Source organism: Pseudomonas sp. Irchel s3b6 (assembly GCF_900187415.1).
Taxonomy (GTDB): Bacteria; Pseudomonadota; Gammaproteobacteria; order Pseudomonadales; family Pseudomonadaceae; genus Aquipseudomonas.
In genome coordinates this window covers 336922-447990 of record NZ_FYDM01000002.1, presented here as the reverse complement: position 1 = coordinate 447990, position 111069 = coordinate 336922, and the positions used below count along the sequence as shown (strand labels likewise).

Annotated in this window: 114 protein-coding genes and 1 pseudogene (1 of these 115 only partly in view); 80 read left to right on the top strand and 35 right to left on the bottom strand. The window is 58.2% G+C overall.

All coding sequences use genetic code 11. From position 1 onward, the window contains the following. Positions 1–13: 13 nt before the first annotated feature. On the bottom strand, positions 14–1363 hold the full coding sequence (locus tag CKW07_RS05665; protein ID WP_095078350.1) for an NCS2 family permease: 1350 nt from the start codon (positions 1361–1363) through the stop codon (positions 14–16). Positions 1364–1812: 449 nt separating this feature from the next. Beyond that, positions 1813–2184, bottom strand: a complete 372-nt coding sequence (locus tag CKW07_RS05660; protein WP_095143975.1) for a glutathione S-transferase N-terminal domain-containing protein — start codon at positions 2182–2184, stop codon at positions 1813–1815. 234 nt (positions 2185–2418) lie between these two features. On the opposite strand from CKW07_RS05660, the gene CKW07_RS05655 reads away from it, so the two are divergent. From CKW07_RS05655 to CKW07_RS05580, 15 genes are all read left to right on the top strand, one after another. Continuing rightward, positions 2419–3690, top strand: coding sequence for an integrase family protein (locus CKW07_RS05655; RefSeq protein ID WP_095143974.1), 1272 nt, complete (start codon positions 2419–2421; stop codon positions 3688–3690). Then, positions 3687–4190, top strand: coding sequence for a hypothetical protein (locus CKW07_RS05650; protein ID WP_095143973.1), 504 nt, complete (start codon positions 3687–3689; stop codon positions 4188–4190). Before CKW07_RS05655 ends, CKW07_RS05650 begins: the two co-directional genes overlap by 4 nt. Before the next feature lie 102 nt (positions 4191–4292). Next, positions 4293–4481, top strand: a complete 189-nt coding sequence (locus tag CKW07_RS05645; protein ID WP_095143972.1) for a helix-turn-helix domain-containing protein — start codon at positions 4293–4295, stop codon at positions 4479–4481. Between the two features lie 200 nt (positions 4482–4681). Further along, positions 4682–6346 carry a hypothetical protein gene (locus CKW07_RS05640; protein WP_095143971.1) on the top strand — a complete coding sequence of 555 codons (1665 nt, stop codon included), beginning with the start codon at positions 4682–4684 and terminating at the stop codon, positions 6344–6346. Between the two features lie 290 nt (positions 6347–6636). Then, positions 6637–6930: a hypothetical protein gene (locus tag CKW07_RS05630; RefSeq protein ID WP_141234427.1), complete on the top strand. Its 294-nt coding sequence runs from the start codon at positions 6637–6639 to the stop codon at positions 6928–6930. 482 nt (positions 6931–7412) lie between these two features. Then, complete coding sequence (locus tag CKW07_RS05625; protein WP_141234426.1) at positions 7413–7820, top strand: hypothetical protein; 408 nt, start codon at positions 7413–7415, stop codon at positions 7818–7820. Between the two features lie 97 nt (positions 7821–7917). Continuing rightward, positions 7918–8388: a hypothetical protein gene (locus CKW07_RS05620; protein WP_095143967.1), complete on the top strand. Its 471-nt coding sequence runs from the start codon at positions 7918–7920 to the stop codon at positions 8386–8388. 2 nt (positions 8389–8390) lie between these two features. Further along, positions 8391–8870: a hypothetical protein gene (locus CKW07_RS05615; protein ID WP_095143966.1), complete on the top strand. Its 480-nt coding sequence runs from the start codon at positions 8391–8393 to the stop codon at positions 8868–8870. A gap of 8 nt (positions 8871–8878) precedes the next feature. Further along, positions 8879–9214 (top strand): hypothetical protein, encoded by a 336-nt coding sequence (locus CKW07_RS05610; RefSeq protein WP_141234425.1) that lies wholly within the window; start codon positions 8879–8881, stop codon positions 9212–9214. Continuing rightward, positions 9207–10178 (top strand): hypothetical protein, encoded by a 972-nt coding sequence (locus CKW07_RS05605; RefSeq protein ID WP_095143964.1) that lies wholly within the window; start codon positions 9207–9209, stop codon positions 10176–10178. Before CKW07_RS05610 ends, CKW07_RS05605 begins: the two co-directional genes overlap by 8 nt. 114 nt (positions 10179–10292) lie before the next feature. Beyond that, positions 10293–10673: a hypothetical protein gene (locus CKW07_RS25170; protein ID WP_141234424.1), complete on the top strand. Its 381-nt coding sequence runs from the start codon at positions 10293–10295 to the stop codon at positions 10671–10673. Between the two features lie 2 nt (positions 10674–10675). Continuing rightward, complete coding sequence (locus tag CKW07_RS05595) at positions 10676–10876, top strand: hypothetical protein (RefSeq protein WP_095143962.1); 201 nt, start codon at positions 10676–10678, stop codon at positions 10874–10876. Continuing rightward, positions 10858–11313, top strand: a complete 456-nt coding sequence (locus CKW07_RS05590) for a hypothetical protein (protein WP_141234423.1) — start codon at positions 10858–10860, stop codon at positions 11311–11313. Before CKW07_RS05595 ends, CKW07_RS05590 begins: the two co-directional genes overlap by 19 nt. 5 nt (positions 11314–11318) lie before the next feature. Next, positions 11319–11501, top strand: coding sequence for a hypothetical protein (locus CKW07_RS05585; RefSeq protein ID WP_095143960.1), 183 nt, complete (start codon positions 11319–11321; stop codon positions 11499–11501). 1 nt (position 11502) lies between these two features. After that, complete coding sequence (locus tag CKW07_RS05580) at positions 11503–12129, top strand: hypothetical protein (protein WP_095143959.1); 627 nt, start codon at positions 11503–11505, stop codon at positions 12127–12129. A 29-nt stretch (positions 12130–12158) separates the two neighbouring features. On the opposite strand, the gene CKW07_RS05575 is transcribed toward CKW07_RS05580, so the two are convergent. The 8 genes from CKW07_RS05575 to CKW07_RS05545 all read right to left on the bottom strand — a co-directional run bounded on the left by CKW07_RS05575 (position 12159) and on the right by CKW07_RS05545 (position 16293). Beyond that, complete coding sequence (locus CKW07_RS05575; RefSeq protein ID WP_095143958.1) at positions 12159–12374, bottom strand: hypothetical protein; 216 nt, start codon at positions 12372–12374, stop codon at positions 12159–12161. A gap of 180 nt (positions 12375–12554) precedes the next feature. Further along, positions 12555–13025: a hypothetical protein gene (locus CKW07_RS05570; protein ID WP_095143957.1), complete on the bottom strand. Its 471-nt coding sequence runs from the start codon at positions 13023–13025 to the stop codon at positions 12555–12557. 55 nt (positions 13026–13080) lie between these two features. Further along, entirely contained in the window at positions 13081–13506 is a 426-nt protein-coding gene (locus CKW07_RS25165; protein WP_141234422.1) for a hypothetical protein, read from the bottom strand. A gap of 22 nt (positions 13507–13528) precedes the next feature. Then, positions 13529–13738 (bottom strand): hypothetical protein, encoded by a 210-nt coding sequence (locus CKW07_RS05565; RefSeq protein ID WP_095143956.1) that lies wholly within the window; start codon positions 13736–13738, stop codon positions 13529–13531. A 242-nt stretch (positions 13739–13980) separates the two neighbouring features. Then, the gene (gene folE / locus CKW07_RS05560; RefSeq protein ID WP_095078348.1) at positions 13981–14526 is read right to left on the bottom strand and encodes a GTP cyclohydrolase I FolE; all 546 of its coding nucleotides are present in this window, start codon (positions 14524–14526) and stop codon (positions 13981–13983) included. 77 nt (positions 14527–14603) lie between these two features. Further along, entirely contained in the window at positions 14604–15161 is a 558-nt protein-coding gene (locus CKW07_RS05555; protein WP_095143955.1) for a Smr/MutS family protein, read from the bottom strand. An 89-nt stretch (positions 15162–15250) separates the two neighbouring features. Then, positions 15251–15571: a hypothetical protein gene (locus CKW07_RS05550; RefSeq protein ID WP_095143954.1), complete on the bottom strand. Its 321-nt coding sequence runs from the start codon at positions 15569–15571 to the stop codon at positions 15251–15253. Positions 15572–15702: 131 nt separating this feature from the next. Continuing rightward, positions 15703–16293, bottom strand: coding sequence for a cysteine hydrolase family protein (locus CKW07_RS05545; protein ID WP_095143953.1), 591 nt, complete (start codon positions 16291–16293; stop codon positions 15703–15705). 239 nt (positions 16294–16532) lie between these two features. Here CKW07_RS05545 and prmB point away from each other — a divergent pair, with 239 nt between their 5' ends. Further along, positions 16533–17441, top strand: coding sequence for a 50S ribosomal protein L3 N(5)-glutamine methyltransferase (gene prmB, locus CKW07_RS05540; protein WP_095143952.1), 909 nt, complete (start codon positions 16533–16535; stop codon positions 17439–17441). Positions 17442–17490: 49 nt separating this feature from the next. On the opposite strand, the gene CKW07_RS05535 is transcribed toward prmB, so the two are convergent. Together CKW07_RS05535 and CKW07_RS05530 are read right to left on the bottom strand one after the other, a co-directional pair. Beyond that, complete coding sequence (locus CKW07_RS05535; RefSeq protein WP_095143951.1) at positions 17491–18282, bottom strand: hypothetical protein; 792 nt, start codon at positions 18280–18282, stop codon at positions 17491–17493. A gap of 99 nt (positions 18283–18381) precedes the next feature. Further along, on the bottom strand, positions 18382–19392 hold the full coding sequence (locus tag CKW07_RS05530; RefSeq protein WP_176465280.1) for an alpha/beta hydrolase: 1011 nt from the start codon (positions 19390–19392) through the stop codon (positions 18382–18384). A 79-nt stretch (positions 19393–19471) separates the two neighbouring features. Here CKW07_RS05530 and aroC point away from each other — a divergent pair, with 79 nt between their 5' ends. The 5 genes from aroC (at position 19472) to mtnC (ending at position 23693) form a co-directional block, all read left to right on the top strand. After that, on the top strand, positions 19472–20563 hold the full coding sequence (gene aroC / locus CKW07_RS05525; protein WP_095143950.1) for a chorismate synthase: 1092 nt from the start codon (positions 19472–19474) through the stop codon (positions 20561–20563). 28 nt (positions 20564–20591) lie between these two features. Further along, complete coding sequence (locus tag CKW07_RS05520) at positions 20592–21743, top strand: MFS transporter (RefSeq protein WP_176465275.1); 1152 nt, start codon at positions 20592–20594, stop codon at positions 21741–21743. Beyond that, the gene (locus tag CKW07_RS05515) at positions 21740–22366 is read left to right on the top strand and encodes a methylthioribulose 1-phosphate dehydratase (RefSeq protein WP_095143949.1); all 627 of its coding nucleotides are present in this window, start codon (positions 21740–21742) and stop codon (positions 22364–22366) included. Before CKW07_RS05520 ends, CKW07_RS05515 begins: the two co-directional genes overlap by 4 nt. 93 nt (positions 22367–22459) lie before the next feature. Beyond that, complete coding sequence (locus CKW07_RS05510; protein ID WP_095143948.1) at positions 22460–23005, top strand: acireductone dioxygenase; 546 nt, start codon at positions 22460–22462, stop codon at positions 23003–23005. A 4-nt stretch (positions 23006–23009) separates the two neighbouring features. Then, on the top strand, positions 23010–23693 hold the full coding sequence (mtnC, locus tag CKW07_RS05505) for an acireductone synthase (protein ID WP_095078338.1): 684 nt from the start codon (positions 23010–23012) through the stop codon (positions 23691–23693). Between the two features lie 55 nt (positions 23694–23748). Here mtnC and CKW07_RS05500 read toward each other — a convergent pair whose 3' ends face one another. Next, positions 23749–24027, bottom strand: coding sequence for a DUF3509 domain-containing protein (locus tag CKW07_RS05500; RefSeq protein WP_095143947.1), 279 nt, complete (start codon positions 24025–24027; stop codon positions 23749–23751). A gap of 418 nt (positions 24028–24445) precedes the next feature. Here CKW07_RS05500 and CKW07_RS05495 point away from each other — a divergent pair, with 418 nt between their 5' ends. The 6 genes from CKW07_RS05495 (at position 24446) to CKW07_RS05470 (ending at position 31288) form a co-directional block, all read left to right on the top strand. Next, positions 24446–26284, top strand: coding sequence for a long-chain-acyl-CoA synthetase (locus CKW07_RS05495; RefSeq protein WP_095143946.1), 1839 nt, complete (start codon positions 24446–24448; stop codon positions 26282–26284). A gap of 97 nt (positions 26285–26381) precedes the next feature. Then, the gene (locus CKW07_RS05490) at positions 26382–26900 is read left to right on the top strand and encodes an ankyrin repeat domain-containing protein (protein WP_095143945.1); all 519 of its coding nucleotides are present in this window, start codon (positions 26382–26384) and stop codon (positions 26898–26900) included. Between the two features lie 123 nt (positions 26901–27023). Next, positions 27024–27554, top strand: coding sequence for a hypothetical protein (locus CKW07_RS05485; protein ID WP_095143944.1), 531 nt, complete (start codon positions 27024–27026; stop codon positions 27552–27554). A gap of 72 nt (positions 27555–27626) precedes the next feature. Then, a complete protein-coding gene (locus CKW07_RS05480) occupies positions 27627–27818 on the top strand; it encodes a PLDc N-terminal domain-containing protein (protein WP_095143943.1) in 192 nt (63 codons plus the stop codon). A gap of 186 nt (positions 27819–28004) precedes the next feature. Beyond that, positions 28005–28880, top strand: coding sequence for a polyamine aminopropyltransferase (speE, locus tag CKW07_RS05475; protein WP_095143942.1), 876 nt, complete (start codon positions 28005–28007; stop codon positions 28878–28880). A gap of 314 nt (positions 28881–29194) precedes the next feature. Continuing rightward, positions 29195–31288 carry an LTA synthase family protein gene (locus CKW07_RS05470; RefSeq protein ID WP_095143941.1) on the top strand — a complete coding sequence of 698 codons (2094 nt, stop codon included), beginning with the start codon at positions 29195–29197 and terminating at the stop codon, positions 31286–31288. A gap of 247 nt (positions 31289–31535) precedes the next feature. Here the strand turns inward: CKW07_RS05470 and CKW07_RS05465 are convergent, their stop codons facing one another. Next, entirely contained in the window at positions 31536–31688 is a 153-nt protein-coding gene (locus CKW07_RS05465) for a DUF3309 family protein (RefSeq protein ID WP_095078330.1), read from the bottom strand. A gap of 291 nt (positions 31689–31979) precedes the next feature. On the opposite strand from CKW07_RS05465, the gene CKW07_RS05460 reads away from it, so the two are divergent. From CKW07_RS05460 to CKW07_RS05450, 3 genes are all read left to right on the top strand, one after another. Then, positions 31980–32795: an SDR family oxidoreductase gene (locus CKW07_RS05460; protein WP_095143940.1), complete on the top strand. Its 816-nt coding sequence runs from the start codon at positions 31980–31982 to the stop codon at positions 32793–32795. Between the two features lie 65 nt (positions 32796–32860). Next, entirely contained in the window at positions 32861–33193 is a 333-nt protein-coding gene (locus CKW07_RS05455) for a YnfA family protein (RefSeq protein WP_095143939.1), read from the top strand. A 141-nt stretch (positions 33194–33334) separates the two neighbouring features. Beyond that, positions 33335–33520 (top strand): carbon storage regulator, encoded by a 186-nt coding sequence (locus CKW07_RS05450; protein WP_095143938.1) that lies wholly within the window; start codon positions 33335–33337, stop codon positions 33518–33520. A 3-nt stretch (positions 33521–33523) separates the two neighbouring features. On the opposite strand, the gene CKW07_RS05445 is transcribed toward CKW07_RS05450, so the two are convergent. Together CKW07_RS05445 and mnmC are read right to left on the bottom strand one after the other, a co-directional pair. After that, complete coding sequence (locus tag CKW07_RS05445) at positions 33524–33751, bottom strand: YheU family protein (protein ID WP_095143937.1); 228 nt, start codon at positions 33749–33751, stop codon at positions 33524–33526. 40 nt (positions 33752–33791) lie between these two features. Beyond that, the gene (mnmC, locus tag CKW07_RS05440) at positions 33792–35771 is read right to left on the bottom strand and encodes a bifunctional tRNA (5-methylaminomethyl-2-thiouridine)(34)-methyltransferase MnmD/FAD-dependent 5-carboxymethylaminomethyl-2-thiouridine(34) oxidoreductase MnmC (RefSeq protein WP_095143936.1); all 1980 of its coding nucleotides are present in this window, start codon (positions 35769–35771) and stop codon (positions 33792–33794) included. Between the two features lie 140 nt (positions 35772–35911). On the opposite strand from mnmC, the gene pap reads away from it, so the two are divergent. From pap to CKW07_RS05425, 3 genes are all read left to right on the top strand, one after another. After that, complete coding sequence (gene pap / locus CKW07_RS05435) at positions 35912–37435, top strand: polyphosphate:AMP phosphotransferase (protein WP_095143935.1); 1524 nt, start codon at positions 35912–35914, stop codon at positions 37433–37435. A gap of 103 nt (positions 37436–37538) precedes the next feature. Then, positions 37539–38723, top strand: coding sequence for a thiolase family protein (locus CKW07_RS05430; protein WP_095143934.1), 1185 nt, complete (start codon positions 37539–37541; stop codon positions 38721–38723). Positions 38724–38848: 125 nt separating this feature from the next. Beyond that, the gene (locus tag CKW07_RS05425; protein WP_095143933.1) at positions 38849–39811 is read left to right on the top strand and encodes a DMT family transporter; all 963 of its coding nucleotides are present in this window, start codon (positions 38849–38851) and stop codon (positions 39809–39811) included. Between the two features lie 61 nt (positions 39812–39872). On the opposite strand, the gene CKW07_RS05420 is transcribed toward CKW07_RS05425, so the two are convergent. Beyond that, positions 39873–41267, bottom strand: coding sequence for a class II fumarate hydratase (locus CKW07_RS05420; protein ID WP_095143932.1), 1395 nt, complete (start codon positions 41265–41267; stop codon positions 39873–39875). 193 nt (positions 41268–41460) lie between these two features. On the opposite strand from CKW07_RS05420, the gene CKW07_RS05415 reads away from it, so the two are divergent. The 7 genes from CKW07_RS05415 (at position 41461) to CKW07_RS05385 (ending at position 49614) form a co-directional block, all read left to right on the top strand. Beyond that, a complete protein-coding gene (locus tag CKW07_RS05415) occupies positions 41461–41982 on the top strand; it encodes a DUF2059 domain-containing protein (RefSeq protein WP_095078320.1) in 522 nt (173 codons plus the stop codon). Positions 41983–41994: 12 nt separating this feature from the next. Beyond that, the gene (locus CKW07_RS05410; protein WP_095143931.1) at positions 41995–42291 is read left to right on the top strand and encodes a BolA family transcriptional regulator; all 297 of its coding nucleotides are present in this window, start codon (positions 41995–41997) and stop codon (positions 42289–42291) included. Positions 42292–42450: 159 nt separating this feature from the next. Next, a complete protein-coding gene (locus CKW07_RS05405) occupies positions 42451–43392 on the top strand; it encodes a rhodanese-related sulfurtransferase (protein WP_095143930.1) in 942 nt (313 codons plus the stop codon). Between the two features lie 36 nt (positions 43393–43428). Beyond that, the gene (locus tag CKW07_RS05400; protein WP_172736438.1) at positions 43429–44031 is read left to right on the top strand and encodes a DsbA family protein; all 603 of its coding nucleotides are present in this window, start codon (positions 43429–43431) and stop codon (positions 44029–44031) included. Beyond that, complete coding sequence (locus CKW07_RS05395; RefSeq protein ID WP_095143929.1) at positions 44024–45841, top strand: ABC transporter ATP-binding protein; 1818 nt, start codon at positions 44024–44026, stop codon at positions 45839–45841. The genes CKW07_RS05400 and CKW07_RS05395 overlap by 8 nt, the downstream gene beginning before the upstream one ends. A gap of 473 nt (positions 45842–46314) precedes the next feature. Further along, a complete protein-coding gene (locus tag CKW07_RS05390) occupies positions 46315–48774 on the top strand; it encodes an EAL domain-containing protein (protein WP_095143928.1) in 2460 nt (819 codons plus the stop codon). Positions 48775–48852: 78 nt separating this feature from the next. Beyond that, on the top strand, positions 48853–49614 hold the full coding sequence (locus CKW07_RS05385; RefSeq protein WP_371850638.1) for a TenA family transcriptional regulator: 762 nt from the start codon (positions 48853–48855) through the stop codon (positions 49612–49614). A 58-nt stretch (positions 49615–49672) separates the two neighbouring features. Here the strand turns inward: CKW07_RS05385 and CKW07_RS05380 are convergent, their stop codons facing one another. From CKW07_RS05380 to CKW07_RS05360, 5 genes are all read right to left on the bottom strand, one after another. Then, on the bottom strand, positions 49673–50599 hold the full coding sequence (locus tag CKW07_RS05380) for a GGDEF domain-containing protein (RefSeq protein ID WP_095143926.1): 927 nt from the start codon (positions 50597–50599) through the stop codon (positions 49673–49675). Between the two features lie 379 nt (positions 50600–50978). Further along, a complete protein-coding gene (locus CKW07_RS05375; RefSeq protein WP_095143925.1) occupies positions 50979–51719 on the bottom strand; it encodes a YciK family oxidoreductase in 741 nt (246 codons plus the stop codon). Positions 51720–51826: 107 nt separating this feature from the next. Then, positions 51827–52498, bottom strand: a complete 672-nt coding sequence (mupP, locus tag CKW07_RS05370) for an N-acetylmuramic acid 6-phosphate phosphatase MupP (RefSeq protein ID WP_095143924.1) — start codon at positions 52496–52498, stop codon at positions 51827–51829. Positions 52499–52502: 4 nt separating this feature from the next. Beyond that, positions 52503–53201 carry a bifunctional 2-polyprenyl-6-hydroxyphenol methylase/3-demethylubiquinol 3-O-methyltransferase UbiG gene (gene ubiG, locus CKW07_RS05365; protein ID WP_095078309.1) on the bottom strand — a complete coding sequence of 233 codons (699 nt, stop codon included), beginning with the start codon at positions 53199–53201 and terminating at the stop codon, positions 52503–52505. A gap of 63 nt (positions 53202–53264) precedes the next feature. Continuing rightward, complete coding sequence (locus CKW07_RS05360) at positions 53265–54596, bottom strand: TRZ/ATZ family hydrolase (RefSeq protein ID WP_095143923.1); 1332 nt, start codon at positions 54594–54596, stop codon at positions 53265–53267. A gap of 108 nt (positions 54597–54704) precedes the next feature. Here CKW07_RS05360 and mtnA point away from each other — a divergent pair, with 108 nt between their 5' ends. From mtnA to CKW07_RS05260, 19 genes are all read left to right on the top strand, one after another. Beyond that, a complete protein-coding gene (gene mtnA, locus CKW07_RS05355) occupies positions 54705–55781 on the top strand; it encodes an S-methyl-5-thioribose-1-phosphate isomerase (RefSeq protein WP_095143922.1) in 1077 nt (358 codons plus the stop codon). 424 nt (positions 55782–56205) lie between these two features. Beyond that, a complete protein-coding gene (gyrA, locus tag CKW07_RS05350) occupies positions 56206–58875 on the top strand; it encodes a DNA gyrase subunit A (protein ID WP_095143921.1) in 2670 nt (889 codons plus the stop codon). Between the two features lie 64 nt (positions 58876–58939). Then, complete coding sequence (serC, locus tag CKW07_RS05345) at positions 58940–60025, top strand: 3-phosphoserine/phosphohydroxythreonine transaminase (RefSeq protein ID WP_095143920.1); 1086 nt, start codon at positions 58940–58942, stop codon at positions 60023–60025. After that, positions 60025–61119: a prephenate dehydratase gene (pheA, locus tag CKW07_RS05340; protein WP_007939916.1), complete on the top strand. Its 1095-nt coding sequence runs from the start codon at positions 60025–60027 to the stop codon at positions 61117–61119. Before serC ends, pheA begins: the two co-directional genes overlap by 1 nt. A gap of 11 nt (positions 61120–61130) precedes the next feature. Then, entirely contained in the window at positions 61131–62243 is a 1113-nt protein-coding gene (hisC, locus tag CKW07_RS05335) for a histidinol-phosphate transaminase (protein ID WP_095143919.1), read from the top strand. Between the two features lie 28 nt (positions 62244–62271). Further along, a complete protein-coding gene (locus tag CKW07_RS05330) occupies positions 62272–64479 on the top strand; it encodes a bifunctional prephenate dehydrogenase/3-phosphoshikimate 1-carboxyvinyltransferase (RefSeq protein WP_095144069.1) in 2208 nt (735 codons plus the stop codon). Continuing rightward, positions 64476–65165 (top strand): (d)CMP kinase, encoded by a 690-nt coding sequence (gene cmk, locus CKW07_RS05325; protein WP_095143918.1) that lies wholly within the window; start codon positions 64476–64478, stop codon positions 65163–65165. The genes CKW07_RS05330 and cmk overlap by 4 nt, the downstream gene beginning before the upstream one ends. A 119-nt stretch (positions 65166–65284) precedes the next feature. Beyond that, the gene (gene rpsA, locus CKW07_RS05320; RefSeq protein ID WP_095078303.1) at positions 65285–66979 is read left to right on the top strand and encodes a 30S ribosomal protein S1; all 1695 of its coding nucleotides are present in this window, start codon (positions 65285–65287) and stop codon (positions 66977–66979) included. Between the two features lie 199 nt (positions 66980–67178). Beyond that, entirely contained in the window at positions 67179–67460 is a 282-nt protein-coding gene (locus tag CKW07_RS05315; RefSeq protein ID WP_095143917.1) for a hypothetical protein, read from the top strand. Between the two features lie 171 nt (positions 67461–67631). Then, positions 67632–67928 carry an integration host factor subunit beta gene (gene ihfB, locus CKW07_RS05310; protein WP_095143916.1) on the top strand — a complete coding sequence of 99 codons (297 nt, stop codon included), beginning with the start codon at positions 67632–67634 and terminating at the stop codon, positions 67926–67928. Positions 67929–68377: 449 nt separating this feature from the next. Continuing rightward, positions 68378–69439: an LPS O-antigen chain length determinant protein WzzB gene (locus tag CKW07_RS05300; protein ID WP_095143914.1), complete on the top strand. Its 1062-nt coding sequence runs from the start codon at positions 68378–68380 to the stop codon at positions 69437–69439. Positions 69440–69788: 349 nt separating this feature from the next. Beyond that, on the top strand, positions 69789–71027 hold the full coding sequence (locus CKW07_RS05295) for a hypothetical protein (protein ID WP_095143913.1): 1239 nt from the start codon (positions 69789–69791) through the stop codon (positions 71025–71027). 23 nt (positions 71028–71050) lie between these two features. After that, the gene (locus CKW07_RS05290) at positions 71051–72274 is read left to right on the top strand and encodes an oligosaccharide flippase family protein (RefSeq protein WP_095143912.1); all 1224 of its coding nucleotides are present in this window, start codon (positions 71051–71053) and stop codon (positions 72272–72274) included. Continuing rightward, complete coding sequence (locus CKW07_RS05285; protein ID WP_176465274.1) at positions 72271–73059, top strand: glycosyltransferase family 2 protein; 789 nt, start codon at positions 72271–72273, stop codon at positions 73057–73059. Before CKW07_RS05290 ends, CKW07_RS05285 begins: the two co-directional genes overlap by 4 nt. After that, on the top strand, positions 73056–74144 hold the full coding sequence (locus tag CKW07_RS05280) for a glycosyltransferase (RefSeq protein ID WP_095143910.1): 1089 nt from the start codon (positions 73056–73058) through the stop codon (positions 74142–74144). Before CKW07_RS05285 ends, CKW07_RS05280 begins: the two co-directional genes overlap by 4 nt. Before the next feature lie 184 nt (positions 74145–74328). Continuing rightward, positions 74329–75450 carry a glycosyltransferase family 4 protein gene (locus tag CKW07_RS05275; protein ID WP_095144068.1) on the top strand — a complete coding sequence of 374 codons (1122 nt, stop codon included), beginning with the start codon at positions 74329–74331 and terminating at the stop codon, positions 75448–75450. A gap of 49 nt (positions 75451–75499) precedes the next feature. Then, positions 75500–76477: an SDR family oxidoreductase gene (locus tag CKW07_RS05270; RefSeq protein ID WP_095143909.1), complete on the top strand. Its 978-nt coding sequence runs from the start codon at positions 75500–75502 to the stop codon at positions 76475–76477. Continuing rightward, positions 76474–77490: a glycosyltransferase family 4 protein gene (locus tag CKW07_RS05265; protein ID WP_095143908.1), complete on the top strand. Its 1017-nt coding sequence runs from the start codon at positions 76474–76476 to the stop codon at positions 77488–77490. Before CKW07_RS05270 ends, CKW07_RS05265 begins: the two co-directional genes overlap by 4 nt. Positions 77491–77566: 76 nt before the next feature. After that, on the top strand, positions 77567–79561 hold the full coding sequence (locus CKW07_RS05260) for a nucleoside-diphosphate sugar epimerase/dehydratase (protein WP_095143907.1): 1995 nt from the start codon (positions 77567–77569) through the stop codon (positions 79559–79561). 407 nt (positions 79562–79968) lie between these two features. Here the strand turns inward: CKW07_RS05260 and CKW07_RS25635 are convergent. Beyond that, positions 79969–80447, bottom strand: a pseudogene (locus CKW07_RS25635) (NAD-dependent epimerase/dehydratase family protein); the annotation flags it as partial. Positions 80448–80788: 341 nt separating this feature from the next. On the opposite strand from CKW07_RS25635, the gene CKW07_RS05250 reads away from it, so the two are divergent. Both CKW07_RS05250 and CKW07_RS05245 read left to right on the top strand, forming a co-directional pair. Then, positions 80789–81124 (top strand): helix-hairpin-helix domain-containing protein, encoded by a 336-nt coding sequence (locus CKW07_RS05250; RefSeq protein WP_095143906.1) that lies wholly within the window; start codon positions 80789–80791, stop codon positions 81122–81124. A 218-nt stretch (positions 81125–81342) separates the two neighbouring features. Continuing rightward, positions 81343–82137 carry an SDR family oxidoreductase gene (locus CKW07_RS05245; RefSeq protein ID WP_095143905.1) on the top strand — a complete coding sequence of 265 codons (795 nt, stop codon included), beginning with the start codon at positions 81343–81345 and terminating at the stop codon, positions 82135–82137. A gap of 9 nt (positions 82138–82146) precedes the next feature. Here CKW07_RS05245 and CKW07_RS05240 read toward each other — a convergent pair whose 3' ends face one another. Then, positions 82147–82704 carry a TetR/AcrR family transcriptional regulator gene (locus CKW07_RS05240; RefSeq protein WP_095143904.1) on the bottom strand — a complete coding sequence of 186 codons (558 nt, stop codon included), beginning with the start codon at positions 82702–82704 and terminating at the stop codon, positions 82147–82149. Between the two features lie 176 nt (positions 82705–82880). Between CKW07_RS05240 and CKW07_RS05235 the strand changes: the two genes are divergently transcribed. Continuing rightward, a complete protein-coding gene (locus tag CKW07_RS05235) occupies positions 82881–83534 on the top strand; it encodes a GntR family transcriptional regulator (protein ID WP_095143903.1) in 654 nt (217 codons plus the stop codon). Between the two features lie 15 nt (positions 83535–83549). Next, positions 83550–84401 (top strand): DUF1989 domain-containing protein, encoded by an 852-nt coding sequence (locus CKW07_RS05230; protein ID WP_095143902.1) that lies wholly within the window; start codon positions 83550–83552, stop codon positions 84399–84401. Between the two features lie 44 nt (positions 84402–84445). Here CKW07_RS05230 and CKW07_RS05225 read toward each other — a convergent pair whose 3' ends face one another. Beyond that, positions 84446–84613, bottom strand: a complete 168-nt coding sequence (locus tag CKW07_RS05225; protein ID WP_095078634.1) for a DUF2897 family protein — start codon at positions 84611–84613, stop codon at positions 84446–84448. Between the two features lie 299 nt (positions 84614–84912). Between CKW07_RS05225 and kdpF the strand changes: the two genes are divergently transcribed. The 6 genes from kdpF to CKW07_RS05195 all read left to right on the top strand — a co-directional run bounded on the left by kdpF (position 84913) and on the right by CKW07_RS05195 (position 92880). Continuing rightward, entirely contained in the window at positions 84913–85002 is a 90-nt protein-coding gene (gene kdpF / locus CKW07_RS05220; protein WP_019692955.1) for a K(+)-transporting ATPase subunit F, read from the top strand. An 8-nt stretch (positions 85003–85010) separates the two neighbouring features. After that, positions 85011–86705 (top strand): potassium-transporting ATPase subunit KdpA, encoded by a 1695-nt coding sequence (kdpA, locus tag CKW07_RS05215; RefSeq protein WP_095143901.1) that lies wholly within the window; start codon positions 85011–85013, stop codon positions 86703–86705. Between the two features lie 10 nt (positions 86706–86715). Next, positions 86716–88782 (top strand): potassium-transporting ATPase subunit KdpB, encoded by a 2067-nt coding sequence (gene kdpB, locus CKW07_RS05210; protein ID WP_095143900.1) that lies wholly within the window; start codon positions 86716–86718, stop codon positions 88780–88782. 54 nt (positions 88783–88836) lie between these two features. Next, complete coding sequence (gene kdpC / locus CKW07_RS05205) at positions 88837–89382, top strand: potassium-transporting ATPase subunit KdpC (RefSeq protein ID WP_095143899.1); 546 nt, start codon at positions 88837–88839, stop codon at positions 89380–89382. An 87-nt stretch (positions 89383–89469) separates the two neighbouring features. Continuing rightward, positions 89470–92121, top strand: a complete 2652-nt coding sequence (locus tag CKW07_RS05200; protein WP_095143898.1) for a sensor histidine kinase KdpD — start codon at positions 89470–89472, stop codon at positions 92119–92121. A 60-nt stretch (positions 92122–92181) separates the two neighbouring features. Beyond that, positions 92182–92880, top strand: coding sequence for a response regulator (locus CKW07_RS05195; protein WP_095143897.1), 699 nt, complete (start codon positions 92182–92184; stop codon positions 92878–92880). A 22-nt stretch (positions 92881–92902) separates the two neighbouring features. Here CKW07_RS05195 and CKW07_RS05190 read toward each other — a convergent pair whose 3' ends face one another. After that, complete coding sequence (locus tag CKW07_RS05190; RefSeq protein ID WP_095143896.1) at positions 92903–93940, bottom strand: patatin-like phospholipase family protein; 1038 nt, start codon at positions 93938–93940, stop codon at positions 92903–92905. Between the two features lie 224 nt (positions 93941–94164). Here CKW07_RS05190 and CKW07_RS05185 point away from each other — a divergent pair, with 224 nt between their 5' ends. The 3 genes from CKW07_RS05185 to CKW07_RS05175 all read left to right on the top strand — a co-directional run bounded on the left by CKW07_RS05185 (position 94165) and on the right by CKW07_RS05175 (position 96225). After that, positions 94165–94443, top strand: coding sequence for a hypothetical protein (locus CKW07_RS05185; RefSeq protein WP_095078641.1), 279 nt, complete (start codon positions 94165–94167; stop codon positions 94441–94443). 97 nt (positions 94444–94540) lie between these two features. Beyond that, positions 94541–95308, top strand: a complete 768-nt coding sequence (locus CKW07_RS05180) for a CHAD domain-containing protein (protein ID WP_095143895.1) — start codon at positions 94541–94543, stop codon at positions 95306–95308. Between the two features lie 119 nt (positions 95309–95427). After that, positions 95428–96225 (top strand): acyl-CoA thioesterase II, encoded by a 798-nt coding sequence (locus CKW07_RS05175; protein ID WP_095143894.1) that lies wholly within the window; start codon positions 95428–95430, stop codon positions 96223–96225. Here CKW07_RS05175 and CKW07_RS05170 read toward each other — a convergent pair. From CKW07_RS05170 to CKW07_RS05160, 3 genes are all read right to left on the bottom strand, one after another. Then, positions 96222–96593 (bottom strand): Mpo1-like protein, encoded by a 372-nt coding sequence (locus CKW07_RS05170; protein WP_095143893.1) that lies wholly within the window; start codon positions 96591–96593, stop codon positions 96222–96224. The two genes, CKW07_RS05175 and CKW07_RS05170, sit on opposite strands and share 4 nt — an antisense overlap. A gap of 122 nt (positions 96594–96715) precedes the next feature. Further along, the gene (locus tag CKW07_RS05165; RefSeq protein WP_095143892.1) at positions 96716–98197 is read right to left on the bottom strand and encodes a methyl-accepting chemotaxis protein; all 1482 of its coding nucleotides are present in this window, start codon (positions 98195–98197) and stop codon (positions 96716–96718) included. Positions 98198–98315: 118 nt separating this feature from the next. Then, complete coding sequence (locus CKW07_RS05160; RefSeq protein ID WP_095143891.1) at positions 98316–99122, bottom strand: TatD family hydrolase; 807 nt, start codon at positions 99120–99122, stop codon at positions 98316–98318. Between the two features lie 498 nt (positions 99123–99620). Between CKW07_RS05160 and CKW07_RS05155 the strand changes: the two genes are divergently transcribed. From CKW07_RS05155 to CKW07_RS05145, 3 genes are all read left to right on the top strand, one after another. Further along, positions 99621–101042, top strand: a complete 1422-nt coding sequence (locus CKW07_RS05155; RefSeq protein ID WP_095143890.1) for a transglycosylase SLT domain-containing protein — start codon at positions 99621–99623, stop codon at positions 101040–101042. A 103-nt stretch (positions 101043–101145) separates the two neighbouring features. Then, complete coding sequence (locus CKW07_RS05150) at positions 101146–101580, top strand: DoxX family protein (protein ID WP_095143889.1); 435 nt, start codon at positions 101146–101148, stop codon at positions 101578–101580. Positions 101581–101827: 247 nt separating this feature from the next. Next, positions 101828–102136: a hypothetical protein gene (locus tag CKW07_RS05145; protein WP_095143888.1), complete on the top strand. Its 309-nt coding sequence runs from the start codon at positions 101828–101830 to the stop codon at positions 102134–102136. 1 nt (position 102137) lies between these two features. Here CKW07_RS05145 and greB read toward each other — a convergent pair whose 3' ends face one another. The 3 genes from greB to CKW07_RS05130 are packed head-to-tail and all read right to left on the bottom strand — an operon-like array spanning position 102138 to position 105857. Continuing rightward, positions 102138–102635, bottom strand: a complete 498-nt coding sequence (gene greB / locus CKW07_RS05140) for a transcription elongation factor GreB (protein ID WP_095143887.1) — start codon at positions 102633–102635, stop codon at positions 102138–102140. A 34-nt stretch (positions 102636–102669) separates the two neighbouring features. Then, positions 102670–105174, bottom strand: coding sequence for an ABC transporter permease (locus CKW07_RS05135; protein WP_095143886.1), 2505 nt, complete (start codon positions 105172–105174; stop codon positions 102670–102672). Continuing rightward, positions 105174–105857: an ABC transporter ATP-binding protein gene (locus CKW07_RS05130; protein ID WP_095143885.1), complete on the bottom strand. Its 684-nt coding sequence runs from the start codon at positions 105855–105857 to the stop codon at positions 105174–105176. Before CKW07_RS05130 ends, CKW07_RS05135 begins: the two co-directional genes overlap by 1 nt. Before the next feature lie 10 nt (positions 105858–105867). Here CKW07_RS05130 and CKW07_RS05125 point away from each other — a divergent pair, with 10 nt between their 5' ends. From CKW07_RS05125 to CKW07_RS05115, 3 genes are all read left to right on the top strand, one after another. Beyond that, positions 105868–106473 carry an arylesterase gene (locus tag CKW07_RS05125; RefSeq protein ID WP_095143884.1) on the top strand — a complete coding sequence of 202 codons (606 nt, stop codon included), beginning with the start codon at positions 105868–105870 and terminating at the stop codon, positions 106471–106473. 58 nt (positions 106474–106531) lie between these two features. Beyond that, a complete protein-coding gene (locus CKW07_RS05120) occupies positions 106532–106825 on the top strand; it encodes a hypothetical protein (RefSeq protein ID WP_095078654.1) in 294 nt (97 codons plus the stop codon). 104 nt (positions 106826–106929) lie between these two features. Continuing rightward, positions 106930–107898, top strand: coding sequence for a L,D-transpeptidase family protein (locus CKW07_RS05115; protein WP_095143883.1), 969 nt, complete (start codon positions 106930–106932; stop codon positions 107896–107898). Between the two features lie 125 nt (positions 107899–108023). Here the strand turns inward: CKW07_RS05115 and oprI are convergent, their stop codons facing one another. After that, positions 108024–108275 carry an outer membrane lipoprotei OprI gene (gene oprI / locus CKW07_RS05110; protein ID WP_003172710.1) on the bottom strand — a complete coding sequence of 84 codons (252 nt, stop codon included), beginning with the start codon at positions 108273–108275 and terminating at the stop codon, positions 108024–108026. 636 nt (positions 108276–108911) lie between these two features. Between oprI and CKW07_RS05105 the strand changes: the two genes are divergently transcribed. Continuing rightward, positions 108912–109193 carry a GNAT family N-acetyltransferase gene (locus tag CKW07_RS05105; protein ID WP_095143882.1) on the top strand — a complete coding sequence of 94 codons (282 nt, stop codon included), beginning with the start codon at positions 108912–108914 and terminating at the stop codon, positions 109191–109193. Positions 109194–109254: 61 nt separating this feature from the next. Here the strand turns inward: CKW07_RS05105 and CKW07_RS05100 are convergent, their stop codons facing one another. Together CKW07_RS05100 and CKW07_RS05095 are read right to left on the bottom strand one after the other, a co-directional pair. After that, a complete protein-coding gene (locus tag CKW07_RS05100; protein ID WP_095078944.1) occupies positions 109255–110331 on the bottom strand; it encodes a 3-deoxy-7-phosphoheptulonate synthase in 1077 nt (358 codons plus the stop codon). Positions 110332–110463: 132 nt separating this feature from the next. Continuing rightward, positions 110464–110907 carry a PilZ domain-containing protein gene (locus CKW07_RS05095; RefSeq protein WP_095143881.1) on the bottom strand — a complete coding sequence of 148 codons (444 nt, stop codon included), beginning with the start codon at positions 110905–110907 and terminating at the stop codon, positions 110464–110466. Between CKW07_RS05095 and CKW07_RS05090 the strand changes: the two genes are divergently transcribed. Further along, positions 110906–111069 carry the beginning of a thioredoxin family protein gene (locus CKW07_RS05090; RefSeq protein WP_095143880.1) on the top strand. Its footprint extends 223 nt past the window's final position, so 164 of the gene's 387 nt are visible here — the first part of the coding sequence; its start codon is at positions 110906–110908; the stop codon falls past the right edge of the window. The two genes, CKW07_RS05095 and CKW07_RS05090, sit on opposite strands and share 2 nt — an antisense overlap.

Genomic DNA, 111069 nt, shown 5'->3' with positions numbered 1-111069 from the left:
CAGTGCGTCCTACCTACAAGAAAATGAACTTGGCAATGAAGATCGCGCACAGGACCCACAGGCTGACCGAGATTTCCTTGTGTTTACCGGTACCGGCCTTGAGCACCACGTAGGTGATAAAGCCCAGGGCGATACCATCGGCTACCGAAAAGGTCAGCGGCATCATGATTGCGGTGACGATCGCTGGAATGCTGTCGGTGGCATCGCTCCATTTGATGTGCTCCATGCCGCCCATCATCAGCATCGCCACATAAATCAGTGCGCCAGCGGTGGCGTAGGCGGGAATCATCCCGGCCAGCGGTGCGAAGAACATCGCCGCAATAAATAGCACGCCAACGGTTACCGCGGTAAGACCTGTCCGACCACCCGCGGCCACACCCGCGGCGCTTTCTACATAGCTGGTGACTGGCGGCACACCGACCACCGCGCCAAATACGCTGGAAGCGCTGTCGGCTTTCATGGCACGGGAGAGGTTTTCGATCTTGCCGTCTTCACCGACCAGATTGGCGCGCTGGGCGACGCCCATCAAGGTACCGGCCGTGTCGAACATGTGCACGAAGAGGAACGCCAGCACCACGCTGATCATGCTGACGTTGAACACGCCGGCAACGTTCATGGCCATCCAGGTCGGGGCCAGGCTGGGTGGAGCGGACATGATCCCTTCGTAATGCACCAGGCCCAGGCCCCAACCGGCCAGGGTCACAGTGATGATACTGATGAGGATTGCACCGAACACGCGGTGGTAGCTCAGTACGGCGATCATCAGGAAGCAGATGGCCGCGAGCAGCGGGCCGGGCTCGCGCAGGGAGCCGAGTTTGATCAAGGTCGCCGGGCTGTCGACAACGATGCCGGCGGTTTTCAAACCGATCAGCCCCAGAAACAGGCCCACACCGGCACCCATGGCGAAGCGCAGGCTCACCGGAATGCTATTGAGCAGCCATTCACGGATCCGGGAGAACGTCAGAATCATGAACAACACACCGGACACGAACACTGCGCCCAGTGCGGTTTCCCAGTTGTAGCCCATGGTGCCGACCACGGTGTAGGTGAAGAATGCGTTCAAGCCCATGCCCGGTGCCAGGCCGACCGGCCAGTTGGCGTACAGGCCCATCAACAGGCAACCGAGTGCCGCGGCGATACAGGTCGCGACGAAGGCCGCGCCGTGGTCAATCCCGGCATCGGCCATGATGTTGGGGTTGACGAAAATGATGTAGGCCATGGTGATGAAGGTAGTAAGACCTGCAATCAGCTCGGTCTTCACCGTGGTGCCATGCAAGCTGAGTTTAAACAGGCGCTCCAGCCAGCCAGTGCGTAAAGGCGGCGAGAGATCCAGCGTCGATGCTTCGGATTTGCGGCTTTCCACAGCGAGTACTCCTCAAGAGTTTTATTGTTATTTCCAGAGCCGGACACGCAAGGAGGGCAGCGGCTCTTTGAGGCACTTGCGAATTTGTTGACTATTCGGTCAGGAACTCGCACGAAGCGAATTATGCTTTTGTATACAAAGAAAGCAAATAATGTTTTTGATTTTGTCGACGAAAAGATCGGCAATAGGGATATATCGCCGGTCTAGACGTGTTTGCCGTGGGGGCGGGCGGCGCTTCGGTGCCCGCGAAAGCGCCAGAACAGGTGTCAGAAATGCTCCGTCTTTCGATGCTGGCGTTTTCCCCGGCGCCAGGTCCAGGCTGCGCAGGCGGCCTGAGGGGAGGGCAGAAACGAATAAACCGGCCAAAGGGCCGGTTTATCGTTGTCTGAAATGTGCGGTGTCCGGGCCGTCCGGCCGATTCCCGCAGACGTCAGTGCAGCACAGTAATATCAGGCTGCCGCAAATCGCTTGTCCAGATACTCGATGATCACCTTGGACTCATACATCCAGGTGGTCTGGCCATTTTCTTCGATACGCAGGCACGGCACCTTGATCTTGCCGCCTTGATCCAGCAGGGTCTGGCGATCCTGTTCGTTGTTCTTCGCATCACGCAGGGCCACCGGCACATTCAGGCGGCGCAGGGTGCGGCGGGTTTTCACGCAGAACGGGCAGGCGTGGAACTGATACAGGGTCAGGCCTTTGGAGGCCTGCTCGACCTGGGCCTGAGCGGCAGCCGGGCGCTGCTTCTTGCTTGGGCGGGTGATGAAATCGATGAAGATGATCAGCTGGCCGAGGCCGACACGAAGCGCTTTGACTAACACGGGACAAGCCTCACGGGGTGAAGTAGAAAGGCGCGCAGCTTACCTGATTTTTCGCAGGCGAAAAAAAACCGGCGATGAATGCCGCATAAAGAATGTTTTATCCGCTTTTACGCAATTTTATAATCCTTTATGTACTAATGAGTTAGGGGCCTTCAGCGCTTTATGGGGTTACATTGAAATACACCGGGTTACACCTGTTGCGTAACCCGAGCGTAACCCAAGGAGGTAACTCCGATGAGCAGTAAGCGGGCACCCACCCAGAAAATCACCTTCACTATTGCGGCGCTGGATGCACTGCCATTGCCTGAACCTGGGACACGGGTTACCTATCACGACACGAAGGTCAACGGCCTCCAACTACGCGTCACCGCCAACGGCACAAAGACCTTCTATATTTTCCAACGGGTGAATGGAAAGCCTGAGCGTGTCAAAGTCGGCGAGCACCCTTACCCGATCATGGGCATCGACCAAGCGCGGAAGCGGGCGAAGGAAATCATTCACCAGATCGCCGAAGGCCAGAGCCCGAACGCGGCCAAGCGTGTGGGCAAGGCCCAATCCCTGACACTGGCCGAAGCCGTCAACCAGTACGTCACTGATAAAAGGAGACGCACTGACAAACTGCCGCTCAAGGCACGGACAAAAGCCGACTATCTGGCCATGATCAAACCCAGTCGATTGACGGCGGCTGGTAAGCGCACGAAAGGCGGCACCCTTGCGCGTCTGGCCAACAAGTCGATCTACGCCATTAGCGCCGACGACATAAAGGCGCTGCACGCTGAAAACCTCAAGCGGCATAGCGGGCGGCAGGCCTTTTATGCGATGCAAACGCTGGCGGCCATTCTGCGTTTCTACGCCGTCAAAATCCCACAAGACCCTTTCAGCGTCGAAACCCGCGAAGCGGACCGCATCTATCTAGAGAAGGCTGGCGTTAGTGAAACCGGGCCGGTCGAGCACCTGCTGACCCATCTGGGCGAATGGTGGCGGGCGCTGCATGCACTGCCGCCGTCACCGGTGGCGGACTATATAGCTTTTCTCGTGCTGACTGGCTGCCGCCCAGGTGAGCCATTGAAGGTGTTGGTCGGCGATTTGGTTGGCGATGAGATACGCCTACACGACACCAAAAATCGCACGGATCATGTCCTACTGCTTTCGGCCTGTGCACAGGAAATCGCTCAACGGAATGCCGAAGGTAAGGGACCGACTGACCGCCTGTTTCCCATCACCCCCGCACAGGCCAACGAACTGGCGCATGAACTGTCGGCAGTAACCGGCATTCCGTTCACATCAAAAATGCTGCGCAGTCTGTTCGCGTCCATCGCTGACGAACTGGTGTCGTCCAGCACCTTGAAACGACTGATGAACCACAAGCGTAAAGACGATGTGACTGACACGAATTACATCAGAAAGCTGAAAGAAACCCTGCGCGCCGGCTGGCAAGCGGTGGCCGACCATATAGAAGCGACTGCCGCCGATAACGTGGTGCCGATCCGGGGGGCCGCGTCATGAAACACCTCTGGTTCGATCCCCACATTAAAGCGGCAAAGGCTGGTGACGATGTAGCAGCGCGGGCGTTGGTGCTCTGCATGGCCAGATACCTTCGGTGGGGTAAAGTCCCACCGAAGGGTCTGGCCGATTACTTCGCTACGGCATTCGAACAGATCGCGGACGGGCGCAGGGCTGATGATGAGTTAAATACCAAAGGAAAGAGCGCCACCTTCAAGCGGCACTACAAAATTGCGCGGGAAGTCTGGGAGCTGAACAATCGGGCTGTTGATCGGTTGCCGTTAAAAGACAACAACAAGAAGATCGGCGCCTACAAAACCGTAGGTGATAAATACCATCTTAGTTCGGCTCGGATTAAGCAGATTTACGATGGAATGAAGGGGCTGATTGAGGCCGAGGTCCTTGACCAACCCACGGACCCTGAAGTACGTCACCACCTTGAAGTGGACATAAACATCGCCAGTGGCCAAATCTACGGAATCCTTGACGAAAAAACGGGTTAGGAATCAGTAAAAGTCTAACCCGATATTAATTTAAATTGCGATTAGTCTGACCTCATCGACGCTGCTAGATGTTCTGGCAGTTCCATTCGGTGAGGTCAAGTCATGCAAAGCGAACGTCTCCACCATAAAGAAGCAGCCGCCTATATCGGCATTACCGAAAACACTCTTAATGTGTGGCGCTGCGAGAAGCGTTATCCCATCCCCTACATTAAAGTTGGCAGCAAGGTTTTTTATTGGAAAAGGGATTTAGACGCCTTTCTAGAAAGTCAGACCGTGCGGGAGGGAGTGTAATCATGACGGGCATGGCGGTGTTAATTCTGTACCAAAATTATTTTAGTGAAAATGAGTTGTACAGTCTACGCGATGAAAAACAGAAATAAAAAACCTTCCAAGTCGAAAGGGTAACTTGGAAGGTTTAGGGTTTGGTGATGAACGCACCGAGGTCAATATAAACCCCGGTTGTTTACTTGGCAATACCGGGGGAGTTGCACATGGTCAACTATCTACCTCTCAACTTCAAAGGCCCGGACGCCCATAAGGCGCTGGTGGTCATTGGTGATAATTACGCTGGCATCGCATGGTCTGCTGACGATCACACACGAGAGATACAACACTACCACGCGCAGATCGTATTAGACCGCAACACCAGTCCAGATGAACGCCAAACCCTCGGGGATCGCATTCAGGAAGTGGTAGAGCGCGAACTGGATGCTGATGTAGTGTTTGATTCAGCGGCCTACGGCGCCGACTACGCGCAGCCTGAGCCGGGTAATGACCTTGACCACCTGAATGGTCGAGTTATCGACGTGGATAGAGTCCTGCTCGATGATCCAGAACAGCCGGTTGACGACGAACTTGAACAGATCATCGATACCGCGCCTCCTGTCATGAAAACCTACATGAAGTGGCAAAAGGAGAATGCCTTTCGGGTTCACCCGACCTTTGCCCTGTGCAGCGTGCTGCTGTTTGTCCAAGCGTTCATCGGGCGCAACGTCAGGCTGCCGCGAGACCTTCGGTGCAACCTGTGGATGTTGCTGTTTGCACCCTCCGAGTCCGGCAAGGCTGCCGTCATCCGAGCCGCAGAAGAAGCGGCGAAACAGCTTAGCGACCAAAAGGTATTTCCTGCCGTGCTGCATTTCACCAATCGGTTCGGCTCGCCGGAGGCCATGTTGTGGAAGTTCGCCAAGGTCTCGCAAGTGGTTTGGGCCAATGAAGAAATGGTCAAGGAGCTGATCGGCATGATGTCGGCGCCGCAAGGATCACCGGCGTACAACAAAGCGACCTTGATGATGGAATTGCACGATGCAGCGACCAAACCGCATATCCCAGGTATTGAATATTCCGGTCACGACAAGCGCGCAAAGGATATGCCAGCTCTGGAATACCCGTTCCTTTCGGCCGTGGGTCTAGGCGTCACACGCAACATTGGTTTGCTCAATGCAGCCGCGACGGCGGACGGAATGCTCAACCGTTTCCTGCCATTCGTGGTGGAGGGTCTGCCACCTATTGGAAGTGGTCTGCCACAAACGGCACTACCTGCCGAAGTGGTGAAGTGGGCGACGGCGATACAGGCGAAGAAGTTTGTCGAATTTTTCGACCCCAATGGATCACCCCCCTCGGGGGTGCAGCCGTATGTGCTGGAAGTTTATCTGGAGTTTTACAACGACTGGCAACGCGAATGCCAGTACGGCGCGGAGTTGGCGCAGGATCTGCCGGGTGTATGGGGACGGTACGCGGAGAAGGTTCTACAGGTTGCCATGCTCCACGCACTCGCCGGTGATGAGTTGAAGGTGACACCGGATAGCTTCGCATGGGCGGTACGTCTGGTGCGTTGGGCGGTGCTGAAGTTCGCGACGAAGTTCGATGATGAGGGGGGTGGTGCAACCGATGTCTTCAGTAGGGTACGCAATGCATTGGTGGCGCTCTTCAAAAAAGACAGTGCTATCGCACTACATAAAAAACGCGGCTGCTTGCCAGCTAAATACATCACGGATTACTGCCGCCCATGGAGGGAAAACACCAAGGAACGCGCCGCCGTAGTCAAGGCACTGGTGGACGAAGGTTTTTTTGTGGAGGTCAAATTAAGCCGGGGCGGAGTGGGTTACAAGCGGCTGACGTGGAGCAAGGATGCACCACCTGATGAGGCGGTGCTTTAAGGAATACGGAAGACGAGAGGAAGACGGGGGTCTGTCTTCCTCTGGAAAGCCCAGCCTAGAGGGGTTATTTGCTCTTAAGAAGACAGAAGACAATACATATATATACCTAACTACTAAAAACCTTTGTGGTGGTGGGTATAAGGGGTTTTCTGACTTCCGTCTTCTTAACGGCAAGGAGACCATACGGGCTGTGGGTTTCAGAGGAAGACAGGGGGCTGTCATCCAATATGTCTTCCTTTAGGAATGGTGAAGTGGGGGGAGTCATCCGCCCCCTCCAGCGAGGTGGTGAAATGAAAGCATTCTTGATGGCGCGGGAAAGTCAGGTGCAGACGATCCTCAGTCCCGCCGACGCAGAGCAGATGCTGGCGACCGATTATTTGCGAGTGGTGCCAAGGCCCAAGGCTCGTGGCAAGGATGCCAAGCGCATGCGGTTGTTACGGCGGCAGAGGCAAGCTGAGGGTTGGCTGTCGCTTGACCTATGGCTGTCACCCGATGAGGTTGCTGCTGTAACGGCCATCAAGCGCCCTGGTGAAACCTATGCGGAACTGCTGGTGCGTTTGGTCAAAGAACGGGGTTTGCTATGACAGATCCAGTAGTTGGACGCACACAATTAGAAAGCTTGAGAGTTCAGTAATTGGTCCCGGAGCATCTAGAACGGCGGCACCGCTTGTGCAAAACGGCCCATTTTTAGCGGTAAAACGGACACTTGATCCGCTGAATATCGGCCTGAAAGGCCCATAAACATTGGTTTCGGCGCTCGCGGGGTTACATCAGGGTCACGGAAGGGGTCAAAAACCGCATTTTTGGTGGTTTTTGGGTAGGCCAAAAAGCGCAGGGTCGCGTAGGAGACGCGCTAAAAATTCACCATGCACGGACAGGGGCCAGATCGAGAAAACGTCGCTAGCAGCGGCTCAGGAGGTTGTGCAGTGCGCTTGAATATCAGAGCGAAGCGGTTTCACACGTTGTTGGATCTGTTCGATCCCTACTTCGATACCAGGCCATGGGTTCCATCAGGTACGAAAGTCTTCAACGGCATAAGGCTGCGCGATAAAGGAGGGAAATGGTTATGACCAGCACGACGATGGGATCATCCATGCCCGATATGCAGCAGCTACGTCGCCGACTCCCACCTGATCTGTACCAGAGGAACAACGCACTGCTCGATGAACTGGAGTGGTCGAGGGTGGAACTGCAACGGCTCCAGGCCCAACAACCTGCGCCAGATCCCGACAAGGCCACGGCCATGAAGGCGCGTGCGCTGCACGCTGGGGCCACTAAGACCAGCCGCAAGCATGACGCCATTGACGCCGGTGTCGAACTGTATCGCTTGCAACTGGTGAACTGGACCGGCACTGATACGGCCCGCGCAATATGGTTGACCAAGCGGATCTATCCAGACGGCAAGACGGATAGAGCCGGTAAACCCTGTGGATGGCGCACTGTCTACAATCAGTTAAAAACACTGTTGCTTTAACTTTAGAACAACAGCCTATTTCCTTTTTGGGCCATACAACAACCACGCTTCGCAGTATGTTTACTCCAACAAATCCATTGTTCGGAGTATCCCCACCATGTCGCGTTCCGATGTTGCTGTCGAACAGCACCACCCCGTTGCTTCCTTGACCCCACGCGATGTAAAGCTGCGCGAAGCCGCTGGTAATGAATTTCGCATTATTTATCCTGCCGGGACACCGCCAGAGAGGTTAAGCGAATCAAGTTTTTACGCCACCGTGGCGCATCAGTTCCAGCCATTCGATGAATTGATTTTGATCGACGCTGGGCGCACTCTTTACTCCCGTTACTTGGTCCTCCAAGCAGGCCATGGCTACGCTGAAGTTCACAAGCTTTATGAATCCCATCTCCCCTCATTAATGTGCTCGATTGGTGAGAAACTCCCATCGAATCACAAACTCGTGTACTGCGGCCCTGAGGAACTGTGGTCGGCGGTGCGTAACAGTGACGGTGTTGTCGTTGTGAAGAATGCCATCAGCCAAGAAGATGCTCTGCAACAACTTCTGCAACACGCATCACTCAGGGGCTGACTATGGACGCTCGAATTAACGCCAGCATCCAAGAAGTTGCGATACAGTTTATTTCCTATCGTGGCGAACTGACTTCCATCGCCAAGTTCGCCACGGCTTCGATGGGTGACAGTGCGCCCGATCTGGAAGAACTAATTCACTACCTTAAAAAGGCCGAAACCCACACCGAACTCGTAAACCATGGCGTTGGTCTGTGGAGAAACACCGATGGTAGTTGGTCGTTGGTGTCATTAGCCACCCCGCCCACCATCGAACAAATGCGCTACCGACTGGAACACTTCCCGACGTCGAATACTCAATGTCGATGGTGTTTGCAGGATGCCAAACGTCTCGCGCACCTGGATCTTATCGTCGAGAAAGATATTCGCGGCGAGCCGGTTCACAACTCCCGGTGCCATGTGGTTTGTATGCGTCCTTGGCTGACCATGCGCAATCAAGTTGTACGCGCCGACGCAGCCCCGCAAAAAGCGAGTTTATTGTGATGCATCTTATGCAAGCTTTACTGAGCGCTGTGCAGCATCTGCCAAACGCCAGTTACGTCGCCCAACAAATCATGGGGAAAAACACAATGTCTATGTGCCAGAAAATCATCGCCGCTATTTTCAGCCTGACGGATAAAGAGAAATATGGTTTCCTTGTTACCGAGGAACCGCAATTGATCGAACGGATTATCGAAGCAGCTGAACTTCCGATGACGGGTGAAAGTTACGCTGAAGTTAAATCGCGACTGTCCAGTCTACAGATCCCGTTACAAGGTATCGGCGTCGAAGTAATCCGCAATGGAAATTACATGACCCTATGGGGTCCGGGGGGGCGCCGTGGCTAATGAAATCGACCTTTACGATAGCGGTGAGATTGCCCCATACAACGAAGGCCTGCCGGTGCTCGCGCCGTTATCGCCCAGTCCTGATACGTGGGGTCGGACTGATGTGCTGACCCCACGGGAAATCGACGAGGCCCAACGGCAGCCCCAACAAAGCCAGGGCCTGATGCTGTTCGGCACGCCGATGCCACCTGGAACAACCCCACAACAAGTGCGGATCATATTGGGCCGGGTTGGTGGTGTTTTTCTTTCGGACATGAGTAGCCTCAACTACCCGAACCATCTGATCCAGAGCGCTATTTCATTTTTTACGGACAACGCCACGAAGGCACCCCGGCAAGTTCAACGCCAGCATAACTTTACACTCCCAAAAGATCTGGTCGGGGACTTTTTAGCCGAGTCCTTTGGTAATCACCTTCAGGGTCTTAGTGGCACCCAACAACAGAAACAACAGTTTTTAAAAGCCAGTTTTCAATGGCTGGCTTTGCTTAATGAAAAACTTGGCGCGAGGGGTCAAGAGGCACCAGCACAGGGACGTGCTGGACCTACTACTTCTACCGATCCCCTCGATCAATTGAACGACGCTCAATATGCTTGGGTCGTGAAGCGAAACGAGCAAATCAAAGCCCAGACCCACGCGACCCTGCAACAGAAGTACGGCGAGCACTCGGCACAGCAAGTAATCGCGCTGGCACAAAACTATCTTGAGTCACTACCAGCGCGTGAACAGAAACACTTCGACCAATTCACGGGTGATTGGGTTCATAGTCTCAACACAGTCGAGGTTTTGGAATTTTTGTATAACGCTGCAATAGGCGCCAACAACATTCCGAAAGACGGCCCCGGCATTGCCCGCGAGCTTGCTGCATTCGAATCCATGCTTAAAATTCCGAGCGAGCGGGCCAAGTACATGCGTGATCCGCAACTTCAAGCGCGCTACAGAACGCTTCTCGATTTAAAGGGCTGAACCATGAAATCCGGCAAGGTGGCTAAGTTGGTAGCGCAAATGGACCGTGAGCAAGCCAGGGCCAAACGTAAAGAGCGTAAGCAAAATCGTAAACTTAAAGGGGAGTGACTCAAAATGGCAACTGTACAAGTTAATAGAGCAAGACCCTCTAACCGCGCCCATTGTGCTGTAGATATTTCGACGGCGGCTGACGGCCTGAGTGGTGACATTAACTTAACCGGGCTGACCCTAAGTTGCGTGCAAATTAGCAGCTCATGGACAACGGCGGCTTTGGGTTTCAAAGGCAATGTGGACGGCACCACCGATTACTATCCGATCAAGGATAGCCTGGGCAACTTTCTGACCTTTAGCTGCTCGGCGGCGCAAGTGCTGGTGTTCGATCCTGCGCAATTCAAGGGCCTCCAGCGGATACAGTTGGCGAGCCTAACTACGGCGGGCGTGGCGGTAGCCCAGGCAGCAGTCCGCCCGATTAAACTTGGCTTGAGTGAGGGATAATCATGGACACTATCACCTGTGGGAACGAATTGATCTTGGAAGCTTTACAAGTCCGTGACGCGCTGGTGTTAGTCGGCGGCCACGACGAACTAGTGCGCAAGCTCGATGGCCTGCTGAATAATAAAGTCAGCTGGCATGGTGGAGAGCAAATTACTTTACGCAATCACATAGAGGCGGCCCGGTCATGTCTTCCACAAAGTTGAAAATCCTTGAACGGCAAATGGCCCGGCAGTCGCCGGAAAAGATCCCGGTGCCCGCCGATGATGATCTGGCCGTCGCGATCCAGCGGCTGGTCGATCAGCGCGTCGAGGCTGCACTGGAACAGCGGCCAGTCAAGCAACCCGCGCATGTTCGGCGACTGATGGACGACTTCAACAGGCCAGAACCAACGACAGATTTTCGGCAGATCCCGCCAACGCCAAGAGCAGTAGCGCCAAAGGCCATGGAAATGAGTTTCCAGCGCGATGAACTTGGCCGGATCAACCTGGTGAACGCTGGCCTGATGCAATGGCGTGTGCAGCGCAATGAAGTGGGCCAGATCGTGCGGATGGTGCCCGCTGACATCGCGCCCATGCCACCGGCTATCGCGCCGCCAGTTCTAGCCGAGGCTCGAACCTATGATCCAGGCACGTCGAGGTAACTGACATGGCCATCGTCACCTTTACCAGCACCAACCGCTTGGCCGAGGCCTCAGCGCTCGCTGAGGTGCTTCGTGCCTACCTCGACGAACAACCCCAACAGCCCGTGGTGCAGGGTGCCAAGGCGCATCTTGAGTACGACGATAGCGGCAACCTGAAGGCGGTCGTGGTCACGCTGGGGGCTGATTGAAATGACAGCGCGAACAGGCCAACCCAAGACCGGCGGACGAGTAGCTGGAAAGTCCATTGATCGTGAAGCTCGAAAACTGCTGACCGATAGGATGAGTGCGGACCTGATGTACTGCTACGAAAAATTGGGTGGCGTGAAGTGGCTGTTGAAATTCGCCGAGGCAAACCCAGCTGAATTTATCCGACAGGGGCTCTCCAGATTGTGGCCAGCCCCCGCAAAAGATGACCCCGACGCTGTGTATAACACGCAAATCAACGTCAACAACCTGACCGAAATGGAAGCTGCTAGGAGAGTCGCGTACGCATTGGCCAAAGCCGTCGATCAGCAGGGAGACATGACCCCGGTGCAAACCTACCAGCCCCCTCACTGGCAGGCTGATGCCGTGCCTGACATGCCACCGCTGCTACAGCCGGAGCCGCCCCTAGACGCTGACAGGGAAAAGTGGGCAAGCGAAATTGGCCTTAGCCCCGAAGAACGCCGGAGCCGCCGACTGGTGGAAGCGACGCAAAATTGCACCCTCGAAAGCTACCATGGGAGCCCGAGTGAACAGGGCGGCACCGTCCGTCAATCCACGGCAACAAACCGCAAACCCACGGTGAACGAATTACGCCGCAAACAACTGTTGTGAAAAGGCCGTCTCGCGAGACGGCCTTTCTCCTATGCATCCACTTCTACAGGTGGCCCAGTCACGACCTGGACATCACCAAACAAATCCTCCCCAGCGATCACCTCCAGGGCGACATGGCCGAAGTGATTGAGCAGCCGTAGCTTCACGCCGGATGGCAGGGTAATGATGGAGATGGTTTCGGGGCTTTCCATGATCGCCTGTGCGATTGCAAGGCGGGTTTCAACGTCTATTTGTAGGACTGGCATGATGGCGGTGCTCCGCACTTAGCAGGTATTTGGCGAGCGCCCCTGCAAATGGGAAATCGGCGCACCTTTCAGTGTAGCGCACAGGCTGTTGAGTCGTGGGGAATCAGGATCGGCGCACACGACCCTTTGTAGGCATTCATAACGTTGGTGCTAACCGGCGCGGCCCCAGTGAGCGCATTGTTAGGTTGTAATGCTCCTCTTAACACTTCCAGACTCTTTTAATAGAGCTTGATAGAACGCTAGAACTTCTTCCCTGCATGTATCATGCGAATCGTCTTCAGTCATAATTGCACAGCGATTACTTAGATCTCTTATGGCCTGCACTAATGGTTGATACTTTCCAAGCTGACCAGCAAGCTCTTCCAGTTTTATTTGCGTTCTTGAGCAATGCTCTCTTTTGTGCGCGGCGGGCTGATAGCTGATGGCAGATTCTTTTGCCTCCCCCGCCAACTCCTCTAAATTTTGCAGTTTATTGATTATATGAAGAACCTCTGCTTCCTTTATTTTGTAGGAGTGCTTTAGTTTCTCCATCGATTTATCGTGGGATTTCTTATTAAAATACACAAATACAATCCAGAGCGCACTAATAAAAGCAACTGCCCAAGTGAAAAGCTCGGGGTTGCTTCTAACCATCTCGTAGATATTTTCCATTTTTCACCTTGGGGGAATAACCACTATTAGGCGACATGCCATGTCGCGACGCAGCTTAATTATCCTTGCTGTCCAAAAACTCATCTAGATCATTGGGCGAGGTTTTGCTTATATATTTTGAACAGGCAGCAGGGGTTTCGTGACAAACAAGGGCTAGAGAAAATTTTGCTTGCCATTCTTCGATCCCTTTACCGTTGATATATGCTTCCATTAAATCGTACAAATCATGAGTACCTATGGTTCTATCAAATGGCAAGTTTATATATGACATCGAGTTGCATTTTTGGCTCAGCTTGTCGACTCCTGATTTCCATGTTGCTATCTTGGGATTTTGGTAGCCCTGTGTATGAATACTTTGTATTGAAAGATACAACTCCCTAGCCTTATGAAATTGTTCAATTAACGCATCATCACATGAAGATTCTTTTGCCATCACATGGCACGACAATAATAATAAACCGAGGAATGCAATTTTTTTCATTTTATATCCAGTCAATAGGTAGTCATTCCGGTGTCATCATCACCGCGAGGGTCATCTTGATGAACTCCTCGTTCTTGCCAATTGTTTCCAGCGCACCGCGCACGTTGCCCGCAACGTGACCCGATCCGCGCTGTTCGACCCAGAGTGTGAGTTCCATGATGGCGGCCTCAAGGGCGAGCTGGTTTTGGTTTATCTTGAAAAGCAGGGAAGGGAGCAGGTCTGCGTTGGACATCGTGATTCCTCCGTGGAAAAGAAGAGAGTAGTCCTTTAATGCCTAGTCGTTATTCCCTTCAAGGTGCCGGACGAAATCTGCGCTCCGACAGATTCCGACCAGCGGCAGTGTAGTCCCAGCGTAACCCCGACCAGAAACAACAAGGGCCTGCATCGCTGCAAGCCCTTGTTTTTTATGTGGTTCTGGTGAGAGCCAGCCACATGCAAACCGGCGATGAATGCCGGTTTTTTTCGTGCTGCGCGTTACTTGATCAGGCTGAGAAACTCGCTGCGGGTGGCCGCGTTCTCGCGGAACTCACCGAGCATCACGGAGGTGATCATCGTCGAGTTCTGTTTCTCCACACCGCGCATCATCATGCACATGTGCTTGGCTTCGATTACGACGGCAACGCCCAGGGCACCAGTGACCTGCTGGACCGCATCGGCGATCTGGCGGCTGAGATTTTCCTGGATCTGCAGCCGGCGGGCGTACATATCGACGATCCGCGCGACTTTCGACAGGCCCAGCACCTTGCCACTCGGAATGTAAGCGACATGCGCCTTGCCGATGAAAGGCAGCAGGTGGTGTTCGCACAACGAGTAGAGCTCGATGTCCTTGACCAGCACCATTTCGCTGTTGTCGGAGCTGAACAAGGCACCGTTGGTGACTTCTTCAAGCGATTGTTCATAACCGCGGCAAAGGTACTGCATGGCTTTGGCGGCACGCTTTGGCGTGTCGAGCAGACCTTCGCGGGAGACGTCTTCGCCCAGCTGGCCGAGGATCGCCGTGTAATTCTGTTCCAGGGACATGAAACTACCTGTGGGATTTTACGCAAAGGGCAAGGGTACGGTGGCAGGCACGGCGCTGCAAGCGCGACGCGTCAGCTTTACTCGTCGCGACCTTCCATCATGGTGCGTTTGAGCATCACATAAACCGCTCCGGCGCCACCGTGTCGGGCCTGACAGGAGGTGAAGCCAAGCACCTGCGGATGCTGGCGCAGCCAGGTGTTGACGTGACTTTTGATCATCGGCCGTTTGCCGTCCAGGCGTACAGCCTTGCCGTGGGTCACGCGCACGCAGCGGATTTCGAATTTTGTCGCTTCGGCGAGAAAGGCCCAGAGTGTTTCGCGGGCCTTTTCGACGTTCATGCCGTGCAGGTCGAGGCTGCCTTCGAACGGGATCTGCCCGATCTTGAGCTTGCGCATCTGGCTTTCCTGCACACCGTCACGCGCCCACATCAACTCGTCTTCCGGGCCGACGTCGATCACGAACTGGTCGGACAGGCCGTCTACCGCGGCAACGTCGGTACGGATGGTCGCCGCCTGGCGCAGCTTGGCGATCTGCGCGCAGTCAGCCTTGGGTTTGCCGGTTTCGGCGCGATCGTGCTTGATCGGCTTGACGCCTTGGATCGCGCTTTTGAACAGGGAAAAATCGTCGTCTTGCATGTCAGCCTCCGCGAAGGGCGGCCAGTTTACCCAAGTCGAGGTGAATCGGGTGCGTCAAAACGCAGTCGGCGCGACTAAGTCGGTGCGACTCAGTCATGCTTTTTCATCAAGTGCGGCGCCATGTTCAGCCCGCTGGGTTGACGCATCCGGCGCCGGCAGCGACGCCACAGTGCAACGCCTGCATAGAGCAGGAACAGGCCCAGCCCGAGAATCACCGCCGCGCCCACCGGGCTGGCGTTCAGTTCACCCAGTGCGGGCGGGCGGCCCAACAGGCTGGCGGCACCGGCCATCGCCAGCAGCACACCAAACGCGGCGAGCAGGGCGGAGCAGGCTGCGGCGATGCGAAAGCGCCAATTGCGCGGACCCTTGGGTCGCAAGCGGCGAGCGTCAAATCCATCGGATATCTTCATTCCGATCTTCCTCAATGGGTATCGGCCCTTCGACCGGGAGATGACCGGGTGGTTCCTGAGGCTAATTCAATTATAGGGAATGAGAGACCTTTGCGGATGAGCGGCGCAAAGGGCCGCTCAGTCCAGGGCGATCAGATCAGGTCTTTGGTCAGCGCCAGGGTGGCGAAGTTGTCAGCCATGATCGCCATTTCGGTCTGCTGCACGTGCTCGGCACTCAGCACGCCGCCTTTGAAAGGCAGGTCCCGGGTGGCGCAGGCATCTTCGACCAAGGTGCAGCGAAAGCCCAGGTTCTTGGCGGCGCGCACGGTGGTGCTGACGCTGGAGTGGCTCATGAAACCGCACACGATCAGGTCCAGTGAACCAAGGTCTTGCAGGCGTTTTTCCAGCGGCGTGCCGTGGAACGCGCTCGGCAGCAGTTTGCCGATGATGGTTTCGTCGGCCAAGGGTTCCAGCCCGGGAATGAATTCACCGCGTTCGCCCTGCGGGTCGAACAGGCCACCGACGGTGCCCAGGTGACGGACATGCACGATCGGCCGAGCGGCGGAGCGGGCGGCCGCAAGCAGCTGCTTGATGTTGTCGACGGCAGCATCCATGCCGGACAGGGCCAACGGGCCGCTGAGGTATTCTTTCTGGGCATCGATGATCACCAGCGTCGCGTGGGCCAGGTTGGCTGGCGCGTAACCACGACCGCTGAGTTGAAACATCGTCTTTGGAACGGACATTCGGGGGCTCCTTCGAGTGGGGCTTTTGCGCCATTGTCCTCTGGCTGAGCAGTTATGTGAACCGCTACCATCGTAGGCCCCGTCGTTGCTGGCCTGCAGACTCTCAAGAGCCGGGCGGATGTTCAATACAAAAGCTGAAAAGATGGATTAATCCTACTTCCGAGTCATTAGCTTTCTTGCATCGTCGGTGCCGGTCAAGACTGGTAGAATCGCCAGTCGTTTTTTCAGGAGTCTACCCCGTGATCACTTCCCGTCTGCGCACGTTGCGCGACCATATTCGTTGGGCTGTCAGTCGTTTTCATGGGGAGGATCTGTTTTTCGGCCATGGGACCGACAACGCCTGGGACGAAGCCCGACAGCTGGTGTTGGGCGCGTTGCACCTGCCCTGGGAAATCGCCGACAGCTATCTGGACTGTGCGCTCGAAGAAGACGAACTGGTCAATCTGCAACGGTTGCTCAAGCGGCGTATCGACGAGCGCATCCCGACCGCCTACCTGTTGGGTGAAGCCTGGTTCTGTGGCATGTCGTTCATCGTCGACGAGCGTGTCTTGATCCCGCGTTCGCCGATTGGCGAGCTGATCGAAAACCGCTTCACGCCGTGGCTGGGCACTGAACCGGCGCGCATTCTCGACCTGTGCACCGGTTCCGGCTGCATCGGCATTGCCTGCGCCTACGAGTTCCCGAAGGCCGAAGTGGTGCTGGCGGACCTGTCGTTCGAAGCGCTGGAAGTGGCTAATCAAAACATTGAGCGCCATGGCGTCGATGAGCGGGTGTACACCGTTCAGGGCGATGGCTTCGACGGTTTGCCAGGGCAGCGTTTCGACCTGATCGTGTCCAACCCGCCCTACGTGGACGCCGAAGACTTTGCCGACATGCCGGACGAGTACCAGCACGAGCCAGAACTGGGCCTGGCTTGCGGCGACGATGGCTTGAACCTGGTTCGGCGGATGCTGGCCGAGGCGGCCGATCACTTGACCGAGAAAGGCTTGTTGATCGTTGAAGTGGGCAACAGCCAGGTGCATGTCGAGGCGTTGTACCCGGAAGTCGACTTCGCCTGGCTGGACTTCGAACGAGGCGGTCATGGCGTGTTCATGCTCAGCGCCGAGCAATGCCGTGAGCATCAGGCGTTGTTTGCTGCCCGCGTCTGACGCCTGAGCATTCCCACGCCCCGGCGTGGGAATGCTCGTTACTGCTGGTTTAGCGGTGCGTAGCAATCCAGATCAGCAATCCCGCCTGGAACACCGAAAACGCCACCAGACAGGTGATGGTGAAGCGCAGTCCAGTGTCTTCGCGTTTGTACTGGCTGACTTTCTCTTCCTGCTTTTGCAGTTTGACTTCCTGTTCGGCCAGATTCTGCTCGGCTTGCTGCAGCATCTGCGCGGCTTCGAGGATTTCCACGAACTGCAGCTTTTCGGTGTTCCAGTCGGCTAGCAGGTCGCCGACCTTGCCGGCTTTGACACTGCCTTTCAAATGCTGGGCATCGGCGTAGACCACATCAAAACCATGCACCCGCAGGAAGTGATCGCGGCGCAGGCGGGTGTCTTCGTTGAGGGCGTCCTTGTTGTTCAGGTCGACGCCGTCAAAGGTGTAGCTCGACCATTTCTTCTTTGCCCAGGTGATGCCCTGCGCGGCCAGGAAGCGGCCAATGCCGCGATTCATCGGCTCGATCTGCAGACCGCTGGCCGGCTCGAAGTGCACGCGTCGGGCCTCGTGATCAACCCAGACATCCAGGTGGTTCTGCTCTTTGCGCACCCGCTGGCCGGGCAGGGCGATGCTCATGCGCAGCAGGCTGCGTTCGTGGTTGTTGCGCTCGGCGTAGCCGAATTCCACAAAGCGCAATGGCCGCCCGCCGGTCGCCCGGTCGGTTTTCAGCGGCGCCAGGCGCAGCATTCTGTGGTGCTCGGGCTGGACGTCCGGCCACGGCAGCTCAACCGCTTCTGTGGCCGTTGCTGCTGGCGCGGTGTCGGGTGAATTCTGGGTATCAGTCATAGCGGTGAGGTCCTGTCCAAGCGCTGCTTGTCGACCGTTCATCAACGGTCGACATCGGCTTATCGGCCGCTTTTTCCAGGACTGGAGGGTAAAACCGGCTTAACTGGGACGAAGTCCGTCAATAAAGCTGAGAATGCGTGAGCCAAGTTCGGCGGCCAGGGGCAGTTGCGGGTCCTTGTAGGAGGCCACTTGCCGCTTGACGTCGATGGGCACGATGCGCATCACATGGTTCATGCCCTCGATCACCGCCAACTGAGCGTCGGGCTTGGCAGCCTTGAGCATCTGCGCATCACTGACACTCACCTGGATGTCGTGGCTGCCCTGGATAATCAGTGCCGGCATTTTCAGCCTGGCGAAGGCGGCGGCCGGGTCCTGGCGAAACAGGGTGATCAGGTACGGTTGCACGCTGGGGCGGAAGATCACTTGCAAGGCGGACGGGACATTGTCATCCACCTGTCCGGCCTTGAGGCTGTCCAGCAGTTCGTTACTGCGCAGCATCAACTGCGGGGGCAAGCGGTAACTCAATTGCTGGCGCAGGATCTGGTCCACCGGTCTGGCACTGCCGGCCACGGAGATCAGCCCGGCGGCATCCACCTGTGGCGCGGCGAGCGTGGCAATCAGCGCACCTTCGCTGTGCCCCAGCAGGATCAACGGCCCCAGGCGCGGGTCGGTCTTGAGTTTCTGGCCCCAGGCCACGGCGTCCGCCACGTAGGCCTCAAGGGTCAGGTCGCGTTCGTCCGGGGTGGCCGCCAGGCTCGCCGCCACGCCACGCTTGTCGTAGCGCACGCTGGCGATGTTGTGTTTGGCCAGCACCCAGGCCAGGCGCTTGAGGCTGTCGTTTTTGCCACCCTCCGGGTTGTTGCCATTGCGATCCGTCGGGCCTGACCCGGAAATGATCAGTACCACCGGCACCGGGGCGTCGGATTTTGGCAGCAACATCGAGCCGAACAGCTCGCCGTTGCCGGTCTCCAGGCTGATGGGGCGTTGCAGGACGGTGGCCTGGACCACACTGGAAAGCAGGCCGGTAAACAGGGTAAGGCTCAAGGCTATTACTCGAAGCATTATCTCGCCATCATTCACAAGGTGTCGGTTGGACTCACGGGCACCGATAAGGTTCGAGGATGAACTACTTGGTGAGCCTGCGTATACTGGCGCGCACTTAGTTCAGCGATTTCACGGAGCGCCCTGCATGTCCGGCAATACCTACGGCAAGCTGTTCACTGTCACCACCGCGGGCGAAAGCCATGGTCCGGCGTTGGTCGCCATTGTCGACGGCTGCCCGCCGGGCCTTGAGTTGTCCCTGGATGACCTGCAGCGCGACCTGGACCGGCGCAAGCCGGGCACCAGCCGCCACACCACCCAGCGTCAGGAAGCCGACGAAGTCGAAATCCTCTCTGGCGTGTTCGAAGGTCGCACCACCGGGTGCTCCATTGGCCTGTTGATCCGCAACACCGACCAGAAGTCCAAGGACTACTCGGCGATCAAGGACCTGTTCCGCCCGGCCCACGCCGACTACACCTACCACCACAAATACGGCGAGCGCGACTATCGCGGCGGCGGCCGCAGTTCCGCCCGCGAAACCGCCATGCGCGTGGCCGCCGGGGCGATTGCCAAGAAATACCTGGCCACCCAAGGCATCGTGATCCGTGGCTACATGAGCCAGTTGGGTCCGATCGAAATCCCGTTCAAGACCTGGGACTCGGTCGAGCAGAATGCGTTTTTCAGCCCGGATCCGGACAAAGTGCCCGAGCTTGAGGCGTACATGGATCAACTGCGTCGCGACCAGGATTCAGTCGGCGCGAAGATTACCGTGGTGGCCGAAGGCGTGAAGCCGGGTCTGGGCGAGCCGATCTTCGACCGTCTCGATGCCGAACTGGCTCACGCGCTGATGAGCATCAACGCGGTCAAGGGTGTGGAAATCGGCGCCGGTTTCGCCAGCGTGGCCCAGCGCGGCACCGAGCACCGCGACGAGATGACCCCTGAAGGCTTCCTCAGCAACAACGCCGGCGGCATCCTGGGCGGCATTTCGTCCGGCCAGCCGATCGTTGCGCACCTGGCCCTCAAGCCCACGTCGAGCATCACCACGCCGGGCCGTTCGATCGATATCCACGGCAACCCGGTGGAGGTCATCACCAAGGGCCGTCATGACCCGTGCGTCGGCATTCGTGCTACCCCCATTGCCGAGGCCATGATGGCGATCGTGCTGATGGACCACTTGCTGCGCCATCGCGGGCAAAACGCCGACGTGCGCGTCAGCACTCCGGTGCTGGGCCAGCTGTGAAGCCATGCCCTGACGTCGCTGCGGTCTGATGGCCGTGGCGGCACTCCCGTACTGGCGGCTCTCCAGCTTTTATCTGTTCTATTTCGCCTTGCTCGGTTCGACCGCGCCGTTCCTGGCGCTGTATTTCGATCACCTGGGTTTTTCCACTGCGCGCATTGGCGAACTGGTGGCGATTCCGATGCTCATGCGCTGCGTCGCGCCCAATATCTGGGGCTGGCTCGGTGACTACACCGGCCGGCGCCTGGCCATCGTGCGCTTCGGTGCGGTCTGTACGCTGCTGACGTTCTCGCTGATCTTCATCAGCAAAAGCTACGCTTGGCTGGCGATGGTCATGGCCCTGCATGCGTTTTTCTGGCACGCGGTGTTGCCGCAGTTCGAAGTCATCACCCTGGCACATTTGCAGGGCCAGGCCGCACGCTACAGTCAGATCCGTTTGTGGGGCTCGATCGGCTTCATCATCACCGTGGTGGCGTTGGGGCGGCTGTTCCAATGGCTGAGCCTGGACATCTACCCGGTGGCGCTGGTGCTGATCATGGCCGGGATCGTCGTTAGCAGCCTGTGGGTGCCGAACGCGCAGCCGGCGCAAGGCAATCGCCCGGCCGGGGAGGGCTTCCTCAAGCAATTGGGCAGCCCCGGCGTGCTGGCGTTTTACGGGTGCGTGGCACTGATGCAGATGAGCCACGGGCCCTATTACACTTTCCTGACCCTGCACCTGGAACATCTGGGCTATAGCCGCGGTGTGATCGGTCTGCTCTGGGCCCTGGGCGTAGTGGCCGAAGTCTTGGTGTTCTTGTTCATGAGCCGGATCCTGGCGCGGTTCTCGGTGCGCCGGGTGCTGATGGCGAGTTTCCTGCTGGCGGCCTTGCGCTGGTTGTTGCTGGGCTCATTCGCGGAATTTTTGTGGGTGCTGCTGTTCGCGCAAATACTGCACGCGGCGACCTTCGGCAGCTTTCACGCCGCTGCCATCCATTTCGTGCAACGTAGCTTCGGTGCCCGCCAGCAAGGGCAGGGCCAGGCGTTGTACGCGGCACTGGCCGGCATCGGCGGTGCATTGGGTGCGTTGTATTCCGGTTACAGCTGGAACGCCCTGGGCGCCACCTTGACCTTTAGTATTGCCAGTCTCGCAGCTCTGGCTGCAGCCGTTATCATTGCCACACGTATGCAAGAGGACAGGCCATGAGCCTTACCCGTGAACACCTCGCCCAGCAAATCATCGACGCCGGGCGTTTTCTCTATGGCCGCGGCTGGTCGCCGGCCACCAGCAGCAACTACTCGACGCGGCTGTCGGCCAGCCAAGCGCTGTTGACCGTTTCCGGCAAGCATAAAGGCCAACTGGGCCTGGATGACGTGCTGGCCACCGATCTGGCAGGCAACAGCCTGGAGCCGGGCAAGAAGCCGTCCGCCGAAACCCTGCTGCACACTCAGCTGTACAGCTGGCGCCCGGAGATCGGCGCGGTGCTGCACACCCACTCGGTGAACGCCACGGTGCTGTCGCGCCTGACGCCCCAGGACTACATCGAGTTTGAAGACTACGAACTGCAAAAAGCCTTCAGCGGCGTTTCAACCCACGAGTCGCGCGTGCGGGTGCCGATCTTTGACAACGATCAGGACATTGCCCGCCTGGCCGCCAAGGTGCAGCCTTGGCTGGACGCTCACCCGGAGTGCGTCGGCTACCTGATTCGCGGTCATGGCCTCTATACCTGGGGTGCGGGCATGAGCGATGCCTTGCGCCAGATCGAGGCTTTTGAATTTCTGTTCGAGTGCGAGTTGAAAGTGCGCTCGCTGACCCACCGTCAAGGCTGACTTCATTGAAGTCGCCCACCGCCTGATGAACCGCGCTGCCCAACCGGTCTGTAGAAAAACGGACGGCAGCGCCGCTAACGAGGAATCGCCAGCATGAGCAGCCTGTCTGTTTACCACGTCTCAAGCCCGGACCTGCCAAACAAGGTCTTGACCCACTTTGACGACATTGCCTCGACCCTGGCTGAACAGGGTGTGCGCTTCGACCGTTGGCAAGCGGCGGCGAAGATCCAGCCCGGCGCCAGCCAGGAAGAGGTGATTGCGGCCTACCAGGTGCAGATCGACCAACTGATGACCGAGGGCGGCTACGTCACCGTCGACGTGATCAGCCTGAACAGTGATCACCCGCAAAAAGCCGAACTGCGGGCCAAGTTCCTTGAAGAGCATCGGCATGGTGAAGACGAAGTGCGGTTTTTCGTGGCCGGGCGTGGCCTGTTCACCCTGCACATCGATGACTACGTGTACGCGGTGCTGTGCGAGAAAAACGACCTGATCTCGGTTCCGGCCGGCACCCGGCACTGGTTCGACATGGGCGAGCACCCGCACTTCGTGGCGATCCGCCTGTTCAACAATCCCGAAGGCTGGGTGGCCAACTTCACCGGCGACGACATTGCCGGCCGCTTCCCGCGCCTGGAGGATTGAGCGCATGACCATCAAAGCCATTCTGACTGACATCGAAGGCACCACCAGCGCGGTGAGTTTTGTGTTCGATGTGTTGTTCCCCTATGCCGCCCAGCACCTGCCGGCGTTTGTCCGCCAGCAGGCGCAACGCGCGGACGTGGCCCTCCAGCTGGACGCGGTGCGCCAGGACAGTGCCGAGCCCGATGCCGATGTGGAGCGAGTCATCGAGATTCTGTTGGGCTGGATCGCCGAAGACCGCAAGGCCACGCCCCTCAAGGCATTGCAAGGCATGGTCTGGGAGCAGGGTTACCAGGCCGGGCAGTTGAAGGGGCATGTGTACCCGGACGCCGTTGATGCGCTGAAACGCTGGCACGATGCGGGGTATCAACTGTTTGTTTATTCCTCGGGATCGATCCAGGCGCAGAAGCTGATCTTCGGTTGCTCGGAGGCGGGCGACCTGACACCGCTGTTCAGCGGTTACTTCGACACCACGTCCGGCCCCAAGCGTGAAGCGCAGTCCTACCAGCGCATTGCCCAGGCCATCGGTTGTGAAGCGGCGCAGATCCTGTTCCTGTCCGACATCGTGCAGGAACTCGACGCCGCCCGCGAGGCCGGCATGGCCACCCGCGGCCTGGTGCGCGAAGGGGGTGAGCTGGCGGGGCATGTGAGCGTCACGACCTTTGCCCAGATCGATCCGGCGCACCTGTGACGTAAAAAGGGCGGCCAGGCGCAACGCCTGGCCACCCAACGGGAAGCGGTACTGCTCAGGCCGAGTAATAGGTCGGCAAGGCGAAGCGCTGCTGGCTCTGCAGCATGGAAATCTGCGGCAGTTCGCTGGCCTGTTCGGCCAGGTCGCGCCGTATGGCGCTGATCGCCCAGGACAGTTGATCGCCGGCATGCAACTGCGCATAGGAAATCGAACGCTTGAACTCTCTGCCGTCGCTGCTGCGCAAGGTCAGCAAAATGCCGCCGTCGGGACGCTCCTGCGTCGTGACGGCGAAGTGGGAGAACAGTGAGGAAAACTTCTCTTGGATCAGGTCCATGTCTATCAGCTCCGTGTGTGCATGAAGGGCCATGTGGAGTGATAGGTGCACTGATTGTGCCAGCATTCAGTTTTAATTAAATTCTTATAAATCAATAAGTTAATCAATTGGCTTGTTTTTGCATTCGTGCATTTTGCATGAGTGGCCATCGTGCATCCTGCATTTTGCGCGGAGCGCGGCGGGCGCTGTCATTCATTCTCGCGTGATTGCCGGTAACACTCTCTCGGATACAAAACATTTCAAAAACCGCGTGTACAGCGACAGAACCGCTGGCGTACTTTTTGGCCTGCAGCCAGGCGTCCGAGGGTTTTCCTGTCGTTTCTCATACCGGGATGAAGTTGCCCCGAACACCCCGTCATGCATGTTCGCCCGACAATAACAAAACAGGCCCGACGCAGTGGGTCATACGGGAGCAACCATGAGCAGCACGCACAAGGACATGATTACCTGGGGCATGATGCTCCGTAAGTTGCCGTCCATCGTCAAAGCCCTGCCACGGGTGGTCAAGGGGCTCAAAGTCGCCAACGTCAAACAGCCGGACCAGCCCTGCGGCCTGGCGTTTACCTTTGAGCAGGCGACGCAGCGCAACCCCGAGGGGCCGGCGTTGCTGCATGGCACGGTCAGCCTCAGTTATGCCCAAGCCAACCAGTGGGCCAACCGGATCGCCCATCACTTGCATGCCCAGGGTATCGGCAAGGGCGATGTGGTCGGGATCTTCATCGAGAACCGTCCGGAACTGCTGGTCACGGTACTGGCCGTCGCCAAGCTCGGCGCCATCAGTGCCATGCTCAATACCTCGCAAACCCAGCAGGCGCTGGTGCACAGTGTGAATCTGGTCAACCCGGTGGCCATCGTGGTGGGCGAGGAACTGGTCGAGGCCTATTCGGCGATTCGTGATCGGGTGTCGATCGAGGCCGCCAGGACCTGGTGGGTGGCTGACCAGGATACGTCCCGGGACCCCGGACAGGCGCCAGCCGGCTTCATCAACTTGATGCGCGTCAGTGCCGACGGTTCAAGCGAAAACTCGCTCAGCAGCCAACAGGTGTACCTCGACGACCCTTGCTTCTATATCTACACTTCCGGCACGACCGGGTTGCCCAAGGCCGGCGTGTTCAAGCACGGTCGCTGGATGCGCTCGTCCGCCAGCTTCGGCATGATCGCGCTGGACATGGGCCCCGGGGACATCGTCTATTGCACCTTGCCGCTGTACCACGCCACGGGGCTTTGCGTGTGCTGGGGCTCGGCGATCAATGGCGCGTCGGGCTTTGCCATTCGGCGCAAATTCAGCGCCAGTCAGTTCTGGAACGATGTGCGTAAATACCGGGCGACCACCATCGGTTACGTCGGTGAGTTGTGCCGTTATCTGATTGATCAACCGGCCAGCGCCGACGACCGTGACAACCCGGTGGTCAAGATGGTCGGCAACGGCCTGCGCCCCGGCGTCTGGAGCGAGTTCAAGCAGCGCTTCGGGATCAACCACATATGTGAACTGTATGCCGCCAGTGACGGCAACATCGGTTTCACCAACATTCTGAACTTTGACAACACCATCGGTTTCTCGTTGATGTCCTGGGAGTTGGTCGAATACGCCCACGACAGTTGCGCGCCGATCCGCAACAGCAAGGGCTTCATGCAGAAGGTCGGTAAGGGGCAGGAAGGCCTGTTGCTGGCAAGGATCGATGACAAGGCGCCGCTGGACGGCTACACCGACCCGCAGAAAACCGCGAAGGTCGTGCTCCATGATGTGTTTGAAAAAGGCGACCGCTACTTCAATACCGGTGACTTGCTCAGGAACATCGGCTTCGGCCATGCCCAGTTCGTCGACCGTCTTGGCGATACCTACCGTTGGAAGGGTGAGAACGTCTCGACCACCGAGGTCGAGAACATCCTGCTGCAGCATCCGCATATTGCCGAGGCAGTGGCCTACGGCGTAGAAATCCACAACACCAACGGTCGGGCCGGCATGGCGGCCATCACGCCGGCCGAATCCCTGGCCACCCTGGATTTTGGCGAGTTGCTGAGTTTTGCCCGGGCGCAAATGCCGGCGTATGCCGTGCCGTTGTTTTTGCGGGTGAAAGTGAAAATGGAAACCACCGGGACCTTCAAGTACCAGAAGACCCGCCTCAAGGACGAAGCCTTCGATCCGGGAAAAACCGGCGACGATCCGGTCTATGCCTGGTTACCGGGCTCTGACACCTACGTGCAAGTCACCGAACAGGTGTTGGCGGATATCCATGACGGCAAGTTTCGTTATTGATTCTGGCTATGGCCGCAGGAGAGAAAAAAGGGGTGACAGGTGCAAGGCCGCTTGAGGACACTAGCGGCTTTGCGATTGACCGAATGTGGAGCCCTCAATGTCAGACAAATCCCGCCAGATGACCCCGGAAGAAGCCGCGGAGTTTGCCGAACAGGTATTCAACAAAGCCCGAGACGGCGACGCGGCGATGCTCGCCGCACTGCTGAGCAAGGGCCTGCCACCGAATCTGCGCAACCACAAGGGTGACACCTTGCTGATGCTGGCGGCCTATCACGGTCATGTCGATGCCGTGAAAGTGTTGCTGGAACACAAGGCCGATCCGGAAATTCGTAACGACAATGGCCAAAGCCCGATTGCCGGGGCTGCCTTCAAGGGCGACCTGGACACGGTCAAGGTGCTGGTCGAAGGCGGTGCCGAGGTAGAGGGTTCGTCCTTTGACGGGCGCACGGCGTTGATGATGGCGGCGATGTTCAACCGCTCGGCCATCGTCGATTACCTGATCAGCCAGGGGGCCGACCCCAAGGCCAAGGACGCCAACGGCATCACGGCACTGGAAGCGGCCAGAACCATGGGCGCGACCGATACCACGGCGCAGTTGCAGAAACTGCTGGGCTGAAGATTGATTCGAGCGTAACGGGCAGCCTGTGGGAACTGCCAAGCCAGTTCCTGCAGCTTCGGCATCTGCCGTCGAATGCGTTATCCTTCGCGCCCTGACATTCCCTTCGCTACAGGATCCGCCATGAAAGCCGCACTCATCGAACTCATCAGCAAAATCAGCTCCGGCTGCATGAGCGAGGTGGAGATTGTGCAAATCGCCGACGAAGCCACCCAGGCCTACGCCGATCCAGACGCCTTTCTGGCGGCCAATCCGGATATCAACTACGACGACACTTTCCCGATTCCGTTGGGTGAGTGGGTGGTGGTGGGCAGCTTGCCGGAGACCGTGTTGTTTCAGGCCGACACCTACATGGACTTGTTCGCCCAGATCGTCGCCTCGTTCGGCCCGGATGTGGCGTTCAACATCAAGCCCAAGCAACTGGCCAAGACCGAAGCGCTGACGGCGCTCAACCGTATCCAGATACAGATGGGCAGCATGAACCCGGAAAACGGCGGCTACACCCTGGTGAACCTCAGTCAGCCGCTCGATGACGAGATCCAGGCGGTGCTGGTCTTCGGCAAAGACGTGGAGCGGGTACTGGAGTTGTGTGCCGAGGCTGGTATCAGCGCTGCGCCGTCCCTGGAAGCGTTGAAAGTGGCTGTCCACGTTTAACGCGCAATAAAACGGAGCCCTTGCAGGACCCGGCTATCCTGAGAGGGAATGCCTTCTTTCGGGAGCGACACCATGGGTTCTACCTTCAATAGCCTGGTTGGCCTGATTATCCTTGCGCTGGACATCTGGGCGATCCTCAACGTGTTTAAAAGCAGCGTCGGGACCGGGACGAAAATCATCTGGGTCGTGGTGATTCTGGTCCTGCCGGTGCTGGGCCTGATCATCTGGGCTATCGCGGGGCCAAGAGGCAACGTGCGGATCTGACAGTGCCCGCAAGGCCGGCACATTCTCCCTGCGAGAGCCTTGGAAATATCTTCTGCCTGACTAAGGTTCGACCTGTCATGTTCTGCGTCGTAGAATGCGCGCCTTTGCTGGTCAATCGAGCCGATCGATTGGCCATCATGGGCGGGTAACCGTCCGTTGCCACCAGCATTCACCGGGGGACTTCCCATGAGCACCAACACGACCAACGACTACCTGGAAACCCTCTACGAAGGCTATGGCCAGCGTTTTCGCATGGACAAGCTGCTGCACGAAGTGCGTACCGAACACCAGCACCTGGTCATTTTCGAAAACCCGCGCATGGGCCGGGTCATGGCGCTGGACGGTGTGATCCAGACCACCGAAGCCGACGAATTCATCTACCACGAGATGCTCACCCACGTACCGATCCTCGCCCACGGCACTGCCAAGCGCGTGCTGATCATTGGCGGTGGCGACGGTGGCATGCTGCGTGAAGTGGCCAAGCACCGCAGCGTCGAGCACATCACCATGGTCGAAATCGACGGCATGGTGGTCGACATGTGCAAGGAGTTCCTGCCGAACCACTCCAAGGGTGCCTACGATGACCCGCGCTTGAACCTGGTGATCGATGACGGCATGCGTTTTGTGGCCACCACCCAGGAAAAGTTCGACGTGATCATCTCCGACTCCACCGACCCGATCGGTCCAGGCGAAGTCCTGTTTTCGGAGAACTTCTACCAGGCCTGCCACCGTTGCCTGAACGACGGCGGTATCCTGGTGACCCAGAACGGCACGCCGTTCATGCAACTGGGCGAAGTCCAGACCACCGCCGGTCGCCTGCGTAGCCTGTTTGCGGACTGGCATTTTTATCAGGCGGCCGTCCCGACCTACATCGGCGGTGCCATGACCTTTGCCTGGGGCGCGAAAAACACCGCCTACCGTAAACTGTCGCGTGAAACCCTGCAGCAGCGCTTCGCTGGCAGTGGCATCGTCACCCGTTACTACAACCCGGAAATCCACATTGGCGCGTTCGCCTTGCCGCAATACGTGCTTCAAGCGGTGAACAAGCCAAGCAATGACTAAGCGGTAGTGATGAAAAAGGACCTTGCGGTCCTTTTTTATGTTTCCAGATATGCGTTGCACGAAATTTTCACAATCGCTCCAAGACAATTCGCCCGCACCGCTTTCACGTCAACTACTCAGCTTGCCCTTGGTTCACAGCCTCCGTGGCCGGACTTTGGGGCGTGTGGCAGTAAAAAATGGCAAAGCCGTAGGTGATCGTGCAACATCTGCACTCCGCGCAAGGTCCCGGCCATCTGCTGCAATGCATGGCAATGAGAGGGCTGGGCGCCACTACTTTTTTTGTAACTTCAACCTCCAATGGGTCCTGAAACGACATGTCAAACCCGGACGCCCTGAGTCAGCAGCGAGCCTCGAATCGCTTGCTGCAACCGACCGTCAAATCCCATCTGGCTTATACGCTGCTCTGCGCCCTGGTCATGATGGTGATGCTCTCCCTGCTGCGCCTTGCGCTGCTGGTCTACAACCGGGAGATGATGCTGGATACACCGGCTTCGACCTTTCTCGAAGCCTTCGCCAACGGCCTGCGTTTCGACCTGCGTCTGGTGATCTACCTCAGCATTCCGCTGTTGCTGTCGCTGTTCAGTGCCCGGGCGATGGCTGCCCGTGGCCTGTTCCGCTCATGGCTGACGATTGTCTCCAGCATCGCGCTGTTCCTCGGCCTGATGGAGATGGATTTCTACCGCGAGTTCCACCAGCGCCTCAACGGCCTGGTCTTCCAGTATGTGAAGGAAGACCCGAAAACCGTCATGAGCATGCTCTGGTACGGCTTCCCGGTGGTGCGCTACCTGCTGGCGTGGGTCATTGGCACCTGGCTGTTGAGCCTGGCGTTCAAGGGCGCTGACCGTGCAACCCGTCCGCGTGGCCCGTTCAGCGGTGGCAATGTCAGCACCCGTCAGGTGGCGCCGTGGTACACCCGCGTTGCCGTGTTCATGGTGTGCCTGCTGATCTGCGTTGCGGCCGCTCGTGGCACGCTGCGTCAAGGCCCGCCAATGCGCTGGGGTGACGTGTACACCACCGACTCGAACTTCGCCAACCAGCTGGGCCTCAACGGCACGCTGCAACTGGTCGCGGCGGCGAAAAGCCGCATGTCCGAAGACCGCGACAACATCTGGAAGGCAACCCTGCCACAGCCTGAAGCCCAGGAGATTGTCCGCGACATGCTGGTGATGCCGGACGAGAAACTGGTGGATGCCGATACCGCCGCTGTGCGCCGTGACTTCATGCCGCCCGCCGACAAGACCCTGCCGATCAAGAACGTCGTGGTGATCCTGATGGAAAGCATGGCCGGTCACTCGGTCGGTGCCTTGGGCGCGCCTGGCAATATCACGCCGTACCTGGACAAGCTGTCCGAGGAAGGCCTGCTGTTCGACCGCTTCTTCTCCAACGGTACCCATACCCACCAGGGTATGTTCGCCACCATGGCCTGCTTCCCGAACCTGCCAGGCTTCGAATACCTGATGCAGACGCCGGAAGGCAGCCACAAGCTGTCCGGCCTGCCGCAGTTGCTCAGTGCGCGCAAGTTCGACGATGTCTATGTGTACAACGGTGATTTCGCCTGGGATAACCAGTCGGGCTTCTTCAGCAACCAGGGTATGACCAACTTTGTCGGTCGTAACGACTTCATCGACCCGGTGTTCTCCGACCCGACGTGGGGTGTGTCCGACCAGGACATGTTCGACCGTGGCCTGGTGGAACTCAAGGCGCGTGAAGGCGGCAAACCCTTCTATGCGTTGCTGCAAACCCTGTCCAACCACACCCCGTACGCGTTACCGACTCCGTTGCCGGTGGAGAAAGTCACGGGCCGTGGCAATCTCAACGAGCACTTGACTGCCATGCGCTACTCCGACTGGGCGCTGGGTCAGTTCTTTGAAAAGGCCCGTAAAGAGCCGTACTTCAAGGAAACCCTGTTCGTCATCGTCGGCGACCATGGCTTTGGCAACGAGCGTCAAATCACCGAAATGGACCTGGGGCGTTTCAACGTGCCGATGCTGATGATTGCACCCGGCATCCAGGAAAAGTTCGGCAAGCTCGATCACACCGTCGGTACTCAAGTCGACATCGTGCCGACCATCATGGGGCGCCTGGGTGGCGAAGTGCGTCATCAGTGCTGGGGACGAGACCTGCTGAACCTGCCTGAAGGCGACACCGGTTTTGGCGTGATCAAGCCGTCGGGCAGCGAACAGACCACGGCGATCATCACCGTCGATCAGGTGCTGGTGCTGCCGAAGGAAAAAGACATGGCGCCGAAGATGTACCAGTACCAGCTGGGAGCCAATCCTGGCGCCCAGGTCGTACCGGATGCCCCGGCGACTGCCCAGATGAAGCAAAAGCTGGAAGCGTTCCTGCAAACGGCGACCAAGAGCCTGATCGATAACACCGCCGGTGTGGTCGACGGCACGCCGGACTAAGTACGTGCTGCACTGAAAAAGAGGCCCGTTCGGGCTAATGCCAGTCAGTTAAGCGAACGTCGACCTTTGTAGGAGCGAGCGTGCTCGCGATGGACATTAACGATAACGCGTGTTTTCTGATTAAACGCGTTGCTCTTGAGTTCATCGCGAGCCCGCTCGCTCCTACACATTCGACCTCATCTTCTTAACTGATCGGCATTAGCCCGTTCGGGCCTCTTTTTTTTGCTCTTGTGAATAGAGTCGGCGGTCAAATCCTACCGAGCAATAGCAACACCAGCAGGACGACCACGACGACGCCGAGGACACCGGACGGACCATATCCCCAGCTTCTGGAGTGCGGAAAGACCGGCAGACCACCAATCAATAGCAAGATCAGAATAATGAGAAGAATTGTGCCCATGTCGAGTTCCTCATTGGCCAGTTGTGACCGTCATTGGGGTTGAACCGAGCCTCTTAACTGTTTCGAGTTTCGCGGGTTAGTGAAAATTCAAAGTTTCTTTACTGCTTTTGGTTCGAACGCTTATTTCTATTTTTGCGGGATAGGCCGTCAGTGGCGCGCGTAACCTTCTTCGGCGTCAACATTCAATGGCAAAGGTTTGCCTGGGGCATTCAGCAGTTTGATGGTCATGGGTGCAGGAAAATCCTTCGCTACACTGCGAGCATCTCTCCCAGAACAACAAGGCTACTTCCTATGCAAAATCGCATGATGATCACTGGCGCCGGGTCCGGCCTGGGTCGCGAAATCGCTCTGCGCTGGGCTTGTGAAGGTTGGCAGCTGGCCTTGTCCGATGTCAGTGAACCGGGCCTGCAAGAAACCCTGAGGCTGGTCCGCGAGGCCGGTGGTGATGGTTTCACCCAGCGCTGCGATGTGCGTGACTACAGTCAGCTGACGGCCTTTGCCCAAGCCTGTGAAGTCAGGTTCGGTGGCATCGATGTGATCGTCAACAATGCGGGCGTGGCCTCCGGCGGCTTTTTCAGCGAGCTGTCCCTGGAGGACTGGGACTGGCAGATTGCGATCAACCTGATGGGCGTGGTCAAAGGCTGCAAGGCCTTCCTGCCTCTGCTGGAAAAAAGCAAAGGCAAGATCATCAACATCGCCTCGATGGCGGCACTGATGCAAGGTCCGGCCATGAGTAACTACAACGTGGCCAAGGCGGGCGTCGTAGCGTTGTCCGAGAGCCTGCTGATCGAGCTGGCGCAGCAGGAGATCGGTGTGCACGTGGTCTGCCCGTCATTCTTCCAGACCAACCTGCTGGACTCCTTTCGCGGTCCGACGCCGGCCATGAAGGCCCAGGTGGGCAAGTTGCTGGAAAGCTCGCCTATCACCGCCAGCGATATTGCCGACTACATCTATCAGCACGTGGCCGCGGGCGAGTTCATGATCCTCCCTCATGAACAGGGCCGCATGGCCTGGGCGATCAAGCAGAAGAACCCGCAACTGCTCTATAACGAAATGACCCAAATGGCCGACAAGATGCGCGCCAAGGCCAGGCAAAGCGCCAGCTGAGCTTGCGGGGCAGGGGGGTGGGTCGTTAGGGTTGCCGCACCTGGCAACCCTGATGAGACACGTACATGCTCAATTACCTGTGGTTTTTCCTTGCCGCATTGTTTGAAATCGCCGGTTGCTTCGCTTTCTGGATGTGGCTGCGCCAGGGCAAAAGTGCCTGGTGGATCGTCCCGGCGTTGTTCAGCCTGACCCTGTTTGCCCTGCTGCTGACCAAGGTCGAGTCGACCTATGCTGGCCGTGCCTATGCAGCATACGGCGGGATTTACATCGTCGCCTCGATTGGTTGGCTCGGTATGGTCGAGCGGATTCGGCCGCTGGGCTCGGACTGGCTGGGGGTTGTGCTGTGTGTGTTGGGCGCCAGCATCATTTTGTTTGGCCCACGGTTTACTGCGCCTTGAGTCAGTCGCGTGGCGGTGTAAGGGATGCCTGTAGGGTGATTCGTCTCTGTGTGTAGGAGCTGGCTGTTTTCCTGCCGCTGCATTGAAGACCTGTCGTCAGCCGGTCATCTTCACTGTCCGATCATCTCAAGGACTAGGGCCATGCATGTATTGAGCCGCGTTGTGGGCGAATTGATCTCCATTGGCGGCATCATCTCTGTGCGCATCCTTTCCGTGAACGCCAGCACGGTACGATTCAGCGTGGAGGCGCCCCGGCACGTCAACGTGCATCGCTGCGAAATCTACGAGCGCATTCAAGCCAAACGTGCCCAAGGCAGGTGCGTCTGAGTGTCAGTCAAACAGATGCTTGGGTACATCGTGCTTGAGCATCAACTGGCATTGCTCGCTCTCGGGATCGAAGACGATCAGTGCCTGGCCTTTGCTGAGTGCATGGCGCACCCGTAATACACGGGTTTCCAGCGGGGTGTCATCGCCATTGTCGGTGCCGTCACGGGTGACGAAGTCTTCGATCAAGCGGGTCAGGGTGTCGACTTCAAGTTGGTCGTGGGGAATCAGCATTGGTACCTCGGTTCATCAATGGGGGCGACGCCAGGGTATTTCAGGTGCCGCGAATCAGGCGGCGCAGGGCAAAGCGATTCGGGTGACAGGCCTCGGCAACACTTCTTGGCAGCGGCAGCGGTTCGTTGTCCAGCCAGGCCGCGAGCAATTCGCCAGACAGCGGCGCGCTGATCAACCCGCGAGAGCCGTGGCCACTGTTGACGTACAAGCCATCGAGCCACGGGCAAGGCACGTCCGGTACTTGCCGGGCATCCTTGCCCAAGGCCGCATAGGCCTGATTAAAGGCCTGACTGTCTGCCAGCGGGCCGACGATGGGCAGGTAGTCGGGGCTGGTGCAACGGAACGCCGCGCGGCCCTGGAGCTGCTCCGGGTCCAGTTGGTCGGCGTGCAGGCGGCTGACCAGGTCACCGGAGATTTCCTTGAGCATTTGCAGATTGCCCAGATGCTCGGCGGTGCTCGGCGTCAGGTCGTCACTGTTGAAGTCAAAGCTGGCGCCCAGGGTGTGTTCGCCCAGTCGCGCAGGGGCGACGTAACCTTCGGCGCACACCACCGTGGCCAGGCTCTGGCTCTCGGCCGTTTGCGGCAGACGGGTGATTTGCCCGCGAATGCGCTTGAGGGGCAAGTCGGCACTTTGGGCAAAGCGCTTGATCTCTGCGGCACCGGCCAGGATCACCACCGGTGCACTGGCCAGTAGTGACTCGTTATCCCAGGCTTGCCACTGGTCATCGACCTTGCGCAGTTCCAACGCGTCGTGGTGTGTCAGCACCTGCACATTGGGGTGGGAGGCTTGCCATCGGCACAAGGCCGGCGGATGCACCCAGCCGCCTTCGGGATAAAACAGACCGCCGTGCTCCAGAGCAATACCCGCGCGTGCCTGGGCCTCGGGCAAATCCAGCGGATGGACCAGGTCGGCGGGAAACGCGGCGGCCAATTGCGCCTGGCGTTCGGCTTCCTTGGCGTTGAACGCCAGTTGCAGTACGCCGCAGTCAGCCCAGTCAACGCCACGCTGCAAGTGTTCGAGCAAGCGTCGGGTATGGCCGAATCCGCTGACGATCAACTGCGAAAGGGCGGTGCCGTGAGCCGACAGCTTCAGATAGAGCACGCCCTGCGGATTGCCCGAGGCTTCCTGTGCCAGATCATCGTGACGCTCCAGCAGGCTGACCTGCCAGCCGCGTGCAGCGAGGCTGGACGCTGTGGCGCAACCGGCCAGTCCGCCGCCGATCACCAGTGCGCGGCGCTCATCGACAGCCTGGGCAGGGCGAGCAAACCACGGCTTGGCGGCCACCGGTGCGGGAGTGTCCCCGGGCCAACCCACGAACGCCCCGCGCAGGATTTCCCATTTGTGGCCGATACCCGGCGTGCGGCGCATCTTGAAGCCAGCGGCATTGAGCAGGCGCCGTACCCAGCCGGTGCTGGTAAAGGTGCTGATGGTCGAGTCGGGTGCGGCCAGGCGCGCCAGTTCGGCGAACAGTTCGGCGGTCCACATGTCCGGGTTTTTCGCCGGGGCGAAACCGTCGAGGAACCAGGCGTCAATCCGGGCGTCCAGTTGCGGTAACTGTTCCAGTGCGTCGCCGATCAACAGCGTCAGTGTGACCCGGCCGTTGCCCAGCACCAGGCGCTGAAAACCCTGATGGATGGCAACGTATTGGGCCAACAACTGATCGGCAAAGGCTTTGAGCTCCGGCCAGAGTGCCAGTGCCCGTTGCAGGTCTGCCGGACTCAGCGGGTACTTTTCGACGCTGATGAAGTGCAGGCGCGCACCGGCCACGGCCTGCTGCTCGAACAACTGCCAGGCGCAGAGAAAATTCAGCCCGGTGCCGAACCCGGTCTCGCCGATCACCAGCCGACCATCGACCGGCAATTGGGCAAAGCGCTCGCTGAGGCGGTTTTGCTCGATGAATACGTAGCGGGTTTCATCAAGGCCCGACTGATCGGAGAAATACACGTCGTCAAACACTCGCGAACGCGGGCGACCTTGGTCGTCCCAGTCAAGCTGGGCGTGGGGCATAACAGGCTTCATGGTCGGCTCGGGAGTGGCAAGGCAGCCATTCTAGCCGATCATGGCAACGGCGATTGATCTACGGCAAGCCGGATCGCATTGCTCGCCCACGGGCACGGGCAATCCGCTAGTCTTGTGCAATCTTGCACGGGAGCGACTCAATGTTCGAATCTGCCGAAATCGGTCATGCGATCGACAAAGAAACCTTTGATAGCGAAGTTCCAGTTCTGCGCGAAGCCTTGCTCGAAGCCCAGTACGAGCTCAGGCAGCAGGGCCGGTTTCCGGTGATCGTACTGATCAACGGCATCGAAGGTGCCGGCAAGGGCGAGACGGTCAAGTTGCTCAACGAGTGGATGGACCCCAGGTTGATCGAAGTGCGTACCTTCGATCAGCAAACCGACGAAGAACTGGCCCGACCGCCGGCCTGGCGCTATTGGCGGATGCTCCCGGCCAAAGGCCGGATGGGGGTGTTTTTCGGTAACTGGTACAGCCAGATGCTGCAAGGCCGGGTCCACGGCCTGTTCAAGGATGCGGTGCTGGATCAGGGGATCCATGGCGCCGAACGCCTGGAAAAAATGCTCTGCAACGAAGGCGCGTTGATCGTCAAATTCTGGTTTCACCTGTCCAAGAAACAGATGAAGGCGCGCCTCAAATCCTTGCAGGACGACCCGCTGCACAGTTGGCGGATCAGCCCGCTGGACTGGCAACAATCGCAAACCTACGACAAGTTCGTGCAATACGGCGAGCGGGTGATTCGTCGCACCAGTCGCGACTATGCGCCGTGGCATGTGATCGAGGGGGTGGATGCCAACTACCGGAGCCTGGCGGTGGGCAAGATTTTGCTCGAAAGCCTGCAAAATGCGCTCAAGCGCTCCCGGCTCAAGCCGGACAAAGTCAGCGCCGCGCCGCTGACCACCAGCGTCGATCAACGCAGCCTGCTCGGCAGTCTGGACATGAACCAGCGCCTGGACAAGAAAGACTATGAAGAACAACTGATCACCGAGCAGGCGCGGCTGGCCGGCTTGCTGCGCGACAAGCGCATGCGCAAACACGCGTTGATCGCCGTGTTCGAGGGCAATGACGCCGCAGGCAAGGGCGGGGCGATCCGTCGGGTCGCGGCGGCGCTGGACCCGCGCCAGTACAGCATCGTGCCGATTGCCGCACCCACCGAGGAAGAACGTGCACAACCTTACCTTTGGCGGTTCTGGCGACACATACCGGCCCGGGGCAAGTTCACCATCTTCGACCGCTCCTGGTATGGGCGGGTGCTGGTGGAGCGCATTGAAGGCTTCTGCAGTTCGGCCGACTGGATGCGGGCCTACGGTGAAATCAATGACTTCGAAGAGCAGATCAACGATTCCCGGGTGGTCGTGGTGAAGTTCTGGCTGGCGATTGACAAGCAGACCCAGCTGGAGCGGTTCCAGGAGCGTGAGCAGATTCCCTTCAAACGCTTCAAGATCACCGAAGACGACTGGCGCAATCGGGAGAAATGGGACGACTACCGCACCGCCGTTGGCGATATGGTCGACCGCACCAGCACCGAGGTCGCGCCCTGGACCTTGGTGGAGGCCAATGACAAGCGTTGGGCTCGGGTCAAAGTGCTGCGCACCCTCAACCGCGCCCTGGAAGACGCCTTTGAGAAAACCGAGCGGCAGGAGAAGAAACTCAAGAAGGACAAGGAGTAGTCCGATGGGTTTGCATACGCGGGGTGAATGATTGTCGCAGTGGGCCGGGGGGCGGATTTATCCTCGAGCCACTTTCCAACCGATAACAACAATGAGGTATGCCATGCGTGAAGTAGTGATCGTCGATAGCGTGCGGACCGGCCTGGCCAAGTCCTTTCGTGGCAAGTTCAATCAGACGCGTCCGGACGACATGGCCGCCCATTGCGTCAATGCGCTGCTCCAGCGCAATGGCATCGACCCGGCCAGTGTCGAGGATTGCATCGTCGGCGCCGGGTCCAACGAAGGTGCGCAGGGCTTCAACATCGGCCGTAACGTGGCGGTGCTGTCGCAACTGGGTGTCGGCACCAGCGGCATGACCCTCAATCGGTTCTGTTCGTCCGGCCTGCAGGCGATTGCCATTGCCGCCAACCAGATCGCTTCGGGCTGCAGCGACATCATCGTTGCCGGCGGTGTCGAGTCCATCAGCCTGACCATGAAAAGCGTCAACACCGACAACCTGATCAACCCGTTGCTCAAGGAGCAGGTGCCGGGCATTTATTTTCCCATGGGCCAGACAGCGGAAATCGTCGCCCGTCGCTACAGCGTCAGCCGCGAGGAACAGGACCGCTACGCCCTGCAAAGCCAGTTGCGCACGGCCCAGGCGCAAGCAGCCGGGTTGTTCGACGATGAAATCGTTGCCATGGCGGTGAAGTACAAGGTCGAAGACAAAAACACCGGTGAGGTTCAAATCCTCGACGGTATTGTCGATCGCGATGACTGCAACCGTCCGGACACCACCTATGAAAGCCTGGCCGGGTTGAAGCCGGTGTTCGCCGAAGACGGTTCGGTCACGGCCGGTAACTCGTCACAGCTGTCCGACGGGGCTTCGATGACATTGGTGATGAGCCTGGAAAAAGCCCTGGAACTGGGCCTCAAGCCCAAAGCGTTCTTCCGCGGTTTCACCGTGGCCGGTTGCGAGCCGGACGAAATGGGCATCGGCCCGGTGTTTTCGGTGCCCAAGCTGCTCAAGGCCAAAGGCTTGCAGGTGGCGGATATCGATCTGTGGGAACTCAACGAAGCCTTCGCTTCGCAGTGCCTGTACAGCCGTAACCGTTTGCAGATCGACAACGAGAAATACAACGTCAATGGCGGTTCGATCTCCATCGGCCACCCGTTCGGCATGACCGGTTCACGCCAGGTCGGGCATCTGGTGCGCGAACTGCAACGGCGCAACCTGCGTTACGGCATCGTCACCATGTGCGTGGGCGGCGGCATGGGCGCGACGGGGTTGTTCGAAGCCGTACGTTAAACCTGCCAGGGCTGTGCCGGTACGACCGGTACAGTCTCGTTTGCGGCTTGTGCGCAACTGTCCCTGTGTGAGGCCGGGGCGTGCGCCTAGAATGGGGTTTTCTCGCCGCTGTCCCTGGGGTTCTCATGCACATCTCGTCCGGTCGCTGGGTTTATGGCCTGTTTCTCGCCTTGCTGACCGCGCTCCTCTGGGGAATCCTGCCGATCAAGCTCAAACAAGTGCTGCTGGTGATGGACCCGGTCACCGTGACCTGGTTTCGCCTGTTGGTGTCCGGCGGTTGCCTGTTCGTGTACCTGGCCGCGACCCGGCGCCTGCCAAGCCGACAGGCACTCGGGCCCAAGGGTGGCTGGCTGGTGCTGATGGCGGTGCTCGGGCTGGTGGGCAATTACGTGTTGTACCTGATGGGGTTGAACCTGCTGAGCCCGGGTACCGCGCAACTGGTGGTGCAGATGGGGCCGATCCTGTTGCTGATCGCCAGCCTGTTCGTGTTCAAGGAGCGTTTCAGCCTGGGGCAGGGGATTGGCCTGCTAGTGCTGTTGCTGGGGTTTGGCCTGTTTTTCAATCAGCGATTGAGTGAGCTGTTGACCTCCTTGAGCGATTACACCGCCGGTGTGTTGTTGGTGCTGGCAGCGTCGACGGTCTGGACCTTTTATGCGCTGGGCCAGAAGCAATTGCTCACGGTGTGGAATTCGTTGCAGGTGATGATGGTGATCTACCTGTTCTGCGCTTTGTTGTTGACGCCGTGGGTGCACCCGCTGGAGTCCCTGCAACTGAGCCCGCTGCAGGGCTGGTTGCTGCTGGCCTGCTGCCTCAATACCCTGATTGCCTATGGTGCGTTTGCCGAAGCGCTGGCCCATTGGGAGGCCTCGCGGGTCAGTGCGACACTGGCGATCACGCCCCTGGTGACCTTCGCGGCCGTGGCGCTGGCCGCTTGGTTGTGGCCTGACTATGTGCAGGTCGAGCAGATCAACTCGCTGGCCTATGGCGGCGCGATTCTGGTGGTGCTGGGGTCGGCACTGGTGGCGTTGGGGCCGTCGCTGATCGCCGGGCTCAAGGCGCGGCGGATGCGGACTGCGATCAGTCGATAGGTTACCGAACACCTTCTCCGTGGCGCATTCGGGTTGTCAGGCGCCGCTGAGCGTCAAGGCTTCATCCCTGTTTGCCCGACTCCAGCATATTTTCCGGCCTCACCCAGGCATCGAACTGTTCATCGGTCAGGTACCCCAACTGCAACGCGGCCTCGCGCAGGGTCAATCCTTCGCCATAGGCTTTTTTGGCAATCTCGGCGGACTTGTCGTAACCGATGTGTGGGTTCAACGCGGTTACCAGCATCAACCCGCGCTCCAGGTGGGCCGCCATTTGCTCGGCATCCGGCGTAAGGCCTGCGATGCAATGCAGCTGGAAGTTGCTGCAGCCATCGCCGAGCAGGCGGATCGATTGCAGCAGGTTGTGAATGATCACCGGCTTGAACACGTTCAATTGCAGGTGGCCCTGACTCGCGGCAAAGCCGATCGCGACGTCGTTGCCCAGCACCTGACAGGCCAGCATCGACAAGGCTTCGCACTGGGTCGGGTTGACCTTGCCGGGCATGATCGAGCTGCCGGGCTCGTTGGCCGGCAGCTTGACCTCGGCGAAACCGGCGCGCGGGCCGGAGCCGAGCAGGCGCAGGTCGTTGGCGATTTTCATCAGGGTCACGGCGAGGGTCTTCAGCGCGCCGGACAAGGTGGTCAACGGCTCATGGCCAGCCAGCGCGGCAAATTTGTTGGGTGCGGTGATGAACGGCAAGCCCGAGAGGGCCGCCAGTTCCGCGGCAATGGCCTCGCCAAAGCCATGGGGCGAGTTGAGGCCGGTGCCGACCGCCGTGCCACCTTGTGCCAGTTCGCAAACCGCTGGCAGTGCGCTGCGGATCGCGCGCTCGGCGTAGTCGAGTTGGGCGATGAATGCCGATAATTCCTGGCCGAAGGTAATCGGGGTGGCATCCATCAGGTGGGTGCGACCGGTCTTCACCAGATTCACGTGGCGCACGGCCAGCTCCGCCAGGCCGCCGGAGAGTTCGTTGATGGCCGGCAGCAGGTGCTGTTGCACGGCCTGCACGGCCGCGATGTGCATGGCGGTCGGAAAGCAGTCGTTGGAGCTTTGCGAGCGATTGACGTGATCGTTCGGATGGACCGGACTCTTGCCCCCGCGAGGGTTGCCGGCCAGTTCGTTGGCGCGCCCGGCGATCACTTCGTTGACGTTCATGTTGCTCTGGGTGCCGCTGCCGGTTTGCCAGACCACCAGTGGGAACTGGTCGTCATGGTCGCCGGCGAGCACTTCGTCAGCCGCCTGCTCGATCAGCCGGGCAATATTCGCCGGCAGGCCCCCGTTGCGATCATTGACCCGTGCCGCGGCCTTCTTGATCAGCGCCAGCGCATGCAGGACGGCCAGTGGCATGCGTTCGTTACCGATGGCGAAGTTGATCAGCGAGCGTTGCGTCTGAGCGCCCCAGTAGGCTTCATCCGGGACTTCAACCTGGCCAAGGCTGTCGGTTTCAATTCGGCTCATGGATCAGCTTCCTTAAGGTTTGATAGCCAAGTTTAGGTCGTGATCGTCGCTGCGGGTTCCATCAGTCGCTTTTTCTACCGTTCGGTTGCTCTAAATCAGGCCAGGCAAGGGCCAGGGGTTGAGCGCGCGCGTTTTTTTGGCGCAGAATGGCTCCCCTTGGGGTTTTACCTCGCCTGCTAGAAAAGGAAACTCGATGACCCGTCTTCGTGCTATCTGTACCGCGGTTGCCCTGGTCTGCGCCAGCGGCCAGGCCTTCGCCGATACCGCCAGCCACAATGCCAGTGCCGAGGCTTTCCTGACCCTGGCGCACGCTGACAAGCTGGGCACTCCGGTGTACATGCAAGTGCAGCAGATGTTTGCCCAGCGCTTTGCCCAGACCAAGGCGCCGGAATCGAAAAAGGCCCTGCTGGAAACCTATCAGGCCAAGGCCAACGCTGCGCTGGATCAGGCTATCGGCTGGAACAAGCTCAAGCCGGACATGGTCAAGCTCTACACCAGCAACTTCAGCGAATCCGAGCTCAAGGACCTGGTGGCGTTCTACAAATCGCCACTGGGCAAGAAAGTCCTGGAAAAAATGCCGCAGCTGACTCAGCAATCGGCCCAACTGACCCAGGCCAAACTGGAAAGCGCGGTACCTGTGGTGAACAAGCTGCTGGCGGACATGACCAACGAGCTGGATCCGAAAGCGGCTGCCGCCGCCAAGAAGAAGCCTTAAGCGGAGTCGGGAATGATCATGCAACAACGGATCGAATCGGCACTGGGCGCCTTGAACCCCGCCCATCTGGATGTGCTGGATGAAAGCCACATGCACAGCCGCGGGTTGCAGACCCACTTCAAGGCCGTCGTCGTCAGCGACCAGTTCGCCGGGCTCAACAGTGTCAAACGGCATCAGAAGGTCTACGCCACCCTGGGCGACCTGATGGGCGAGTTCCATGCCCTGGCCCTGCATACCTACACGCCAGAGGAATGGGCGAAAGTTGGCGCTGCTCCTGCCTCGCCGACCTGCGCTGGCGGTAGCCATTAAGTAGCTACAAGCTCAAGACGATCCGCTGAGTGCTTGCGGCTTGAAGCTTACCGCTTACCGCTGCTCCTTTGCTACAATCCGCAACGCGCCGCTTAGCCGGCGCGTTTTTTTTCGCATCCGGTTCACCCTTTACGAGGGTAGCCACCTGGAGATTCACCCATGACACAACAGATTGTCGTGGCGGCACTGTATAAGTTCGTCACCCTCGAAGATTACGTCGCCCTGCGCGAGCCACTGTTGCAGGCGATGGTCGACAACGACATCAAAGGTACCTTGCTGATCGCCGAAGAAGGCATCAACGGCACGGTTTCCGGCAGCCGTGAAGGTATCGATGGTCTGCTGGCCTGGCTCAGGAATGACCCGCGCATGATCGACATCGATCATAAAGAGTCGTACTGCGATGAGCAGCCGTTCTACCGCACCAAGGTCAAGCTCAAGAAAGAGATCGTCACCCTGGGTGTCGAGGGCGTGGACCCGAATAAAAAGGTCGGCACCTACGTTGATCCGCAGAATTGGAACGCGTTGATCAGCGACCCGGAAGTGCTGTTGATCGATACCCGCAACGACTACGAAGTCTCGATCGGCACCTTCGAGGGCGCGATCGACCCGAAAACTACCAGTTTTCGCGAGTTTCCCGACTACATCAAAGCCAACTTCGATCCGGCCAAACACAAGAAGGTCGCGATGTTCTGCACCGGTGGCATTCGCTGCGAAAAGGCTTCGAGCTACATGCTCAGCCAGGGGTTCGATGAGGTATTCCACCTCAAGGGCGGGATCCTCAAGTACCTTGAAGAGGTGCCGCAGGAAGAAACCAAATGGCAGGGCGACTGCTTTGTGTTCGACAACCGCGTCACCGTTCGCCACGACTTGAGCGAAGGCGACTACGATCAGTGTCATGCCTGTCGTACGCCTGTCAGTGTGGAAGACCGCGCATCCGAGCACTACGTGGCGGGCATCAGTTGCCCCCATTGCTGGGATAAGCTGAGCGAGAAAACCCGTCGCAGTGCAATCGACCGGCAGAAGCAGATCGAACTGGCCAAGGCCCGTAATCAGCCGCACCCGATTGGTTACAACTACAAGCAATCCAGCACCGAGGCCTGAACCATGTCTGCGCGCCTGCTCTATGTAATGGACCCGATGTGTTCCTGGTGCTGGGGGTTTGCCCCGGTGGCCGAGGCCCTGGTAGAGCAGGCACAGGCCGCAGGCGTAGACGTGCACCTGGTGGTTGGCGGCTTGCGCACCGGTAGCGGTGCGGCGCTGGAACCCACCACCCGACGCTATATTCTCGAACACTGGCAGGCCGTCATGCAGGCGACCGGTCAGCCGTTCACGTTTGAAGGCGCATTGCCTGACGGTTTTGTCTATGACACCGAGCCGGCCTGTCGCGCCTTGGTGACTGCGCGCAGTCTGGCGCCGGATTGCGCCTGGAAACTGCTCAAACTCATCCAGCAGGCGTTTTATGTGCAAGGTCGCGATGTAACCCACGCCAGCGTATTGGTGGAGCTGGCCGAGCAAGCGGGTTTGCCGCGTATCGAGTTCGCCGCGGCCTTCGATCGTGCCGAACAGCATGCCGCGACGGCGGCAGACTTTACCTGGGTTCAGGACTTGGGGATTGCCGGATTCCCGACCTTGCTGGCCGAGCGCAATGGTCAATTGGCGTTGTTGACCAATGGCTACCAGGCCCTCGACGAACTGTCCCCGTTGCTCGGCCGTTGGCTGGAGCGCGCTGCCTGTGTATGACCCGCTTGACGATGTGCAGCCACCCAGGCAGGTCGACCGGCTGAGTTGGGCGGAAATCCGTCGACTGGCCCTGCGTCATAAGAAAGCCTTGTGGATTGCCAATGGTGTCGCCGTACTGGCGACCCTGTGCAGTGTGCCGATCCCTCTGCTGTTGCCGTTGCTGGTGGACGAAGTCCTGCTGGGGCATGGCGACGCGGCCTTGAAGGTGATGAACCACGCATTGCCCGCCGCCTGGCAAAGCGCTGCTGGCTATATCGGCCTGATGCTCTTCGCCACCTTGACCCTGCGTTGTGGCGCGTTGCTGTTCAACGTCGTGCAGGCGCGCTTGTTTGCAGGCTTGGCCAAGGACATTGTGTATCGCCTGCGCCTGCGCTTGATCGAGCGCCTCAAGTGCATTTCCCTCGGCGAGTACGAGAGCCTGGGCAGTGGCACCGTGACCACGCATCTGGTCACTGACCTGGACACGATCGATAAATTCGTCGGCGAAACCCTCAGCCGCTTTCTGGTGGCGATGCTGACGCTGGTGGGCACCGCCGGCATCCTGATGTGGATGCACTGGCAGCTGGCATTGTTGATTCTGCTGTTCAATCCGCTGGTGATCTACGCCACGGTGCAGTTGGGCAAGCGGGTCAAGCACCTGAAGAAGCTGGAGAACGACAGCACCTCGCGGTTCACCCAGGCGCTGACCGAAACCCTGGAAGCCATTCAGGAAGTCCGTGCGGGCAACCGTCAGGGCTTTTTCCTCGGTCGGCTGGGCAAGCGCGCGCAGGAAGTGCGCAACTACGCCGTCAACTCACAGTGGAAGAGTGACGCCTCAAGCCGCGCCAGCGGTCTGCTGTTCCAGTTCGGCATCGACATCTTTCGCGCCGCCGCCATGCTCACGGTGTTGTTTTCCGACCTGTCCATCGGCCAGATGCTGGCGGTGTTCAGCTATCTCTGGTTCATGATTGGCCCGGTGGAGCAGTTGTTGAATCTGCAATACGCCTATTACGCGGCCGGCGGTGCGCTGAGCAGAATCAACGAGCTGCTGTCGCGTGCCGACGAACCCCAATACCCCGGTGGCGTGGACCCGTTCAAAGGTCGGGAAACCGTGGGCATCGAAGTGCAGGGCCTGAGTTTCAGCTATGGCGAGGAGCCGGTGCTGGAGCAGTTGAACCTGTCCATCTCGCCCGGTGAAAAGGTGGCCATAGTGGGGGCCAGCGGCGGCGGTAAAAGCACCCTGGTGCAATTGCTGCTGGGGCTATACACGCCGCAGGCGGGCAGTATTCGATTTGGTGGGGTGACCCAGCAGGACATTGGCCTGGAAACCGTGCGCGAGCATGTCGCGGTGGTACTGCAACACCCGGCGCTGTTCAATGACACCGTCCGCTCCAACCTGACCATGGGCCGCGAGCGCAGCGACGAGGCCTGCTGGCAGGCGCTGGAAATTGCCCAGCTCGACGGGACGGTCAAGGCCTTGCCCCAAGGGCTGGACAGTATCCTTGGCCGTTCCGGTGTGCGTTTGTCCGGTGGTCAGCGCCAGCGCCTGGCAATTGCTCGCATGGTATTGGCCGAGCCAAAGGTGGTCATCCTCGATGAAGCCACGTCGGCCCTGGATGCCGCCACCGAATACAACCTGCATCAAGCACTGGCGCGGTTCCTCAGTGGCCGTACCACGCTGATCATTGCTCACCGGTTATCCGCAGTTAAACAGGCCGATCGAGTGCTGGTATTCGATGGTGGCAGCGTTGCCGAAGATGGCGACCATCAGCAACTGATTGCTGATGGTGGGCTGTACGCCAAGCTGTATGGGCATTTGCAGCAGCACTGATTAGCGGCGGGTAAGTTCGATTGGCTGAAAGGTCGCTCGGGTTTTGTGCGCGCTGGATAGGAGGGAGATCCTGCAATCTCTTCATTGCCTGATCAATTTTCACGATGTCTGTCGTGAAGATAGAGCAGGCCCCGCTCGGGGCGGGGGGCTGCCGGTGATCAAACTCCAGCGCTTCGCCGGATAGTGCAATGACCCGTGCCTTGGTGTCGTGCAGATGAGTCAGTAATGCACCCTATTCGTCCAAATAGACCCAGATATTGCTGGTATGGCGTTGCAGAAGCATTCGTCGATTGCAGGGTAGAGGCTACTCTTGAAAGGAACTGTCAGTTTCAAGGCCTCTAAAACAATGCTGTCGGTACATATGTAGTGACGTTTGCAACTGTGCCCGCTTGCCGGGATCGACAACCGGCCCTAGTCTAGCTGTAGCGATCTGGCCCGAACGGCAGTCGGGCAGTGTTTGCGCAAGGAATCTCATGAAGCAAAAACGGACTCTCGGAACGCCACGGTTGTTAGGCATTGTCTGGCCATTTATTGCCGTCGTGCTGTTTCAGGCCCTCCTGGGTGGGGTCAGCCTTTATGTGTTGTCGGCGGTTCGTGGCTACGTAGCTGGTGAGAGCCTGTGGTCCAAGGGCCAGAAAGACGCGATTTACTTCCTGAATCTTTACGCCGACGATCACAGCGAGTCGACGTTTCTCAAGTACCAGGGCGCCATGGCGGTGCCTCAAGGTGGCCATGACCTGCGGGTTGCCCTGGACCAGCAGCCACCGGATCTGGAGGCAGCCCGGCGAGGTATCCTCCAAGGGGGGAATCACCCGGACGATGTGGCGCGCGTAATCTGGCTGTATTTGAATTTCCGCCATTTCAGTTACATGGAAACCGCCATTGATCGCTGGACGGTGGGCGATGAGTATCTGGTTCAGCTCGATAATGTCGCTCATGACATGCATCGGCGTATTGCGAGCAATCAAGCGACGCCAGCCGATATCCAGCACTGGAAAGCCCGGATATTTGCCATCAATGAAGCGGTAACACCCGCGGCCAAAGCGTTCAGCGATGCATTGGGCGAGGGGGCGCGAATGATCCTGCGGCTCCTGTTGCTCACTAACCTGGCGACGGCACTTGGGTTGATTGTCCTGGCGTTGTGGCGCACCCATAAGCTTCTGGCACAGCGCCATGCGTTTGCCGATGCCTTGCAGCTGGAAAAAGAGCGCGCGCAAATCACCTTGCAGTCGATCGGTGATGGCGTGATTACCACTGATGTGGACGGCGCCATTGCGTTCATGAACCCGGCGGCGGAGGCGTTGACCCACTGGAAGGCCGAGCAGGCGATAGGCTTGCCCTTGGCGGCATTGTTCAATCTGCTGGATGAGAACGCCCAGGCTGAAGGCTTCACCTTGATCGAGCACATCCTCAGCGGTCAGTTGAGGGGGGGCAGTGAGCATTCCAAGCTGATTCAGCGACTGGACGGCAGTACGGTTTCGGTCGCGCTGGTCGGGGCGCCCATCCACTCAGCCGGTAAAGTCAGTGGCACCGTGCTGGTGCTGCACGACATGACGCAGGAGCGACAGTACATTGCCAACCTGTCCTGGCAGGCGACTCACGACGCCCTGACCGGGCTGGCCAACCGTAGGGAGTTCGAGTATCGCCTGGAGCAGGCACTGCACAATCTGGCGCGCCAGCCTGCCCGGCATGCCTTGATGTTTCTCGATCTGGACCAGTTCAAACTGGTCAACGACACCTGCGGGCATGCCGCGGGTGACGAGCTGCTGCGGCATATCTGTGCGTTGTTGCAGTCGGGATTGCGCGAGGGCGACACCCTGGCCCGTCTGGGCGGTGACGAGTTCGGGATACTGCTGGAAAACTGTTCGGCGCAAGCTTCGGAAAAAATAGCCGAAAGCCTGCGCCAGACGGTGCAAAACCTGCATTTTGTCTGGAAGGGGCGGCCGTTCGTGACCACCGTCAGCCTCGGCCTGGTGCACATCGCGCACAATTCGACGACCCTTGAAGCGTTACTGCGTGCCGCTGATATGGCGTGCTACATGGCCAAGGAAAAGGGCCGCAACCGGGTTCAGGTCTATCATGCCGACGATTCGGAGTTGTCCTTGCGCTTCGGGGAAATGGCCTGGGTGCAACGCTTGCATATTGCGCTCGAGGAGAACCGTTTCTGCCTGTACGCGCAGGAAATCGCGGCCCTGGGGCACGTCGACGGTGGCAGGGGGCATATTGAGATCCTGCTGCGGTTACATGACGAAGCCGGGCGGATGATTTTACCGGACAGTTTTATTCCCGCGGCCGAACGCTACGGGCTGATGACATCGCTGGATCGCTGGGTTGTCGAGAACGTGTTCAAGGTTATTGCGCAATCTATTGCCCAAGAACGCGAAGGGCCGATGGCCATGTGCGCGATAAATCTGTCAGGCATTACCATCGGCGATGATGACTTTTTAATCTTTTTGCGCAAACAATTCATTGCATATGACATTCCGCCTGAAATGATTTGTTTTGAAATCACCGAAACAAGTGCGATCGCCAACTTGGCCAGTGCAATCAAATTTATTAACGAACTCAAAGGCTTAGGTTGCCATTTTTCGCTGGACGACTTTTGTGCTGGAATGTCCTCATTCGCGTATCTGAAACATTTACCTGTAGACTTCCTGAAGATCGACGGGAGTTTCGTAAAGGATATGCTGGACGACCCGATTAACCGTGCAATGGTCGAAGTGATCAATCACATCGGTCATGTCATGGGTAAGCGCACGATTGCCGAGTTTGTTGAAACACCGCAGATCGAGCAGGCACTGCTGGAGATCGGCGTGGATTATGCTCAGGGTTACATTATTGAACGCCCGCAATTGTTTACCTGCGACAGCTTGTTATGTCGGCCCGCCAGACCGCAGCCACTGTTATTCAAGGCGCCTGGCACGTTCCGCTGAAGTCTCTTGCTGATCCGTACAATCACAATCAAAAGGAGTGTGACAGTGATCGATGCATTCAACAGATCCGGCCCGCTTATGGAAGCCGCAAGTTACCCTGCCTGGGCTCAGCAACTGATCCAGGATTGCAGCGAGAGCAAACGCCGGGTTGTAGAACACGAATTGTATCAGCGGATGCGGGATAACAAACTCAGTGCCAGGACCATGCGCCAGTACTTGGTTGGCGGCTGGCCGGTGGTTGAACAGTTTGCCTTGTATATGGCGCAAAACCTCACCAAGACCCGCTTCGCCCGCCACCCGGGCGAGGACATGGCGCGTCGCTGGCTGATGCGCAACATTCGGGTTGAACTCAACCATGCCGACTACTGGGTGCACTGGAGTCGCGCGCACGGTGTCAGCCTCGAGGACTTGCAGGCGCAACAGGTGCCCCCCGAACTCCATGCGCTGAGTCATTGGTGCTGGCATACCAGTTCGGCAGACTCGCTGATTGTGGCCATTGCCGCGACCAACTACGCCATTGAGGGGGCGACCGGGGAATGGTCGGCACTGGTGTGCTCCAGCGGGATCTACGCTGCAGCGTTTCCGGAAGAGGACCGCAAGCGTGCGATGAAGTGGCTGAAAATGCACGCTCAGTATGATGATGCCCATCCGTGGGAGGCTCTGGAGATCATCTGCACCCTGGCGGGTCTCAACCCGAGCAAGTCGCTACAGCTCGAGTTGCGTCAGGCGATCTGCAAAAGCTACGACTACATGTACCTGTTTCTGGAGCGCTGCATGCAATGGGAGCGCGCGGAAAAGGCGCCGGTAGTCCGTGAGCGCAGGGCGTTGGTCGAAAGCTGATCAGTCGTCAATGTGTGGGGGCACCGGGTCTGGGGGTTGAGTGGTGTTCCTGAAAGGCTCAACCGGCCATCGCCAGTCGATTACGCCCCTCGCGCTTGGCCACATACAATGCACTGTCGGCGCGGCGCAACAGGCTTTGCGCGGACTCGCCCGGCAGTAGCGTTGAACACCCGAGGCTGACGGTCAGTTCGATCAGCGTCTCATCGGCCTGGTAGTCTTCGGCTTGCGCGGCATACCGAAGACGCTCCCCCACCATGGCTGCGGCCTCGCGGCTGGTGTTGGACAGCAGTATCAGAAACTCCTCGCCGCCAAAGCGAAATACCATGTCGACGTTGCGCAACTGGTTCTTGATCGAGTTCGCGACGGCCTTGAGTACCTCATCGCCGGCACTGTGGCCGTGGGTGTCATTGATGCGCTTGAAGTGATCGATGTCGAGCATCAGTAGCGACAGCGGCTGCGTGTGCCTGCGGGCCATGTCGATTTCGCGCTGCAGCGTCTGATCCATGGCAATACGGTTGCCGGTACCCGTCAATGGGTCGCGCAGTGCGCTTTGCGTGGCGGCCCGATAGAGCAGGGCATTGCGCATCGGGAACAGCAGGGCCGACAGCAAGGACTCGAGGTTGGCCTGATCCTGTTCGTTGAAGCGCTGATTGCGACGGAACGCCAGTTCGCCCAACTGTTGACCTTCGTGGCTCAGGCTGTAGGTGATCGAGTGATGCCCGCGCTGACCGAATTCCAGCCGAAGGTCGCTGGCCTTGTGCTGGAAGCGCAACGCATCCAGTGGGACCAGGCGTTGAACTTCGCGAAAAAACAGTCCCAGGATACGCTGCGGCTCAAGGCTGGTTTGCAGTTGCAGGCCCATTTGCTGGCGCAGCTGACCCAGGCTGGCAGGGCGCTCCAGAAGGGGAGGGATTTGACCAAAGCCCAGGCGTTGCAATTTAGCGCTATCAAAGTCAATTGCGTCGGTCTGGGGCAGAAATTTCATATGGCGTGAGCCTCTAAGCAGGATGCTGTCTTACAGGCTGGGTGAGAGCGGCATTGGGCTGCACGTCATACTGTTCCATCAGTCTCGTAGGACATTTGGCTTGAGTTTAGACTGCTTTGCCAGGCCGAAGTGTAGGGTTTCCCGAGCACTCACACGCTGCATGTTTATGCAGGATTAGAGCGAAAGTCATGCCATTCGGTTCAGTCGGATAAAAGTCTTTAAAAATCAGTTTGTTAGTTTGAAATGACGAACAGTCTCGAATGCAATGATGGCATTTGATTGGCGGCTATGGCGGCTATGGCGGCTATGGCGGTCCGGCCGCGCTCAACAACATGCCGCGACGGAATGCCGTCGCGGCAGAGCCCTGTGCCTTAGGGTGTTACTGGGCGTCGAAGGCCTGACCGTTGATGCCGGTGCTGTCCGGGCCCATCAGGTACAGATAGACCGGCATGATCTCTTCCGGTGTCGGGTTGTTGACCGGGTTTTCGCCGGGGTACGCTTGAGCGCGCATGCTGGTGCGGGTTGCCCCGGGGTTGATGCTGTTGGCGCGAACCGGTGCGACGGTGTCGAGTTCGTCGGCCAGGGTCTGCATCAGCCCTTCGGTCGCGAATTTGGATACGCCATAGGCGCCCCAGTAGGCCCGGCCTTTACGCCCGACGCTGCTGGAGGTGAAGATCACCGAGGCGTCCCGGGACAGCTTGAGCAGTGGCAACAGGGTGCTGGTCAGCATGAACATGGCATTGACGTTGACTTGCATCACGCGCATGAAGTTCTCGCCGGACAGTTGTTCCAGTGGCGTGCGCGGGCCGATGATCGAGGCGTTGTGCAGCAGGCCGTCAAGGTGACCGAATTCGGTTTCGATCATGGCGGCCAGCTCGTCGTACTGGTGCGGCAGGGCGGTTTCCAGGTTGAACGGGATCACGGCGGGCTGTGGATAACCGGCGGCTTCGATGTCGTCGTAGACCTGAGTCAGATTGGCTTCGGTCTTGCCCAGCAGCAGCACGGTTGCGCCGTGAGCGGCATAGGTCTTCGCAGCGGCAGCGCCGATCCCGCGACCGGCACCGGTGACCAGGATGACCCGGTCCTTGAGCAGTTCAGGGCGGGCGGAGTAATCAAACATAAAAAACCTCAACAAATCAGTAAGCGGGCCATGGCGACCGCTGTGCGGTCATTCGCGGGCAATTCGGATCGCGAAGACGTCAGTGCTGACAGCTCGACTGCTCCTGTTTAACAGGAGCACAGCGCGCTATCGAGCACCTTGCGCAACTCCAGCGGATGGTCCACGACCACATCGGCACCCCAGTGCCTTGGGTTGTCGTCAGGATGAATATAGCCGTAGGTGACCGCGGCGGTCCTGGTACCGGCATCGCGCCCCGACTCGATATCGCGCAGGTCATCGCCCACGAACAGCACGTCGGCCGGGTCCAGGTCGAGCATGCGGCACGCCAGGATCAAGGGTTCCGGATCGGGCTTGCTGTTCTTCACGTGATCGGGGCAGATCAGCAGGGCGGAGCGCTCGGCCAGCCCCAGCTGTTGCATGATCGGTTCGGCGAAACGCAGCGGCTTGTTGGTAACCACGCCCCAGATCAGCCTGGACTGCTCGATGTCGGCCAGCAGTTCGGCCATGCCGTCGAACAGTCGGCTGTGCACCGCGCAGCCGGCGACATAGCGCTCCAGGAACTCCAGGCGCAACGCCTCGAAGCCTGGCGATTCCGGGTCCATCATGAAGGTCGCGGCGACCATGGCTTTCGCCCCGCCGGAAATCTCGTCGCGGATGCGTTTGTCCGGGATCGCCGGTAAACCACGGTCGGCGAGCATGGACTGGCAGATGGCGATGAAGTCCGGAGCGGTGTCGAGCAGGGTGCCGTCCATGTCGAAAAGAACTGCTCTGATTGCCATGGGCTTACTCCTCGCGCAAGGTCTGGATCATGTAGTTGACGTCAACGTCGCTGGCCAGCTTGTAGTGCTTGGTCAGTGGGTTGTAGGTCAGGCCGATGATGTCCTTGACGGTCAGGCCGGCCGAGCGGCTCCAGGCGCCGAGTTCGGAAGGGCGGATGAATTTCTTGAAGTCGTGAGTGCCGCGAGGCAGCAACTTCATGATGTATTCCGCGCCGACGATGGCAAACAGGTATGCCTTCGGGTTGCGGTTGATGGTCGAGAAGAACACCTGGCCACCCGGCTTGACCATGCGATAGCACGCACGAATCACCGACGAGGGGTCCGGTACGTGCTCGAGCATTTCCAGGCAAGTGACCACGTCGAACTGCCCGGGCATTTCCTCGGCCAGGGCTTCGGCGGTGATCTGGCGGTACTCCACATTGACGCCGGATTCGAGCTGGTGCAGTTGAGCAACCGCCAGTGGCGCTTCACCCATGTCGATGCCCATCACGGTGGCACCGCGCTGGGCCATGGATTCGCTGAGGATGCCACCACCACAACCGACGTCCAGGACCTTCTTGCCGGCCAGGTTGACGCGCTCGTCAATCCAGTTGACCCGCAACGGGTTGATGTCGTGCAGTGGCTTGAACTCGCTTTCGCGATCCCACCAGCGATGGGCCAGGGCCTCGAATTTGGCGATTTCAGCGTGGTCGACGTTGCTCATGGGTAATCCTCTGAATCTGAAAAATGCTGCTGTCAGCCTTGAGGTTCAACTCAAGGGATCGTTCTATTCGCTATGACCGCTGATACGCTTGCCCCAGGTGGTGGCGGTGGCGCACAGCTGTTGTTCATCAAGGCGGGTCAGGCGCCGGTCATCGAGCAGTTGCTTGCCGGCCACCCACAGGTGTTTCACGCAGTCCCGGCCGGTGGCATAGATCAGTTGCGAAACCGGGTCGTAGACCGGTTGCTGGGCCAGGCCGGACAGGTCGAAGGCCACCAGGTCCGCGGCCTTGCCGACTTCCAGGGAGCCCGTTTCGGTTTCCAGCCCCAGTGCTCGGGCACCGTTGAGGGTGGCCATGCGCAAGGCGCGGTGGGCGTCCAGCGCCGTGGCCGAACCGGCAACGGCTTTGGCGAGCAGGGCGGCGGTGCGGGTTTCGCCTAGCAAGTCCAGGTCATTGTTGCTGGCCGCGCCATCGGTGCCGACGGCGACGTTGACACCGGCCTGCCACAGGCGCTCCACCGGGCAGAAGCCACTGGCCAGCTTGAGGTTGGATTCCGGGCAATGAATGACGCTGCTGTTGCTTTCTACCAGCAATGCCAGGTCTTCTTCGCTGATTTGCGTCATATGAACGGCCTGAAAGCGTGGCCCGAGCAGGCCCAGGCGCGCCAGGCGGGCCAATGGTCGCTCGCCGCGCTGTTCGGCCGACTGCTGTACCTCGAACGCGGTTTCATGAACGTGCATGTGAATAGCAGCGTCCAGTTCCTCGGCGATCACCCGGATTTTCTCGAGGTTTTCGTCGCCAACGGTGTAGGGTGCATGAGGGCCGAAGGCAATGTTGATGCGCGGGTGATGCTTGAGGTCGCTGAACAGCTCGACACCCTGGCGGATGGCCTCATCGGCGTCGCTGGCACCGGGAATCGGAAAGTCGAGGATCGGAATGGCGATCTGGGCGCGAATGCCGCTGTTGTGTACACGCTCACTGGCAACTTTCGGGAAGAAATACATGTCCGAGAAACAGGTGATGCCACCTTTGATTTGCTCGGCAATGGCCAGGTCCGTGCCGTCGCGCACGAAGGCTTCGTCGACCCATTTGCCCTCGGCCGGCCAGATGTGCTGTTCCAGCCAGGTCATCAGGGGCAAATCATCGGCCAGGCCGCGGAACAGGGTCATCGCCGCATGCCCGTGGGCATTGATCAGGCCGGGGCTGAGCAACGTGCCCGGCAGTTCTCGGACTTCGGTTGCCTCAAGCTTCAGGGCTTCATTGCGTGGACCGATGAAGGCGATTCGCCCGTCGCGGATGCCCAGGCCATGCTCCTTGAGCACCACGCCAGCAGGTTCGACAGGGACTAACCAGGTCGGCAGCAAGAGCAGGTCGAGCGCGGCGGCAGGGTTCGGCATCGGGGGTTCGGTCCAGTGCTTTTATAAAGGATGGCGAAGTATACCCGAGCGTCTTCGCCGGGGGATCGCTATAATCGACGGCTTTTGTTCATGAGTGCGGGGTGAGGGATGCGCGATCGACTGTTGGCAGCCGAGAAAGTGAAAGCCATCGATTGGCGGGACGGCGCCCTGTACCTGCTGGATCAGCGCATTCTGCCATTCGAAGAGCGCTGGATCGCCTATACCAGTGCGGCGGGCGTGGCCGAGGCCATTCGCGCCATGGTGGTGCGTGGTGCGCCGGCCATCGGCATCAGTGCCGCCTATGGCGTGGTGTTGGCGGCGCGTGCGCGCTTTGCCGAAGGTGGCGACTGGCAGGCAGCGCTGGAGGAAGATTTTGCGCTGCTGGCTGATTCGCGACCGACCGCGGTCAATCTGTTCTGGGCGCTGGGCCGCATGCGCGAGCGTCTAGAGCGACTCAAGGGGCACGCCGACCCATTGGCCGCCCTCGAGGCCGAGGCGCTGGCGATCCACGAAAGCGATCGTGAGGCCAACCTGACCATGGCACAGTTGGGCGTGGATCTGATCCGCAAGCATCAGGGCAATGCCCAGGCCATTCTGACGCACTGCAACACCGGCGCGCTGGCCACGGGGGGCTTTGGCACGGCGCTGGGAGTGATTCGCGGGGCGTTTATCGAGGGGATGGTCGAGCGGGTGTATGCCGACGAAACCCGGCCATGGCTGCAAGGCTCGCGGCTGACCGCGTGGGAACTGGCCAACGAAGGTATTCCGGTGACCCTCAACGCCGACTCCGCCGCCGCCCACATCATGAAGACCAAGGGCATTACCTGGGTGATTGTCGGCGCGGACCGCATTACCGCCAATGGTGATGTGGCGAACAAGATCGGCACCTACCAGCTCGCGGTCAATGCCATGCACCACGGTGTGCGCTTCATGGTTGTGGCGCCGAGCTCGACGATTGACATGAACCTGGCCAGCGGCGAAGACATCCCCATCGAAGAGCGTGATGGCAGTGAACTGCTGGATGTGGGTGGCAAGCGGGTGGGGGCGGATGTCGAGGCCTTCAATCCGGTGTTCGATGTCACCCCGGCGGACCTGATCGATGTGATCGTCACGGAAAAAGGCATCGTCGAGCGGCCCGATGCCGCGAAAATGGCGCAATTGATGTGCCGCAAGCGTCTGCATTGAGGGCTTTGGCGCCTGCCAGGTCGCCTTCGCGGGCAGGCTCGCTCCCAAAGGTTGTGTGATTGTCACCGGCCGATGAGGGAGCGGGCTTGCCCACGAAGAGACCCGAAAGCCAATGATCCAGCCTGAATCAGACCCTGATTCTTCATTCAAAGCAGCTCTAAGCCCCTCTGGCCCCCTTCAAGCCTGTCACCGGTCAACTAACTATGCTCCATGCGCATCAGGGGGATAGGTGCGTGGCGGCTCTTGTGATAACATCCGGCGGTTTCCAAGGCAGCCTCGCGGGCTTGCCTTTACTGCGCAGATCCATGGTTTAACTCGTTGATTTGTCGTAAGTCGGTGTATGGCACTCAGCCTGCAGCGGCGAGCTTCGTTCGTCCCATATGGATGTGACGAAGTTTCACCAGAAAAAGGAATCAGGCTTCTCATGGGCGAACTGGCCAAAGAAATCCTCCCGGTCAATATCGAAGACGAGCTGAAACAGTCCTACCTCGACTACGCGATGAGCGTAATTGTCGGGCGGGCACTGCCTGATGCGCGCGATGGCTTGAAGCCCGTGCATCGGCGTGTGCTGTTCGCAATGAGCGAGCTGGGTAACGATTTCAACAAGCCGTACAAGAAATCTGCCCGTGTTGTCGGTGACGTGATCGGTAAGTATCACCCGCATGGTGATACCGCGGTGTACGACACCATCGTTCGTATGGCGCAGCCATTCTCGCTGCGCTACCTGCTGGTAGACGGCCAGGGCAACTTCGGTTCGGTGGACGGCGACAACGCCGCGGCCATGCGATACACCGAAGTGCGCATGACCAAGCTGGCGCACGAGCTGCTGGCTGACCTGCACAAAGAAACCGTGGACTGGGTGCCGAACTACGACGGCACCGAGATGATCCCGGCGGTCATGCCGACCCGTATTCCCAACCTGCTGGTCAACGGCTCCAGCGGTATCGCCGTGGGCATGGCGACCAACATTCCGCCGCACAACCTCGGTGAAGTCATCGACGGTTGCCTGGCCCTCATCGACAATCCCGAGCTGACTGTCGACGAGCTGATGCAATACATCCCCGGTCCGGACTTCCCGACCGCAGCGATCATCAATGGTCGTGCCGGCATCATCGAAGCTTACCGCACCGGTCGCGGCCGCATTTACATGCGCGCCCGCTCGATGATCGAAGACATCGACAAGGTCGGTGGCCGTCAGCAGATCGTTATCACCGAACTCCCATACCAGCTGAACAAGGCCCGTCTGATCGAGAAGATCGCCGAGCTGGTTAAAGAGAAGAAACTCGAAGGCATCACCGAACTGCGCGACGAGTCCGACAAGGACGGTATGCGCGTCGTGATCGAGCTGCGTCGCGGTGAAGTGCCTGAGGTGATCCTCAACAACCTCTACGCCCAGACCCAGCTGCAAGCGGTATTCGGTATCAACATCGTCGCGCTGATCGACGGTCGTCCGCGGATCCTGAACCTCAAGGACCTGCTGGAAGCCTTCGTTCGTCACCGCCGCGAAGTCGTTACCCGCCGTACCGTGTTCGAGCTGCGTAAAGCGCGCGAGCGCGGTCATATCCTCGAAGGCCAGGCGGTTGCCCTGTCGAACATCGATCCGGTCATTGCCCTGATCAAGGCCTCGCCAACCCCGTCGGAAGCCAAGGAAGCGCTGGTCAGCACGCCTTGGGAGTCGTCCGCCGTGGTGGCGATGGTGGAGCGTGCCGGTGCGGATTCCTGCCGTCCGGAAAACCTCGACCCGCAATACGGTCTGCGCGAAGGCAAGTACTTCCTGTCGCCAGAGCAGGCGCAAGCCATTCTGGAGCTGCGTCTGCACCGCCTGACCGGCCTGGAACACGAAAAACTGCTGGCCGAGTATCAAGAGATCCTCAACCAGATCGGCGAGCTGATCCGCATCCTCAACAGCGCCACGCGCCTGATGGAAGTGATCCGCGAAGAGCTGGAAGTGATCCGTGCCGAATACGGCGATGTGCGCCGCACCGAAATTCTGGATGCGCGCCTGGACCTGACCCTGGGTGACATGATCCCGGAAGAAGAGCGCGTCGTGACCATTTCCCACGGTGGCTATGCCAAGACCCAGCCATTGGCTGCGTACCAGGCCCAGCGTCGTGGCGGTAAAGGCAAGTCGGCAACCGGCGTCAAGGATGAGGACTACATTGCTCACCTGCTGGTCGCCAACAGCCACACCACGCTGCTGCTGTTCTCCAGCAAGGGTAAGGTCTACTGGCTGAAAACCTACGAAATTCCGGAAGCCTCCCGCGCTGCCCGTGGTCGTCCGTTGGTCAACCTGCTGCCGCTGGATGACGGTGAGTACATCACCACCATGCTGCCGGTCGAGGAATACACCGAAGGTCACTACATCTTCATGGCGACCGCTAATGGCACCGTGAAGAAGACCCCGCTGGAATCCTTCAGTCGTCAGCGCAGCGTTGGCTTGATCGCGCTGGAGCTGGATGAAGGCGACGTATTGATCAGCGCTGCCATTACCGATGGCGAGCGTGAAGTCATGCTGTTCTCCGACGGCGGCAAGGTCACTCGCTTCAAAGAGTCCGACGTACGTGCCATGGGCCGTACCGCTCGTGGTGTGCGTGGCATGCGCCTGCCGGAAGGCCAGAAACTGATTTCCATGCTGATCCCGGAAGAAGGCAGCCAGATCCTCACGGCTTCCGCGCGTGGTTTCGGTAAACGTACCGCCATCACCGAGTTCCCTGAGTACAAGCGTGGCGGCCAGGGCGTTATCGCCATGGTCAGCAACGACCGTAACGGCCGTCTGGTCGGTGCAGTCCAGGTGCTCGACGGTGAGGAAATCATGCTGATTTCCGACCAGGGGACCCTGGTGCGTACCCGGGTTGACGAAGTGTCGAGCCTGGGTCGTAACACCCAGGGCGTGACCCTGATCAAGCTGGCCGGCGATGAAACGCTGGTAGGCCTGGAGCGGGTTCAGGAACCGTCGGAAGTCGAAGGCGAAGAGCTGGAAGGCGAAGAGGGTGCTGAGCTTGACGGTGTCGTACTCGATGCCGGTGCCGAGCCGGATGACGGTGTTGAAAGCCAGCAAGCCGACGCAGCTGACGAAGAAGAGCCGCAAGACTAACCAAATCGTAGCAGGGCAGAGTGTTTGCTCTGTCCGCTACCGTGATTGCATAGCGAGAGTGGATGTGAGCAAACGAGCCTATAACTTCTGCGCAGGTCCCGCTGCGCTGCCTGAAGCTGTCCTGTTGCGTGCCCAGTCCGAGTTGCTCGACTGGCATGGTAAAGGCCTCTCGGTCATGGAAATGAGCCATCGCAGTGATGAGTTCGTGTCCATTGCCACCAAGGCCGAGCAGGATCTGCGTGATCTGCTGAATATCCCCTCGAACTATAAAGTGCTGTTTCTGCAAGGCGGCGCCAGCCAGCAATTTGCTCAGATCCCTCTGAACCTGTTGCCGGAAAACGGCTCGGCCGACTATATCGATACCGGTATCTGGTCGCAGAAAGCCATCGAAGAAGCCTCGCGTTTTGGCCGCGTCAACGTTGCTGCTACCGCCAAGCCTTACGACTATTTCGCAATCCCCGGTCAGAACGAATGGAAGCTGTCGCAAGACGCGGCCTACGTGCACTACGCGCCGAACGAAACGATCGGCGGTCTGGAATTCCAGTGGGTCCCGGAAACCGGTGATGTGCCGCTGGTGGCCGACATGTCTTCGGACATTCTGTCGCGCCCGATCGATGTGTCGCGTTTCGGCATGATCTACGCCGGTGCGCAGAAAAACATCGGTCCGAGCGGTATCGTCGTCAATATCGTGCGTGAAGACCTGCTGGGCCACGCCCGTTCGCTGTGTCCGACCATGCTTGACTACAAGGTCGCGGCTGACAACGGCTCGATGTACAACACCCCGCCAACCCTGGCCTGGTACTTGTCCGGTCTGGTATTCGAGTGGTTGAAGGAGCAAGGTGGTGTAGAGGCCATCGGCAAGCTCAACGACGTCAAGCAGCGCACTCTGTACGACTTCATTGATGCCAGCGGCCTGTACAGCAACCCGATCAACAAGGCTGACCGCTCGTGGATGAACGTGCCGTTCCGTCTGGCTGACGATCGTCTCGACAAGCCGTTCCTGGTGGGTGCCGAGGCTCGCGGCTTGTTGAATCTCAAGGGTCACCGTTCGGTAGGCGGCATGCGTGCCTCTATCTACAACGCCGTCGATATCAACGCCGTCAATGCGCTGGTTTCGTACATGGCAGAGTTCGAGAAGGAACATGGCTAATGTCTGAGCAAGAACTCAAGGCACTGCGCCTGCGCATTGATGCTCTGGACGAGAAGGTCCTGGAGCTGATCAGTGAGCGTGCACGCTGCGCCCAGGAAGTCGCGCGAGTAAAGATGGCCTCGCTGGCCGAAGGCGAAGTGCCGGTGTTCTATCGTCCTGAGCGTGAGGCTCAGGTGCTCAAGCGCGTCATGGAGCGCAATCAGGGGCCGCTGGGTAACGAAGAGATGGCGCGGTTGTTCCGCGAAATCATGTCCTCGTGCCTGGCGCTCGAGCAGCCGCTGAAAGTGGCTTACCTCGGCCCCGAGGGGACCTTCACCCAGGCGGCGGCCATGAAGCACTTCGGTCACGCGGTGATCAGCAAGCCGATGGCGGCGATCGACGAAGTGTTCCGTGAAGTGGCGGCCGGTGCGGTGAACTTTGGCGTGGTGCCGGTGGAAAACTCCACCGAGGGTGCTGTCAACCACACCCTCGACAGCTTCCTCGAGCACGACATGGTCATCTGTGGCGAAGTCGAGTTGCGTATTCACCACCATTTGCTGGTCGGTGAAAACACCAAGACCGACAGCATCAGTCGAATTTACTCCCATGCCCAGTCCCTGGCGCAGTGCCGTAAATGGCTGGATGCCCATTACCCGAACGTCGAGCGCGTGGCGGTATCGAGCAACGCTGAAGCGGCAAAGCGGGTCAAGGGTGAGTGGAATTCGGCAGCGATTGCCGGTGACATGGCCGCGGGCTTGTACGGCCTGACCCGCCTGGCCGAGAAAATCGAGGATCGCCCGGATAACTCCACGCGATTCTTGATGATCGGTAACCAGGAAGTGCCACCGACCGGCGACGACAAGACGTCGATCATCGTGTCGATGAGCAACAAGCCGGGCGCGCTTCACGAATTGCTGGTGCCATTCCATGACAACGGCATCGACCTGACGCGTATCGAGACCCGTCCCTCGCGCAGTGGTAAGTGGACCTATGTGTTCTTCATCGACTTCGTCGGCCACCACCGCGATCCGCTGGTAAAAGGTGTGCTGGAGAAAATCAGTCAGGAAGCAGTGGCACTTAAAGTGTTGGGTTCCTACCCCAAAGCAGTTCTCTAAGGGCGTTAACAATGAGTGGCGACTTCCTCGCTCTGGCACAGCCGGGCGTGCAACAACTTTCGCCTTACGTTCCGGGCAAGCCCGTGGACGAACTGGCCCGTGAGCTGGGCATCGATCCGGCTGGCATCGTCAAGCTGGCGAGCAACGAAAACCCGCTGGGGGCCAGTCCCAAGGCGCTGGCGGCGATTCGCGACGAGCTGGCCGAACTGACTCGTTATCCGGACGGCAACGGCTTTGCCCTCAAGACCCTACTGGCTGAACAGTGCCGGGTCGGGCTCGATCAGGTGACGCTGGGCAATGGCTCCAACGACATTCTGGAGCTGGTTGCACGTGCCTACCTGGCGCCGGGTCTCAATGCAGTGTTCAGTGAGCATGCCTTCGCGGTCTATCCGATCGTTACCCAGGCGGTGGGCGCTGATGCGCGAGTGATACCTGCCAAGGATTGGGGGCATGACCTGCCTGCCATGTTGGAGGCTATCGATAGCAACACCCGCGTGGTGTTTATCGCCAACCCGAACAACCCGACCGGTACCTGGTTCAGTGCCGAGGCGCTGGATGAGTTCCTGCAGGACGTGCCTGAGCGTGTGCTGGTGGTGCTGGACGAGGCCTACATCGAGTACGCCGAAGGCAGTGATCTGCCCGATGGCCTGGACTTCCTCGCGGCCTACCCGAACCTGCTGGTGTCCCGCACCTTCTCCAAGGCCTACGGCCTGGCGGCGTTGCGCGTGGGTTACGGTTTGTCGACCGCGGTGGTTGCCGATGTATTGAACCGCGTTCGTCAGCCATTCAACGTGAACAGCCTGGCGCTGGCCGCGGCCTGTGCGGCATTGAAAGACGAAGAGTACCTGGCCGAGAGCCGTCGCCTGAACGAGTCCGGCATGCAGCAGCTTGAAGCGGGCTTCCGTGAATTGGGCCTGGGCTGGATTCCTTCCCGGGGCAACTTCATTTGCGTGGACCTGGGGCAGGTCGCTGCGCCGATCTTCCAGGGGTTGCTGCGTGAAGGTGTGATCGTGCGCCCGGTGGCCAACTACGGGATGCCGAATCACTTGCGCATCACCATTGGCCTGCCGGCGGAAAACAAGCGCTTTCTTGAGGCGCTGAGCAAGGTCCTGGCTCGTGGTTGATGTGATTGCCGTGCAACCTGCTGTACCTGTGATCGGTCGCCTGGTGGTGGTCGGTCTCGGGTTGATTGGTGGATCCTTTGCCAAGGGCCTGCGTGAAAGCGGGCTGTGCCGTGAAGTGGTGGGGGTCGATCTTGATCCGCAATCGCGAAAGCTGGCGGTCGAGCTGGGGGTGGTGGATCGTTGTGAAGACGATCTCGCTGCTGCCTGTGTCGGCGCCGATGTGATTCAGTTGGCGGTACCGATCCTGGCCATGGAAAAACTGCTGGCGTTGCTGGCAGGCATGGAGCTGGGCGGGGCGATCCTGACGGACGTCGGCAGCGCCAAGGGCAATGTTGTGCGCGCCGCGACCGAAGCGTTTGGTGGCATGCCGGCACGTTTCGTTCCCGGGCATCCGATTGCCGGGTCCGAGCAGAGCGGGGTAGAGGCCTCCAATGCTCAGCTGTTCCGTCGACACAAAGTGATTCTCACGCCTCTGGAGCAGACCGATCCGGCAGCCCTGGCGGTGGTCGACCGGCTGTGGCGCGAACTGGGCGCCGATGTCGAGCATATGCAGGTCGAGCGTCATGACGAAGTGCTGGCGGCGACCAGCCATCTGCCGCATCTGCTTGCGTTTGGCCTGGTCGACTCGTTGGCCAAGCGCAATGAAAATCTTGAGATCTTCCGTTACGCTGCGGGCGGTTTCCGCGATTTCACAAGAATCGCCGGTAGCGACCCGGTCATGTGGCACGACATCTTCCTCGCTAACCGCGAGGCTGTTCTGCGTACACTCGATACATTTCGCAGCGATCTCGACGCCTTGCGCGACGCGGTCGATGCAGGGGATGGGCATCAATTGCTGGGCGTATTCACTCGCGCCCGGGTTGCCCGCGAGCATTTCAGTAAAATCCTGGCCCGTCGGGCCTATGTGGACGCTATGAATTCCAACGACCTGATTTTCCTGGCACAACCTGGTGGCCGCCTGACTGGGCGGATTCGTGTACCGGGCGATAAATCGATTTCCCACCGTTCGATCATGCTCGGCTCCCTGGCTGAAGGCGTGACCGAAGTCGAAGGTTTTCTTGAGGGCGAAGACGCCCTGGCAACCTTGCAGGCTTTCCGCGACATGGGTGTGGTGATCGAAGGCCCGCACCATGGCCGTGTGACCATTCACGGGGTTGGCCTGCATGGCCTGAAACCGGCACCTGGTCCGATCTACCTAGGTAACTCCGGCACCTCGATGCGTCTGCTGTCTGGCCTGTTGGCTGCGCAGAACTTCGACAGCACCCTGACCGGTGACGCATCGCTGTCCAAGCGCCCGATGAATCGCGTCGCCAACCCGCTGCGTGAAATGGGCGCCGTGATCGAAACTGCTGCTGAAGGTCGTCCGCCGATGATCATTCGCGGTGGCCATAAGCTCAAGGGGCTGACCTACACCATGCCGATGGCCAGTGCCCAGGTGAAGTCCTGCCTGTTGCTGGCGGGGCTGTATGCCGACGGCAAGACCACGGTGACCGAGCCGGCGCCGACCCGCGACCATACCGAGCGCATGTTGCGCGGCTTCGGTTATCCGGTCAGCGTTGACGGGGCAACCGCTTCGGTCGAGTCCGGCAACAAGTTGACCGCGACTCACATCGAAGTGCCGGGGGATATCTCCTCGTCCGCCTTCTTCCTGGTGGCGGCCTCGATTGCCGAGGGTTCGGAGCTGGTGCTGGAGCATGTCGGCATCAACCCGACCCGTACCGGCGTGATTGATATCCTGCGCTTGATGGGGGCAGACATTACCCTGGAAAACCAGCGTGAAGTCGGTGGCGAACCTGTGGCTGACCTGCGCGTGCGAGCGGCTAGACTCAAAGGTATCGAGATTCCGGAAGCGCTGGTTCCTTTGGCGATCGACGAGTTCCCGGTGCTGTTCGTTGCGGCGGCTTGCGCTGAGGGTCGGACCATTCTGCGTGGTGCTGAAGAGTTGCGGGTCAAGGAGTCGGATCGTATCCAGGTGATGGCGGATGGCCTGTTGGCGCTGGGCGTCAAGTGCGAGCCCACGCCGGATGGCATCATCATCGATGGTGGCCAGATCGGCGGCGGTGAAGTGCATGGCCACGGCGATCACCGGATTGCCATGGCGTTCAGTGTTGCGTCCTTGCGCGCCAATGCGCCGATTCGCATCCATGACTGCGCCAACGTCGCGACGTCCTTCCCGAACTTCCTGGCGCTGTGTGCCCAGGTTGGAATCCGCGTTGCCCAAGAGGCTCAGTCGTGATCAATATTGCTCCAGTCATCACCATCGACGGACCTAGCGGTTCCGGCAAGGGCACCATCGCCGGGATGCTGGCCAGGCGCCTGAACTGGAATCTGCTGGATTCCGGTGCGCTGTACCGTTTACTGGCGTTCGCGGCGCGTAATCATGGTGTCGACCTGACCAATGAAGAGTTGCTCAAGAAACTGGCCGCTCATCTGGATGTGCAGTTCATCGCGGCGACGGACGGTCAGTTGCAGCGAATCATTCTGGAAGGCGATGAAGTCAGTGACGCCATCCGTACCGAAAGCGCCGGTGCCGGTGCTTCCCAGGTTGCCGCGCTGCCCGCGGTCCGTGAGGCGTTGCTGCAGCGTCAACGCGCTTTTCAGGAAGCGCCGGGCCTGGTAGCTGATGGTCGGGACATGGGCACGGTGGTGTTTCCCGATGCGCCGTTGAAGATTTTTCTGACCGCCAGCGCCGAGGAACGGGCGCGTCGTCGATATTTGCAGTTGAAGGGCAAAGTCGAGGGTGTTAGTCTGTCGAGTCTGCTAGATGAGATCCGTGTGCGCGATGAGCGCGACACCCAGCGAGCGGTAGCCCCGCTCAAGCCGGCGGTCGACGCGATTCAGCTGGATTCCACGGAGTTGTCCATCGATCAGGTGCTGGAACGCATCATGAGCGAAATCGCCCTTCGCGATATCGCCGGGTGACCAAGAAGGCCGTAGGGGACCAGTCATAGTCCTGCGGTGCTTCTTTTAAATGAAACTAACCCACACCGTCTGGGGTGTGGAGATGGGCGTATTCTTCGCCCTTATCGACAGGAATTAAAATGAGCGAAAGCTTTGCGGAACTCTTTGAAGAAAGCCTAAAAACCCTGAACCTTCAGGCAGGCTCCATCATCACCGGTGTTATCGTTGATATCGATTACCAAGCTCGCTGGGTAACCGTTCACGCTGGCCTGAAGTCTGAAGCACTCATCCCGCTTGAGCAGTTCTACAACGACGCTGGCGAACTGAACATCAACGTCGGTGACGAAGTTCACGTTGCTCTGGACTCGGTTGAAGACGGCTTTGGTGAAACCAAGCTGTCCCGTGAAAAAGCCAAGCGCGCTGAATGCTGGATTGTTCTGGAAGCAGCCTTCGCAGCCGAGGAAGTGGTCAAGGGCGTTATCAACGGTAAGGTTAAAGGCGGCTTCACTGTCGACGTTAACGGCATCCGTGCGTTCCTGCCAGGTTCTCTGGTTGACGTCCGTCCAGTGCGCGACACCACGCACCTGGAAGGCAAAGAGCTGGAATTCAAGGTCATCAAGCTGGACCAGAAGCGCAACAACGTTGTCGTTTCCCGTCGCAGTGTCCTGGAAGCCGAGAACTCCGCCGAGCGTGAAGCTCTGCTGGAATCCTTGCAGGAAGGCCAACAAGTCAAAGGTATCGTCAAGAACCTCACCGATTACGGCGCATTCGTCGATCTGGGTGGCGTCGATGGCCTGCTGCACATTACCGACATGGCTTGGAAGCGTATCAAGCATCCTTCCGAAATCGTCAACGTTGGCGACGAGATCGATGTCAAGGTTCTGAAGTACGATCGCGAGCGCAATCGTGTTTCCCTGGGCCTCAAGCAACTGGGCGAAGATCCATGGGTTGCTATCAAAGCCCGTTACCCAGAAAGCACTCGCGTCACCGCTCGTGTAACCAACCTGACCGACTACGGCTGCTTCGCTGAGCTGGAAGAAGGCGTTGAAGGCCTGGTACACGTTTCCGAAATGGACTGGACCAACAAGAACATCCACCCTTCGAAAGTCGTACAAGTCGGCGACGAAGTGGAAGTTATGGTTCTGGACATCGACGAAGAGCGTCGTCGTATCTCCCTGGGCATCAAGCAGTGCAAATCTAACCCATGGGAAGATTTCTCTGGCCAGTTCAACAAGGGCGATAAAATCTCCGGCACCATCAAGTCGATCACCGATTTCGGTATCTTCATTGGTCTGGACGGCGGCATCGACGGTCTGGTTCACCTGTCCGACATCTCCTGGAACGAAGTGGGCGAAGAAGCCGTACGTCGTTTCAAGAAGGGCGACGAGCTGGACACCGTTATCCTGTCGGTTGACCCAGAGCGCGAGCGTATCTCCCTGGGTATCAAGCAGCTGGAAAGCGATCCGTTCTCCGAGTACGTTCAAGAGAACGACAAAGGCGCAATCGTTAAGGGCATCGTGAAAGAAGTTGACGCTAAAGGCGCCATCATCACTCTGGCCGACGATATCGAAGCGACTCTGAAAGCCTCCGAAATCAGCCGTGACCGCATCGAAGATGCACGTAACGTTCTGAAAGAAGGCGAAGAAGTAGAAGCCAAGATCATCAGCGTTGATCGTAAGAGCCGTGTAATCCAGCTCTCGATCAAGTCGAAAGACGTTGAAGACGAGAAAGAAGCCATCCAGAGCCTGCGCGACAAGCCAGTAGCTTCGGATGCTCCAGTAGCCACCACCCTGGGTGACCTGCTGCGTGCTGCACAAGCGGAAAAACAGAACTAAGTTCTGACTTTCTGTAAAAAAGGGCGACTTCGGTCGTCCTTTTTTGTGCCTGCGATTTGTGGTTTTGAGTGTGTAGTTGGCAATCATTGAAACCAACTCCTTGAAATGCTGTCTTTTCTTTGACGGAACATCCCTTTGTTTGGGCTAGGCTTACCTGAAGCCAACGGCAATCGGGCGGCTGCCCGGTCTAAGGATGTGAATGAGCAGGTTCGTTTTCGTACTTGTTGTGCTGGCTGTGACAGGCTGCACCACCAATGTGAAGACCCATGCAGTGCGTGGTGTCAGCGGGATCGAGATCGATTGTTCAGGGTTGGGCTCGGGGTGGGACAAGTGCTACAAGCGAGCCGAGAGGGAGTGCAAGGAGGCAGGGTATAAGGTTGTTGTCAGGTCCAGTGATGCCAAGGAGGAGGGTGAGGACTATCCATTTGGCTGGAATCCCGCGGGGTATCTGACGCGGACCATATTGGTTGTCTGCAGGTGAGTGTGCGGGATGTGTCGCCTGTGTCGGCCCGGCCCTGCACCCGAACCGTGTCCATTTTTTGGTGGATGAGCGGTAGCGCAGATAAGTCAATGCCTGGGCTGTTCAAATTCCTTCGGGCATGCTAAAACCTTTGAAGCGCTGATCTAGCTGCTTGAAAAAGAAGGGAAAAATATGACGAAGTCGGAGTTGATCGAACGAATTGTCACCCATCAAGGGCTGCTCTCATCCAAGGATGTGGAACTGGCCATCAAGACCATGCTTGAACAAATGTCCCAATGCCTGGCTACCGGCGATCGTATCGAGATCCGTGGTTTTGGTAGCTTCTCCCTGCACTACCGTGCACCTCGCGTAGGCCGTAATCCGAAGACTGGCCAGTCCGTCAGTCTGGATGGGAAATTCGTTCCTCATTTCAAGCCGGGTAAAGAGCTTAGGGATCGCGTGAATGAGGAAGAGGATGAAGGGCTTTAGTTAGGTAGGAGGTGAGGGAATGTCGGTATTGATGCGTTGGGGGGGAGTCGCTTGTATTCTGGTTTTTGGACTTATGGTGCTTGCGTTTTTTTTGGAGAATCAGGAACCCTCTAGTCTGCAGCTTTTTGGCTGGTCGACGCCTTTCCTTCCTATCTCGGTATTCATCGGGAGTTCCCTGCTTGCCGGTATGTTGATTGGCTCGATTCTCACCTGGCTCAGGTTCAGTGTTTTCAGAAAAAAATAGCCATGTCAATGACGGCTTCGCACATAAAATAATCTAATCTGAATTGCTTAACGGCGCGGAGCTTGTGTACTCCGCTGTTACAATAAGTCTCTGATGAAAGCGCGGCATGTAAATAATCGTTCTTCCATTCAGATGTGCATGAGTTTAAGTAAACGCGCGCATCACGTGAGTGGTGCGTTGTACTGAATAGAAGGGCGAGAAAGGTATGCAAAGTAGTTCGGCAGGGGCTTGCAGCAGTTCGGAGATTGATCTCCAGGCATTGGTACGCTCGCTCTGGAAACGAAAGTGGCTTGTTTTAAGTATTGCATTGGTGACCACATTGGTGGCGGCTGTGTATGCGTATACAGCTAAGCCAGTTTATGAGGCCAAGATTTTTTTGGTGCCGCCCACAGCAAATGACATTGCTAGTATCAATTACGGCCGCACACAGGATTCTGATCTGGAGCCCTTGAAGGTCAAGGATGTATACCAGGTATTTCTACGATCACTCGACTCGGAAACTCTTCATCAGGATTTTTTCAAAAGCGTCTATTTACCGTCGCTTTCTGATGATGCGCACGAGGCGGAGCAAGATTCGCTGTATTCTAGCTACCTAAAACAACTGCAAGTTAAGCTTCCGACAAAAGATGCTGGTGATAGAGCCTATGTTGTTATGGAAAATGATAGCCCCGATGAAGCGTTGAGTTGGGCTAAAGCTTATGTTGATCATGCGTCCGTGATGGCCAAGGCTGAAATCTATAAGGACGTTTCCAGCGAAAGTGCAGTTCATGCACGTAACCTTTCTCAGCAAATTGATTCTTTGCGCGAACGTAGTCTGAAGCTCCGTCAGGACTCTATGACTAGATTGCGGGAAGCATTGCGCGTGGCGGAGGCCATTGGTCTGGAGAAGCCGCCGATCATCACGGGTAATCCCGCCGTTGAGTTAGCTGGAAGTATGGATGGGCAAGTTCTTTATATGCGCGGTTCAAAGGCACTCAAGGCAGAAATTGAGAACCTGGAGCGACGTGAGTCCGACGACCCATTCGTGACAGACCTGCGTAGACTTCAGTCAAAATATGATCTTTACAAAGAGCTTGAAGTCAATAAGCCCGATATTTCGGTTTACAGGCAAGACGGTGTTGCTGAGCGCCCTGATTCACCAGTCAAACCGAAAAAGGCTCTGATAGCTGCTCTGGGTCTAATATTGGGTTTGATGGCTGGTGTGGGGATTGCTCTTGTCCTTTACCTCTTGGATAAAAAACACTCAACCCCCCGCCCACTCGCTTGAGGGGTGTCGCCAGCCTTTCTGGGGGGGAGTGTTGTCAGAAATGGCAACATAGTGTTTTTCGGGAGGGTGTGAGCCCGATTGATCAGGCAGCGTCCTGGTTGGCCGGTCGAGTTACCGGCCGGCCAGTATGATTTCCGACACGGTGCTGTTCGGATCCTCTCCCACTGCTCGTATAATCCCAATCGTTTTTTGGGGGGGGCTCTAGGACAAGCTAATTTTTTGGAGGGGGGGCAGAACTCCCAAAGACGAATCCAGATGAGACTACATCACTGCTGTATGTTGGTGTACGCCATATTTCATGCTGTGAGTAAAGTGGTCGTGTGCTTGGTACAAGGGTGACGAGGTTGAAATGATGGGTGTAAAAGTAATGCCTTTTTTTATTGTGTTGTTCTCATGTGTATTGATCGTGTTAGGTGATTTGAGAAATATTATTACTCCAGCGGGTTACTGGGGGCTTTGGGGGGGCGTGCTTTGTGTCGGTCTTTTGTCTGGTGGATGGAGCAAGCTGAGGTCTGATTGGGCGTTGATTGGTGTTTCGTTCGGTTTTTTAGTTCTAATCGTATCGCTTTTAGTCGCCAGTTTGACCAATACCGATGAATATACAGCTTATCAGGCTTTAAAGTATCTGGTTATATATGCTGTGATGATTGTGATCTTTAAGAGTTCGCAGTGTCTGAGTATCGATCAACTGTACCGCATATCGGCGGTTGTCACATTGGTCGGGCTGTGTGTTTTTCTTCTCTGTAAGTATGTATTTCCAGAATATTATATCTTGCTAGGAGATGGGCGGCAGGGGAGCGTATTTGCGTTTCCTGGTGTCCTCTGGAAAACCAGTGCTTTTTTTGTTTCTTTCATTATTGCTGGAGTTTGTACTCGTCCATTTTTTAAATGTGTGAGTTCTATATTGATAATGCTGGGCGCAGTATATTTGCTATTGGCTGATTCAAGTCGTACCGGGTTTCTGTGGTTCTCAGTAATAGTCGCTGTGTTTGCAGTGCTGCAGTTTATACTAAAGACTGGTCGATTCATGTGTGTGGCGTCTATTGTTGCTGTTTTGGCTTGTGTGGTAGTTGTTTTTAATTCGGAGATGATTTATCAGGTTGTAACTGATGACTCCTTTTTGGTGATCAATAGGTTGTTTGAGGGTGACCCCATTCGAACAAAAATGATTGCCGATGGTGTTATAAATGCAGAAGCCTGTCTTCCTTTGGGTTGCGGGTTTGGGAGTTCTATATCATTGCTCAATGGTGATCCTATGGTCGTGCATAATACCTACTTGGCTATTTTGGGTGATCTTGGGGTGCTAGGAGTGTGCGGTCTGTTAATGGTTGTAATGTCACCAATTGTTGTTTTTGTTTTGCGAGAGTGGAGTGGTGTCGCGGCACCTGGATCCAGTGTTTATTTCAGAGTCGCAGCTTTTCTTGGTGTTTTGTGTTTTTGTTTTGTTCTGTTATTTCATCCACTAAGCTCTGAGATGTCTGAGTGGGGGTATTGGGCAGTTATGTTGTCTTGGTTGTCCCGCTTGTCAAACATGAAACCTGAGGTGATTGATGATGGTTTTCATGAGCTTGAATCACAGAGGGTATAACTTTGAGACACTTGATAAAAAATATGGGGTTGCTTTTTTTGGCGCAGCTTTGTGGGTACTTGATTCCTATACTCGAAATTCCAGTGCTGGCGCGGGCCCTTGGAGTGCAGGAGTATGGGAAGGTGGTGCTTATCCAATCCGTCGCTTTACTAACATCACTGCTCGTTGAGTATGGGTTTTCCTTAAGTGGGTCGCGACAGATTGCTATCGCTCGCGATGAAAGGGGCGCGCTTGCGCGCATCTTTGGCGAGGTTCTTTCTGCGAAGTTGATGATTTTTTTTGTTGTGTCCATGGTAGGGGTGATTGTTTTTCTAGTACAGGGATCGGTATTTTATGACCGTGAATTGGTTTTTATGGGGTTTTTGTATTTTCTAGCATTTGGGTTCAGCCCCTTTTGGTTTTTTCAGGGTTTGGAAAAAATCACTGTTGTAGTTGTAGTTGAAGTTACTTTGCGTTTTGTTGGTTTGCTTTTGTTGTATGTTTTTATACAAGGAGAGCAAGATGCTGCATTGGCGCTTGGTATTATGGCAGGGTTTGGTTTGTTGAATACGTCGGTTGGTAATGCGATGTGTGTCAATAGGGTTGGAAAATTTTGTCTGAGTTTTGCGGGCGGGATTGAACAGATTAAATTGGGTTTCCATGTTTTCATTTATAAAAGTTCCAATAACATACTTATGAGTGCTGGTCCGTCTTTGGTGGGGGTGACGTCTGGGCATGTTGCGGTTGCCTCTTATGTCCCCGCGGAAAAAATAATCAGAGGCTTTGTTGGGTTTGTTAATCCAATTTTGATTGGTTTTTATCCCTACCTGAATCGCCAGTTTCAACTGTCCAAAAGCAATACAATGCGGTTGTCGTGGATGATTGTAATTGGGATGTTCTTTGCGGGGCTTATGGCGGCGGGGCTTATATTTTTTGTTGGGGACTTTCTGATTTTGAAGGTGCTAGGCACGGGTTTCGTTGTGGCCAGTGACATTTTAAAAATATTTGTCTTGATTATTCCATTCAGGTTGGCCAATCAGGCATTGGGTCTCTGTATGTTGATCCCAATGGGAAGGGATAAAGCGACCAGTTTCCTTATGATGTTTTCCTCTATGATGTCTATGCTGTTAGCTGCGCTTTTGTCGATTTGGTACGGCGTAGGTGGGGTTGTGATGGGGTTTGTCATAGCAGAAATATGTTTGTTTTTTGCATTGGTTGCAGTTGTGTTTGAAGGGAAAAACAAATATTGGAAGAGGGAGGGGGTGTGATAACAATTTTGACGCCGACTTATAATCGTGCGACGACCCTGCCGCGCTTATACGAAAGTCTCTGTGCTCAGACATGCAAGGACTTCGAGTGGTTAATAGTCGATGATGGGAGTCACGACGACACACAGCGGTTGTTGCTTGAGTACTCCAAGGCTGCGCCATTTAAAATACATGTGCTGTATCAAGCTAATTCAGGAAAACATGTTGCTTTGAATGTAGGGGCGCGCAATGCGGGTGCGCCATGGGTTTTCATAGTTGATAGTGACGATTCTTTAGTTTCTAGCGCTGTTGAGTGTGTGGTCGAAGCGGTATCTAAAGTCGATACAGATAATGTTGTTGGCCTTTGTTATCGTAAAGCGTATTTCGATATGAGGCTTGTCGGTCGTGATGTCGAGTGTTCTGACTTTCCGGTTGTCATGACGCCGACCGAGGCAGGGCATTTTTTTAAAGGCGATCTTGCCTATATATTTAAAACTGAAGCATTGCGGATGCATTCTTTTCCTGTTTTTTCAGGGGAGAGGTTCGTTCCAGAATTGTATATCTGGAATAAGATTGGAGATGAAGGCAATATTCATTATTTTGCAAATACCATTCTTTATCTCTGTGATTACCTTGAGGATGGCTATTCTAAGAATTTTTCTTCTAATTTGAGGCGGAACCCGAAAGGGTTTTTAACTTTTTACTGGGCGCAAATAGCTCGAGAAAATAAGCTTTTGTTTAAGGCTAAATACTTGCTTCGTTCCGTTCAATGCTATTTTTACGCGTTGCTCAATAGGTTCTCATGAGAATATTATTTTTCATTACCAGTTTGGATGTGGGTGGCGCCGAACGCCAGGTTCTGGATTTGGCTCAACGTCTTGATTCAGAGAATCACCAAGTCCTGGTAGCCTATCTAACAGGGGGCGCAGCATTATTGCCTACCAATACCACACTTAAAACAGTGGGTTTTCAAACTACCAAGTCATTTTCCAGTCTTGCGCGAAGCTTCTTTCTTTTGCGAAAGACTATTAAAACCTTCAAGCCGGATGTGGTTCACAGCCATATGGTTCATGCCAATCTGTTGGCTAGGCTTGTGAGGGGCGTGACCTATATTCCGCGGTTGGTATGTACCGCTCATAATACAAATGAGGGTGGGCGGATGAGGATGTTGGCTTATCGAGCCACAAACTTTCTTGCCGATGTCACCACGAACGTCAGTCGGGATGCCGTTGAGGCATTTGAGGCGAAGGGGGCCATCAAGCCCGGTCAGATGCTGATGATCCCTAACGGAATTGATACTGACAGGTTTACGTTTAACGAGTCGTTACGTGTAGCCATTCGGGATAGAGAAGGTATACAACTTGGTGAGAAAGTTATTCTTGCTGTGGGGCGCTTCGCGGAGGCGAAAAACTATCCTGGGTTACTCCATGCTTTCGCAACCTTGTGCAAAAACGACAGTAGTTTGAAACTTTGGATTGTTGGCGATGGAGGGCTGAGAGAGACGCTGGTCGCTCTTGCGAATAATCTGGGTGTTTCCCAACGAATCAAATTTTTCGGCGTAAGAGATGATGTCGCAGATTTTTACGGTGCTGCTGACATCTATGTGCTTTCGTCTCTGTGGGAAGGATTTGGTCTCGTTGTTGCTGAAGCGATGTCAGCAGAGAGAGTTGTTGTAGCTTCCGACTGCGGCGGGGTAAAGGAAGTGATAGGTGATCAGGGGATTTTAGTGCCCCCGGGCGATTCAGATGAGTTGGCGAAGGCTATACGATCGGGGCTCAACATGGATCCGGCATCGGCGACGGCAATGGGGCAGCGAGCAAGGCAGCGGGTGATTGATAACTATTCTCTGGATAGGGTTGTCAAGAGATGGATTGAGCTGTATCAATCTTGAGTGCATTGCGGGTCAGGCGCTCGGTTAGCATCGCTCCATGAAAGCAGGCATGCTATCTTGCTTGTATTGATCTCCGTGCATGAGCTTCGTGTTTCATGTTTTGGTAGGGTAACGGGCTAGCTGCATTGTGATTATGGATAAGTCCATTGTGAGCCTGTCGAGACTTTAATGGATGTTGGGTCAAATGAAAATAGCATTAGTTGGAACGACGGCAGCTTGTGTTCTCGGATTTCGAGCTGATTTGATCGGAGCGCTGGTGAAAGAAGGTCATCAAGTATTCGCTTTTGCTCTTGATTATGACACTGATACACGAGCTAAAGTCAGGCAGCTTGGGGCCGAGCCGGTAGACTATGAATTTAGTCGTGCCGGGTTGAACCCGTTAGGTGATCTTGTCAATACTTTTAAGTTATCCAGGCAACTAAAGCATATTGCACCTGATATTGTATTTAGCTATTTCGCGAAGCCAGTGATTTTTGGAACCCTAGCGGCTAAGTTGGCAGGGGTAAAGCGCCGTTTGGCAATGCTCGAGGGCCTCGGTTATGTCTTTACGGAGCAGCCAGGTGGCGCCTCGTTAAAGGCTAGATTGTTAAAGAAAATACAGGTTTTTCTTTACAGGGCATCCTTTCCGTTTCTTGAACGCTTGGTGTTTTTGAATAAAGACGATTGTGCCGACCTGGTTGAGCGATATCGAATAAAAGTATCTACCGTTAGTGTGCTTGGTGGTATAGGGCTAAAACTTTCAGACTATCCTTATTCTACCCCTCCTAAAAGTCCAGTTAGCTTCATATTTATCGGGCGCTTGTTGGCTGAAAAAGGGGTAAATGAATTTGTTGAGGCAGCACGGTTAGTCAAAGCGCAATGTGCTGACGCTCAGTTTGTCATGTTGGGCGGTCTCGATGAAACTAATCCAGGCGGGTTGAATGCCGACGGCGTTCGCTCTCTTATCGATGAAGGATTGGTTGACCACAGAGGCCATGTTGAAGACGTCGTGAGTTGGATTACGGACTCGAGCGTGTTTGTCTTGCCATCCTACCGGGAAGGTGTTCCTAGAAGTACTCAGGAGGCAATGGCCGTTGGTCGAGCGGTTATCACAACGGACGTGCCAGGCTGTAGGGATACCGTCGTCAACGGTGTTAACGGCTTTATAGTACCACCATGGTCGGCGAAGGATTTAGCTGAAAAAATGATGTATTTCATTAATAATCCAGACCAGATAGAAACGATGGGGTTACAGAGCTATAAGATTGCGCAGCATGATTTTGATGCAGCAATTGTTAATCAGCGATTGATGGGTTACTTCGCATGATTTTTAGAGATGAAGTCAGTTTCTGCGCTATTGTAGTTTCGGTGAGTGAATGGAAAATTTAAGTAAAAAAATACTGCTGACCGGCGCGACAGGGTTTGTCGGGGGGGCGATTTTACGTTACCTGTCCGACCGTCAAGAATACAGTGTCCGTGTAGCGACCCGAACGCGTTCTGCTTTTTCAGGCGCGGCTTATGACTCGGTATTGTTCGATGACCTGAATTCAACGCAGTCCTGGACCCACGCACTTGATGGGGTTGACGTGGTCATTCACTCGGCGGCGCGCGTACACGTCATGACTGAAACTGCGTTGGACCCGTTGTCTGAGTTCCGAAAGGTGAATGTCGAAGGTACGTTGAATCTTGCGAGCCAATCAGCCGCGTCTGGTGTAAAACGCTTTATTTTCATAAGCTCAATAAAAGTTAATGGCGAAGAAACAACTCTTGGGAATCAGTATACGGCTGATGGACCGGTACAGCCAGTTGATGAGTATGGCATCTCTAAGTTTGAGGCCGAAAGTGGCTTGTTGAAAATTTCCACCGAAACGGGCATGGAGGTTGTGATCATCAGACCTGTATTGGTATATGGGCCCGGTGTTAAAGCAAATTTTCTCAGTATGATGAAGTTTGTTGATAAGGGTATACCTCTTCCATTCTCATCAATTGATAATAAAAGAAGTTTTGTATCTCTCGAAAATCTCGTCGATTTCATTGCTCTTTGTACGAGGCACCCAGCGGCAGCCAATCAGGTATTTCTCGTCAGTGACGGGGAGGACTTGTCCACGCCCGAGTTGTTGGAGAAGATGGCGAAAGCACTCGGGAAAAAGGCAACCCTGTTACCCTTTCCAGTGAGCTTGATGAGGGGGATCGCGCGGCTCTTGGGCAAAGAAAAAATAACAGATCGCCTTTGCGGTTCGCTTGAAGTTGATATTAGCAAAAATCGAGAACTCTTAGGTTGGATCCCACCGGTAAGTGTTGACAATGCATTGCTTAACACGGCCAAGCATTATCTAGGAACCCGTAATCCATGAGCGTCTGGTTCGTATTACCTATTATTTTCCTGTGTTCTCTTTTTTTGACTGGGAGACTTCGTAGCTATGCACTCTCGCATAGTCTTATCGATGTACCGAATGATCGTAGCTCACATTCTATCCCCACGCCCCGAGGCGGAGGGGTAGCTATTGTATTGAGTTTTCTTGTATTTCTACCGTTTCTAGCCTTTGAGGACCTGCTGTCTTGGGAACATACGGTTGGTCTGCTCGGCGCGGGAGCGGGTATCGCGGTGCTGGGTTTTTTGGATGACCATGGTCACATTGCTGCCCGGTGGCGATTGCTAGGACACTTTAGTGCCGCCTGTTGGGCTTTGTACTGGGTCGCAGGTTTGCCACCATTGTCGTTGTTTGGGCTGCGATTAGATCTTGGGGCGTTCGGTTACGTTATAGCCGCGTTGTACTTGGTTTGGATGCTGAATCTTTATAACTTCATGGACGGCATCGATGGTATTGCCAGTATTGAGGCGGTAACGGTTTGTCTGGCAGCGGCCCTTCTTTATTGGGTCAGTGGTTTCACTGAGTTAGTCTGGGGGCCCTTGCTGCTTGCTTTCGCCGTGCTTGGCTTTCTCTACTGGAACTTCCCTCCGGCGCGAATTTTCATGGGGGACGCAGGGAGCGGCTTCCTCGGGATCATCCTGGCCATTTTTTCATTGGAGGCGGCTTCTGTATACCCTGATTTCTTCTGGGTTTGGTTGATTCTGCTCGGTGTCTTTATCGTTGATGCGACAGTGACATTGATACGCCGGCTATTTAGAGGTGAAAAGGTTTACGAGGCGCACCGCAGTCACGCCTATCAATTTGCATCACGTCAACTCGGCAAGCACCGACCGGTATCGTTGGCGGTCGGAGTAATCAATATCTTTTGGTTGCTTCCGTTAGCCTATTGCGTGACGACGGACATCCTGGATGGGGCTGCTGCATTGCTAGTTGCTTACGTTCCTTTGGTCATCGTGGCGATCAAATACAACGCAGGGATGCTGGAAGCGCGTTAATGAAGCGTACTCATTGGCTATCAGATACACATACAATGGCATTTATGTTGGAGTGGGTAAGGTGTTCGGAGGATTTATGGATAGATTGAGAGCGTTCCTTCTGGGCTTGCCCCGTCGCCAGAAGCGGCTGCTTCAAGTCCTCACCGATACGTTGTTGGTCTGGCTTGCTCTGTGGATGGCATTTGTAGTGCGCCTGGGGGTGGATGAAATCATTAACCCGTTGACTCACCACACTTGGTTGTTCGTTAGCGCACCTGTCGTTGCTATCCCACTGTTCATACGGTTTGGTATGTATCGAGCAGTTATGCGCTATTTTGGCAATGATGCGTTGATTGCAATTATCAAGGCAGTAACACTGTCGGCACTGATTTTGGGAATAGTAGTTTATTGGTATAGCAATCATCAAAGCGTTGTTCCGCGCTCAATAATATTCAACTACTGGTGGCTAAGCCTGATGATGGTCGGTGGCTTGCGTTTGGCCATGCGTCAGTATTTTCTTGGAGATTGGGTTGCCGCAGCGCGACATGTTCCTTTTGCGAGTCGTGATGACGGGCTCACTCGTGTTGCCATTTATGGTGCGGGTGCAGCGGGCAATCAGCTTGTCGCGGCGTTACGGATGGGGCGCGTCATGCGACCGGTGGCGTTCATTGATGATGATAGCGGAATAGCTGACCGCGTTATTTCAGGCCTTCAGGTTTACAAGCCAAAGCACATCCAGCAAATGATTGATTCCACTGGAGCTCAAGAGATTCTACTGGCTATTCCGTCATCAAATCGGGCCCGTCGTAGAGAGATTTTGGGGTTCTTGGAAGGGTTTCCTCTACATGTTCGTAGCGTGCCAGGATTTATGGACTTGGCGAGCGGGCGGGTAAAAGTTGATGACATCCAGGAAGTTGACATCGCCGACTTGCTCGGTCGCGATTCGGTGCCTGCTCAGTCGGACTTGCTTGAGCACTGTATTAAAGATCAGGTCGTATTGGTGACGGGTGCCGGTGGGTCGATCGGTTCGGAACTGTGTCGTCAGATACTGACACAGCGCCCGAGGCTACTTCTGCTGTTCGAGCACAGTGAGTTTAACCTCTATAGCATCTTGTCAGAGTTGGAGCAGCGTGTTTTACGTGAGTCGTTGTCGGTAAGGGTGTTACCAATACTTGGATCCATACGCAATCAGGAAAAGTTGCGTGATGTAATGAAAGTATGGCATGTCAACACGGTTTACCATGCCGCAGCATATAAACATGTCCCAATGGTGGAGCACAATATTGCGGAGGGTGTGCTGAACAATGTCATGGGTACGCTCAATACCGCTCAGGCTGCGTTGCAAGTTGGTGTTGCGAATTTTGTATTGATCTCTACTGACAAAGCTGTTCGCCCCACCAATGTTATGGGGAGCACTAAGCGTTTGGCTGAACTCACCCTGCAAGCCCTAAGTCAGGAACTGGCACCGGTTCTATTTGGAGATGGTTCCAGTGTTTCACAAGTAAACAAGACTCGCTTTACAATGGTGCGTTTTGGTAATGTCTTGGGGTCTTCCGGTTCGGTAATTCCGCTTTTTCACAAACAGATAAAGTCGGGTGGGCCATTGACGGTTACCCATCCAAAAATCACACGTTACTTCATGACTATCCCTGAAGCGGCTCAGTTGGTAATCCAGGCAGGATCCATGGGCCAAGGAGGGGATGTTTTTGTATTGGATATGGGTGAGCCAGTACGGATTGTAGAGCTGGCTGAAAAGATGATTCATTTGTCAGGGTTAAGTGTACGCTCAGAGAAAAATCCTCACGGAGATATAGCTGTCGAGTTTACCGGGCTTCGACCAGGTGAAAAGCTTTATGAAGAGTTATTGATTGGTGACAATGTTGCAGCCACTCAGCACCCGATGATCATGTGTGCTAATGAGGATCATCTGCCTTGGGATGTTCTCAAGGTAAAATTGGCTGAATTGCTTCACGCTGTCGATCAAGATGATTACTCACGGGTTCGTCAGTTATTACGCGATACCGTGAGTGGTTATGCGCCAGACGGTGACATAGTCGATTGGATATATCAACAAAAGCGCCTTGACCCTTGAGTTTTGGGTGGTAGTGAGTTGGGCTTGATGTTGAGTGTCTTGATTTGGTTTTTGGAGCCTGGTTGTAAGCGTTTTAGAATATTGCGTAGCCCGTATGCATTGGCAAGTACGGGTTGCGCAAGCTAAATTGATTTTATGACTTTAGATTTCTTAGGGTTTAGGTGTTAGAACAGGGTCGCAGTTCGCAGTGCAGTAAGTTCTGTGGGCCACCTATGAAGGTGGATGGTGTGTTTCTAGTATCTCTGGCTTTGTACTGTTCGGTCTTTTATATTTTAGTTTTTTTGGGCGCTCAGGAGTTTTGATATTCCGACACTCATTGGTGTAGTGTCTGAAAAATAAATCGTTGTAGTAGGCAGCTATTGTCGGTTCTTGAGTGTCGTATGTCGCCAGCACGAGCAGGCTGGAAGCAAGCCTTTCTGTGCTTGCTCGCTAAAGATGCTGATGACGCCTGAATATGGTGAAGAAGGGTCTTGGTGTGGGCCGAATATATTAAAGAAGCGAAATATAGTGGGTTCGAGTGAGTGTGCCCGACGATAGAAGTCTAAGTAGTGCTCACTTGCCAGTTTGTCCAAGGCATAGGGTCTTAATGGTAGCTTGGGTGTGTCCATCATTGATGGCCTCTCCTTCACCGTTATTGCCATATATAACGGCGCTAGATGCAAAGATCTGCCTTACGGCCTTTCATCGCGTGTGATACTAATTCTGCGTCGGCGACATTACCTTCGATCAATTACACCCATGGATTGCCCATTGGTAAGTTATGTCGTTTTCCAGTGCTCAAGTTATCGAGAATTCGGACCGGATAGCCTTTTACGATTAAGGATTCTGTCAGAGGTGAACCAATGAATCCGGCACCGCCGGTGATCAGAATAGGGACGTTGGCCATAATGTTATCTTTCCAAAAAATAGGCGAGCCCACCCACGGCTTGAGTGACGCTGGGCTTGTGAATTTCGGAGCGCTTGTATGGATGCGAGTTGTCGATGTAGCAAGTTTTCGTTTCGGTATTTTGGCGACTGATACCTGATGAGCAAATGTCCCACAGCCATGCAACTCAATCGAGTGATGTGATCTTCACAGGATGATTCGATCTGAAAGATATTTGCCGTCGCCTGATTGTTACACATTCTGCAACGGACACATTTTTGACAGAATCGCCCCATGACCTAGGTTTGGGAGGCAGCCTCGTAAAGCTGCTTCTTCCCTAACGATGTCATGGAGTGTCACTTATGCGTACAGGTTACTTCCACTCTCTGGTTTTCGCCCTGATGACCAGCCTTTCCACTACCGCACTGGCGGCGCCAGCGGCAAAAACAGACGCGGGTGCTGCACCGGCGACGGTGCAGGCGGTATCGTCGGTCGGGTCCGCAAAGGTTGATTTGAACAAGGCGGATGCCGTGACCTTACAGCGAGATCTCCAGGGAATCGGTGAGGCCAAAGCCAAGGCGATTGTTGCGCATCGTGAAAGTAATGGTCCATTTACATCGGTGGACGAGTTACTGGAGGTCAAGGGTATTGGCAAGGCGATCCTGGACAAGAATCGCGACAAGGTTGCAGTGAACTGATACGTAGATGGGGGTGCAGGGCCGGTCATCGATCGGCCTTTTTTGTGTCTGACGGTTGAGTCTCTGTGAAGTGACGCCACGTCGCCATTTGTCTGAAATGAAATATTACGAGTGTAATATTGTCGTTGGATCATGCCTATAATCAATCCGCCAACCCATTCGGCATTCCGCGAGTGGGGGCATCCAGGTTTCCTATGGCATCTTCCAGGAGTACGGCTATGAATTCTGTTCAGTCCAAAGGTACAGCGCTGATTACCGGGGCTTCTTCTGGCATAGGCGCTATCTACGCCGAGCGCTTGGCGGCTCGTGGTTTTGACTTGCTATTGGTGGCTCGCGATGAACAACGGCTGCAAAGTGCTGCAATGCGCTTGCGGGCTGAGCATGGCGTGCAGGTGGAGGTGTTGAAGGCGGACCTGACGCTCAAGGCGGATGTGATTGGCGTCGAGCAGCGCCTGCGCAATGATGCGAGTATCAGCCTGCTGCTGAACAACGCCGGTGTTGCGGCCGATGGGACTTTGGCGGACGCAGACCTGGATCAACTGGAGCGGATGATTCAGCTCAATGTGGTGGCGGTGACGCGTTTGGCCTCGGCGGCCGCGGCGAGTTTTGCACAAGCCGGCAGAGGAGCCATTATTAACATTGCCTCGGTGGTTGCCCTGTTCCCTGAGCGTTTCAACGCGACCTACAGTGCGAGCAAGGCTTACGTGCTGAGCCTGACGCAGTCCCTCAACGCGGAGCTCAATGGTTCGGGTGTTCAGGTCCAGGCTGTTTTGCCGGGTGTGACGCGTACCGAAATCTGGGAGCGTTCAGGGATCGACGCCAGTGCCATACCGGCGGAGATGGTCATGGAGGCTGGGGAGATGGTCGATGCGGCGTTGTCCGGGTTCGATCAGGGGGAACTGGTCACCATTCCTTCGCTACCCGATGCCGCGGACTGGGAAGCTTTTGTTACCGCGCGCCACGTGATGGGGCCGAACCTGTCCAGGAATACGGCGGCTTCGCGCTACAAGTAAGGGCGCTCTTCACTCGACCTGTTTTTTAAGATGTTCGCGGGTGACATCGAGGATCTGCCGGGCCAGCTCCGGGTTTTCGACACTGCGTGACAACAGCAATGCGCCGACCAGGGTCGACATGATGATCAGGCTTTGGTCGGCGGCATTCTCTGTGTCCAGCGCGTGCTCGACCTGTTCGAGTCGCGCATTGAGTACCGCGTCGCTGGTGGGACTGGCCTGGCCACGCAAGCCCAGCTCCGAAGACATGGTAGGCAACGGGCAGCCCTCATGGGGAGAGGAGCGGTGCCACTCGGACAGATAGGCGTCGATGAAGGCTTCCAGGGGGCGGTTTTCGGCGAAAAGCTGCGCGCAACGGACACTGACTTCCTCACCGGCCGCTTGCAGGGCTTTCTCCACCAACTCGTCCTTGGACTTGAAGTGAGAGTAAAAGCCACCGTGGGTCAGGCCCAGGGCTTTCATCAAAGGTTGCAGGCCGGTGGCGCCGATACCGTCGCGGCGAAAGCGTGCAGCGGCTTCCTTGATAATGCGCTGATGGGTCTGGGCTTTATGGTCCTGCGAGTAGCGCATCTGAAAATCTCCACGGCGATGCGCCATCTTAACCAAGGTAAATAAGATGGTGACTGTACTTTTACTTCTATAAGCATGCAGATGCGTCCAACGTGTCAGCAACGCGTACAAACAGGTGGCACGAATAGTGATTACTCATTGACTGACGATTGTTCAACAATTGCGAGGTAATGAGTATGAGTAGCGAATTGTCCCTGGCAGACCACATCACATTGGAGTTGCGTGCCGACATCATTGGTGGCCGTTTGCTTCCAGGCAAGGCGCTTGTAGAAGCGGACCTGGTGCTCGCTTACAACGCTTCGCGCAACACCATCCGTGAAGCGCTGCACCGCCTGGGGCAGGAAGGTCTCACCCGGTATGTACGGCATAAGGGCGTGATGGTTCGCCAGCCGGGGGCGGAACAGGTGCGCGATCTGTTCAAGGTCCGGCGTACGCTGGAGCTTCAGGCGATCATCGCCGGCCGGCCCCTGTGCGAGTACCAGGCCGATCACATGCTTGAGGCGATCGAGGTCTCGCAACTGGCTCGCGAGCGCGAGGACTGGCGGGCGGTCGCTACCCACAGCCTGCGTTTCCATCAACATATTGTCGGTTTGTTGAGCAGCCCGCTGTTCGACGAGTTCTTCACCACTATTGTTGCGCAATTGCGTCTGGTGTTCTGCGCGGCGCCGGATGAGTCACGTTTCCAGGCGCCGTGGCTTGATCGCGACCGGCGTATTCACGAATTGCTGGTTGAGGGCAACAGGTCCGGTGCCCTGGAGGCACTGAGCGACTACCTCGACGACTCCGAGCAGCAACTGCTCGCGGTGTTTAACCCTCCTGCTCGCCACTGATCAAGGACTGTCGCCATGTACAAAGACTATCCCGCCGCTTATCAGGTCAGCAAAGGCTCTGCGTTGCAGGTCGATACGGCCTTTTACGAGCGGATACGCGATACGCCCCAAGGTCGCACCCTGATCGAGCAATTCGAGGTGCCCATTCGCAGTGGGCGGGCTTGGCATGTGCCGGCAGGCCATGTGTTTCGGGTGACCACACCCGTCGGCCCGCAGGTGGGGGATTTCAACGTCTGGAATGCCCATGACCCCCGTGAGCGACTGTGGGCCGCGCGAACCCGGCAACTGCAGGGCGCGCATGTCAGCACCCATGATCGGCTCTGGTCGAACCTGCCGTTTCTACGACCCTTGGTGACGATTACCGACGACAGTCTGGCCCATTACGGCATCGACGAGCACGGTGGTCGCTTGCACGATCTGCTGGGCACGCGTTGCGATCCTTACGTGAACAAAATGCTCACGGGCGAGGACTTTCATCACCATTGCCATTCGAACCTGACCCGCGCGGTACTGCCCCATGGCTTGACCGAGTTCGACGTGCATGACGTGCTGAACATCTTCCAATGCACGGGGCTCAACCACGATGACCTGTATTTCATGAAGGCTTGTCCGGCGCAGAAGGGCGACTACCTGGAGTTCTTTGCCGAGATCGACTTGCTGTGTGCGTTGTCGACCTGCCCGGGAGGCGATTTGTCGCTGGCAATGTGGGGGCCTGAGGCGCAAGACCCGTTAAGCGTCTGCCGGCCGTTGGGGGTGGAAATCTATCGCCTGGACGATGACCTGCTCGACGGCTGGCACCAGCCTGAACGGGCGGCTTACAAAGGGCAGCACGGACTGCACATCGCCAAGGCGGATTGGCAGGTGTAGAGAATGTCGTGGCGAGGGGGCAATTCCCTCGCCACGTTTTTCAATCAGCGATCCTGAGCGTCCTTGGCGTCCATTTCCGCATTACGCTCAGCCACGCGCTTACGCTGTTCATCGGTCAGCTCCACCTTGTTCGCGGTGTCGCGCAGCAGCATCAGGCCACCGACGATCGAGCCGATTGCAAGTATCAGAATCAACCAGCCATACCAGGGCATAGGGCTCTCCTTAAGTGCAGGCGTCAACGCCGTGCTTATCCATTTTGAGTCACTGCGTTTCTCAGTGGTTCCATTCTAGGCCGTTTCTGCGAGGTTGACCTCTTCAACGTCCGATCGGCATGGTTTCGCCCGGAGCACGCTGGCTAGCGATGGCCGGGTTCCATCCGCTGTAACAAAGCCATAAAGCCACTCTTTACGCTTTCTTTATGTCACGCCCACCCCCTCGCTCTCGCTCCTTTACAGCCTTCCTGCGGACAATGCCTCCACACGCGGCAATCGCCGTATGACGGAGAAATTCCATGAGCGTTCTGGACGGGGTGTCCCTGCTATTGGCGGTTGGACTGTTCATCTATCTATTGGTCGCGCTGTTGCGCGCGGATCAGCACTAGGAGCGGCTATGCACAGTTATGACTATTGGCTGATCCTTGCCTTCTTTGCCGTGGTGCTGGTGCCGGCACCGTTTCTGGGGCGCTTCTACTACAAGGTGATGGAAGGCCAGCGCACTTGGCTGACGCCGGTTCTGGGGCCGGTGGAGCGCGGCTGTTATCGCGTGGCCGGGGTCGACCCGAAGCGTGAACAGAGTTGGCAGAAGTATGCCCTGGCGTTGCTCGCGTTCAACCTCGCGGGCTTTTTGCTGTTGTTCGCGATCCTGCTGTTCCAGAACTACCTGCCGCTCAACCCGCAGCATTTGCCGGGACAGGAGTGGACCCAGGCCTTCAACACCGCGGTCAGCTTCATGACCAACACCAACTGGCAGTCCTACAGCGGTGAGGCCACCCTGAGCTACTTGAGCCAGATGGTTGGCCTGACCGTGCAGAACTTCGTCAGTGCGGCCACCGGCCTGGCGGTACTGGTTGCGTTGTGCCGCGGTATCAGTCGCAAATCGGCGCAAACCCTCGGTAACTTCTGGGTCGACATGACCCGCGCCACGCTCTATGGGTTGTTGCCGCTGTGCTTGCTGCTGGCGTTGTTCCTGGTCTGGCAGGGTGTGCCACAAACCTTCGCGCAGTATGTGAATGCGCTGACCGTGCAGGGCGTTGACCAGGTGATTCCACTGGGGCCTGCGGCCAGCCAGATTGCAATCAAGCAACTGGGTACCAACGGTGGTGGCTTCTTCGGTGTCAACTCGGCGCATCCGTTCGAGAACCCCACGGCCTGGAGCAACCTGTTCGAGGTCGCCTCGATCATTCTGATTCCCGCAGCGCTGGTGTTCACCTTCGGGCATTACGTCAAGGATCTGCGCCAAAGCCGGGCCATCATCGGCTGCATGCTCGCGCTGTTCCTGATCGGCGGTGCAGTGTCGCTGTGGGCTGAAAACCAGCCGAACCCTAGCCTGAGCAATGCAGCGGTCGAGCAAGCCGCACCGCTGGAAGGCAAAGAAGCACGCTTCGGGACCACCGCGACCGTGCTGTGGTCGGTGACCACCACGGCCGCCTCCAACGGCTCGGTCAACGGCATGCATGACAGCCTCAACCCACTGAGCGGCATGGTTGCACTGGTCAACATGATGGTCGGCGAAGTGATTTTCGGCGGTGTCGGTGCCGGCCTCTACGGCATGTTGCTCAACGTCCTGATCGCCGTGTTCCTTGCCGGCCTGATGATCGGGCGCACACCGGAATACCTGGGCAAGAAATTGCAGGCCAGGGAAGTCCAGTTGCTGGTGGTGACCTTGCTGGTGATGCCGGTTGGCGTGTTGGTGCTTGGTGCCCTGGCGGCAAGCCTGCCTGGCCCGGCAGCCACCATCAGTAACCCCGGCCCCCACGGTTTCAGCCAGTTGCTGTACGCCTACACCTCGGCCAGCGCCAACAATGGCTCCGCCTTTGCCGGCCTGGGTGCCAACACGCCGTTCCACAACCTGATGCTGGGGCTGGGCATGTTGATCGGGCGCTTCGGCTACATCCTTCCGGTTCTGGCGCTTGCCGGCAGCCTGGCGATGAAGAAGGCCGCGCCGATTGGCCAGAACAGCTTCCCTACCCATGGCCCGCTGTTCGTCACTTTGCTGACCGTGACCATTTTGTTGGTGGGTGGCTTGACCTTCCTGCCGGCCCTGGCGCTGGGTCCTATCGCTGATCACCTGAGCATGGGCTTCTAAGGAATCCATCATGAATATGCACGTTCCTGCCTCAAAACAAGCCGCCCCCGCCCAATTGGCCGAGGCACCGAAAACCTCGATTTCGGCCCTGTGGCGACCGGCGCTGGTGCAAGCGTTCGTCAAGCTGGACCCGCGGCAGCTCAAGCGTTCGCCGGTGATGCTGGTGGTCGAACTGACGGCCATCCTCACCACGGTGTTGTGCTTTATCCCGGACACGGCGGTGCCATCCTTTGTCGCGGCGCAAATTGCCCTGTGGCTGTGGTTCACCGTGTTGTTCGCCAACTTCGCCGAGGCGCTGGCCGAAGGTCGTGGCAAGGCGCGCGCCGATAGCCTCAAGGCCGGCAGCGAAGGCCTGAGCGCGCGGCGCAAACAAGCTGATGGCCGCTTTCAGGTCGTGCCAGCGAGCTCATTGCGCAAGGGCGATGTGATACGGGTTGAAGCCGGGGAGATGATTCCCGGTGACGGTGAAGTGATCGAGGGCATCGCGGCGGTCAACGAAGCGGCGATTACCGGCGAATCCGCACCGGTGATTCGTGAGTCCGGCGGTGATCGTTCGGCAGTCACCGGCAATACCCGGTTGGTCTCCGACTGGTTGCTGGTGCGCATCACCGCCAACCCGGGTGAGTCGACCCTGGACCGCATGATCGCGCTGGTGGAAGGTGCCAAGCGGCAGAAAACGCCGAACGAAGTGGCGCTGGATATTCTGCTGATCGGCCTGACCATGATCTTCCTGGTGGTGGTCGTGACCCTGCAGCCGTTCGCCCACTTCGCCAGTGGCAACCTGCCGCTGGTGTTTCTGGTGGCACTGTTGGTGACGCTGATACCTACCACCATCGGTGGCTTACTGTCGGCCATCGGTATTGCCGGCATGGACCGCTTAGTGCGCTTGAACGTCATCGCCAAATCCGGTCGTGCGGTGGAAGCCGCGGGTGACGTGCATGTGTTGATGCTGGACAAGACCGGCACCATCACCTTCGGTAACCGTCGTTGCAGCGCTATTTACGCAGCGCCTGGTGTCAGCTCCAAGGAGCTGGCCGAAGGGGCGCTGTTCGCCTCGCTGGCCGATGACACGGCCGAGGGCAAGTCGATTGTCGAGTACCTGCGCGGCCTTTATCCACAGGCCGAGCCGTCCGCTGAGGCGCTGACCGCCGTGCCATTCAGCGCCGAGACCCGCTTGTCCGGTGTTGACTATCAAGGCCGTGTCTATCGCAAGGGGGCCGTGGATTCGGTGCTGGCGTTTGTTGGCCTGACGCGTGCCGACATGCTGCCGCCGATGTCCCGGGAAATCGACAAGATCGCCCAGAGCGGTGGTACGCCGTTGCTGGTGTGTGCCGATGGCAAGTTGCTCGGCGCGATCCACCTCAAGGACGTGGTCAAGCCGGGTATCCGTGAGCGTTTCGCCGAGCTGCGCAAGCTGGGGATTCGCACTGTCATGGTCACCGGCGACAATCCGTTGACCGCCGCCGCGATTGCCGCTGAAGCCGGCGTGGATGACGTGTTGGCCGAGGCCACACCCGAGAAAAAACTCGCCCGCATTCGTCACGAGCAAAACGACGGTCGTCTGGTGGCCATGTGTGGCGACGGCGCCAACGATGCTCCTGCACTGGCTCAAGCGGATGTCGGGATGGCGATGAACGACGGCACGCAGGCCGCTCGCGAAGCGGCGAACATGGTCGATCTCGACAGCGATCCGACCAAGCTGCTGGACGTGGTGCAGATCGGTAAAGAGTTGCTGGTTACCCGTGGTGCGCTGACGACGTTCTCCATCGCCAACGACGTCGCCAAGTACTTTGCGATCCTGCCGGCCTTGTTCGCTTCGATTTATCCACAGCTGGGCGTGCTGAACATCATGCACTTGAGCAGTCCCCAGAGCGCGATTCTGTCGGCCATCGTCTTCAACGCCCTGATCATCGTTGGATTGATCCCGCTGGCGTTGCGCGGGGTACGTGTGCAGGCCGCGAGTGCGGCGCATCTGTTGCGTCGTAACCTGCTGATCTACGGCGTGGGTGGCCTCGTGGTGCCGTTCGTGGGCATCAAGCTGATCGACATGCTGCTGACGGCGCTGCACCTGGTGTAACTGCTGCACGCCGCGCCCAGGGCGTGGCGTTCACCCTGAATTGAGGTTTTTGACATGTCCACAATGATTCGTCCGGCCTTGAGCCTGCTGGTCCTGATGACGCTGGTCACGGGCGTCGCTTATCCACTGGTGGTGACCGGTATCGCCCAGGTCGCCTTCCCCGATCAGGCCAATGGCAGCCTGGTGCGTGATGCCGATGGCAAGGTTCGTGGCTCTTCCCTGATCGCCCAGGATTTCGTCGGTGACGCCTGGTTCCACCCACGGCCATCGGCCGGTGCGTTTGCCACGGTTGCCAGCGGCGCCAGCAACCTAGCGCCGAGCAATCCGGCCTTGGCGATGCGGGTGATCGACGACGCCAACAAACAGTTGGTCCCAGGCCAGGGGCCGGTTCCCCTGGCGTTGCTGACCACGTCCGGCAGTGGCCTCGATCCACACTTGCCACCTGCCGCGATTACCTATCAACTGGCGCGGGTGGCAGCAGCGCGTGATGTGCCGGTTGCCACCTTGCAACAGTTGCTCGATGCCCACATCGAACAGCCATTGGTGGGACCACCAGTGGTCAATGTGCTGGAGTTGAACCGGGCACTGGAAGCATTGTAGAAACGTGATTGACCGGGACGCCGAGCGTCCCGCTCTGCATTCCCGCGCCAAACCCGGGAACGAACAACCTGAAAGAAAGAGACCCTGATGAGCGACTCCGGCCGCGCCGATGCACTGCTAGCTGAACTGCCCCGCGACGGTCGCGGTCGACTCAAGGTTTTTCTGGGCGCCGCCCCCGGTGTCGGCAAGACCTACGCCATGCTGCAGGCCGCCCACACCCAGTTGCGTCAGGGCGTGAAAGTCATCGCCGGGGTGGTGGAAACCCATGGTCGCGCCGAGACCGAAGCGCTGCTCGCCGGCTTGGCGCAGCAACCCCTGGTGCGCTCCGAATACCGTGGCGTGATGCTGGAGGAAATGGACCTCGACGGCCTGCTCAAGGCCAGGCCGAAACTGGTGCTGGTGGATGAACTGGCACACAGCAATGCCCCCGGCAGCCGGCATGCCAAGCGCTGGCAGGACATCCAGGAGCTGCTTGCGGCGGGGATCGACGTGTACACCACCGTCAATGTCCAGCACCTTGAAAGTCTCAACGATCAGGTGCGCGGTATCACCGGCGTTCAAGTGCGTGAAACCTTGCCCGACTGGGTGCTGCAGGAAGCCTACGAGCTGCTGTTGATCGACCTGCCTCCGCGTGAACTGCTGGAGCGCCTGCGTGACGGCAAGGTCTACGTGCCCGAACAGGCGCGGGCGGCTATTGATGCCTTCTTCACCCAGACCAACCTCACCGCGCTGCGTGAGCTGGCCATGCAAACGGCGGCGGCCCAGGTCGATGATGACCTCAGTCGCGGCTATCGACAGCTGGGGCAGGCGGCCCCCGCGGTACGTGGTCGCTTGCTGGTGGGGGTGGACGGCGATGCCCAGGCTGAGCGCCTGGTGCGTCACGCCAGTCGGGTTGCGCAGCGCCGGCATTTGCCCTGGAGCCTGGTGCACGTGGATAACGGCCGCGTGGGCGATGAACAGTCGCGCTTGCGGCTGCAAAATGCCCAGCAATTGGCGGAACGGCTGGGCGGGGAGGTGGTACTGCTGCGCGCCGGTGAAGTGGCGAAAACCCTGATCCAGCACGCCGCCGAGCGGCGTGCCAGCCTGCTGTTGGTCGGTCAGTCGCGCCCGCGCCTGCGTCGTCGAGTGTTGGGCGGCGGGTTGGCGTCGCGCTTGTTGCGCAATGCCCGAGGTCTGGAAATCAACGTTCTGGACAGCGACGAGCAACAGTTCCAGCCACGTCAGCGTTCGGTGCAGTCGCTGGTCTGGTTCGACTATGCGCTGGCGCTGCTGGCAACGGTGCTGGCTACGGGTATTGCGTGGGCGGTGTCGAGCCTGCTGCCGTTGCCGAACATTTCGCTGGTGTTCCTTGCGGCGGTGTTGCTGGTGGCGGTGCGCAGCAGCCTGGGGCCGGCGCTGGCGTGCGCGGCGTTGTCCTTTCTGACCTACGACTTTCTGTTTATTCCACCGACCTTCTCCTTCGCGATCCAGCGTGAAGAGGATGTGCTGACGTTGCTGTTTTTCCTGTTGATGGCGGCGCTCACCGGCAACCTGGCGGCGCGCCAGCGGCGACAGTTGCAGGCATTGCGCGACACCCAGGAGGAAACCAGCGAGTTGCTCGACCTGTCGCGCAAACTCACTGCGGCCACCGACCGGCAGGCCGTGGTCAGCGCGGCCGCGCAGCACCTGGTGGGCTGGAGCGATATGCAACTGTGCCTGGTCAATCGTGACGGGCAGGCGGGCTGGAAGGTCGAAGCCGGTGGTCCGTTGCAGTTTTCCGACGCCGAGCGCGCCGCGGCCGATTGGGCCTGGCAGCATGATCAACCGGCCGGTATGGGCACGGGCACCTTGCCGTTCGGCCGCTGGTGGTGGTGGCCGTTGTCGATCGACGACGGGCCGTTGGGCCTGCTCGGTGTTTGCCCGAAGGAGGGACAGTCGCTCAGTGGCCAGCGCCGGCGGTTGCTGACCGCATTGAGCCAACCGCTGGCTCAAGCGTTGGCCCGTGCCCAGTTGGCCGAAGACCTTGAAGCGGCACGCCTGCACGGTGAAACCGAACAACTGCGCAGTGCTCTGCTGGCTTCGGTATCCCACGATCTGCGCACGCCGCTGACCTCCATGCGCGGCAGCATCGACAGCTTGCTGGCATTGGGTGAGGCGATTCCGTTGGCGGATCGTCGCGAGTTGCTTGAAGGTACCCGGGATGAAGCCGAGCGTCTGGATCGCTACATCCAGAACCTGCTGGACATGACGCGCCTGGGGCACGGCGCATTGAAGCTGGCGCGGGACTGGGTGTCGCCTGCCGATATCGTCGGCAGCTCGCTTAACCGCCTGCGCGCGGTGCTGGCACCCTTGCAGGTGAGCACCGAGGTGCCGGGTGAGCTGCCGCTGCTCTTTGTGCATGCGGCATTGATCGAGCAGGCGCTGGTCAACATACTGGAAAACGCCGCACGCTTTTCACCGGTCCATGGCCGCTTGCAACTGAGTGCCGGTGTCGGCGACAGCGAACTGTTTTTCTCCGTGAGTGATGAAGGCCCGGGTATTCCCGAGGAAGAGCGGGCGAAGATCTTCGACATGTTCTACACCGCCGCCCGGGGTGATAGAGGGGGGCAGGGGACGGGCCTGGGCCTGGCGATCTGTCAGGGCATGGTCGGTGCGCACGGTGGGCGAATCAGCGTGGCCGACGGCATTGACGGGCGCGGCACCTGCATCACCATTCACCTGCCGTTGCAGGAGCAGCCGGGGATGGACAGTGAAGCTTGATGCGACCTGCGCTACGCTTGCGGCTCTTTGTTTGCCATTTTCTCTTATTGATGTGAATCCATGAGCCAGACCGCGACCATCCTGGTCATTGACGATGAACCGCAGATCCGCAAATTCCTGCGCATCAGCCTGGCCTCCCAGGGCTACAAAGTGCTTGAAGCCGGCACCGGCAACGAAGGCCTGGCCCAGGCCGCGCTGAACAAACCGGACCTGCTGGTGCTCGACCTCGGCCTGCCCGACATGGACGGCCAGCAAGTGCTGCGCGAGTTTCGCGAATGGTCGACGGCGCCGGTGCTGGTGCTGTCGGTGCGCGCCAGCGAAGGGCAGAAAGTCGAAGCCCTGGACGGCGGCGCCAACGACTATGTGACCAAGCCGTTCGGCATTCAGGAGTTTCTGGCGCGGGTCCGTGCATTGTTGCGTCAGGCTCCCGCGGGCGAAGCCCGGGAGGCGGCGTTGTCCTTCGGTCCGTTGACCGTGGACCTGGCGTACCGACGGGTGCTGCTCGATGGTGCCGAGGTGGCGTTGACCCGCAAGGAGTACGCCGTGCTGGCGCAATTGGCGCGCCATGCCGGGCGGGTTATCACTCAGCAGCAACTGCTCAAGGATATCTGGGGCCCGACCCATGTCGAGGACAGTCATTACCTGCGGATCGTGGTCGGGCACCTGCGGCAGAAGCTGGCAGACGACCCGACCCGACCCCGGTTCATCCTGACCGAGGCGGGGGTGGGGTATCGGTTGTTGAGCGAGGGGAGCCAATGATCCCGCCCGGGATGCGGTCTCCTCAGTCGCGCTCGTTCTCGTAGCGATCCAGGGTGTCGCGGGCAATTTCCCGTCCCAGGGCGATCAGTTCCGGCGCCTTGTAGAACTCGAAGAACCGGCAGACCCGTTTCGGTACGTTGATCAGGATGTCCGGTGGGTAACCGGCGATCTTGTATTGCGCCAAGGAGGTTTGCATCACCTCGAAACTCTGGTTGATCAAGTCCAGCAGCGAGGCCGGACCGACGTTGTCGATGATGAACGACCCCGTGGCGGATTTTGGAGCGCCTTCGTTTTCCGGGCCCGCGGCGGGTTGCTGGGCTTCGGGGTCGGGGGACTCGATCCACGGATTGATCTCGGCGGCCTCACTGCGCAGTGCTTCCTGTTCCAGCAGCAGCAATTGTTCGGCTTGTTTACGGCGAAACGGCAGGTGCGAACCCACGGAGTTGATCAGGCTGTCGAACCGGCTTTTGAACGCGGCGGGACGCTGGATCACCGGCAGTTGGTAATGCTTCTGGTTGGTGGAGTTGAGGTTGACCGCGATGATCAGGTCACAATGGCTCGACACCACCGGCACGATTGGCAGCGGGTTGAGCAGGCCGCCGTCTACCAGCATGCGGTTGCCTTGCATGACGGGCGTGAACAGGCTCGGAATGGCCGCCGAGGCACGCATGGCCTGGTGCAGGCAACCTTCCTGGAACCAGATTTCCTGCTGGTTGGTCAGGTCCGTGGCCACCGCCGTGTAGGGGATGCGCAATTGTTCGATGTTGATCTCGCCGACGATCTTGCGGATTTGCCCGAAGACTTTCTCGCCACGAATGGCGCCCAGGCGAAAACTCACGTCCACCAGGCGCAGCACATCGAGGTAGTCCAGGCTTTCGATCCAGTCGCGGTAATCGTTGAGTTTGCCGGCGGCATAAATGCCACCGACCACCGCGCCCATGGAGCAGCCGGCAACACAGGCAATGTCGTAGCCACGGCGTTCAATTTCTTCGATGACCCCAATATGGGCATAGCCCCGGGCGCCACCTGAGCCCAGCACCAGTGCGACACGCTTTTTCATGTACTCGTCCTTACGTCAAACAGGCCTCAACAATGCACCCATCGAGGGGCGTGCTTCAATCATGTTGATCGGGCGTGCATGATGCGCGTCGTTTTTTCGACATTCGATGACGGCACATGAGTGCCCTGGCGGACGCTATAGTTTCCAGCGACGCTGCAAGGCACTTTTGGCCGCGTTGACCGTCTTACCCCGCATGATTGTTTTTTTACCTTGAGGTGTTATTGATGAAAGCCTGGATCTGTCTGCCATTGATTGCGTTGGTACTTGCCGGTTGCGCGGGTAAAACCGCCTACCGTGACAGTTGTGGTAGCCAACTGGATGCGGCCTGGAAAGAGCTGGATCTGGCCAAGGCCGAAGGGTTTGCCGGTACCGTGAGTTATTCCAAGGCGTTGTCGTTGCTGACCGGGGCCAAGACCCAGCAGCAGTTCGAGGCCTTCGAAGGTTGCGCCAACAAGGCCCAGAAGGCGCGCTTCTATATCCGTGAGTCCCGCGCGGGTCGTTGAGCCATCCATGACCTGGCGCAATACAGGTGCCAGGTAGCCGGCCCAGTATGGGCCTATGCTTGTGCTCTGGTGTGGATGCCTGGCCTGGGAGAAGACGATGTCTGCGTTGGTAGATCGGTTAGTGTCCCGGGTCCTGGGGCTGGAGGTGCGTTTGCTGGCCTGTCAGGCCCGGCTGAGTGCGAGCACCGACGCCGAAGCGCTGCATGACTTGCGCATCTCGGTTCGCCGTTTGCGCAGCCTGTTGCGAGCCTTGCGGGGCTTGCCCGGGGTTGAGCAACTGGAGGCGGCCGCGGCGGCGGTCGGCACCCTGACGACCCCTCTGCGCGACCGTGAAGTGCTGGCTGTCTATCTGCTGCAGCATGGGCAGCGGCAAGCGGCCGAGCATCGCATGCTGCAGATGAGCCAGGCGTACCCGGCGGTAGCGGACAGCCCGCAGCTGGCGCAGTTGATGATGATCCTCGACGCGTTTCCGCGTTTTCTACGCGCCTGTGAGCGCCAGGGGTTGCTTAAAGGCTTGCGCAGGCGTATCGAGAAGCGTCTGGCCAAGCAGTGGAAAACCCTGGATGACACCCTGCACGATCCCGCCCACGACCGCCACCGCCTGCGTCTGTTGATCAAGCGGGTGCGCTATGCCATCGAAGCCTACCCCGAGCTGGATCGCCTGCCGGCGGCCGCCACGGCACGGCTCAAGGCGGCACAAGGCGCCCTGGGGGATTGGCATGATTGTTTGCAATGGCTGGCGCGGGCCGAGCATGAGCCCGACTTGTCGCCCTGCGTGGCGGGCTGGAAGGTGACCATGGCCACGGCTGAAAGCCGTGCCGATCGAGTGCTCGACAAACTCAGTGCGGCCTGTTTCAAGTCTTGAACATGGGGCATTGCCCGAGCATCCGGCCTATCTGTCCGTTTCTTTGGCCGGAATAGGCGCTGTACCAGGGGCGAAGGCTGGTTAAGATCCGTTAGTCTTTTCCTAGCCTTGAGGTGTTCATGCGCTTTTCAGAATTACTCGACGCCGTGCGCAACTCGCCTGATGAGCTGGTGATACCGGCGCAGTGGGGGCAGGGCCGCGCCAGTTTCGGTGGCCTGGTGGCCGCGCTGCAGTACGAAGCCATGCGCGCGAAAGTGCCGGCCGAACGCCCGGTGCGCTCGTTGGCGATCACCTTTGTCGGTCCGGCCGAGCCCGGTGTTCCCATCCGCTTCGAAGTGGAAGTCTTGCGTGAAGGCAAGGCGGTCAGCCAGGTACTGGGTCGAGCACTGCAAAATGGTCAGGTGGTGACTGTGGTGCAGGGCAGCTTCGGTGCCTCGCGTCCTTCCGAAATCGCGGTGACGGCCCTGCCGGCACCCGAGATGATGCATTGGGACGATTGCCAGGAGCTGCCCTACATCAACGGCGTGATGCCTGAGTTCATGCGCCACCTGGCGATGCGCTGGGGTGTCGGTGGCATGCCGTTCACCGGCAACAAGTCCCGGGACATGGGGGGCTGGGTTCGCTTGCGCGGCGACGTGAAGGATGAGCCGGTGAGCGAAGCGCACATTCTGGCGCTGGTGGACGCCTGGCCACCGGCCTTGTTGCCGCACCTGGCGAAGCCCGCGGCAGGCAGTACCCTGACCTGGACCATCGAATTCGTACAGCCCTTGCTGGCCGTGAGCACGCTGGACTGGTGCAAGTACCATGTGGAAATCGAGCATGCCCGTGATGGATACGGGCATGCCGCCGCCGCGTTGTGGAACCAGGAGGGCGAGTTGATTGCCCTCAGCCGACAGACCGTGACGATTTTCGCTTAACGATCTTTATGGCGGTGGCGTTCGCACCAGGCGCGCCACCAGCGGCCACTGAAGAGAAAGCGCGGGAACGTCAGGAACTGCTCCACCAGCAAGCGCGACACCGCATCCTTGCGATCACTGAATGGCTCGGAGGCCTGCGCCTCCAGCCTGTGACCATGACGCTGCAAACCCAGGGCTGCCAGCAGGCCGACAATGCCGATGGCGACGTTCCCAAGATTCAGGCTGAACACCCCGGAAACGATCAGCAAAAATGCCAGGATGAACAGCGGCACGGCAATCAGGTGCAACACCAGATTGGTCGGATGCTGGTGATTGTTCGGGTACGCCCGCCATTGCCAAGCGGGGAGGTTGGGGTGACGTTTGCCCATCGTGATAGTCCTCGATCCGTGAAACTCATACCTGAAGAATAGGCGGGGTAGAGGTCGACGGCGAATCAAGGTTGGCTATCGAAGTGATAGGCGGTCATGGCCAATGATGAGGGTGCCCCGGGTTAAAGCTTCAGTTGCCCGATGGCCTTGCTCAACTCGCCCGCCAGTGTTGCCAGCTCATTGCTGGTGGTGGCCGAGTCCACGGTCTGCTGTACGGTTGACTCGGTGACGTCACGAATACTCACCACGGCGCGGTTCATTTCTTCGGCGACCTGGCTCTGCTGCTCGGCGGCCACCGCAATCTGGGTATTACTTTCACGCATCTGTGCTACGGCGCTGGTGATCTGCGCCAGTGCGACATCCGCCTCCCGGGCCTGTTGCATGCAGTCGTCGGCCTTGTAGGAACTCTCCTGCATGAAGTCCACTGCGTCCCGGGTACCGGTCTGCAAGGTCGACACCATGCGAGTGATTTCGTCGGTAGAGGCCTGCACGCGCTTGGCCAGGTTGCGCACCTCGTCGGCAACCACGGCGAAGCCTCGACCCATTTCCCCGGCCCGCGCCGCTTCAATGGCGGCGTTCAGGGCCAGCAGGTTGGTTTGCTCGGCGATGCTATGGATCACGCTGACCACGCCATTGATTTTCTGACTGTCCTCGGCCAGGCGTTGAATCATCTCGGCGGTTTGCTGCACGCCGGTGGACAGCCCGGCAATCGATGTTTGCACCCGACCCACCACCTCCTGACCACTGCCGGCGAGGGAGTCGGCGGTTTTCGACAGGTCACGCGTGGCGCCGGCATGCTGGGCGATGTGATACACCGTGGCCGACATCTCATTGATAGCGGTGGCGGCCTGATCGGTTTCGCTCTGCTGGCCGAGCATGCCCTGGCGTACATCGTTCATGCTGCTGGCCAGGCGAGCCGCGCCGACATCCAGCTGGCGCGCCGTGTGGGCCACGGTGCTGACCACCCGTTGGTAGCCGGCCTGCATGGCGTTGAAGGCGCTGGCCATCTGCCCGACCTCATCGGTGCAGGACAGCGGCACGCGTGCCGACAGGTCGCCGGTTTTTTCCACATGCAGCATGACGTCCTTGAGGGTGTTGAGTTGGCTCAGCAGGAAGCGGATCAACAGCTGCGAGGCACAGAGCATCGCCAGCATGAGGATGAACACGGCCATTGCATAGTTGGCAAAGCGATCGCTGAACACCTGGCTCAGGCTCGGGCCATAGGCCAGGACGGCGGTGTATTGGTCATTGCCCCGCGACACCACTTCGGCGCCGATCAAGTGTGTTTCGCCGAACAGCGGCAAGGGGTTGATGTCGACCCAGCCGTTGGCGTCGATCAATTGGGACAGAGGCTGATCATTGAGCCTGGGTGTCTGGCCCTTGCTGAAGTTCAGCAAGGTATCGGCCTGGGGCAGTGCCTGACCGGCGGGCCACGCCGTGATCAACCGTGCCTGAGCGCTGGCCGCCTGCTGTGAAGCCTGGTTGCGCGCCTGTTGTTCCAGCTGCACGGCATACAGTACCAACAGCAATGTGGTGACGAAAGCGACGGCGTTGACCGCCCAGAATTTGTATTTCAGCGAGATATTGCTAAGCCAGGCACCCATGGAAGGTCTTCTCTGATAGCGGAAACAGCATTGGCAAGGTGCCACTATTGTGCCGCTACTCAGGAGAAAAATTTTTGATGTGGATCAAGTCCACAGGGCGGCGCAGAGGCGCACCGACTCAATCAATCGCAGGCAATGCAAAAAACGCCCGTGCGCAGGCGGTGCTGTGTGCCGCCAGATCTTCCAGGGACTCGCCACGGTGCAGCGCGACTTCACGCAGTACTTCCGTCAGGTACGCCGGCTCATTGCGACCGTTCTTCGGCTTAGGGCGCAAGCTGCGGGGCAACAGATAGGGCGCATCGCTTTCAAGCATCAAGCGTCCACGGGCAATCTCGCGCACCAACGGGTGCAAGTGCGTGCCCCGGCGTTCATCGCAGATCCAGCCGGTGATGCCGATGTGCAGGTCCAGATCGAGGTAACTGAACAGCGCCTTCTTTTCACCGGTGAAGCAATGCACCACGGCCGCCGGTAACTGGTCTCGGTAATCACGCAGGATTTCCAGCAGGCGCTGGCTGGCGTCACGCTCATGCAGGAACACTGGCAATTGCAGGTCGACGGCCATTGCCAGGTGCTCTTCGAGTACCTTTTCCTGTTGCGGGCGCGGCGAAAAATCGCGATTGAAATCCAGCCCGCATTCACCCACCGCCCGCACGTTCGGCTCTTTGAGCAAACGGTGTAAACGCTGAGCGCTGTCGGCATTCCAGTCGCTGGCGGAGTGTGGATGAATGCCGGCGGTGGTGAACAACCGCTGCCCGGTTTCGTCCAGTTGCTGGCACAGTTCCAGGGCCTGCTCGCTGCCCTCGACACTGGTGCCGGTCAGCACCAGTTGGCAGACGCCAGCGGCATAGGCACGGTCCAGTACCGCCTGGTGTTTGTCGGCGAAACTGGGGTTGGTCAGGTTGACGCCGATATCGATGAGTTGCATGGTGCTACCCTAGGGTCTGTTGACGTGTGGTGGCGGCCGCGACGGATGCCCGCTTGGTGCAGGGCAAGGCGCGAGGAACGCGGTTTGGTTGTTCCAAATAAGTTCCGAGTAACGCAGCCCTGCACCAAGCGGGCTCCGTCCCTTCGGGTTGCGTGCCAACGTGGGCGAGGCGGCGTTGCGGGATTTGCCAAGGGAACAACCATTGGCGGCATCCCGCGCCTTGCCTCGCCCACGTTGGCCCAGCAACGCGGCTCGCCACCACACGTCAATAGACCCTAGGCCTGCGGCCGGAAAGCATACCAGAGCTGTCGATTTATAAGAAAAACCAAGAACTACAACGAGTTATAGCTGTCTTTTGATGCCGAAAATGCACTTCGGCGGTTTTTTCCGTCGCCGATTGACGCTTTCGCACCCTTGCCAGCGCTCCAGGCGCTCTGTTTCTGTCGACCTGCTGCGGCCTTCCTTGTGCAGCGGGACAGTATTCTTTCCGGAGAACGGATGACGCGACTCCAGGTTTTGCTACTGCTGTGCTTGTCGATGCTGCTGCCGTTGCCGGCGGTTGCCCGGTTGGCAGGGCCCGTGGAAGCCGTTCAGCCAGGTAAGGTCCGGGATCTGGAGCAGATCCGCAGCAGCCGTGTGTTGCGGGTGCTGGTCAACCAGAGTCGCAACAGTTCCGGTGAAGTCCAGGGCCAGAGCATTGGCGTTGAGTACCATCGCTTACGCGCCTTCGAGCAGTACCTCAACGGTCGCGCCCGTGACGGCCAGGAAATTTCCCTCAAGATCATTCCCAAGGCCAAGGACCAACTGCTCGGCGCCTTGCAGCGCGGAGAAGGGGACCTCGTGGCACCTGGGGAGTTGCTTGATCTGCAAAGCGCTCGTGGCGTGACGACCAGCGAGCCGATTGTCAGCAATGTGCCGTTGCTGCTGGTGGGGATCAAGGGCGAGCGCCGCTACACCCGGCTTGAGCAACTGTCCGGCAAAACCCTGGCCTTGCCTGCCGGCAGCGCCGCCGGTGAAGCCATCAATCAGATCAACCAGAAGCTGGCGCTGCACAAGTTGCCGCCGGTCAAGATCGAATGGGTCGACCCGAGCCTGGCGGTCGAAGATGTTCTGGAGATGGTGCAGGGCGGGATTTTTCAGCTGACCATTGTCGAGCAACCGATCGCCGAGCGTTGGGGCAAGATCCTGCCCAAACTGCGTTTTGACCGGCAAGTGGTGATCAGTGAGCCGGGCGAGGAGTTCTGGTTCGTGCGTCGCGATGCATCGATGTTGCGGGCCAGCATTGACCGCTTCCTGGGTAGCTACAAGACACCGTCCGACCAGGATGTGGCGTTCCTGCGCATCTATCGGCGCTTGTACCAAGTGCGCAACCCTCTGGCCCGGGCCGATCGCCAGCGTCTGGAGAAGGTGCGCACGGTCTTGCAGAAACATGCCCGCGAGCAGGGCATGGACTGGCTGAATCTGGCCGCGCTGGCCTTCAAGGAGTCGGCGCTGGAACCCAACGCCCAAAGCGGCAGCGGCCCGACCGGGTTGATGCAGATCACCCCGTCGGCGGCGCAACGGGTCGGGGTCAACAATATTCAGTCCCTGGACAACAATGTCCAGGCCGGGGCCAAGTACCTGGCGTTGATCCGTCGCAAGTTTTTCGCCAGCCCCAAGCTCAATGAACGCGAGCGCATGGCCTTTGTCCTGGCCGGCTACAACATCGGCCCGGAACGGGTCCAGGCCATGCGGGCCGAAGCCAGACGGCGTGGCCTGAACCCCAATCAATGGTTCTTCCAGGTCGAGCGGGTTGCGTTGGAGCAGGTGGGGATGGGACCTGTCAGCTATGTTAACAGTGTGAACAAGTACTACTTGGCCTATGACCGGGAACGGGAGTCGCTGGAGGCCCAGGGGCAGAAAGTGGTCTCACGCAAATGATCAGCTAAACTGATTGGTATGGCGGATTTTTTGCGCTTTTAACATGAGGTTTACTGATTAATATAGCGACCAACCCACACACACTCGCAATGGATGACAGAGCATGAGCACATTGATCAACAAGGTATTTTCTACTCGCGCTGGCTACGGCCTGACCGTTTTGCGGATTTTCGTCGGCATCATCTTCGCTGCCCACGGTTCGCAGAAACTCTTTGGCATGTTCGGTGGCTATGGCATTGCCGGGACTGCGCAGTACATGGAAAGCCTGGGCCTGGCACCGGGCCAGTTGATGGCGACTCTGGCCGGTGGTACGGAATTTTTCGGTGGCCTGGCATTGATCGTTGGGCTGCTGGTGCGTCCGGCGGCATTGGGCCTGGCCTTCCTTTCGCTGGTGGCGATCTTCTCGGTGCACATCGGCAACGGCCTGTTCATGGCCAACAACGGTTATGAATTTGCCCTGGCACTGCTCGGCGGCAGTTTCGCCGTACTGATCGAAGGTGCCGGCAAGCTTTCACTGGATCGCGCCATCGCGGACTGAGCGCTCTGGCTCAACGAAAAGGCCTGCATTGCGCGGGCCTTTTTTGTTGCCCGGGATTCTTGACACTGTCCCGTCGGCTTCTCTAGGATGCTGCCATGCGCCGATTTAAACAGCTACTTGCGGGGCGCCAGGTGACTCATTCAGTTGCCGATAGAAGCTTGAAACAGGCTTCGAAATACCGCTAAAGCGCTGGTTCGGTGTTGCCTCTCACCTGCCATGCAGACTTTTGAGGCAGAGACACGACATCATGAATGCACTTCGCCCTCCCGTACGTCCCGCGCCGATCACGGCTCACCTGACCCAACGCAACCCGAAAATCCTCCTTGGCGGTAATCATCAGCCCACGCTCTTGCGTTATCTGGACGGCTGGCCGCGTCGCAATGGCGGCCCGGCGGCGTTCCTGATCCAGTTTGTCGAGGACGGTGAATCGCTGGCGCGCTTTGCCAGCGACAGCTTCGACCTGGCGGTGATTCAGTCGCCCAGTGCCGAAGAGGCGGTCGAAGTGATCAGGCAACTGACGCGTGTTGCCCGCCAGGGGCTGATTGCCCGTCGCTGACTCAGGGGTAATCGATGGCGACGATGTAGACGAACTGCTCGCTAGTAGGCGTCTGGACCCGGACTTCGGCGTCCAGGGCCTTGCCGATCAGGGCACGCGCCAGGGGCGAGTCGATGCTGATCAAGCCTTGCTTGAGGTCCAGCTCGTCCGGGCCGACGATCCGGTAGCGTGACTGCTTGCCGTCTTCATCCTCGATGGTCACCCAAGCGCCAAAGTACACCTTGTTCGGATCGCTGGGTTTTTCGCTGACCACCTTGAGCGCTTCCAGCCGTTTGGTGAGAAAACGCACGCGGCTGTCGATTTCGCGCAGCATCTTCTTGCCGTAGGTGTACTCGGCATTTTCAGAACGGTCGCCCTGGGCGGCGGCTTCGCTGACCGACTGGGTGACCTGAGGGCGACGTACATGCCAGAGCTCATGGAACTCGGCACGCATCCGGGCCTCGCCCTCGGGCGTGATGAGGGCGGTGCCGGCAGGACGGGGAGGGCGATAGCGGCTCATTGCGATTTCTTTTGGTGAGAAGGCCTCGAGTTTATCAACCCTCGCGCAAGACTGTCAGTGGGCTGGCATTCAAAGCTCGTCGTGTGCCGAACACTCCGGCGCCACCGACCAGCAAAGCACCGATCACCGGCAATAGCAGCAACCAGGGATGGGGGTGCCAGGCCAGATCAAAGGCATAACGGTAAAGCACCAGGCTCACCAGCTCCGAACCGAGCGCGGCGAGCAGTCCGCTGACGGCGCCCAGCAAGCCAAACTCGATGCGCCGTGCCTTGACCAGCAGTTGTCGTTCGGCCCCCAGGGCGCGTAACAGCGCGCCCTGACGAATGCGTTCATCGAGGGTTGCCTGCAAGCCGGAAAACAGCACCGCCATGCCCGCCGCGAGAACGAACAGCAGCACGTATTCCACCGCCAGCGTGACTTGTTCAAGGATGCTGCGCAGTTGGGCGAGCAAGGCTTCGACCTGCAGGATGGTCACCGCCGGAAAGGCCCGTGACAGCTCGACGATCTGCGCGTCGTGACCGGGCGCCAGGTAAAAACTGGTGAGGTAGGTCGCCGGCAGGTCCTTCAGGGTGCCGGGTTGGAAGATCATGAAGAAGTTCGGCTGGAAGTTGTCCCAGTTGATGTTGCGCAGGCTGGTGACCCGCGCTTCGCGATTGACCCCGCCGACGGTGAAGACCATGTGGTCGCCGAGTTTGAGTTTCAGGCTCTCGGCGACTTTGCCCTCGACCGACACCCCGGGTATGTCGTCCGCAGGCTGTGCTGGCCACCAGTTGCCTGCGGTAATGCTGTTGCCCGCCGGTAATTCGGCGGCCCAGGTCAGGCTCAGGTCACGCTGGATCGCCCGGTCACCCTGGGAATCCTTGCTGACGATGCCTTGCACCGGCTCGCCATTGATACTGATCAGCCGTCCCGGTACCACCGGGTACAGCGGCGCCGATTGAGCGGAGAGGTTGATCAGGCGATCGGTGAAGGCTTGTTTGTCGGCCGGCAGGATATTGAGCGCGAAGTAGTTGGGGGCGTTCTTCGGCAGCTGGTTTTGCCAGGTGTCCAGCAGCTCGCCACGCAGCAGGGCGATGAGCGCCATCGACAACAGGATCAATCCGAAGGCCAGGGACTGGCCTGCCGCCGCCAGCGGGTGGCGCAGCAACTGGCCCAGGCCCAGGCGCCAGGCCAGCGGTGCGCCGACCAGCAGGCGACGCAGGCTTTTGAGCACCAGCAGCAACAGGCCACCGAGCACCAGGGCGGCGATGATACCGCCCCCCAGCAGGGCGAACGTCAGCAACAGGTCCAGACTCAAGCGCCACATGATCAGTGCCAGGGCCGCCAAGGCGGCGCCATAGACCATCCAGGTGCTGGATGGAATCGGCAGCATGTCGCGGCGCAGGACGCGAAGCGGCGGAACGCGACCGAGGGCGGCCAGCGGCGGCAGGGCAAAACCGGCGAGCGCGACCAGGCCGGTGCCTATCCCGGCAATGGCCGGTAGCAATCCCCCTGGCGGGACATCGGTGGGCAGCAGGTCATGCAGCAGCGCGAACAAGCCAAGCTGGGCCAGCCAGCCGAGAAGGGCGCCGCTGATGCTGGCCAGCAGGCCGAGCACCGCCAGTTGCAGGCTGAACAGCAGCAAGGTTTCCCGACGCGACAAGCCAAGGCAGCGTAACAGGGCGCTGGCGTCGAAGCGGCGAGTGGCAAAGCGGGTGGCCGAGAGCGCGACGGCGACGCCCGACAACAGCACCGCCACCAGGCTGGCCATGTTCAAGTAGCGCTCGGCCTTGCCCAGGGCACCGCCGATCTGTCGGTTGCCGTCGCGGGCGTCCTGCAGGCGCTGGTTGGCCGCCAGCCCCGGCTTGATCCCTTGTCGATAAGCTTCCAGTGCCGAGGCTTCGCCGCGCCACAGTTCGCGGTAGCTGACCCTGCTGCCGGGCTGCACCACGCCGGTCGCGTCCAGATCGGCGAGGTTGATCATTACCCGGGGCGTGAGGCTGTAGAAGTTGCCGGCCCGATCCGGTTCGTAGGTCAGGACGCGGCTCAGGCGCAGGGTTTTCATGCCGACGTCGATGCTGTCGCCGATCTTCAGGTCCAGCGCCGTCAGCAAGCGCGCCTCGACCCAGGCTTCGCCCGGTTCTGGACCGCCGCCCGTTTCCTCGGGGGCAAACGGGGCGGGCGCGCTTTTCAGCTGGCCCCGGAGCGGGTAGACCTCATCGGCGGCCTTGATGCTCGACAGCTGAATGCCCTTGTCGGTGGCGATGACACTGGAAAATTCCACCACCCGGGCATGTTGCAGGCCCAGTGCCTTGCCGCTCTGAATCTGCTCCGCTCGAGCCGGTGAACTGCCTTCGAGCAGCAGGTCGGCGCCGAGGAACTCGGTGGCGCGCAGCAGCATCGCGCCGTTGAGGCGTGCGCCGAAGTAACCGATGGCGGTGCTTGCCGCGACGGCCACCAGCAGGGCGAAGAACAACACCCGCAGTTCTCCGGCACGGGCATCGCGCATCAATTGGCGAATGGCGAGGCTGAACAGGCGCAACAGCGGCAAGCGTGCCATCAAGGCTCCAGGGGGGCGACCAACAGGCCGGCTTCAAGGCGGATCAGGCGGTGGCAGCGATGGGCCAGGCGTTCGTCGTGGGTGACCAGCACCAGGGTCGTGCCGCTTTCTTTATTGAGGTCGAACAGCAGGTTGCTGATGTGCTCGCCGGTGTGGGTGTCGAGGTTGCCAGTGGGCTCGTCGGCAAACAGCACGTCGGGCTCGGCGGCAAAGGCCCGGGCAATCGCCACGCGCTGTTGCTCGCCACCTGAGAGCTGGCGCGGCGAATGGCTCAGGCGCTGGCCGAGGCCGACGCGACGCAGCAGTTCAGTGGCGCGCTCGCGGGCATCCTTGCGGCCATCGAGTTCCAGCGGCAGCATGACGTTTTCCAGGGCGTTGAGGCTGTCGAGCAGCTGGAAGGACTGGAACACGAAGCCGACATGCTCGGCGCGGATGCGCGCGCGCTGGTCCTCGTCCAGGTTACCCAGGGCCTGGCCCGCCAGGGTGACCTCGCCGCTGCTGGGCAGGTCGAGGCCGGCCAACAGCCCCAGCAGGGTGGATTTGCCGGAACCGGAGCTGCCGACAATGGCCAGGCTGTCGCCCTTGTTCAGTTCCAGGCTGAGTTGATGCAGGATGGTCAGTTCACCTTCCGCGCTGGGAACCACTTTGCTAAGGTTCCGCGCAGTGAGAATGCTTGCGCCCATGGAGAGTCCGATGCGTGTGTGGTTTTTGAGTGCTGGCCTGGCCTTGATGTGCATGGCCCAGAACGCAGCGGCGGGTACAGTCCTGATCGTTGGCGATAGTATCAGCGCCGCTTTCGGCCTGGATACCCGGCAGGGGTGGGTGTCGTTGCTTGAGCAGCGGCTGCGACAAGAGGGTTTCAGCGATAAGGTGGTCAATGCCTCCATCAGTGGCGATACCAGTGCAGGAGGCCAGGCGCGGCTGCCGGCGCTGCTTGCAGAGCATAAGCCTGAACTGGTCGTGCTGGAGTTGGGGGGCAATGACGGCCTGCGCGGACAGCCGCCTACACAATTGCAACAAAATCTTGCGTCGATGATCGACAGCGCCAGGGCCAGTGGTGCCAAGGTGCTGTTGTTGGGCATGCAACTGCCGCCTAATTATGGGGTGCGCTACACCGAGGCTTTCGCGAAGGTCTACAGCAACCTGGCGGAACAGAAAAACGTCCCGCTGGTGCCGTTTTTCCTGCAGGGAATCGGCGGCAATCCCGAGCTGATGCAGGCCGATGGCATCCACCCGGCGGTCGCGGCGCAGGACAAGTTGCTGGAAAATGTCTGGCCTACGCTAAAACCGCTGCTGTGACGCTTTTCTAGCGGCAGTCTTTCGGCTAATGTGGCGCCCCCCTGATTTGGAGCCCCCGATGCCGCGTTCTGCCTGGTCCCTGTTTGCCTACCAACTGATCGAGCCTGACGAGCAGCTGGATCTGTTCGCCTGCCAGGAGGTCCGGGTGCATCTGGTGACGCGTCAACTGGAGTTGGGCGGCTCGGCCGACCGTACCTTGTGCGGCAGCTTGTTGCCGGCGCAACCGCGCTGGTCGAGCGTCGACCGCACGGTGTTCCAGGACCAGCGTCTGTGCTCGTTGTGCCGGGCGATTCTCGAGTCGCAAAAGCGCGGTACCTCGCCGATCTGGCCCGAGTTGCGTTTCGAGCTGTAACACTCCAGCGGGGGCGGGCCGTCGGCCCGGCTCCCCGATTCCCCGGGTGTCAGTGTACAATCGGTCTTTTATACCCTCTGTTGATCATGCAAAGGATTTTCCGGATGTTGCCGCGTTTTCCTGCCGTCGCCCGCTGCCTGTCTCTTGCCGCCTTGTGCGTGGCAGGTCCCGTTGCAGCGTTGGAGCTGCCTTTACCGCCACCGGGCGAAGATATCGTCGGTCAGGTGCAGGTGGTCAAGGCCAAGTACGAAGATACCTTCGCTGATCTGGGCACCACCTATGACCTGGGTTATTCGGAAATGGTCGCGGCCAACCCGGGTGTCGACCCATGGTTGCCAGGAGCGGGTACCGAAATCATTCTGCCGACGCGCTTCATTCTGCCGGCTGGCCCACGTGAAGGCATCGTGATCAACCTGGCCGAGTACCGCCTGTACTACTACCCCAAGGGTCGGAACGTGGTCTACACCTTCCCGCTGGGTATTGGTCGTGAAGGCTGGGGCTCGCCGATTGCCCACACCAGCATCGTTGCCAAGACGCCGAACCCGACCTGGACCCCGCCAGCCTCGATCAAGGCTGAGCACGCGGCCGATGGCGACCCTTTGCCAAACGTCGTGCCGGCCGGTCCGGACAACCCGCTGGGGCCCTTCAAGTTCACCCTGGGCACGCCTGGCTACCTGATCCATGGCTCGAACAAGAAGTTCGGCATCGGCATGCGCACCAGCCACGGCTGCTTCCGCATGTTCAACAATAACGTCCTGGAAATGGCCAGCATGGTGCCGGTGGGCACTTCCGTGCGCATCCTCAACGACCCGTACAAGCTGGGCGTGAGCGGTGGCAAGGTCTATCTGGAGGCGCATACGCCGATCGACGACAAGGGCAACCCGTCGGTGGTCGACAAACACACCTCGGTGATCAACGCCATGCTCAAGCGTGAAGACATCACCGGTAACATGCGCATGAACTGGGATGTGGTGCGCGACGTGGTCGCTGCCGAAGATGGCCTGCCGGTAGAGATTGCAGTGCCGAACACCACGGCACCCATGGTCACCAGCGCGCCGCTCGAGCTGCAGTAAGCGCTTCAAACAACCCGCCGGGGCGACATCGCTTCGGCGGGTTTTTTTATGGCTTCAAGAAACCGCAGGCCATAAAAAAGCCGACCCAGAAACTGGGTCGGCTTGATAATAATCCCGAGGGATTATTACTTGCGGCTAGCTTTTTCCAGCATGCGCAGAGCACGCTCGTTAGCTTCGTCAGCAGTCTGTTGTGCTTTTTGAGCAGCAGCCAGAGCTTCATCAGCTTTACGGTAAGCTTCGTCTGCACGAGCCTGGGAGCGAGCTGCTGCGTCTTCAGTAGCAGTCAGACGTGCTTCGGTTTCTTTCGATACGCTGCTGCAACCGGTAGCCAGAACTGCGGCCAGAGCCAGAGCAGAGAATTTCAGAACGTTGTTCATCGTGTTCCCCTTCAAGGACTTTCTATTAAATAGCTATCACCTCAGAGTGAGGAAACAGCCGGCGTACATACTACCCATTACTTTTAGTAAGTAAACTGACGTAGCGCAAGAAGCAAAAAAAATTGTAGGCGCTGATTCTTTTTCGAGCAACTTTTAATCGCACTGTATAAAAAGTATGCAGCCGGGATGCCCGCCCTGAGCGACCTGCTTGAAACGCACAACCTGCCCAGGTGCCTGTTTCGCAGTATGGGGCTAAAGTCGGTCTTTATTGATTCGTCTACACTTTTGTTGACGATTTGCGGAGCGCCTCACGCGAGTTTGCATGTTAGAGGTGACTTTAACTACCGACGCTCGTCTCAAGTCTCAATATCCGGCAATGTTCAGGCGCCCGGCCCGGGAGAATCTTCGGTCGAGCCCCCTCGGTGTGCCCCGTGCCGATCCAGTGCACGCGCGGTCATGACGAGTGCGCCTTGAGCATTTGTGCCATTGGTGCCTACTATTTGATACGTGCAAGACTGCGCGAGATCGGTACGGCCTTTTCTCGGTGTCCAGACAGGCACGGGGTGGCGCAGAGGTTCCTTCGCCGGAAAAACATCGGTAAGGTAGGGGTCAATTCAAGACCCGCGAGGAGCAGTGATGAGCGAGGCGTTGTCCATCCACCATGACCAGGCTGGTCATCAGTTCGAGACCATTGTGGACGGTCATCGTGCCTACCTGACCTATATGGACCTGGGCAAGCAGACCCTGGATATCTATCGCACGTTCGTGCCCAACGCGCTGCGTGGCCGAGGCATTGCCGCCGCGTTGACCGAGCAGGCGCTCGAGTATGCGGAACAAATGGGTTACACCGTCATCCCTTCGTGTTCCTACGTGGAGCGCTACATGGAGCGTCATCAGCGCCATGCCGCCAAGCTCTGATCAGGGGCACTCATGAAAACGCCGGGCTAAGCCCGGCGTTTTTGTGTGCGGCATATGCCGATCAGGTGCGTTCACGCTTGGGCAGCACATCCTTGAGCTTGGCGTGCATGCTGCGCAAGGTGTTTTCGGTCGCGGACCAGTCGATGCAGGCATCGGTGATCGACACACCGTACTGCAGTTCGGCGAGGTCCTTGGGAATCGCCTGGCAACCCCAGTTCAAATGGCTTTCGACCATCAGGCCGATGATCGACTGGTTGCCTTCCAGGATCTGGTTGGCCACGTTCTCCATCACCAGGGGTTGCAGTGCCGGGTCCTTGTTGGAGTTGGCGTGGCTGCAGTCGACCATGATGTTCGGCTTGATCCCGGCCTTGTTCAGCGCTTGCTCGCAGAGCGCGACGCTGACCGAGTCGTAGTTCGGCTTGCCGTTGCCGCCGCGCAGTACCACGTGGCCGTAGGCATTGCCTTTGGTGGTCACGATCGACACGCCACCTTCCTGGTTGATCCCCAGGAAACGGTGCGGGCTGGAAACCGATTGCAGGGCGTTGATGGCTACGGTCAGGCCGCCATCGGTACCGTTCTTGAAGCCGACGGCCGAAGACAGGCCCGAGGCCATTTCACGGTGAGTCTGGGATTCGGTGGTGCGCGCGCCAATGGCCGACCAGCTGATCAGGTCCTGCAGGTACTGCGGGGAGATCGGGTCAAGGGCTTCGGTCGCTGTTGGCAGGCCCATTTCGGCCAGGTCCAGCAGCAACTGACGACCGATGTGCAGACCGTCCTGAATCTTGAAGGAGTCGTCCAGGTACGGGTCGTTGATCAGGCCTTTCCAGCCGACGGTGGTACGTGGCTTTTCGAAATAGACCCGCATGACCAGGTACAGGGTATCGGACACTTCAGCGGCGAGCACCTTGAGGCGCTCGGCATATTCGTGTGCGGCTTTGATGTCGTGGATCGAGCAGGGCCCGATGACGACGAACAGGCGGTGGTCGGTGCCATCCAGGATGTTGCGAATCACTTCGCGACCCTTGGTCACGGTGCGCAGGGCGGCATCGCTCAAAGGGATATCACGCTTGAGCTGGTCAGGGGTGATCAGCGTCTCGTTGGAGGCGACGTTTAGGTCATTGATCGGTAAATCAGCCATCGTGTTACTCGTCAGGTCACGGGTGCCGGCCGCCAGCGATCCCCGCGCGGCGGAGCACAGCATGATTTAAGCGCAGCGGGGAGCCGAACCTTAGCGCGTTACACTGTTGCTCGACAATGGGCAGGCACGGGTTTAATCCAGTGCTGGCTGCACAAAAGCCTGGTGAACGGTCTCATTGGAGTACTCCGTGGCATGCTGGTCGACCCATTCGAGGGCCAGGGCCTGGATGCCTTGCTGTTCGCGCTGGCGTTCCTGTTGCCGGTAGTAACGTTCGATCTGGCAGACCTGTTCGCCCATCCGCGCCTTGAACAGGGTTTGCTCGTCGATGAAGGCGATCCCCACCAGATAGCCATGCTTTCGTCGCAGGCACCAGGCCACATAGCCCAGGTAGCAGACATTTTCACTCAAGGTCGGCATTCGCACTTCCAGTGCCGTTCCCTTGCGCCAGGCGCGGTGGTAATTGCAAGCCACGCCTCCGAGACTGATAGAGTGCAACTCTTGTCGAGAAATACACTGGTGCTTGCGCAACGTTAACTCGACGGGCACGTCATCAGGATGAGGAATGAAACGCCCCATGAACACGGACTCCAAGTGTCGGTCATTCGACAGTGTTCTCCCCAGTATAGTGGTCGTATGGGAACTGACCGATTTCGATGCCGACCAGCGGTTGCTGGCGATGAGTGGCGTTTCCCTGGTGGTTTTCACCAGCCAGGGTTGCTCCGGTTGTCGCTGGGCGCG

Excerpts from the sequence above, each read along its gene's own strand:
- CKW07_RS05615 (WP_095143966.1), top strand. The coding sequence starts at position 8,391 with ATGGACGCTCGAATTAACGCCAGCATCCAAGAAGTTGCGATACAGTTT.
- CKW07_RS05535 (WP_095143951.1), bottom strand. The coding sequence starts at position 18,282 with ATGACTGATACCCAGAATTCACCCGACACCGCGCCAGCAGCAACGGCC.
- CKW07_RS05595 (WP_095143962.1), top strand. The coding sequence starts at position 10,676 with ATGGACACTATCACCTGTGGGAACGAATTGATCTTGGAAGCTTTACAA.
- CKW07_RS05580 (WP_095143959.1), top strand. The coding sequence starts at position 11,503 with ATGACAGCGCGAACAGGCCAACCCAAGACCGGCGGACGAGTAGCTGGA.
- CKW07_RS05115 (WP_095143883.1), top strand. The coding sequence starts at position 106,930 with ATGTTGCCGCGTTTTCCTGCCGTCGCCCGCTGCCTGTCTCTTGCCGCC.
- CKW07_RS05610 (WP_141234425.1), top strand. The coding sequence starts at position 8,879 with ATGCAAGCTTTACTGAGCGCTGTGCAGCATCTGCCAAACGCCAGTTAC.
- gyrA (WP_095143921.1), top strand. The coding sequence starts at position 56,206 with ATGGGCGAACTGGCCAAAGAAATCCTCCCGGTCAATATCGAAGACGAG.
- kdpC (WP_095143899.1), top strand. The coding sequence starts at position 88,837 with ATGTCCACAATGATTCGTCCGGCCTTGAGCCTGCTGGTCCTGATGACG.
- CKW07_RS05570 (WP_095143957.1), bottom strand. The coding sequence starts at position 13,025 with ATGGAAAATATCTACGAGATGGTTAGAAGCAACCCCGAGCTTTTCACT.
- CKW07_RS05465 (WP_095078330.1), bottom strand. The coding sequence starts at position 31,688 with ATGGGCACAATTCTTCTCATTATTCTGATCTTGCTATTGATTGGTGGT.
- CKW07_RS05200 (WP_095143898.1), top strand. The coding sequence starts at position 89,470 with ATGAGCGACTCCGGCCGCGCCGATGCACTGCTAGCTGAACTGCCCCGC.
- CKW07_RS05420 (WP_095143932.1), bottom strand. The coding sequence starts at position 41,267 with ATGAGCCGAATTGAAACCGACAGCCTTGGCCAGGTTGAAGTCCCGGAT.
- CKW07_RS05120 (WP_095078654.1), top strand. The coding sequence starts at position 106,532 with ATGCCGCGTTCTGCCTGGTCCCTGTTTGCCTACCAACTGATCGAGCCT.
- rpsA (WP_095078303.1), top strand. The coding sequence starts at position 65,285 with ATGAGCGAAAGCTTTGCGGAACTCTTTGAAGAAAGCCTAAAAACCCTG.
- CKW07_RS05235 (WP_095143903.1), top strand. The coding sequence starts at position 82,881 with ATGAGTAGCGAATTGTCCCTGGCAGACCACATCACATTGGAGTTGCGT.
- CKW07_RS05150 (WP_095143889.1), top strand. The coding sequence starts at position 101,146 with ATGAGCACATTGATCAACAAGGTATTTTCTACTCGCGCTGGCTACGGC.
- CKW07_RS05390 (WP_095143928.1), top strand. The coding sequence starts at position 46,315 with ATGAAGCAAAAACGGACTCTCGGAACGCCACGGTTGTTAGGCATTGTC.
- CKW07_RS05270 (WP_095143909.1), top strand. The coding sequence starts at position 75,500 with ATGGAAAATTTAAGTAAAAAAATACTGCTGACCGGCGCGACAGGGTTT.
- oprI (WP_003172710.1), bottom strand. The coding sequence starts at position 108,275 with ATGAACAACGTTCTGAAATTCTCTGCTCTGGCTCTGGCCGCAGTTCTG.
- CKW07_RS05230 (WP_095143902.1), top strand. The coding sequence starts at position 83,550 with ATGTACAAAGACTATCCCGCCGCTTATCAGGTCAGCAAAGGCTCTGCG.
- CKW07_RS05165 (WP_095143892.1), bottom strand. The coding sequence starts at position 98,197 with ATGGGTGCCTGGCTTAGCAATATCTCGCTGAAATACAAATTCTGGGCG.
- CKW07_RS05375 (WP_095143925.1), bottom strand. The coding sequence starts at position 51,719 with ATGTTTGATTACTCCGCCCGCCCTGAACTGCTCAAGGACCGGGTCATC.
- CKW07_RS05650 (WP_095143973.1), top strand. The coding sequence starts at position 3,687 with ATGAAACACCTCTGGTTCGATCCCCACATTAAAGCGGCAAAGGCTGGT.
- CKW07_RS05455 (WP_095143939.1), top strand. The coding sequence starts at position 32,861 with ATGCTCAATTACCTGTGGTTTTTCCTTGCCGCATTGTTTGAAATCGCC.
- CKW07_RS05170 (WP_095143893.1), bottom strand. The coding sequence starts at position 96,593 with ATGGGCAAACGTCACCCCAACCTCCCCGCTTGGCAATGGCGGGCGTAC.
- pap (WP_095143935.1), top strand. The coding sequence starts at position 35,912 with ATGTTCGAATCTGCCGAAATCGGTCATGCGATCGACAAAGAAACCTTT.
- CKW07_RS05520 (WP_176465275.1), top strand. The coding sequence starts at position 20,592 with ATGGCCGTGGCGGCACTCCCGTACTGGCGGCTCTCCAGCTTTTATCTG.
- CKW07_RS05105 (WP_095143882.1), top strand. The coding sequence starts at position 108,912 with ATGAGCGAGGCGTTGTCCATCCACCATGACCAGGCTGGTCATCAGTTC.
- ubiG (WP_095078309.1), bottom strand. The coding sequence starts at position 53,201 with ATGAGCAACGTCGACCACGCTGAAATCGCCAAATTCGAGGCCCTGGCC.
- CKW07_RS05510 (WP_095143948.1), top strand. The coding sequence starts at position 22,460 with ATGAGCAGCCTGTCTGTTTACCACGTCTCAAGCCCGGACCTGCCAAAC.
- CKW07_RS05655 (WP_095143974.1), top strand. The coding sequence starts at position 2,419 with ATGAGCAGTAAGCGGGCACCCACCCAGAAAATCACCTTCACTATTGCG.
- CKW07_RS05565 (WP_095143956.1), bottom strand. The coding sequence starts at position 13,738 with ATGTCCAACGCAGACCTGCTCCCTTCCCTGCTTTTCAAGATAAACCAA.
- CKW07_RS05640 (WP_095143971.1), top strand. The coding sequence starts at position 4,682 with ATGGTCAACTATCTACCTCTCAACTTCAAAGGCCCGGACGCCCATAAG.
- CKW07_RS05460 (WP_095143940.1), top strand. The coding sequence starts at position 31,980 with ATGCAAAATCGCATGATGATCACTGGCGCCGGGTCCGGCCTGGGTCGC.
- CKW07_RS05430 (WP_095143934.1), top strand. The coding sequence starts at position 37,539 with ATGCGTGAAGTAGTGATCGTCGATAGCGTGCGGACCGGCCTGGCCAAG.
- CKW07_RS05155 (WP_095143890.1), top strand. The coding sequence starts at position 99,621 with ATGACGCGACTCCAGGTTTTGCTACTGCTGTGCTTGTCGATGCTGCTG.
- CKW07_RS05300 (WP_095143914.1), top strand. The coding sequence starts at position 68,378 with ATGCAAAGTAGTTCGGCAGGGGCTTGCAGCAGTTCGGAGATTGATCTC.
- CKW07_RS05290 (WP_095143912.1), top strand. The coding sequence starts at position 71,051 with ATGGGGTTGCTTTTTTTGGCGCAGCTTTGTGGGTACTTGATTCCTATA.
- CKW07_RS05095 (WP_095143881.1), bottom strand. The coding sequence starts at position 110,907 with ATGGGGCGTTTCATTCCTCATCCTGATGACGTGCCCGTCGAGTTAACG.
- CKW07_RS05385 (WP_371850638.1), top strand. The coding sequence starts at position 48,853 with ATGGAAGCCGCAAGTTACCCTGCCTGGGCTCAGCAACTGATCCAGGAT.
- speE (WP_095143942.1), top strand. The coding sequence starts at position 28,005 with ATGAGCACCAACACGACCAACGACTACCTGGAAACCCTCTACGAAGGC.
- CKW07_RS05500 (WP_095143947.1), bottom strand. The coding sequence starts at position 24,027 with ATGGACCTGATCCAAGAGAAGTTTTCCTCACTGTTCTCCCACTTCGCC.
- pheA (WP_007939916.1), top strand. The coding sequence starts at position 60,025 with ATGTCTGAGCAAGAACTCAAGGCACTGCGCCTGCGCATTGATGCTCTG.
- CKW07_RS05195 (WP_095143897.1), top strand. The coding sequence starts at position 92,182 with ATGAGCCAGACCGCGACCATCCTGGTCATTGACGATGAACCGCAGATC.
- CKW07_RS05480 (WP_095143943.1), top strand. The coding sequence starts at position 27,627 with ATGGGTTCTACCTTCAATAGCCTGGTTGGCCTGATTATCCTTGCGCTG.
- CKW07_RS05620 (WP_095143967.1), top strand. The coding sequence starts at position 7,918 with ATGTCGCGTTCCGATGTTGCTGTCGAACAGCACCACCCCGTTGCTTCC.
- mupP (WP_095143924.1), bottom strand. The coding sequence starts at position 52,498 with ATGGCAATCAGAGCAGTTCTTTTCGACATGGACGGCACCCTGCTCGAC.
- CKW07_RS25170 (WP_141234424.1), top strand. The coding sequence starts at position 10,293 with ATGGCAACTGTACAAGTTAATAGAGCAAGACCCTCTAACCGCGCCCAT.
- CKW07_RS05495 (WP_095143946.1), top strand. The coding sequence starts at position 24,446 with ATGAGCAGCACGCACAAGGACATGATTACCTGGGGCATGATGCTCCGT.
- CKW07_RS05160 (WP_095143891.1), bottom strand. The coding sequence starts at position 99,122 with ATGCAACTCATCGATATCGGCGTCAACCTGACCAACCCCAGTTTCGCC.
- CKW07_RS05265 (WP_095143908.1), top strand. The coding sequence starts at position 76,474 with ATGAGCGTCTGGTTCGTATTACCTATTATTTTCCTGTGTTCTCTTTTT.
- CKW07_RS05360 (WP_095143923.1), bottom strand. The coding sequence starts at position 54,596 with ATGCCGAACCCTGCCGCCGCGCTCGACCTGCTCTTGCTGCCGACCTGG.
- CKW07_RS05180 (WP_095143895.1), top strand. The coding sequence starts at position 94,541 with ATGTCTGCGTTGGTAGATCGGTTAGTGTCCCGGGTCCTGGGGCTGGAG.
- kdpF (WP_019692955.1), top strand. The coding sequence starts at position 84,913 with ATGAGCGTTCTGGACGGGGTGTCCCTGCTATTGGCGGTTGGACTGTTC.
- CKW07_RS05130 (WP_095143885.1), bottom strand. The coding sequence starts at position 105,857 with ATGGGCGCAAGCATTCTCACTGCGCGGAACCTTAGCAAAGTGGTTCCC.
- CKW07_RS05470 (WP_095143941.1), top strand. The coding sequence starts at position 29,195 with ATGTCAAACCCGGACGCCCTGAGTCAGCAGCGAGCCTCGAATCGCTTG.
- greB (WP_095143887.1), bottom strand. The coding sequence starts at position 102,635 with ATGAGCCGCTATCGCCCTCCCCGTCCTGCCGGCACCGCCCTCATCACG.
- CKW07_RS05410 (WP_095143931.1), top strand. The coding sequence starts at position 41,995 with ATGATCATGCAACAACGGATCGAATCGGCACTGGGCGCCTTGAACCCC.
- hisC (WP_095143919.1), top strand. The coding sequence starts at position 61,131 with ATGAGTGGCGACTTCCTCGCTCTGGCACAGCCGGGCGTGCAACAACTT.
- CKW07_RS05175 (WP_095143894.1), top strand. The coding sequence starts at position 95,428 with ATGCGCTTTTCAGAATTACTCGACGCCGTGCGCAACTCGCCTGATGAG.
- CKW07_RS05100 (WP_095078944.1), bottom strand. The coding sequence starts at position 110,331 with ATGGCTGATTTACCGATCAATGACCTAAACGTCGCCTCCAACGAGACG.
- CKW07_RS05590 (WP_141234423.1), top strand. The coding sequence starts at position 10,858 with ATGTCTTCCACAAAGTTGAAAATCCTTGAACGGCAAATGGCCCGGCAG.
- CKW07_RS05425 (WP_095143933.1), top strand. The coding sequence starts at position 38,849 with ATGCACATCTCGTCCGGTCGCTGGGTTTATGGCCTGTTTCTCGCCTTG.
- CKW07_RS05240 (WP_095143904.1), bottom strand. The coding sequence starts at position 82,704 with ATGCGCTACTCGCAGGACCATAAAGCCCAGACCCATCAGCGCATTATC.
- kdpB (WP_095143900.1), top strand. The coding sequence starts at position 86,716 with ATGAATATGCACGTTCCTGCCTCAAAACAAGCCGCCCCCGCCCAATTG.
- kdpA (WP_095143901.1), top strand. The coding sequence starts at position 85,011 with ATGCACAGTTATGACTATTGGCTGATCCTTGCCTTCTTTGCCGTGGTG.
- CKW07_RS05625 (WP_141234426.1), top strand. The coding sequence starts at position 7,413 with ATGACCAGCACGACGATGGGATCATCCATGCCCGATATGCAGCAGCTA.
- CKW07_RS05190 (WP_095143896.1), bottom strand. The coding sequence starts at position 93,940 with ATGAAAAAGCGTGTCGCACTGGTGCTGGGCTCAGGTGGCGCCCGGGGC.
- CKW07_RS05445 (WP_095143937.1), bottom strand. The coding sequence starts at position 33,751 with ATGCTGATTCCCCACGACCAACTTGAAGTCGACACCCTGACCCGCTTG.
- CKW07_RS05575 (WP_095143958.1), bottom strand. The coding sequence starts at position 12,374 with ATGCCAGTCCTACAAATAGACGTTGAAACCCGCCTTGCAATCGCACAG.
- CKW07_RS05295 (WP_095143913.1), top strand. The coding sequence starts at position 69,789 with ATGATGGGTGTAAAAGTAATGCCTTTTTTTATTGTGTTGTTCTCATGT.
- folE (WP_095078348.1), bottom strand. The coding sequence starts at position 14,526 with ATGTCCCTGGAACAGAATTACACGGCGATCCTCGGCCAGCTGGGCGAA.
- CKW07_RS05380 (WP_095143926.1), bottom strand. The coding sequence starts at position 50,599 with ATGAAATTTCTGCCCCAGACCGACGCAATTGACTTTGATAGCGCTAAA.
- CKW07_RS05630 (WP_141234427.1), top strand. The coding sequence starts at position 6,637 with ATGAAAGCATTCTTGATGGCGCGGGAAAGTCAGGTGCAGACGATCCTC.
- CKW07_RS05260 (WP_095143907.1), top strand. The coding sequence starts at position 77,567 with ATGGATAGATTGAGAGCGTTCCTTCTGGGCTTGCCCCGTCGCCAGAAG.
- CKW07_RS25165 (WP_141234422.1), bottom strand. The coding sequence starts at position 13,506 with ATGAAAAAAATTGCATTCCTCGGTTTATTATTATTGTCGTGCCATGTG.
- CKW07_RS05415 (WP_095078320.1), top strand. The coding sequence starts at position 41,461 with ATGACCCGTCTTCGTGCTATCTGTACCGCGGTTGCCCTGGTCTGCGCC.
- CKW07_RS05245 (WP_095143905.1), top strand. The coding sequence starts at position 81,343 with ATGAATTCTGTTCAGTCCAAAGGTACAGCGCTGATTACCGGGGCTTCT.
- CKW07_RS05450 (WP_095143938.1), top strand. The coding sequence starts at position 33,335 with ATGCATGTATTGAGCCGCGTTGTGGGCGAATTGATCTCCATTGGCGGC.
- mnmC (WP_095143936.1), bottom strand. The coding sequence starts at position 35,771 with ATGAAGCCTGTTATGCCCCACGCCCAGCTTGACTGGGACGACCAAGGT.
- CKW07_RS05400 (WP_172736438.1), top strand. The coding sequence starts at position 43,429 with ATGTGTTCCTGGTGCTGGGGGTTTGCCCCGGTGGCCGAGGCCCTGGTA.
- aroC (WP_095143950.1), top strand. The coding sequence starts at position 19,472 with ATGTCCGGCAATACCTACGGCAAGCTGTTCACTGTCACCACCGCGGGC.
- CKW07_RS05145 (WP_095143888.1), top strand. The coding sequence starts at position 101,828 with ATGAATGCACTTCGCCCTCCCGTACGTCCCGCGCCGATCACGGCTCAC.
- CKW07_RS05555 (WP_095143955.1), bottom strand. The coding sequence starts at position 15,161 with ATGCAAGACGACGATTTTTCCCTGTTCAAAAGCGCGATCCAAGGCGTC.
- CKW07_RS05280 (WP_095143910.1), top strand. The coding sequence starts at position 73,056 with ATGAGAATATTATTTTTCATTACCAGTTTGGATGTGGGTGGCGCCGAA.
- CKW07_RS05490 (WP_095143945.1), top strand. The coding sequence starts at position 26,382 with ATGTCAGACAAATCCCGCCAGATGACCCCGGAAGAAGCCGCGGAGTTT.
- CKW07_RS05405 (WP_095143930.1), top strand. The coding sequence starts at position 42,451 with ATGACACAACAGATTGTCGTGGCGGCACTGTATAAGTTCGTCACCCTC.
- CKW07_RS05275 (WP_095144068.1), top strand. The coding sequence starts at position 74,329 with ATGAAAATAGCATTAGTTGGAACGACGGCAGCTTGTGTTCTCGGATTT.
- CKW07_RS05515 (WP_095143949.1), top strand. The coding sequence starts at position 21,740 with ATGAGCCTTACCCGTGAACACCTCGCCCAGCAAATCATCGACGCCGGG.
- CKW07_RS05125 (WP_095143884.1), top strand. The coding sequence starts at position 105,868 with ATGCGTGTGTGGTTTTTGAGTGCTGGCCTGGCCTTGATGTGCATGGCC.
- CKW07_RS05225 (WP_095078634.1), bottom strand. The coding sequence starts at position 84,613 with ATGCCCTGGTATGGCTGGTTGATTCTGATACTTGCAATCGGCTCGATC.
- mtnC (WP_095078338.1), top strand. The coding sequence starts at position 23,010 with ATGACCATCAAAGCCATTCTGACTGACATCGAAGGCACCACCAGCGCG.
- CKW07_RS05485 (WP_095143944.1), top strand. The coding sequence starts at position 27,024 with ATGAAAGCCGCACTCATCGAACTCATCAGCAAAATCAGCTCCGGCTGC.
- mtnA (WP_095143922.1), top strand. The coding sequence starts at position 54,705 with ATGCGCGATCGACTGTTGGCAGCCGAGAAAGTGAAAGCCATCGATTGG.
- CKW07_RS05545 (WP_095143953.1), bottom strand. The coding sequence starts at position 16,293 with ATGTCCGTTCCAAAGACGATGTTTCAACTCAGCGGTCGTGGTTACGCG.
- CKW07_RS05185 (WP_095078641.1), top strand. The coding sequence starts at position 94,165 with ATGAAAGCCTGGATCTGTCTGCCATTGATTGCGTTGGTACTTGCCGGT.
- CKW07_RS05645 (WP_095143972.1), top strand. The coding sequence starts at position 4,293 with ATGCAAAGCGAACGTCTCCACCATAAAGAAGCAGCCGCCTATATCGGC.
- CKW07_RS05315 (WP_095143917.1), top strand. The coding sequence starts at position 67,179 with ATGAGCAGGTTCGTTTTCGTACTTGTTGTGCTGGCTGTGACAGGCTGC.
- CKW07_RS05250 (WP_095143906.1), top strand. The coding sequence starts at position 80,789 with ATGCGTACAGGTTACTTCCACTCTCTGGTTTTCGCCCTGATGACCAGC.
- ihfB (WP_095143916.1), top strand. The coding sequence starts at position 67,632 with ATGACGAAGTCGGAGTTGATCGAACGAATTGTCACCCATCAAGGGCTG.
- CKW07_RS05585 (WP_095143960.1), top strand. The coding sequence starts at position 11,319 with ATGGCCATCGTCACCTTTACCAGCACCAACCGCTTGGCCGAGGCCTCA.
- CKW07_RS05550 (WP_095143954.1), bottom strand. The coding sequence starts at position 15,571 with ATGAAGATATCCGATGGATTTGACGCTCGCCGCTTGCGACCCAAGGGT.
- CKW07_RS05135 (WP_095143886.1), bottom strand. The coding sequence starts at position 105,174 with ATGGCACGCTTGCCGCTGTTGCGCCTGTTCAGCCTCGCCATTCGCCAA.